General features: G+C 62.0%; 95 protein-coding genes and 1 tRNA gene (1 of these 96 running past the window's edge). 44 read left to right on the top strand and 52 right to left on the bottom strand.

Going from position 1 to position 115343, the window contains the following annotated elements:
• Nucleotides 1–229 precede the first annotated feature (229 nt).
• Nucleotides 230–1108, top strand: coding sequence for a DUF2242 domain-containing protein (locus AC07OF_RS10945; protein WP_495072879.1), 879 nt, complete (start codon nucleotides 230–232; stop codon nucleotides 1106–1108).
• Between the two features lie 215 nt (nucleotides 1109–1323).
• On the opposite strand, the gene AC07OF_RS10950 is transcribed toward AC07OF_RS10945, so the two are convergent.
• Both AC07OF_RS10950 and AC07OF_RS10955 read right to left on the bottom strand, forming a co-directional pair.
• The gene (locus tag AC07OF_RS10950) at nucleotides 1324–2364 is read right to left on the bottom strand and encodes an AraC family transcriptional regulator (RefSeq protein WP_157191763.1); all 1041 of its coding nucleotides are present in this window, start codon (nucleotides 2362–2364) and stop codon (nucleotides 1324–1326) included.
• A 7-nt stretch (nucleotides 2365–2371) separates the two neighbouring features.
• The gene (locus AC07OF_RS10955; protein WP_157191764.1) at nucleotides 2372–3493 is read right to left on the bottom strand and encodes a nitrilase-related carbon-nitrogen hydrolase; all 1122 of its coding nucleotides are present in this window, start codon (nucleotides 3491–3493) and stop codon (nucleotides 2372–2374) included.
• A 192-nt stretch (nucleotides 3494–3685) separates the two neighbouring features.
• Between AC07OF_RS10955 and AC07OF_RS10960 the strand changes: the two genes are divergently transcribed.
• Together AC07OF_RS10960 and AC07OF_RS10965 are read left to right on the top strand one after the other, a co-directional pair.
• On the top strand, nucleotides 3686–5722 hold the full coding sequence (locus AC07OF_RS10960) for an oxidoreductase (RefSeq protein WP_495072880.1): 2037 nt from the start codon (nucleotides 3686–3688) through the stop codon (nucleotides 5720–5722).
• 72 nt (nucleotides 5723–5794) lie between these two features.
• Nucleotides 5795–6691 carry a 1-aminocyclopropane-1-carboxylate deaminase/D-cysteine desulfhydrase gene (locus tag AC07OF_RS10965; RefSeq protein ID WP_157191766.1) on the top strand — a complete coding sequence of 299 codons (897 nt, stop codon included), beginning with the start codon at nucleotides 5795–5797 and terminating at the stop codon, nucleotides 6689–6691.
• Here the strand turns inward: AC07OF_RS10965 and AC07OF_RS10970 are convergent.
• On the bottom strand, nucleotides 6688–7236 hold the full coding sequence (locus AC07OF_RS10970; protein WP_038608713.1) for a cytochrome b: 549 nt from the start codon (nucleotides 7234–7236) through the stop codon (nucleotides 6688–6690). The genes AC07OF_RS10965 and AC07OF_RS10970 overlap by 4 nt on opposite strands.
• A gap of 171 nt (nucleotides 7237–7407) precedes the next feature.
• Between AC07OF_RS10970 and AC07OF_RS10975 the strand changes: the two genes are divergently transcribed.
• Nucleotides 7408–8694, top strand: coding sequence for an arsenic transporter (locus AC07OF_RS10975; RefSeq protein ID WP_157191767.1), 1287 nt, complete (start codon nucleotides 7408–7410; stop codon nucleotides 8692–8694).
• Between the two features lie 59 nt (nucleotides 8695–8753).
• Here AC07OF_RS10975 and AC07OF_RS10980 read toward each other — a convergent pair whose 3' ends face one another.
• Nucleotides 8754–9695, bottom strand: coding sequence for a DUF1853 family protein (locus AC07OF_RS10980; RefSeq protein ID WP_495072881.1), 942 nt, complete (start codon nucleotides 9693–9695; stop codon nucleotides 8754–8756).
• A gap of 134 nt (nucleotides 9696–9829) precedes the next feature.
• Between AC07OF_RS10980 and AC07OF_RS10985 the strand changes: the two genes are divergently transcribed.
• The 11 genes from AC07OF_RS10985 (at nucleotide 9830) to AC07OF_RS11035 (ending at nucleotide 21824) form a co-directional block, all read left to right on the top strand.
• Nucleotides 9830–10720, top strand: a complete 891-nt coding sequence (locus AC07OF_RS10985; RefSeq protein ID WP_038608722.1) for an NAD(+) kinase — start codon at nucleotides 9830–9832, stop codon at nucleotides 10718–10720.
• Nucleotides 10720–11691 carry a metallophosphoesterase gene (locus tag AC07OF_RS10990; protein WP_422415276.1) on the top strand — a complete coding sequence of 324 codons (972 nt, stop codon included), beginning with the start codon at nucleotides 10720–10722 and terminating at the stop codon, nucleotides 11689–11691. The genes AC07OF_RS10985 and AC07OF_RS10990 overlap by 1 nt, the downstream gene beginning before the upstream one ends.
• Nucleotides 11688–12560 (top strand): rhomboid family intramembrane serine protease, encoded by an 873-nt coding sequence (locus AC07OF_RS10995; protein WP_157191769.1) that lies wholly within the window; start codon nucleotides 11688–11690, stop codon nucleotides 12558–12560. Before AC07OF_RS10990 ends, AC07OF_RS10995 begins: the two co-directional genes overlap by 4 nt.
• Before the next feature lie 13 nt (nucleotides 12561–12573).
• Nucleotides 12574–12834 carry a YeaC family protein gene (locus AC07OF_RS11000; RefSeq protein WP_038608730.1) on the top strand — a complete coding sequence of 87 codons (261 nt, stop codon included), beginning with the start codon at nucleotides 12574–12576 and terminating at the stop codon, nucleotides 12832–12834.
• Nucleotides 12831–13661 (top strand): DUF2797 domain-containing protein, encoded by an 831-nt coding sequence (locus AC07OF_RS11005; RefSeq protein WP_157194703.1) that lies wholly within the window; start codon nucleotides 12831–12833, stop codon nucleotides 13659–13661. The genes AC07OF_RS11000 and AC07OF_RS11005 overlap by 4 nt, the downstream gene beginning before the upstream one ends.
• Before the next feature lie 13 nt (nucleotides 13662–13674).
• A complete protein-coding gene (gene pepN, locus AC07OF_RS11010) occupies nucleotides 13675–16332 on the top strand; it encodes an aminopeptidase N (protein WP_157191770.1) in 2658 nt (885 codons plus the stop codon).
• Between the two features lie 260 nt (nucleotides 16333–16592).
• Complete coding sequence (locus tag AC07OF_RS11015; RefSeq protein WP_495072882.1) at nucleotides 16593–17639, top strand: WD40/YVTN/BNR-like repeat-containing protein; 1047 nt, start codon at nucleotides 16593–16595, stop codon at nucleotides 17637–17639.
• Nucleotides 17640–17659: 20 nt separating this feature from the next.
• Complete coding sequence (locus AC07OF_RS11020; protein WP_038616321.1) at nucleotides 17660–20041, top strand: efflux RND transporter permease subunit; 2382 nt, start codon at nucleotides 17660–17662, stop codon at nucleotides 20039–20041.
• Between the two features lie 86 nt (nucleotides 20042–20127).
• Nucleotides 20128–20418, top strand: a complete 291-nt coding sequence (locus AC07OF_RS11025; protein WP_038608737.1) for a DUF5629 family protein — start codon at nucleotides 20128–20130, stop codon at nucleotides 20416–20418.
• A complete protein-coding gene (locus AC07OF_RS11030; protein WP_157191772.1) occupies nucleotides 20384–21523 on the top strand; it encodes a lactonase family protein in 1140 nt (379 codons plus the stop codon). The genes AC07OF_RS11025 and AC07OF_RS11030 overlap by 35 nt, the downstream gene beginning before the upstream one ends.
• Nucleotides 21524–21644: 121 nt before the next feature.
• Nucleotides 21645–21824 (top strand): hypothetical protein, encoded by a 180-nt coding sequence (locus AC07OF_RS11035; RefSeq protein WP_038616324.1) that lies wholly within the window; start codon nucleotides 21645–21647, stop codon nucleotides 21822–21824.
• A gap of 236 nt (nucleotides 21825–22060) precedes the next feature.
• Here AC07OF_RS11035 and AC07OF_RS11040 read toward each other — a convergent pair whose 3' ends face one another.
• The 19 genes from AC07OF_RS11040 to AC07OF_RS11130 form a co-directional block, all read right to left on the bottom strand.
• On the bottom strand, nucleotides 22061–22654 hold the full coding sequence (locus AC07OF_RS11040; protein ID WP_495072883.1) for a glutathione S-transferase: 594 nt from the start codon (nucleotides 22652–22654) through the stop codon (nucleotides 22061–22063).
• Nucleotides 22651–26298, bottom strand: coding sequence for an AAA family ATPase (locus AC07OF_RS11045; RefSeq protein WP_495072884.1), 3648 nt, complete (start codon nucleotides 26296–26298; stop codon nucleotides 22651–22653). The genes AC07OF_RS11040 and AC07OF_RS11045 overlap by 4 nt, the downstream gene beginning before the upstream one ends.
• Nucleotides 26295–27536, bottom strand: coding sequence for an exonuclease SbcCD subunit D C-terminal domain-containing protein (locus AC07OF_RS11050; RefSeq protein ID WP_157191775.1), 1242 nt, complete (start codon nucleotides 27534–27536; stop codon nucleotides 26295–26297). The genes AC07OF_RS11045 and AC07OF_RS11050 overlap by 4 nt, the downstream gene beginning before the upstream one ends.
• A 51-nt stretch (nucleotides 27537–27587) precedes the next feature.
• The gene (locus AC07OF_RS11055) at nucleotides 27588–29216 is read right to left on the bottom strand and encodes a BatD family protein (protein WP_495072885.1); all 1629 of its coding nucleotides are present in this window, start codon (nucleotides 29214–29216) and stop codon (nucleotides 27588–27590) included.
• Nucleotides 29213–30931: a vWA domain-containing protein gene (locus AC07OF_RS11060; RefSeq protein ID WP_495072886.1), complete on the bottom strand. Its 1719-nt coding sequence runs from the start codon at nucleotides 30929–30931 to the stop codon at nucleotides 29213–29215. Before AC07OF_RS11060 ends, AC07OF_RS11055 begins: the two co-directional genes overlap by 4 nt.
• The gene (locus AC07OF_RS11065) at nucleotides 30928–32004 is read right to left on the bottom strand and encodes a vWA domain-containing protein (RefSeq protein WP_495072887.1); all 1077 of its coding nucleotides are present in this window, start codon (nucleotides 32002–32004) and stop codon (nucleotides 30928–30930) included. Before AC07OF_RS11065 ends, AC07OF_RS11060 begins: the two co-directional genes overlap by 4 nt.
• Entirely contained in the window at nucleotides 31997–32491 is a 495-nt protein-coding gene (locus AC07OF_RS11070; protein ID WP_191831971.1) for a DUF4381 domain-containing protein, read from the bottom strand. Before AC07OF_RS11070 ends, AC07OF_RS11065 begins: the two co-directional genes overlap by 8 nt.
• Entirely contained in the window at nucleotides 32488–33432 is a 945-nt protein-coding gene (locus AC07OF_RS11075) for a DUF58 domain-containing protein (protein WP_038608762.1), read from the bottom strand. Before AC07OF_RS11075 ends, AC07OF_RS11070 begins: the two co-directional genes overlap by 4 nt.
• 4 nt (nucleotides 33433–33436) lie before the next feature.
• On the bottom strand, nucleotides 33437–34396 hold the full coding sequence (locus tag AC07OF_RS11080; protein ID WP_038608766.1) for an AAA family ATPase: 960 nt from the start codon (nucleotides 34394–34396) through the stop codon (nucleotides 33437–33439).
• Nucleotides 34397–34568: 172 nt separating this feature from the next.
• The gene (locus AC07OF_RS11085) at nucleotides 34569–35501 is read right to left on the bottom strand and encodes a phosphatidate cytidylyltransferase (protein WP_191831970.1); all 933 of its coding nucleotides are present in this window, start codon (nucleotides 35499–35501) and stop codon (nucleotides 34569–34571) included.
• A gap of 2 nt (nucleotides 35502–35503) precedes the next feature.
• Nucleotides 35504–36124, bottom strand: coding sequence for a lysophospholipid acyltransferase family protein (locus AC07OF_RS11090; protein WP_157191782.1), 621 nt, complete (start codon nucleotides 36122–36124; stop codon nucleotides 35504–35506).
• A 15-nt stretch (nucleotides 36125–36139) separates the two neighbouring features.
• A complete protein-coding gene (locus tag AC07OF_RS11095; protein WP_157191783.1) occupies nucleotides 36140–36589 on the bottom strand; it encodes a hypothetical protein in 450 nt (149 codons plus the stop codon).
• Nucleotides 36579–37931 carry a phosphatase PAP2/dual specificity phosphatase family protein gene (locus AC07OF_RS11100; RefSeq protein ID WP_495072888.1) on the bottom strand — a complete coding sequence of 451 codons (1353 nt, stop codon included), beginning with the start codon at nucleotides 37929–37931 and terminating at the stop codon, nucleotides 36579–36581. The genes AC07OF_RS11095 and AC07OF_RS11100 overlap by 11 nt, the downstream gene beginning before the upstream one ends.
• A complete protein-coding gene (locus AC07OF_RS11105) occupies nucleotides 37931–39688 on the bottom strand; it encodes a bifunctional alpha/beta hydrolase/class I SAM-dependent methyltransferase (protein ID WP_495072889.1) in 1758 nt (585 codons plus the stop codon). Before AC07OF_RS11105 ends, AC07OF_RS11100 begins: the two co-directional genes overlap by 1 nt.
• A 10-nt stretch (nucleotides 39689–39698) precedes the next feature.
• Entirely contained in the window at nucleotides 39699–40322 is a 624-nt protein-coding gene (locus AC07OF_RS11110; RefSeq protein WP_157191786.1) for a CDP-alcohol phosphatidyltransferase family protein, read from the bottom strand.
• Between the two features lie 324 nt (nucleotides 40323–40646).
• Nucleotides 40647–41975, bottom strand: a complete 1329-nt coding sequence (locus AC07OF_RS11115; protein ID WP_157191787.1) for an MFS transporter — start codon at nucleotides 41973–41975, stop codon at nucleotides 40647–40649.
• Nucleotides 41976–42020: 45 nt separating this feature from the next.
• Entirely contained in the window at nucleotides 42021–43214 is a 1194-nt protein-coding gene (gene lhgO, locus AC07OF_RS11120; protein WP_157191788.1) for an L-2-hydroxyglutarate oxidase, read from the bottom strand.
• A 118-nt stretch (nucleotides 43215–43332) separates the two neighbouring features.
• Entirely contained in the window at nucleotides 43333–44043 is a 711-nt protein-coding gene (locus tag AC07OF_RS11125; RefSeq protein WP_157191789.1) for a FadR/GntR family transcriptional regulator, read from the bottom strand.
• A gap of 74 nt (nucleotides 44044–44117) precedes the next feature.
• Nucleotides 44118–44471, bottom strand: a complete 354-nt coding sequence (locus tag AC07OF_RS11130) for a hypothetical protein (protein WP_157191790.1) — start codon at nucleotides 44469–44471, stop codon at nucleotides 44118–44120.
• Nucleotides 44472–44820: 349 nt separating this feature from the next.
• Here AC07OF_RS11130 and AC07OF_RS11135 point away from each other — a divergent pair, with 349 nt between their 5' ends.
• The gene (locus AC07OF_RS11135) at nucleotides 44821–49686 is read left to right on the top strand and encodes an NAD-glutamate dehydrogenase (protein ID WP_157191791.1); all 4866 of its coding nucleotides are present in this window, start codon (nucleotides 44821–44823) and stop codon (nucleotides 49684–49686) included.
• Between the two features lie 150 nt (nucleotides 49687–49836).
• Here the strand turns inward: AC07OF_RS11135 and ppsR are convergent, their stop codons facing one another.
• The gene (gene ppsR, locus AC07OF_RS11140; protein WP_045195025.1) at nucleotides 49837–50655 is read right to left on the bottom strand and encodes a posphoenolpyruvate synthetase regulatory kinase/phosphorylase PpsR; all 819 of its coding nucleotides are present in this window, start codon (nucleotides 50653–50655) and stop codon (nucleotides 49837–49839) included.
• A gap of 176 nt (nucleotides 50656–50831) precedes the next feature.
• Here ppsR and ppsA point away from each other — a divergent pair, with 176 nt between their 5' ends.
• The 8 genes from ppsA to AC07OF_RS11180 all read left to right on the top strand — a co-directional run bounded on the left by ppsA (nucleotide 50832) and on the right by AC07OF_RS11180 (nucleotide 58920).
• Nucleotides 50832–53207, top strand: coding sequence for a phosphoenolpyruvate synthase (gene ppsA / locus AC07OF_RS11145; RefSeq protein WP_157191793.1), 2376 nt, complete (start codon nucleotides 50832–50834; stop codon nucleotides 53205–53207).
• Between the two features lie 109 nt (nucleotides 53208–53316).
• Nucleotides 53317–54333: an alpha/beta fold hydrolase gene (locus AC07OF_RS11150; RefSeq protein ID WP_495072890.1), complete on the top strand. Its 1017-nt coding sequence runs from the start codon at nucleotides 53317–53319 to the stop codon at nucleotides 54331–54333.
• A 69-nt stretch (nucleotides 54334–54402) separates the two neighbouring features.
• Nucleotides 54403–54891 (top strand): ribonuclease E activity regulator RraA, encoded by a 489-nt coding sequence (rraA, locus tag AC07OF_RS11155; RefSeq protein WP_038608795.1) that lies wholly within the window; start codon nucleotides 54403–54405, stop codon nucleotides 54889–54891.
• A 27-nt stretch (nucleotides 54892–54918) separates the two neighbouring features.
• Complete coding sequence (locus AC07OF_RS11160) at nucleotides 54919–55914, top strand: zinc transporter ZntB (protein ID WP_157191795.1); 996 nt, start codon at nucleotides 54919–54921, stop codon at nucleotides 55912–55914.
• Nucleotides 55915–56009: 95 nt separating this feature from the next.
• Nucleotides 56010–56264: a CrfX protein gene (locus AC07OF_RS11165; RefSeq protein WP_371261983.1), complete on the top strand. Its 255-nt coding sequence runs from the start codon at nucleotides 56010–56012 to the stop codon at nucleotides 56262–56264.
• A 2-nt stretch (nucleotides 56265–56266) separates the two neighbouring features.
• Entirely contained in the window at nucleotides 56267–57091 is an 825-nt protein-coding gene (locus tag AC07OF_RS11170) for a mechanosensitive ion channel family protein (protein WP_128326090.1), read from the top strand.
• A gap of 114 nt (nucleotides 57092–57205) precedes the next feature.
• Nucleotides 57206–57772, top strand: coding sequence for an RNA polymerase sigma factor SigX (sigX, locus tag AC07OF_RS11175; protein WP_036990388.1), 567 nt, complete (start codon nucleotides 57206–57208; stop codon nucleotides 57770–57772).
• Nucleotides 57773–57882: 110 nt separating this feature from the next.
• A complete protein-coding gene (locus tag AC07OF_RS11180) occupies nucleotides 57883–58920 on the top strand; it encodes an OmpA family protein (protein ID WP_038608805.1) in 1038 nt (345 codons plus the stop codon).
• Between the two features lie 57 nt (nucleotides 58921–58977).
• Here the strand turns inward: AC07OF_RS11180 and cobA are convergent, their stop codons facing one another.
• From cobA to AC07OF_RS11205, 5 genes are all read right to left on the bottom strand, one after another.
• Nucleotides 58978–59721: a uroporphyrinogen-III C-methyltransferase gene (cobA, locus tag AC07OF_RS11185; protein ID WP_157191796.1), complete on the bottom strand. Its 744-nt coding sequence runs from the start codon at nucleotides 59719–59721 to the stop codon at nucleotides 58978–58980.
• Between the two features lie 29 nt (nucleotides 59722–59750).
• Nucleotides 59751–61421, bottom strand: coding sequence for a bifunctional protein-serine/threonine kinase/phosphatase (locus AC07OF_RS11190; RefSeq protein ID WP_157191797.1), 1671 nt, complete (start codon nucleotides 61419–61421; stop codon nucleotides 59751–59753).
• A gap of 9 nt (nucleotides 61422–61430) precedes the next feature.
• Nucleotides 61431–62642: a nitrate/nitrite transporter gene (locus tag AC07OF_RS11195; RefSeq protein WP_157191798.1), complete on the bottom strand. Its 1212-nt coding sequence runs from the start codon at nucleotides 62640–62642 to the stop codon at nucleotides 61431–61433.
• Nucleotides 62643–62816: 174 nt separating this feature from the next.
• Nucleotides 62817–63392 (bottom strand): ANTAR domain-containing response regulator, encoded by a 576-nt coding sequence (locus tag AC07OF_RS11200; RefSeq protein ID WP_157194704.1) that lies wholly within the window; start codon nucleotides 63390–63392, stop codon nucleotides 62817–62819.
• A gap of 15 nt (nucleotides 63393–63407) precedes the next feature.
• Nucleotides 63408–64622 (bottom strand): CmpA/NrtA family ABC transporter substrate-binding protein, encoded by a 1215-nt coding sequence (locus AC07OF_RS11205; RefSeq protein ID WP_157191799.1) that lies wholly within the window; start codon nucleotides 64620–64622, stop codon nucleotides 63408–63410.
• 151 nt (nucleotides 64623–64773) lie between these two features.
• On the opposite strand from AC07OF_RS11205, the gene AC07OF_RS11210 reads away from it, so the two are divergent.
• Nucleotides 64774–65796 carry a quinone-dependent dihydroorotate dehydrogenase gene (locus tag AC07OF_RS11210; RefSeq protein ID WP_157191800.1) on the top strand — a complete coding sequence of 341 codons (1023 nt, stop codon included), beginning with the start codon at nucleotides 64774–64776 and terminating at the stop codon, nucleotides 65794–65796.
• A 95-nt stretch (nucleotides 65797–65891) separates the two neighbouring features.
• Here the strand turns inward: AC07OF_RS11210 and rmf are convergent, their stop codons facing one another.
• On the bottom strand, nucleotides 65892–66107 hold the full coding sequence (gene rmf, locus AC07OF_RS11215; protein WP_010223328.1) for a ribosome modulation factor: 216 nt from the start codon (nucleotides 66105–66107) through the stop codon (nucleotides 65892–65894).
• Between the two features lie 541 nt (nucleotides 66108–66648).
• Here rmf and rlmKL point away from each other — a divergent pair.
• The gene (gene rlmKL, locus AC07OF_RS11220; protein WP_495072891.1) at nucleotides 66649–68850 is read left to right on the top strand and encodes a bifunctional 23S rRNA (guanine(2069)-N(7))-methyltransferase RlmK/23S rRNA (guanine(2445)-N(2))-methyltransferase RlmL; all 2202 of its coding nucleotides are present in this window, start codon (nucleotides 66649–66651) and stop codon (nucleotides 68848–68850) included.
• 106 nt (nucleotides 68851–68956) lie between these two features.
• Complete coding sequence (locus AC07OF_RS11225) at nucleotides 68957–71353, top strand: sensor domain-containing diguanylate cyclase (RefSeq protein ID WP_157191802.1); 2397 nt, start codon at nucleotides 68957–68959, stop codon at nucleotides 71351–71353.
• A 4-nt stretch (nucleotides 71354–71357) separates the two neighbouring features.
• Here AC07OF_RS11225 and dacB read toward each other — a convergent pair whose 3' ends face one another.
• The gene (gene dacB, locus AC07OF_RS11230) at nucleotides 71358–72821 is read right to left on the bottom strand and encodes a D-alanyl-D-alanine carboxypeptidase/D-alanyl-D-alanine endopeptidase (protein ID WP_157191803.1); all 1464 of its coding nucleotides are present in this window, start codon (nucleotides 72819–72821) and stop codon (nucleotides 71358–71360) included.
• Between the two features lie 204 nt (nucleotides 72822–73025).
• On the opposite strand from dacB, the gene AC07OF_RS11235 reads away from it, so the two are divergent.
• Nucleotides 73026–73370, top strand: a complete 345-nt coding sequence (locus AC07OF_RS11235; protein WP_191831950.1) for a YggL family protein — start codon at nucleotides 73026–73028, stop codon at nucleotides 73368–73370.
• A gap of 41 nt (nucleotides 73371–73411) precedes the next feature.
• On the opposite strand, the gene AC07OF_RS11240 is transcribed toward AC07OF_RS11235, so the two are convergent.
• The 6 genes from AC07OF_RS11240 to AC07OF_RS11265 all read right to left on the bottom strand — a co-directional run bounded on the left by AC07OF_RS11240 (nucleotide 73412) and on the right by AC07OF_RS11265 (nucleotide 80463).
• The gene (locus tag AC07OF_RS11240; protein ID WP_495072892.1) at nucleotides 73412–77071 is read right to left on the bottom strand and encodes a transporter substrate-binding domain-containing protein; all 3660 of its coding nucleotides are present in this window, start codon (nucleotides 77069–77071) and stop codon (nucleotides 73412–73414) included.
• An 8-nt stretch (nucleotides 77072–77079) separates the two neighbouring features.
• Nucleotides 77080–77706 (bottom strand): response regulator transcription factor, encoded by a 627-nt coding sequence (locus AC07OF_RS11245; protein WP_157191806.1) that lies wholly within the window; start codon nucleotides 77704–77706, stop codon nucleotides 77080–77082.
• 308 nt (nucleotides 77707–78014) lie between these two features.
• Entirely contained in the window at nucleotides 78015–79346 is a 1332-nt protein-coding gene (locus AC07OF_RS11250) for a deoxyguanosinetriphosphate triphosphohydrolase (RefSeq protein ID WP_157191807.1), read from the bottom strand.
• 87 nt (nucleotides 79347–79433) lie between these two features.
• Complete coding sequence (locus AC07OF_RS11255; protein WP_157191808.1) at nucleotides 79434–79766, bottom strand: hypothetical protein; 333 nt, start codon at nucleotides 79764–79766, stop codon at nucleotides 79434–79436.
• Entirely contained in the window at nucleotides 79763–80140 is a 378-nt protein-coding gene (locus AC07OF_RS11260; protein WP_157191809.1) for a phage holin family protein, read from the bottom strand. Before AC07OF_RS11260 ends, AC07OF_RS11255 begins: the two co-directional genes overlap by 4 nt.
• Before the next feature lie 8 nt (nucleotides 80141–80148).
• Nucleotides 80149–80463 (bottom strand): ElaB/YgaM/YqjD family protein, encoded by a 315-nt coding sequence (locus AC07OF_RS11265; RefSeq protein WP_157191810.1) that lies wholly within the window; start codon nucleotides 80461–80463, stop codon nucleotides 80149–80151.
• A 295-nt stretch (nucleotides 80464–80758) separates the two neighbouring features.
• On the opposite strand from AC07OF_RS11265, the gene AC07OF_RS11270 reads away from it, so the two are divergent.
• Nucleotides 80759–81967 (top strand): ammonium transporter, encoded by a 1209-nt coding sequence (locus tag AC07OF_RS11270; RefSeq protein WP_157191811.1) that lies wholly within the window; start codon nucleotides 80759–80761, stop codon nucleotides 81965–81967.
• Here AC07OF_RS11270 and AC07OF_RS11275 read toward each other — a convergent pair whose 3' ends face one another.
• Nucleotides 81968–83926: a monovalent cation:proton antiporter family protein gene (locus AC07OF_RS11275; protein ID WP_476445605.1), complete on the bottom strand. Its 1959-nt coding sequence runs from the start codon at nucleotides 83924–83926 to the stop codon at nucleotides 81968–81970.
• Nucleotides 83927–84103: 177 nt separating this feature from the next.
• On the opposite strand from AC07OF_RS11275, the gene AC07OF_RS11280 reads away from it, so the two are divergent.
• The 4 genes from AC07OF_RS11280 (at nucleotide 84104) to AC07OF_RS11295 (ending at nucleotide 86205) form a co-directional block, all read left to right on the top strand.
• A complete protein-coding gene (locus tag AC07OF_RS11280) occupies nucleotides 84104–84340 on the top strand; it encodes a glutaredoxin family protein (RefSeq protein ID WP_157191813.1) in 237 nt (78 codons plus the stop codon).
• 95 nt (nucleotides 84341–84435) lie between these two features.
• Entirely contained in the window at nucleotides 84436–84867 is a 432-nt protein-coding gene (locus AC07OF_RS11285) for a D-Ala-D-Ala carboxypeptidase family metallohydrolase (protein ID WP_495072893.1), read from the top strand.
• An 88-nt stretch (nucleotides 84868–84955) separates the two neighbouring features.
• Entirely contained in the window at nucleotides 84956–85267 is a 312-nt protein-coding gene (locus AC07OF_RS11290; RefSeq protein WP_157191815.1) for a transcriptional regulator, read from the top strand.
• Between the two features lie 50 nt (nucleotides 85268–85317).
• Entirely contained in the window at nucleotides 85318–86205 is an 888-nt protein-coding gene (locus AC07OF_RS11295; protein ID WP_157191816.1) for a pseudouridine synthase, read from the top strand.
• 87 nt (nucleotides 86206–86292) lie between these two features.
• On the opposite strand, the gene AC07OF_RS11300 is transcribed toward AC07OF_RS11295, so the two are convergent.
• From AC07OF_RS11300 to acnA, 3 genes are all read right to left on the bottom strand, one after another.
• Complete coding sequence (locus tag AC07OF_RS11300) at nucleotides 86293–87858, bottom strand: methyl-accepting chemotaxis protein (RefSeq protein ID WP_495072894.1); 1566 nt, start codon at nucleotides 87856–87858, stop codon at nucleotides 86293–86295.
• Nucleotides 87859–87951: 93 nt separating this feature from the next.
• Nucleotides 87952–88728, bottom strand: a complete 777-nt coding sequence (locus AC07OF_RS11305; RefSeq protein WP_476445603.1) for a CPBP family intramembrane glutamic endopeptidase — start codon at nucleotides 88726–88728, stop codon at nucleotides 87952–87954.
• A gap of 153 nt (nucleotides 88729–88881) precedes the next feature.
• Nucleotides 88882–91623 (bottom strand): aconitate hydratase AcnA, encoded by a 2742-nt coding sequence (gene acnA, locus AC07OF_RS11310; RefSeq protein ID WP_495072895.1) that lies wholly within the window; start codon nucleotides 91621–91623, stop codon nucleotides 88882–88884.
• Nucleotides 91624–91876: 253 nt separating this feature from the next.
• Between acnA and rlmM the strand changes: the two genes are divergently transcribed.
• Together rlmM and tusA are read left to right on the top strand one after the other, a co-directional pair.
• Nucleotides 91877–92941 carry a 23S rRNA (cytidine(2498)-2'-O)-methyltransferase RlmM gene (rlmM, locus tag AC07OF_RS11315; RefSeq protein ID WP_157191820.1) on the top strand — a complete coding sequence of 355 codons (1065 nt, stop codon included), beginning with the start codon at nucleotides 91877–91879 and terminating at the stop codon, nucleotides 92939–92941.
• A gap of 143 nt (nucleotides 92942–93084) precedes the next feature.
• Entirely contained in the window at nucleotides 93085–93327 is a 243-nt protein-coding gene (tusA, locus tag AC07OF_RS11320) for a sulfurtransferase TusA (RefSeq protein ID WP_038608848.1), read from the top strand.
• On the opposite strand, the gene AC07OF_RS11325 is transcribed toward tusA, so the two are convergent.
• Entirely contained in the window at nucleotides 93324–94730 is a 1407-nt protein-coding gene (locus tag AC07OF_RS11325; RefSeq protein WP_157191821.1) for an MATE family efflux transporter, read from the bottom strand. The two genes, tusA and AC07OF_RS11325, sit on opposite strands and share 4 nt — an antisense overlap.
• 144 nt (nucleotides 94731–94874) lie before the next feature.
• Here AC07OF_RS11325 and pdxB point away from each other — a divergent pair, with 144 nt between their 5' ends.
• Complete coding sequence (gene pdxB / locus AC07OF_RS11330) at nucleotides 94875–96017, top strand: 4-phosphoerythronate dehydrogenase PdxB (protein ID WP_495072896.1); 1143 nt, start codon at nucleotides 94875–94877, stop codon at nucleotides 96015–96017.
• 53 nt (nucleotides 96018–96070) lie between these two features.
• Here pdxB and AC07OF_RS11335 read toward each other — a convergent pair whose 3' ends face one another.
• Nucleotides 96071–96244 carry a PA1571 family protein gene (locus tag AC07OF_RS11335; protein ID WP_191831935.1) on the bottom strand — a complete coding sequence of 58 codons (174 nt, stop codon included), beginning with the start codon at nucleotides 96242–96244 and terminating at the stop codon, nucleotides 96071–96073.
• Nucleotides 96245–96499: 255 nt separating this feature from the next.
• On the opposite strand from AC07OF_RS11335, the gene AC07OF_RS11340 reads away from it, so the two are divergent.
• The 3 genes from AC07OF_RS11340 to mqo all read left to right on the top strand — a co-directional run bounded on the left by AC07OF_RS11340 (nucleotide 96500) and on the right by mqo (nucleotide 102086).
• Nucleotides 96500–98272, top strand: a complete 1773-nt coding sequence (locus tag AC07OF_RS11340; protein ID WP_495072897.1) for an ABC transporter transmembrane domain-containing protein — start codon at nucleotides 96500–96502, stop codon at nucleotides 98270–98272.
• Between the two features lie 209 nt (nucleotides 98273–98481).
• Nucleotides 98482–100098: a methyl-accepting chemotaxis protein gene (locus tag AC07OF_RS11345; protein WP_476445600.1), complete on the top strand. Its 1617-nt coding sequence runs from the start codon at nucleotides 98482–98484 to the stop codon at nucleotides 100096–100098.
• Nucleotides 100099–100487: 389 nt separating this feature from the next.
• Nucleotides 100488–102086 (top strand): malate dehydrogenase (quinone), encoded by a 1599-nt coding sequence (mqo, locus tag AC07OF_RS11350; RefSeq protein ID WP_157191825.1) that lies wholly within the window; start codon nucleotides 100488–100490, stop codon nucleotides 102084–102086.
• Between the two features lie 117 nt (nucleotides 102087–102203).
• Here the strand turns inward: mqo and AC07OF_RS11355 are convergent, their stop codons facing one another.
• From AC07OF_RS11355 to AC07OF_RS11365, 3 genes are all read right to left on the bottom strand, one after another.
• Nucleotides 102204–102566, bottom strand: coding sequence for a glycine zipper domain-containing protein (locus AC07OF_RS11355; RefSeq protein WP_157191826.1), 363 nt, complete (start codon nucleotides 102564–102566; stop codon nucleotides 102204–102206).
• A 134-nt stretch (nucleotides 102567–102700) separates the two neighbouring features.
• Nucleotides 102701–102777: transfer RNA gene (locus tag AC07OF_RS11360), tRNA-Pro, on the bottom strand.
• A 65-nt stretch (nucleotides 102778–102842) separates the two neighbouring features.
• Nucleotides 102843–103064, bottom strand: a complete 222-nt coding sequence (locus AC07OF_RS11365; protein WP_038608856.1) for a YgdI/YgdR family lipoprotein — start codon at nucleotides 103062–103064, stop codon at nucleotides 102843–102845.
• A 192-nt stretch (nucleotides 103065–103256) separates the two neighbouring features.
• Between AC07OF_RS11365 and moaB the strand changes: the two genes are divergently transcribed.
• Nucleotides 103257–103796: a molybdenum cofactor biosynthesis protein B gene (gene moaB / locus AC07OF_RS11370; RefSeq protein ID WP_038608857.1), complete on the top strand. Its 540-nt coding sequence runs from the start codon at nucleotides 103257–103259 to the stop codon at nucleotides 103794–103796.
• Nucleotides 103797–103818: 22 nt separating this feature from the next.
• The gene (locus AC07OF_RS11375) at nucleotides 103819–105006 is read left to right on the top strand and encodes a molybdopterin molybdotransferase MoeA (protein WP_157194705.1); all 1188 of its coding nucleotides are present in this window, start codon (nucleotides 103819–103821) and stop codon (nucleotides 105004–105006) included.
• Here AC07OF_RS11375 and AC07OF_RS11380 read toward each other — a convergent pair.
• Nucleotides 104995–106242, bottom strand: coding sequence for a glycosyltransferase family 4 protein (locus AC07OF_RS11380; RefSeq protein WP_038608860.1), 1248 nt, complete (start codon nucleotides 106240–106242; stop codon nucleotides 104995–104997). The two genes, AC07OF_RS11375 and AC07OF_RS11380, sit on opposite strands and share 12 nt — an antisense overlap.
• A 64-nt stretch (nucleotides 106243–106306) precedes the next feature.
• Nucleotides 106307–107761, bottom strand: a complete 1455-nt coding sequence (locus AC07OF_RS11385; RefSeq protein ID WP_157191828.1) for a mannose-1-phosphate guanylyltransferase/mannose-6-phosphate isomerase — start codon at nucleotides 107759–107761, stop codon at nucleotides 106307–106309.
• Between the two features lie 276 nt (nucleotides 107762–108037).
• Between AC07OF_RS11385 and yegS the strand changes: the two genes are divergently transcribed.
• Nucleotides 108038–108937: a lipid kinase YegS gene (gene yegS / locus AC07OF_RS11390; protein ID WP_157191829.1), complete on the top strand. Its 900-nt coding sequence runs from the start codon at nucleotides 108038–108040 to the stop codon at nucleotides 108935–108937.
• Here yegS and AC07OF_RS11395 read toward each other — a convergent pair.
• From AC07OF_RS11395 to AC07OF_RS11405, 3 genes are all read right to left on the bottom strand, one after another.
• Nucleotides 108921–109580, bottom strand: a complete 660-nt coding sequence (locus tag AC07OF_RS11395; RefSeq protein WP_157191830.1) for a response regulator — start codon at nucleotides 109578–109580, stop codon at nucleotides 108921–108923. The genes yegS and AC07OF_RS11395 overlap by 17 nt on opposite strands.
• On the bottom strand, nucleotides 109577–110467 hold the full coding sequence (locus tag AC07OF_RS11400; protein ID WP_157194706.1) for a sensor histidine kinase: 891 nt from the start codon (nucleotides 110465–110467) through the stop codon (nucleotides 109577–109579). The genes AC07OF_RS11395 and AC07OF_RS11400 overlap by 4 nt, the downstream gene beginning before the upstream one ends.
• 447 nt (nucleotides 110468–110914) lie before the next feature.
• Complete coding sequence (locus AC07OF_RS11405; protein WP_157191831.1) at nucleotides 110915–111412, bottom strand: histidine kinase; 498 nt, start codon at nucleotides 111410–111412, stop codon at nucleotides 110915–110917.
• Between the two features lie 349 nt (nucleotides 111413–111761).
• On the opposite strand from AC07OF_RS11405, the gene AC07OF_RS11410 reads away from it, so the two are divergent.
• Together AC07OF_RS11410 and AC07OF_RS11415 are read left to right on the top strand one after the other, a co-directional pair.
• Nucleotides 111762–112697 (top strand): chemotaxis protein CheV, encoded by a 936-nt coding sequence (locus AC07OF_RS11410; protein WP_157191832.1) that lies wholly within the window; start codon nucleotides 111762–111764, stop codon nucleotides 112695–112697.
• A 46-nt stretch (nucleotides 112698–112743) separates the two neighbouring features.
• Nucleotides 112744–113547: an MOSC domain-containing protein gene (locus tag AC07OF_RS11415; RefSeq protein WP_157191833.1), complete on the top strand. Its 804-nt coding sequence runs from the start codon at nucleotides 112744–112746 to the stop codon at nucleotides 113545–113547.
• A gap of 77 nt (nucleotides 113548–113624) precedes the next feature.
• Here AC07OF_RS11415 and AC07OF_RS11420 read toward each other — a convergent pair whose 3' ends face one another.
• A protein-coding gene (locus AC07OF_RS11420; RefSeq protein WP_157191834.1) for a transglycosylase SLT domain-containing protein crosses the window boundary here: on the bottom strand, nucleotides 113625–115343 show its 3' portion. It continues 210 nt past the right edge of the window; the window shows 1719 of its 1929 coding nt (coding positions 211–1929); its start codon lies beyond the right edge, outside the window; the stop codon is at nucleotides 113625–113627.

A 115343-nucleotide genomic window follows, 5' to 3' on the forward strand; every position in this document is an offset into this window, starting at 1 on the left:
CGGTAGTTCAGTCGGTTAGAATACCGGCCTGTCACGCCGGGGGTCGCGGGTTCGAGTCCCGTCCGCTGCGCCATATTGAAGTCACAAAGAAAGCGACCCAAGGGTCGCTTTTTTTGTGCTTGTCATTTGCTCCACCGATGAATTTTCTGTGGTGATTTCCCGGCTACGGTTTCAGTGATCCGCCGATGTGTTGCACAATAGGCACCGATCGTTTTACTCAGGATTTGCAATGTCAAAGTCAACCGTCTTCAGTGCGCTCGGGCTGGCCCTGGTGCTGGCGGGTGTTTCCGGCTGTTCTTCGAAGAAAGCTGCCATCTACGAACACGAGAATTTCGACGACTCGGGTACCTATTCGCGCAGCTTCCCGGTCAGCGAGGCCAGTACCTGTGAAGCGGCCCGGCGTGCCTTGCTCAGCCAGGGATACATCATCACCAGCAGCGATGCCGGTCAGGTCAATGGCAACAAGAGCTTTCAGCAGACCGGCGAGTCGCACCTGCAGATCAGCTTCAACGTGGTCTGTGCCCGCGACAGCGGCGACGAGCAGCGCTCGACCATGTTTGCCAACGCCTTGCAGGACCGTTACGCGCTGAAAAAATCCAATACCTCGGCCAGCGTCGGTGTGGGCGTGCTGGGGTCGCTGTCGATGCCGATTGGCTCCACCGACGATTCGATGGTCAAGGTGGCCAGCGAGACCGTGACCTCGGCCAAGTTCTACGAGCGTTACTTCGCCCTGGTCGAAAGCTTCCTGCCCAAGGAACAGAAGAAAAAGGCCTCGCTGAAAAAGCCGCAAGAGACGCCTGCGCCAGCGCTGGGGATTCCTGAAAGTACTCCGCTGCCAGCACCTGCTGCCCTGGCTCCGGCCGAAGCAGCTGCGCCTGCGCCAGCACCTGCGGCGGTTGAGCCGGCTCCGGCGCCAGCCCAGCAGGTACCGGTTGTCGAAGCCGTATCGGCGCCTGTGGTCGACGACAGCAAGGGTTCCAAGCCGGTTCCACCACCGGTCGAGGCGACGCCGATCAATGCCGAGCAGCCTGCGCCTGCAGCCGCTGAACCGGTATCGAGCGTGGCGCCGGCAGCGCCTGTCAGCAGCCCTGAGCAGGCGCCGCAGTAAGGGCGGATAATTTTTCCAACTGCTGCTACGTTGTTTTGATAAGCGTCATTGTCATTTTTCTTTCATCGCGGCACTTTAGGCTCGATGACGAATCAATGAAATGAATGAGAAACGACGGAGCAGACGATGGACGACTATCAAGAAGAACTACTCGAATACCGCGCCTTTGAACTCGATCCACCCGAGCCTGCCGAAGACGCCACCGAGCTGTAGTTTCAGCCAGTAAGCCGCTGGCTACGGCGAAACTCACCCGGGGTCATGCTGTTCCAGCGCTTGAACGCGCGCTGAAAGGCCTCGGCCGAAGCAAACCCGAGCAGATAGGCGATCTCGCCAAAGGCCAGTTCCGTATCACGGATATAGGCCATGGCCAGGTCGCGGCGGGTATCGTTGAGGATGGCGCGAAACTGCGTGCCTTCCTCGGCCAGCTTGCGCCGCAAGGTCCAGGTCGGCAGTTGCAGGTGCCGCGCCACTTCCTCCAGATCCGGTTCCCGGCCGCCATTGAGCAGCGGTCCGAGCAAATGGGCGATGCGTTCGCCCAGGCTGCGGATTCGCGTGCGTTGCTCAAGTTCCGCCTCACATAACTTCAACAGATGCTGCCAGGTGCTGGGGCAGTGCGCCGGATTGCGCAGGGCAAGGCTTGCCTGGCTCAGGCGTAACTGGTTGGTCTGCGCGCCAAACTGCACCGGGGTGCTGCACAGCGTCTGGTAGTGGGCGGCATAGGCGGGGGCCTCGAATTCGATCTCCATCCGTTCGGCCACCAGCTTCACGCCGGCCAGGCTCGACAACTGCGCGAGCCAGCCGGACAGCAGTGAATCGACCACGAAGCGGTTGTAGGCGTTGTAGGGGCTGATCGAGTAGAAACGCAGCCAGGCACCGCCGCTGTCGGCATGGAAGCTCGAATGGCCACGGTAGTTGGCGGCGTACAACGGCTCGAAGCGCAGCAAGGTGCGCGCTGCTTCGCCGACAGTGGGCGCCTGGGCCGCAGTGACGCCGGCCAGGCCTGCCTGGCTGAGGCGGCTGATGCAACCCATGTGCAGACCCAGGGCAGGGTCAGCGGTCAGTTCGATGGCGGCATGGCCCAGGTGCATGTAACGCGGGATGGACAAGCGCGCACCCGCTTCGGCCAGGCGTGCAGAGTCCAGGCCGTAGCGCTCCAGCAGCGCTGTAGGCTCGATCCCGCGTTGCTGCAGGATTTCACTCAGGGGCTGGATAAAACCGACTGAGAGATCACCCAGACGCATCCGCGGGCGGTTCATGGCCGACCTACAGCCACAGGTTCAGCAGACGCGCACCTGAAGTGCGGTTGCCGTTCAGGTTGAGGCCGGCGCGGTTGGCAAAGCCCTGGCCATCGGCGACCACATCCCAGAAACGCCCGCGCAGGAACACGCTCATGCTGCTCATGTCGCCGGGGTTGGCCTTCAGGGTCAGTTGTTGCCAGGCCTGGGCTTCACTGATTTCGCCGGGCTTGAACGGCAGTGAAGCCGCCAGCGGTTGATGGCGGTTGCCGCGCCAGGGTGCATTCCAGCTGTCTTTACCACCCAGAAACGCTGGGTTGGCGATGAACTGCGCCGACTGGTTAGCCAGTTGTTGCTGATTGCTCGGGTACCAGCTGTCGCTGCCGATCAGCACGCCCAGGCGTCCGGCCGGGGTCTGCAGGACTTGCGGCGGCTGATCGATGCCGCTGTCGATGTAGCGGCGCACTTCACTGTCCGGGTGTTGCTGGCGCTGGGGCTGGCCGAGTACCGAGCCGTCGCCGGCAAACACCAGGCTGCTGTTGTACAGGGCGCCTGAGCCGACTTTGAGGGTACCGCGCTCGACATAAGGGGAGGGCAGGACAATCGAGCCCGCCACCAGGGTCACGCCGAATTCCCTGGCCAGGCCGCCGAACAGTTGCTGGTAGTCGCTGGCCATCTGCTGCGCCTTCATGCGCAGGTGGGCATCGGCGCGACGGTCATCACCTTCGGCGCCGAGCATGGCCAGACCGTAGCTGATCGGGTTGCTCAGCTCCAGCCATTGCCAGGCTTCGCGACGCTGGGTGACCTGGTACAGCTCGTTCTTTTCGCCCCGGGCCCAGAGCCAGGTGCCGATATGCTCAGGCAGGATGACGATGGTCCGGGCGTTGATCAGGCCCTGGCTGCGCGCCTGCTGCAGATAGGCGGCCAGCTTGCGGTGCAGGCGTTGCAGGTTCTGGTAGTCACTGGGGTACAGCTGCGGCTCGACCCCCAGCAGGTTGCCATGGTCGGCGGGAACGCCTTCGCTCAGGGCCAGCTCGATGCGCAGGTCCGACAGGTAATGCCCGGTCGGTCGTTGCCCGGTCCAGAACCCGTAGCCGCACAACGCAGCAATGACAACCAGCGCCAGGGCGCTCAACAGAAGTTTTCGCATGAAACAGCACAGCGCCAGCAAGGGATTCAGCGCTAAGGGTAGACCTCGGGTGCAGTAGGATCAATAACTTGTCACTTTCGGTCATTGAGCCATCGCGGCTGGCTCTTTAATGTCGGCCACAGATAACCGACGGGCCCCGCCATCCGTGCGAGGCGCCCGCATCCCGTGATTACGCCTGTTGTGGAGTTCACTATGGCTGCTGCTCATTACCCGCACCTGCTCGCCCCGCTGGACCTGGGGTTCACCACCCTGCGCAACCGCACCCTGATGGGCTCGATGCATACCGGCCTGGAAGAAAAGCCAGGTGGTTTCGAGCGCATGGCCGCCTATTTTGCCGAGCGCGCCCGTGGCGGCGTCGGCCTGATGGTCACCGGCGGTATCGGACCGAACGTGGAGGGCGGGGTGTATTCCGGCGCCGCCAAGCTGAGCACGCCGGAAGAAGCCGATAAACACCGCATCGTTACCAAGGCCGTACATGAGGCCGGTGGCAAGATCTGCATGCAGATCCTCCACGCCGGTCGTTATGCCTACAGCCCAAAGTCGGTGGCGCCAAGCGCCATCCAGGCGCCGATCAACCCATTCAAGCCGCATGAGCTGGACGAAGAGGGTATCGAGAAGCAGATCCAGGACTTCGTCAATTGCTCGCTGCTGGCACAAAGCGCCGAGTACGACGGTGTCGAGATCATGGGCTCGGAAGGTTACTTCATCAATCAGTTCCTCGCCGCCCACACCAACCAGCGCACCGACCGCTGGGGTGGCAGCTACGAAAACCGCATGCGCCTGGCGGTGGAAATCGTTACCCGTGTGCGTGAAGCCGTCGGCCCGAATTTCATCATCATCTTCCGTCTGTCGATGCTCGACCTGATCGAAGGCGGCAGCAACTGGGAAGAGATCGTGCAGTTGGCCCAGGCGATCGAGAAAGCCGGCGCAACGATCATCAACACCGGTATCGGCTGGCATGAGGCACGGATTCCAACCATCGCCACCAAGGTGCCACGGGCGGCGTTCAGCAAGGTCACGGCCAAGCTGCGTGGCGCGGTGCAGATCCCGTTGATCACCACCAACCGCATCAATACGCCGGAAGTGGCCGAGCAGATCCTCGCCGAGGGCGATGCCGACATGGTCTCCATGGCGCGTCCGTTCCTTGCCGACCCTGAATTTGTCAACAAGGCGGCGGCCGGGCGGGGCGACGAGATCAACACCTGCATCGGTTGCAACCAGGCCTGCCTGGACCACACCTTCGGCGGCAAGCTGACCAGTTGCCTGGTCAACCCGCGGGCCTGTCATGAAACCGAGCTCAATTACCTGCCGGTCACCCAGGTCAAGCAGATCGCCGTGGTCGGTGCCGGTCCTGCCGGGCTTGCCGCCGCCACGGTGGCTGCTGAACGCGGCCATAAGGTGACGCTGTTCGACTCGGCCAGCGAGATCGGTGGTCAGTTCAACGTGGCCAAGCGCGTGCCGGGCAAAGAAGAGTTCTACGAAACCCTGCGTTACTTCAAACGCAAGCTGCAGACCACCGGTGTCGAGCTGTGCCTGAACACGCGCGTCGATGTCGAGCAACTGGCGGCGGGCGGTTATGACGAGATCATCCTGGCCACCGGTATCGCTCCGCGTCTGCCGGCGATTCCGGGGATCGAGCACAGCAAGGTGCTGAGTTATCTGGATGTGCTGCTTGAGCGCAAACCGGTGGGTCAGAAGGTCGCGGTGATCGGTGCGGGCGGTATCGGCTTTGACGTCTCGGAATTCCTGGTGCACCAGGGCAAGGCCACCAGCCTGGACCGCGAAGCGTTCTGGAAGGAGTGGGGTATCGATACCGCGCTGCAAGCCCGCGGTGGCGTGGCCGGAATCAAGCCCGAACCGCATGCCCCGGCGCGTCAGGTGTTCCTGCTGCAGCGCAAGAAATCCAAGGTCGGCGATGGCCTGGGCAAGACCACTGGCTGGATTCACCGGACGGGTTTGAAGAACAAGCAGGTGCAGATGCTCAACAGTGTCGAGTACCTGAACATCGACGACGCTGGCTTGCATATTCGCATCGCCGAGGGCGAGCCGCAGGTATTGCCCGTCGATAACGTGGTGATCTGTGCCGGTCAGGACCCGCTGCGTGAGCTCCAGGATGGGCTGCTGGCCGCAGGCCAGTCGGTGCACCTGATCGGTGGCGCCGACGTGGCCGCCGAGCTGGATGCCAAGCGGGCGATCAACCAGGGCTCGCGCCTGGCTGCCGAGCTCTGAGTGCTTTGCGCGGCGGGGTGTTTGCCCCGCCGCGCTGTTAAACTGCCGCTTCCCTGCGGCAGTGATCTGTACATGACCGGTTTTGACACGCTTCCCAACGCCCCCCTGCAGCACCTGGCTCTGAGCTGGCTGCGTCCGTTCGGCGTCGAGCTGGCGGTGCTGCGCCTGGACCTGATCGACCCGCTGATCAGCGGCAACAAGTGGTTCAAGCTGCTTGAGCACCTGCGTCTGGCCAGGCAAGTACAAGCCCCCGGCATCATCAGCCTGGGCGGTGCGCACTCCAATCACCTGCACGCCTTGGCCGCAGCTGGCAAGCGCTTCGGCTTTGCCACGGCAGGCCTGTTGCGTGGTCATTTTCAGGACACCGCCACCGTTCGCGACCTGCAAGCCTTCGGTATGCACCTGCACTGGTTGGGTTACGCCGGCTATCGGGCGCGGCATCAGCCGGACTTCTGGCAGCCCTGGCAGGTGCAGTACCCGGGCTGGCACTGCGTGCCCGAAGGCGGTGGCGGCCCGCTGGGCGTCAAAGGCTGTGCGTTGATCGTCGAGCAGGCCCGGGCACAGTTGGCGAGCCTGGGTTGGGCGGACTACGACGCTTGGTGGCTGGCGGCGGGAACCGGCACCACGTTAGCGGGGCTGGTACTGGCTGAAGGTGGTGCTCATCAGGTCCATGGCGCTTTGGCGGTACCGCTGGACCATGGCGTGCCCGCGCAGCTCCGGGCCCTGGCCGGGGACAGTGGATACCGTTTGTACGAAGCCAGTCGCGGCGGCTTTGCCAAGGTTGATGAAGCGTTGCTGGCGTTTATCAATGCCTGCGAGGCCGAGTCCGGCGTGCCGCTGGAGCCGCTGTACACCGGCAAGGCGCTGCTGGCGCTGCGCGAGCAGGTTGAAGCCGGTGCTTTTGCCCCCGGCACACGCTTGATCTTTCTGCACAGCGGCGGCCTTCAGGGCCGCCGCGGTTTTGCCTAGTTGCTACGTGGCAGCATGCGCACCAGGGTGTTATCACGCTGAACATAGTGATGGTAGAGCCCGGCCAGGGCATGCAGGCCGATCAGCCAGTAACCCCAGCTGCCGATGCGCTCGTGCCAGCCCTTGATGAACTTGGCCATGTCCGGATCCGGGGCGATCAGGGCTGGCAGTTCGAAGCCATAGAACGGAATCGGTTTGTTGGCCGCGCTGAGAATCAGCCAGCCGGCAATCGGCAGGCCGATCATCAACAGATACAGGGCCAGGTGCATCAGGTGCGCAAGGCCGGTCTGCCAGGCTGGAGGGGCAGGGACGATGGGCGGCGTCGGGCGGCTCAGGCGCAGGGCCAGGCGTAGCCAGACCAGCACGAACACTGTCAGGCCGAGCATGAAGTGCAGATCTTTCATCAGGTTGCGCTCGACGCTGTCCTTGGGGAACAGGCCGCGCAGTTCGATCAGGGCATACACCGCCGCCAACAGCACCAGCATCAACCAGTGCAAGGTAATCGACAGGCCGCCATAGCGGGCCGGGGGAGTCTTCAGGGTCATGGTCATTCCTCGTGATCAGGTCTGGATCCGCGCTCTTCTGGCGCAGTGACATCACTGTAATCGCTGGATAGCCGATTACTCGCTTATTGCAACAAAAAATTGCCAACGCCGCATTGATCTGTCGCTAGAATCCGCCGTTTCGCCCACTTATTCGTTTTCAAGGCCTGTGTAATGTTGATGGCGTCACTGATTTTCCTCCTGACCATTACTCTGGTGATCTGGCAGCCCCGCGGCCTGGGGGTTGGCTGGAGTGCTACTGGCGGTGCGGTGCTGGCATTGCTCAGCGGTGTGGTGCAGTGGGGTGATATCCCGGTGGTCTGGCAGATCATCTGGAACGCCACCGGCACCTTCATTGCCCTGATCATCATCAGCCTGTTGCTCGATGCCGCCGGTTTCTTCGCTTGGGCGGCGCTGCATGTGGCGCGCTGGGGGCGCGGCAGCGGGCGTCGGTTGTTCTGTTACATCGTGCTGCTCGGGGCGCTGGTTTCGGCGCTGTTCGCCAACGACGGCGCAGCGCTGATCCTCACGCCGATTGTGGTGGCCATGCTCCTGGCCTTGCGCTTCAGCCCGGCGGCGACCCTGGCGTTTGTCATGGCTGCAGGTTTCATCGCCGACACTGCAAGCTTGCCGCTGGTGGTGTCGAACCTGGTCAACATCGTCTCGGCCGACTTCTTCGGCATCGGTTTCAACCGCTACGCCGCGGTGATGCTGCCGGTCAACCTGGTCAGCGTGGCGGCGACCCTGGCGGTGCTGCTGTGGTATTTCCGCCGCGACATCCCGGCCGACTACGACCCGCTGCAACTGGACCGCCCGCGTAGCGTGGTGCAGGACCCGGCGACCTTCGTTGCCGGCTGGCTGGTGCTGGCGATCCTGTTGATCGGCTGCTTTGCCCTGGAGCCGCTGGGTATTCCCATCAGTGCGATCTCGGCGGTGTGTGCCGCCGTACTGCTGCTGGTGGCCGCACGCGGGCACAAGATATCCACACGCAAGGTGCTCAAAGAGGCGCCCTGGCACATCGTGGTGTTCTCCTTGGGCATGTACCTGGTGGTCTACGGCTTGCGCAACGCGGGATTGACCGATTACCTGGCCGGCTGGCTCGATGATTTCGCAGCAGGCGGGGTGTGGGGCGCCGCCATGGGTACTGGGTTGCTGGCGGCGTTGCTGTCGTCGGTGATGAACAACTTGCCGACCGTGCTGATTGGCGCCCTGTCGATTGACGCCAGTTCCGCCAGCGGTGTGGTCAAGGAAGCGATGATCTACGCCAACGTGATCGGCAGCGACCTGGGGCCGAAAATCACCCCAATCGGCAGCCTGGCCACCTTGCTGTGGCTGCATGTGCTGGAGCGCAAGGGGGTGAAGATTGGTTGGGGCTACTACTTCAAGGTCGGGATTGTGCTAACTGTGCCGGTGTTGTTGCTGACCTTGGCGGCGTTGGCGCTGCGGCTAACTCTGGGCTAGCGCCAGACCTGTGGGAGCCGGCCTTGCCGGCGATCGCCTGCGTAGCAGGCGCACCCTGGTCACCCCGGTAAATTCGGCCACACATCGGCCACCAGAAACACCCGCTGCGCTTCCTCCCAGTCCCCGTCCAGACCTTCCACCAAACGCACCAGCAGCTGCGCCGGTGCCAGCGGATCCAGCCCCTGCAACCAGGCACTAAAGCGTTCCTGGTGCCAACGCTCCTCAGCTACACAGCGTGCTGACGCCAGCCAGGCCTGGCGCGGCAATGGTTGCCAGCAGCCGGGATTGAGTTCGACAAAGGCTGGCCAGTCGCGCTGATGCAACCATTGCCCGCGCAGGTGCCGCGGGTGTGAGCCCTCGGGCGAATCGGCATGCCCGGGCCAGGGATAGAACAGGTAGCCGGCAAGCCAGAGCTGGGCACTGAACTGCTCGATATCCAGTGCCGCCAGGGCCTCGCGGCTTTCAGCCCGGGCGGAAATCGGCAGCTGGTGATCGGCCAGGTGCGCAAGCTTGCGGTCCAGGCGGTCGTGGCAGCCCGGACCCAGCCAGTGCGCCGGGTCCTTGCCATCGCCGCCCGGTGGCCCCAGGTAGAGCTTGATGGCCAGTTCCTGGTGATGCACGCCTTCAGCATCGCGCAGCAGGATATCCAGCTCGCCCAGGGTGTGGCCGCCCGTGCGGATCGGTAGATTGGCGGCCAGCAACTCCACGCCAGGCGCCTGCTGCAGGGCAAACTGCCAGAGACGTTCGTAGTACAGGCCCAGGCGCCGGGTCGCGGTCTGCGCGAGCCAGTGATCCAGCGCACGGCTGTCGCTGTCCAGGGCACACAGCCATTGCTGCAGCTGTTCGGGGTGCGCAATCCAGTCACTGGCAGCCAGCGGATGACGCTGGGGCCAGGGCGTGTCGCGCAGCATCGGCGGCGCGAGGATGACCCAGGCCAGGTCGCGCACCTGAGGCTGGCGCAACTGGCGGGGCAGGTCGATCAGGCCGGGAAAAGGGTTCATCCAGCGAGCATAGCCCTAAGCCCCCGGCCTTGGCGATTTTCTCCAGTGTTTGCCGCTACCCGGCGCTTTCGCCCATAATCGACTCTTTGGCGAGTCCCGCCTCTTTACCCGCTGTAGCGCCTAGCAGGAGCCCCATGGAGCAATTTCGCAATATCGGTATCATCGGCCGCCTCGGTAGCTCGCAGGTGCTCGATACTATTCGCCGACTGAAAAAATTCCTGCTGGAACGGCATCTGCACGTCATCCTTGAAGACACGATCGCTGAAGTCCTGCCCGGCCACGGCCTGCAGACCTCTTCGCGCAAGCTGCTGGGTGAGGTCTGTGACCTGGTCATCGTCGTTGGCGGCGATGGCAGCCTGCTCGGCGCCGCCCGGGCGCTGGCCAAGCACAACACACCGGTGCTGGGCATCAACCGTGGCAGCCTGGGCTTTCTCACCGATATCCGCCCGGACGAGCTGGAAGTAAAGGTCGCCGAAGTGCTCGACGGCCATTACCTGGTGGAAAACCGCTTCCTGCTCCAGGCCGAAGTACGCCGGCATGCCGAAGCCATCGGCCAGGGCGACGCGCTCAACGACGTGGTGCTGCACCCGGGCAAGTCGACGCGGATGATCGAATTCGAGATCTACATCGATGGCCAGTTTGTTTGCAGCCAGAAAGCCGACGGTCTGATCGTCGCCACCCCGACCGGTTCGACTGCCTATGCGCTGTCGGCGGGCGGGCCGATCATGCACCCGAAACTCGATGCCATCGTGATTGTGCCGATGTACCCGCACACCCTGTCCGGGCGGCCGATTGTGGTCGACGGCAACAGTGAGCTGAAGATCGTGGTGTCCAAGGACCTGCAGATCTACCCGCAGATTTCCTGTGACGGTCAGAACCACTTCACCTGCGCTCCCGGCGACACCATCACGGTGAACAAGAAGTCGCAGAAACTGCGCCTGATCCACCCGCTGGATCACAATTATTACGAGGTCTGCCGGACCAAACTCGGTTGGGGCAGCCGCCTGGGTGGTGGAGGCGAGTGATGCTCGATCCAGCCCGTAGTTACGACCTGATTGGTGACGTGCACGGCTGTGCGCACACCCTCGAACGCCTGCTCGATACCCTCGGCTACAAACGCCAGGGCGGGGTCTGGCGCCATGCCCAGCGCCAGGCGCTGTTCCTTGGCGACATCATCGACCGTGGCCCGCGGATTCGCGAGGCGCTGCACATCGTCCACGACATGGTCGATGCCGGCCAGGCCCGCTGCATCATGGGCAATCATGAGTACAACGCTCTGGGCTGGAACACCCCGGCCTTGCCCGAGACGGGCAAGCAGTTCGTGCGTGAACACAACCCGCGCCACGGTCGGCTGATCTACGAAACCCTGACCCAGTTCGAGCAGCATCCGGGGGACTGGCATGACTTCCTCGAATGGTTCTACGAGTTGCCGCTGTTTCTCGACGCCGGGCGCTTCCGCCTGGTCCACGCCTGCTGGGACCATCGGCTGATCGATGCATTACGCCAGCAACACCCCGACGGTTGCATCGATGAGCATTTCATCCAGGCCTCAGGGGTGTCCGACAGTTTTGCCGCGACGGTCTGCAACCGCTTGCTGCGCGGCACCGACATGCGCCTGCCGGATGGTCTGACCCTGACCGGCGGCGACGGCCTGACCCGCGCCTTCTTCCGTACCAAGTTCTGGGAAGAGGACCCGCAGACCTACGGCGATATCGTCTTCCAGCCCGACGCCTTGCCCGAAAAAGTTGCCAGTACGCCATTGAGCCACAGCCAGAAGAATGCCTTGCTGCGCTACGGCGAAGACGAGCCGATGCTGTTCGTCGGCCACTACTGGCGCAGCGGCAAACCGGCACCGATCCGTTCCAACCTGGCCTGCCTGGATTACAGTGCGGTGCTGTACGGCAAACTGGTCGCTTACCGTCTTGATGATGAAACCCGGATCGACCCGCGCAAATTCGTCTGGGTTGATGTCGACCGGCCGGAGGCCAACCAATGACTGCAGTGGTGGTGTTACGCATGCCTTTGAACACCGACCTCAGCGGCTTTGTCGGCCTGCTGCGGCGTTTGCAGGTGCCGCACCGGGTCAGCGAGGAGGGCGGTGACCAAGTGCTGTGGGTGGCGGAAAACCTCGCTGAGGATGTGCGCGAGCTGTACCAGCGCTTTCCCGAGGGCGATGCCGACTTCCAGCTGCCTGCCGAGGCCGCCCTGAAGCCGCCTGCGCGGCCGGGCCTCGCCGAACAGTTGCGCGCCAGCAAGGCCACGGCAGTGGTGTTGTTGCTGTGCCTGATCGTCGCCGGCCTGACCGGTCTTGGCGACAACTTTGCCACCCTGAGCTGGCTGACCTTTCTCGATTTTCGCGTACAGGGCGACTACCTGTACTTCACGCCGCTGGCCGCGAGCCTGGCCGACGGCCAATGGTGGCGCCTGTTCACGCCGATGCTGGTGCATTTCGGCATTCTCCACCTGGCCATGAACGCCTTGTGGTACTGGGAATTGGGCCGGCGTATCGAGCTGCGCCAGGGGCCCTGGTCGCTGCTCAGCCTGACCTTGCTGTTCAGCCTGGTATCCAATGCCGCGCAGTACCTGTTCGGCGGGCCGAGCCTGTTCGGTGGCCTGTCGGGGGTGCTTTACGGCTTGCTCGGGCACGTCTGGCTGTACCAGTGGCTGGCGCCCAACCCGGTCTATCGCATGCCGCGTGGGGTCCTGGTAATGATGCTGGTCTGGCTGCTGCTGTGCCTGTCCGGACTGGTCAGCCTGCTGGGCTTCGGTCAGATCGCCAACGCCGCCCACGTCGGCGGGTTGTTGGTCGGTTGCCTCAGCGGGCTCTTGGGCGGGGCGCTGGCCCGGCGTAAACTTACGGCTTGATTTGGGAGACGCTATGTCCACTTTTGCGCAAATGATCGAGAACATCACCCCGGAAATCTACGAGAGCCTGAAACTGGCCGTGGAACTGGGCAAATGGGCGGATGGGCGCAAGCTCACCACCGAGCAGAAAGAACTGTCGCTGCAGGCGGTGATCGCCTGGGAGATGCAGAACCTGCCGGAAGAGCAGCGTACCGGTTACATGGGCCCGCAAGAATGCAGCTCGAAGTCGGCACCGGTCGCCAACATCCTGTTCAAGTCGGACGCGATCCATTGATCGAACTTGGCCGCGGCTCCATCAGTAAAATGTCGGCGCGTCTCGACGCGCCTGTGGTGCAGTACGCTTTTCGTCTGGGCGAGCAGGAAGTGCCGGTCAATCCGCTGATCGGCAAGACCTTGCGCCTGGAATATCTCGGTGCCATCCATTGCAGTCACTGCGGTCGCAAGACCAAGACCAGCTTCAGTCAGGGCTACTGCTACCCGTGCATGACCAAGCTGGCCCAGTGCGATGTGTGCATCATGGCCCCGGAAAAATGCCACTACGACCAGGGCACCTGCCGTGAACCTTCCTGGGGCGAGCAGTTCTGCATGACCGATCATGTGGTGTACCTGGCCAACTCCTCGGGCATCAAGGTCGGCATCACCCGCGCCAGCCAGCTGCCGACCCGCTGGCTTGACCAGGGCGCCAGCCAGGCCTTGCCGATCGTGCGGGTCGCCACCCGCCAGCAGTCGGGCCTGGTCGAAGACCTGTTCCGCAGCCAGGTGGCCGACCGTACCAACTGGCGGGCGCTGCTCAAGGGCGATGCCGAGGCGGTCGACCTGCTGGCGGTGCGCGATCAGTTGTTCGCCAGTTGTGCCGAGGGCTTCAGTGCCTTGCAGACGCGCTTCGGCCTGCAGGCCATCCAGCCGCTGAACGACGCCGAAGTCGTGGAAATCCGCTACCCGGTCGAGGCCTACCCGAGCAAGATCGTCAGCTTCAACCTGGACAAGAACCCGGTGGCCGAAGGCACGCTGCTGGGCATCAAGGGCCAGTACCTGATCTTCGATACCGGTGTGATCAATATTCGCAAGTACACGGCGTACCAGCTCGCCGTGCATCAGTAAAAAGGACCGCCACATGCGTACCGAACAGCCGCAAGTGATCTACCTCAAGGACTATCAGGCGCCCGAGTACCTGATCGACGAGACGCACCTGACCTTCGAACTGTTCGAGGACCACAGCCTGGTCCACGCGCAGCTGGTCATGCGCCGCAACCCCGCCCGTGGCGCTGGCCTGCCGCCGCTGGTCCTCGACGGCCAGCAGCTGGAGCTGCTCAGCGTGGCGCTGGACGATCAGGCCCTGAGCGCTGGCGACTACCAGCTCGACGACAGTCACCTGACCGTGCAGCCCAAGGCCGCGACCTTCACCCTCGACACCAGCGTGAAGATCCACCCGGAAAGCAACACCGCGCTGGAAGGCCTGTACAAGTCCGGCAGCATGTTCTGCACCCAGTGCGAGGCCGAGGGCTTCCGCAAGATCACCTATTACCTCGATCGTCCGGATGTGATGAGCAAATTCACCACCACGGTGATTGCCGAGCAGCATCGCTATCCGGTGTTGCTGTCCAACGGCAACCCGGTCGGCACCGGGCCGCAGGACGATGGCCGGCACTGGGCGACCTGGGAAGACCCGTTCATGAAACCGGCCTACCTGTTTGCCCTGGTGGCCGGTGACCTGTGGTGTGTCGAAGACAAGTTCACCCGCCAGTCGGGCCGTGACGTGACCCTGCGCATCTATGTCGAGCCGGAAAACATCGACAAGTGCCAGCACGCCATGACCAGCCTGAAGAAGTCCATGCGCTGGGACGAAGAGGTCTATGGCCGTGAGTACGACCTGGACATCTTCATGATCGTCGCGGTCAACGACTTCAACATGGGCGCCATGGAAAACAAGGGCCTGAACATCTTCAACTCCAGTTGCGTGCTGGCCCGCGCCGAAACTGCGACCGATGCCGCGCACCAGCGGGTCGAGGCGGTGGTGGCCCACGAATACTTCCACAACTGGTCGGGCAACCGCGTGACCTGCCGCGACTGGTTCCAGCTGTCGCTCAAGGAAGGCTTCACGGTATTCCGCGATTCGGAATTCAGTGCCGACATGAATTCGCGCACGGTCAAGCGTATCGAAGACGTGGCCTATCTGCGCACCCACCAGTTCGCCGAAGATGCCGGCCCCATGGCCCATGCCGTGCGTCCGGACAGCTTCATCGAGATCTCCAACTTCTACACCCTGACCGTCTACGAGAAGGGCTCGGAAGTGGTGCGCATGGTGCGTACTTTGCTGGGGGCCGAAGGTTTCCGCAAAGGCAGCGACCTGTACTTCGAGCGCCATGACGGCCAGGCCGTGACCTGCGACGACTTCATCAAGGCCATGGAAGATGCCAACGGCGTCGACCTGACCCAGTTCAAGCGCTGGTACAGCCAGGCCGGTACCCCGCGTCTGGCGGTCAGCGAGCATTATGACAGCGCTGCGCAGACCTACAGCCTGACCTTCCGCCAGAGCTACCCGGCGACCCCGGACAAGGTCGAGAAAAAGCCGTTCGTGATCCCGGTCGAACTCGGCCTGCTCGATGCCCAAGGCAACGACATCGCCCTGCGTCTGCAAGGTGAAGCGGCGGCTGCGGGCACCTCGCGGGTGCTGTCGGTGACCGAGGCCGAGCAGACCTTCACCTTCGTCGACGTCGCCGCCAAGCCGCTGCCGTCGCTGTTGCGCGGCTTCAGTGCGCCGGTGAAGCTGAGCTTCCCTTACGATCGCGATCAGCTGATGTTCCTCATGCAGCATGACAGCGACGGCTTCAACCGTTGGGAAGCCGGCCAGCAATTGTCGGTGCAGGTACTGCAGGAGCTGATCGCCCAGCATCAGCAGGGCAGTGCGCTGGTGCTCGACCAGCGTCTGGTCACGGCGTTGGGCACAGTACTGGCCAACGAGCAGCTGGATCAGGCCATGGTCGCCGAGATGCTCTCGCTGCCAAGCGAGGCCTACCTCACCGAAATCAGCGAAGTGGCGGATGTCGATGCCATTCACGCGGCCCGTGAGTTTGCCCGCAAGCAGATCGCTGATCAGCTGTTCGACGCCTTGAATGCACGTTACCAGGCCAACCGCGGCCTCTCGCGGACAACCGAGTACGTTGCCGCAGCTGAACACTTCGCTCGTCGCAGCCTGCAGAACATTGCCCTGTCGTACCTGATGCTCAGTGGCAAGCCTGAAGTACTGGCTGCGACCCAGGAGCAATTCGACGCCTGTGACAACATGACCGAGCGTCTTACCGCGCTGGCCGTGCTGGTCAACTCGCCGTTCGAGGCCGAGCGGGGCAAAGCGCTGGAAGTCTTCGCGGAAAACTTCAAGGACAACCCGCTGGTCATGGACCAATGGTTCAGCGTACAGGCGGCCAGCACCCTGCCGGGTGGCCTGGCACGGGTCAAGGCGCTGATGCAGCATCCGGCGTTCACGATGAAGAACCCGAACAAGGTGCGTGCTCTGATCGGTGCCTTTGCCGGGCAGAACCTGGTCAACTTCCATGCGGCCGATGGCTCCGGCTATCGCTTCCTGGCGGACCTGGTGATCGAGCTCAACGCCCTCAACCCACAGATCGCCTCGCGCCAGCTGGCGCCGCTGACCCGCTGGCGCAAGTACGATGCGGCGCGTCAGGCGCTGATGAAGGCCGAGCTGGAGCGCATTCTGGCCTCTGGTTCGCTGTCCAGCGATGTGTACGAAGTCGTGAGCAAGAGCCTGGCTTGATGGACAGCCTGTGGGAGCCAGCCTTGCTGGCGATGCCCGGCGTAGCCGGGCCAGGGGCACTACGCGCCCAATCGCCGGCAACGCCGGCTCCCACAGAGCCCGCGTTACCCCCGCTTAACAAAAGATAACGTCCCGTTCGTTGTCAGCCCTTCGCAAACCCCGATAGGATGGCTTTCAGCGTTTGCGGGGCTCTGGAACACGGTTTCCGCCAGCACCCGCAAATAGATTGACCCAAATAACAATAATCGGGGGACAGATCTATGACCGAGCCGTACATGGCAGGTCCCGGTTGCGCAGCGCGCGCACGACCAGGGGTATTGGCCGCCAGCGCAGTGCTGGTGTTGGCAATGGGGCTGTGGGCCAGCACGGTCGAGGCAGCAGCGTCCGAAGCGCAGGTTTACTCCACCGAATCGGCCAGAGCCGAAAAAAGCCTGTTGCTCGACGTGACCCGTGCAGGTGCACGACTGGTCGCTGTTGGCGATCGCGGTCATATTCTCTTCTCCGATGACCAGGGCAAGTCCTGGACCCAATCCAAGGTGCCGACCCGGCAACTGCTCACGGCAGTGTATTTTGTCGATGACAAGCACGGCTGGGCGGTCGGTCATGACGCACAGATTCTCGTCAGCACTGATGGCGGTGTGACCTGGACCAAGCAATTCGAAGACCTGCAACGCGAAGCGCCGCTGCTGGATGTCTGGTTCAAGGACGCCGAGCACGGCTTTGCCGTGGGCGCCTACGGTGCATTGCTGGAAACCACCGACGGTGGCAAGCAGTGGAGCGACGTTGCCGAGCGCCTGGACAACGAAGACCAGTTCCACCTCAATGGCATCGCGCAGGTGAAGGACGCCGGCCTGTTCATCGTCGGCGAGCAGGGCAGCATGTTCCGCTCCAGCGACGACGGCCAGACCTGGCAGAAGCTCGAAGGCCCTTACCAGGGTTCGCTGTTCGGCGTGATCGGCACTGCCCAGCCACGCACACTGCTGGCTTATGGATTGCGCGGCAACCTCTACCGCTCCACGGATTTCGGTGACAGCTGGCAGCAGATCGAACTGAAAGCCGCCCGTGGCACCCTCGAATTTGGCCTGGCAAGCGCTACGCTTCTCGATGATGGCAGCCTGGTGTTGGTCGGCAATGGTGGCAGCGTCCTGCGTAGCAGTGACGACGGTCAGACGTTCAGCGTTTACAACCGCGCGGATCGCATCGCCCTGGCGGGCGTCAGCGGTAGAAACGGTGAAGGCCTGGTGCTGGTTGGCCAGGGTGGCGTGCACCTGGCCTCGGCCCAGGGTGCCGAAGGAGTGCAGCCATGAGCCAGCAGGAGCAGTTCAACATGAATCAGCAGCAACACCATCAGGACAAGGCGACGTTGCTTGAACGCCTGATCTTCAACAACCGTCCGGTGGTGATCCTCATCTGCCTGTTGGTCAGTGTGTTCCTGTTCTGGCAGGCCACGCAGATCCGTCCTTCGACCAGCTTCGAGAAGATGATTCCGCTTGAGCACCCCTTCATCGAGAAGATGCTCGAGCACCGCAACGACCTGGCCAACCTCGGCAACACCGTGCGTATCTCGGTGGAAGCCACCGATGGCGATATCTTCAGCAAGGACTACATGGAGACCTTGCGCCAGATCCACGACGAGGTCTTCTACATTCCCGGTGTCGACCGCTCCGGGCTCAAGTCGCTGTGGAGTCCCAGCGTACGCTGGACCGAGGTAACCGAAGAGGGCTTCGCCGGTGGTGAAGTCATTCCCAATACCTACGACGGTTCGGCCGACAGCCTCGATCAACTGCGCAACAACGTGCTCAAGTCCGGGCAGGTCGGGCGGCTGGTGGGCAACAACTTCAAGTCGAGCATCATTGACGTGCCGCTGCTGGAGTCCTACCCGGATCCGCAGGACCAGAGCAAGCTGATCAAGCTCGACTACCAGCAGTTCTCGCATCAACTGGAAGAAAAGATCCGCGACAAGTTCCAGGCGCAGAACCCCCATGTAAAAGTGCACATTGTTGGTTTTGCCAAGAAAGTCGGTGACCTGATCGACGGCCTGGTCATGGTGGCGATGTTCTTCGGGATCGCCCTGGTGATCACCTGGATCCTGCTGTACTGGTTCACCTGGTGTATCCGCAGCACCATCGCCGTGCTGATCACCACCCTGGTGGCAGTGGTCTGGCAACTGGGGTTGATGCATGCGGTAGGCTTCGGGCTCGATCCGTATTCGATGCTGGTGCCGTTCCTGATCTTCGCCATCGGTATCTCCCACGGCGTGCAGAAGATCAACGGTATCGCCCTGCAATCGAGCGAGGCCGAGAACGCCCTGACCGCTGCCCGGCGTACCTTCCGGCAGTTGTTCCTGCCGGGGATGATTGCGATTCTGGCCGACGCCGTGGGCTTCATCACCTTGCTGATCATCGACATCGGTGTGATCCGCGAGCTGGCCATCGGCGCCTCGATCGGCGTGGCGGTGATCGTGTTCACCAACCTGATCCTGTTGCCGGTAGCGATTTCCTATGTCGGCATCAGCAAGAAGGCCATCGAGCGCAGCAAGAAAGACGCGACCCGCGAGCATCCGTTCTGGCGCTTGCTGTCGAACTTCGCCAGCGCCAAAGTTGCGCCGGTGTCCATCGTCCTGGCCTTGCTTGCCTTCGGTGGCGGCCTCTGGTACAGCCAGAACCTGAAGATCGGCGACCTCGACCAGGGTGCGCCGGAATTGCGTCCGGATTCGCGCTACAACAAGGACAACAGCTTCATCATCAACAACTATTCGACCAGCTCTGACGTGCTGGTGGTGATGGTCAAGACTCCGACCGAGGGTTGCTCGATCTACTCGACCATGGCGCCGATCGACGAGCTGATGTGGAAGATGGAGAACACCCCGGGTGTGCAGTCGGCGATTTCCCTGGTCACTGTGTCCAAGCAGATGATCAAGGGTATGAACGAAGGCAACCTGAAATGGGAAAGCCTGTCGCGCAACCCGGATGTGCTCAACAGCTCGATCTCCCGCGCCGACGGCCTGTACAACGCCGACTGCTCGCTGGCGCCGGTGCTGGTGTTCCTCAACGACCACAAGGCCGAGACCCTCGATCGTGCGGTCAAGGCGGTGCAGGAGTTTGCCGATACCCACAACAAGGAAGGCCTGGAGTTCCTCCTGGCGGCGGGTAACGCCGGTATCGAAGCGGCCACCAACGAAGTGATCAAGTCGGCCGAGCTGACCATCCTGATCCTGGTGTACATCTGTGTGGCGGTGATGTGCATGATCACCTTCCGCTCCTTTGCCGCGACCCTGTGCATTGTCCTGCCGCTGGTGCTGACCTCGGTGCTCGGCAACGCGTTGATGGCGTTCATGGGCATCGGCGTCAAGGTCGCGACCTTGCCGGTGGTGGCGCTGGGTGTCGGTATCGGTGTCGACTACGGCATCTACATCTACAGTCGCCTGGAAAGTTTCCTGCGTGCCGGGCTGCCGTTGCAAGAGGCTTACTACCAGACCCTCAAGTCCACCGGCAAAGCGGTGCTGTTCACCGGCCTGTGCCTGGCTATCGGTGTGTGCACCTGGATCTTCTCGGCGATCAAGTTCCAGGCGGATATGGGCCTGATGCTGACCTTCATGCTGCTGTGGAACATGTTCGGTGCACTGTGGCTGCTGCCAGCACTGGCGCGGTTCCTGATCAAACCGGAGAAAATGGCGGGCAAGGCGGGAGGTTCGATTTTCGCCCACTGATCGGCGCTGTACCTATCGCCGGCCTTGCCGGCGATGCTTTTGGCGATGGGGTATGATGGCGCTTTTCCAGCCGTGACGTCCGCCCAATGACAACCCTTTCCCAAGTCCTGCAGTCCTGCGACATGCTCCTGATTGACGGCCTGCACGCTTTCGACTTCACCTTCGACGATACCGGTCTGCACATCGAGTGCATGGATGGCCGCGCCCTGAAGAAGTGGTCCTTCACTCCCGAGCAGATCGCCGCTGCCCGCGCAGACGGCGGCGATTGGCTGATCGCTGCCGACAGCACCGAGCATCGACTAGTCTGTATGAGTGCCTTTCGCGCCCCGGACGAGGATGACGATGAAACGCCAGCTGAAGACCCTGCTGATCGCTAGTGCCATGAGTGTGTTCGCCACCGCCCACGGTGCGCAGCTGCTGGTGGGCAGTTACACCGATGGCACCAGTGAAGGGCTCTACCGTTACGCGTTCAACAGTGACAGCGGTCAGATCGAGGCCAAGCCATTGCAGGTGCTCAAGAGTGAAAACCCTTCCTGGCTGACCCTGTCGATCGACAATCGCTTGCTGTTCGCCGTCAACGAGAATGGGGCAGGCAAAGGCCAGGCCAGCAGTTTTTCCGTCAGTGCCAAAGACGGCAGCCTCAAAGCCCTCAACCAGGTCAGTAGTGCCGGCGACGAGCCGACCCATGCCAGCCTCAGCCATGACCAGCGCTACCTGTTCGTGGCCAACTACGGTGTGCAGCCGACCCCTGGCGGCAGCCTCAGCGTGTTGCCGGTGGCCAAGGACGGCAAATTGTCTGGCTCGGTGCAGCAGGACCAGCACAAGGCCAGCGGCGCCAATCCGCAGCGCCAGGCCGGCCCGCATGTGCATTCGGTGGTGTCCTCGCCTGATGGGCATTTCGTGTTTGCCAGCGACCTTGGTGCCGACAAGGTGTTCATCTACCGCTATGACGGTGCCAGCCCGAAGAAACCGCTGAGCCCGGCCGACCCGCCAGCGATCGATCTGCCGCCGGGCAGCGGGCCGCGCCATCTGCTGTTCAGCAGCGATGGCAAGCAGGCCTACCTGACCCTGGAAATGAGCGCGCAAGTGGTGGTCTTTGCCCATCAGGACGGCAAACTGGAGGAGCTTCAGCGCCTGCCGCTGACCGAGCAGAACGATGCCTCGGCCAAGGCCGCAGGCGCCTTGCACCTGTCGGCTGACGGGCGTTTTCTGTATGTCAGCAACCGCGGTACGGCCAACGAGTTGCTGGTGTTTGCCGTGGATGAAGACAGCGGCAAGTTGATGCAGGTGCAGCGCCGCAGTGTCGAGGGTGATCACCCGCGGGAATTCACCATCGATCCGTCTGGCAAGTTCCTGCTGGTGGCCAACCAGAAAAGCAACGAGATCGTGGTGATCCGCCGCGATCCACGCAGCGGCATGCTCGGTGAAACGCTGCAGAAGCTGCCTCAGGATGCGCCGTCGGACCTCAAGTTCATCGACTGACTATCAACCGCCTTGATAATGGCTACTGCTGCAATGAATTTCTGTGCGCCGCGCCAGCGGCGTAAGTTTGGACCACGGCCTGCAACGGCCACTTCAAACCACAGACTTCGAGGTCAGCGCCATGAACTTCAATCTCTTCCCGGTCATCGCCGCTTCTGCCATTTCTGCTTCGGTTGCCCTGCCTGCTCACGCTCAGGTTGAAATCAGCGAGCGAAAATCCTCCACCCTCAGCTACACCCAGAAATACCTGCAACAAAGCGCCAACTTCTATGCCGCGCTGGACCACAAGTCGCAGCATTGAAGCGTGTAAATATTCTGGTAATAGCATATCGCCATGTGATTGAATTTGACGCTAATTTATTGACGTTTGTCCTCAGGGGATAAAGACATGAAATGGCGAATCCTGGCGGTGTTGCTGTTCCTCTATTCTTCACCGATCCTGGCGGTGTGACTTCTGGCCCTATCGCCGGCAAGGCCGGCTCCCACAGGTAAGGTGTACACCGATCATTGTGGGAGCTGGCCTTGTCAGCGATGGGCTCACCGCGCCATGACGGCTTTGAACAACGCCGACTCCAGCCAACCCTGCAGCCACCCACGCAGGTGCGGGTAGGGCGCGCTGGCGAACCAGTCCGGTTCGACCCCGGCAAACTGGCGCATCAACGGCAGCAAGGCAGCATCGGCCAGGCTCGGGTGGTCGGCGAACAGATACGCCCGATGCGCCAGCCTTTCATCCAGTTCGGCCAACCAGACTTCAGCTTGCGCCCGGTAGTACTCACGTGAGTGCTCCGGGTAGCGCTCGGCGTATTTGTACAGGTTGACCTGGACCTTGAAATCCCGGTCATTGCGCGCGATCAGCGCATCGGCCGCTTGCGCCGCCTCGGGGTTGGTACGTAGCAGCCAGTCCTGCGGATCATGCCGGGCCAGGGCCCAGCGCATGATATCCAGGCTTTCATCCAGCACCTGCTCATCGGCGCTCAGTACCGGTACCGTGCCTTTGGGCGAAAGCGCGAGCAGCTCGGCCGGCTTGGCCTTGAGGCTGACTTCGCGGATCTCCACCGGACATTCGCTATAGTGCAGGGCCAGGCGTGCGCGCATGGCCCAGGGGCAGCGGCGGAACGAATAGAGAATCATCCGCTGACCTCCACCGTACTCAAACCATTGCCCTGACGGCGCACCTGGATCTGCACCGGGATGCGCTCGTGCATTTCCTGCACATGGGAAATCACCGCGACCTTGCGGCCCTGGGCCTGCAGGCCATCAAGGGCGTCCATGGCCAGTTGCAGCGACTCCGGATCGAGGCTGCCGAAGCCTTCGTCGATAAACAGCGATTCGATGCGCAAGGTGCTCGAAGCCATCGACGCCAGGCCCAACGCCAGGGCCAGCGACACCAGGAAGGTCTCGCCACCGGACAATGAGTGCACCGAGCGCAGCTCGTCGCCCATCTCTGTATCCAGCACCAGCAGACCCAGCAGGCTGCCACCGCGCTTGAGGCGATAGCGCCGGGCCAGCTGGCGCAGCTGGGCATTGGCGTGATGCACCAGCAAGTCGAGGTTGTAGCCCTGGGCGATCTTGCGGAAGGTGTCACCGGTGGCCGAGCCGATCAGGGCATTGAGCCGCGCCCAGCGTTGCCATTCACCGTAGGCCTGGGCAATTTGCTCGGCCAGCGCCTGGTTGGCCTGTTGACGGCGCTGGTCGTCAGCCTGTTCGGCACGCAGTTCGGCGCAGGCCTGTTCGCTGGCCGACAGTTGTTCCTGCAGGGTTTGCAGTGCCTGCTCCAGCGCCTCGGCGGGCACCTCCAGGCTGGCCAGGGCCTGATGCTGCTCCAGGCGCTGCTGGCGCTCCTTGAGCAGAATGTGTGCTTGCTCCAGGGCTTTCTCGCTGTCCTGCAGACGCTGACGCAACTGGCTGACGGCGCTGTCGTCCAGGGCCAGCAATTGTTCCAGGCCGCTGTCGTCCAGTTCGGGATGACCCTGGCGCCATTGCTCGATCTGGCCGCGTACCTCGGCGTGTTCCTGTTCCAGGGCGCTCAAACGCTCGCCCTTGGCCTTGAGTTCGGCTGCCAGTTCAATCAGGCGTGCCTGGGTGTCCTGCAATTGCTGGGCTGCTTGCGCCTGTTGCTGGCGAGCCTGCTCCACCGCCTGTTCCAGGTGGTGCTGCCATTGCTCGGCACCGGGTTGCCCGGCGAGCAGGCTGGTGAGGCTGGCCTGGCTCTGTTGCTGTTGGCGTTCAAGCTCGGCGAATTGCACCTGCAGCTCCTGCTGCTTTTGTGCCCGCGTCTGTTGCTGGAGCTGAGCCTTGTCCAGGGTCTGCTGGCGTTCGCTGTGCTCGAGCTGCTCATCTTTTTGCCGTTGCAGCAGGTCCAGGCGCTGGGCCAGTTGCTGGTCCAGACGCAGGAAAGTTGCGGCCGGCTCACGGCGCAGTTCATCGAGGGTGTCGGCGGGCAGCAGCGTGGCGAAGCTCGCCAGCTCCTGCTCCAGACGTTCTTGATCGGCGCCCAGGGCTTGCTGTTGTTGCTGCAGATGCTGGCTGGCCTGCTGGCTGGCTTCGTTCGCGGCTTGCAGTTGCTGCTGCAGGCGGGCGGCATCCTTCTGCAGGGTCAGCAGGGCGTTCTGGCGCTGTTCGTCGCGGCTGATGTCATCGTTCAGGCGGCGGGCCTGCAGCTCCAGCCAGGCCGTGCGCTGGCTGACTTCCTGGTCGGACAATGCCGGGTAGAGCAGGTGTGCCTGCAGGCTCGGCGCCAGGCCTTGCAGTTGCTCGGACAGTTGCTCCTGCTGGTGCAGGTATTCCTTGATCTGACCGTTGACGCCGCCCAGTTGCGTGCGCAGTTCGTCGAGCTTCTTCTTCAGTTCATCGACTGCCTGCTGGGCGTTGTGTTCTTCATCCTGGTCATGCCGCCCGAGGCTCTGCAGCAGGGCTTCGGGCTGATGGTAGGGATGCTCCTGGCTGCCACACACCGGGCAGGGCTGGTCATCCTGAAGTTGTGCGCGCAGCTCTTCGACACTCTGGCTGCGGGCCAGACGCTGACGTTCGAGCAACTGGCGGGTGACATTGAGCGTTTGTTCGGCGGCGGTCAGCTGGTTCTTGCCGTTGAGGCCTTCGCTGATCAGCTGTTCTCGCTGCTTGAGGGCGATTTGCTGGCGCTCGCGCAGGGCATTGAGGCGTTGTTCCAGCTCTTGCTGCTGGCTCCACAGCCGGTTGAGTTCTTCCACCTGGCGTTGCTGCTGGCGATTTTTCTGCAGCAGCTCGCCAAGTAGGCCGATCTGCTCGGCCAGGGCTTCGGGTTCAGCCTGGGCTTCGTGGTAGAGCAGGGCGATGGCGGCACGCTGTTGCTCGAGAGCAGCGCTTGCCTGTTCGGCACGGGTTTGCAGGCCGGGCAGTTCGACGCGCCCCTGATTGAGGCGGTTTCCCAGTTGCATCAGCTGTTGCAGGCGATCGCGGTAGGCATTCCAGGCTTCGCTCAGGCCGGTCAGGGATGCACTCTGGGCCAGCTGTTGGCTGATCTGGTCGAGGCGTTCTGCACTCAGGCGCTGTTGTTCGGCAAGGTTGAGCAACTGTTGCTGGCCTTCGCTGCAGGCTTGCTCGGCCTGCTGTTTAAGCGCCAGGCAGTTGCCCAGCTCCTGTGACAGGCGGGCGACGCTATTCTGCTCGGCAAAGGCCTGGCGCAGCAAAGGCGCGCTGTCGCTTTGTTCGGCCAGGGCCTGGTTCAGTACCTGCTGGGCGTTGTGCTGAAGGTCGTGCAGCTGTTGCTGACGCGTGTGCAGTTCGTCGTGTTGTTGGCGCAAGGCGCTGATGCTCGCGGCCAAGGGTGAAAGCTGGTTGCTCAGTGCCTGCTGACGGGCAAATTGATGACGTTGCGGGGCGAGTTGTTCCAGGCGTACCAGGATCAGGCGTTCGCCTTGCAGGCTGTCGCTGTGCTGCCGGGCGCTGAGCAGTTGCTCGTTGCTGCTGTGTACCTGGTTTTGCAGCTGCTGCAGTTCGGTCAGCCAGGCGCGTTGCAGTTCGAGCTGACGCAGTTGCGCCTGCTCGCCCTTGAGACGCTCCAGTGCCTGAGCATAGCGTTGGTCGAGGTCGGCGCGGGCCTCAGGCGTCATCGGCATGACGCCAGCGGCCTGGTCTTCAAGGGCCTTGTGGACTTCTTCGGCTTCTTTGCTCTTGCTGTAGGCGCGACGCCCCAACTGGCTGTAGATCGCCGTGTTGGTGAGTTTTTCCAGCAGTTCGCTGCGGTCTTTGTCGTCGGCCTTGAGGAAGGCGCTGAACTCGCTCTGGGCCAGCATCACGGCGCGGGTGAACTGCTCGAAGTTCAGCCCCAGGCGGGCTTCGATCAGTTGCTTGTATTCACCTTTGCTCTGGTTGCTCAGCAGTTGGTCGCTGTCCAGGTCGTGCAGGCTCTGGCGGCTGCCTTGCAGCTTGCCGTTGGCTTTGTCGCGGGCGCGGTTGGCTTCCCAGCGTGCGCGATAGCGACGGCCATCGACACCGACGAAGTCGACTTCGGCAAAACCGCTGCCGGTGCCGCGGCGTAGCAAGGTGCGCGGGTCGCTGGTGAGGATGTCGCTGTCGACTTCCGGCAGCTTGGTTTCGCGGCCGATATTGCTCAGTCGCGGCACCGCGCCGAACAAAGCCAGGCACAGGGCATCGAGCAGCGTGCTTTTACCGGCACCGGTAGGGCCGGTGATGGCGAACAGGCCAGCGCTGGCCAAGGGCTCGGCAGTGAAGTCGATTTCAAACGGGCCAGCCAGGGATGCCAGGTTTTTCAGGCGGATGGCGAGAATCTTCATGGCTGCTCCTCTTGCTGTTGAACGTCCTGCAATAACAGGGCGAAGTCGGCCAGGGTCTGCTCGTCCACGGCGTTGCCATAGGCCTGGGCCCAGGCGCGGCTGAACAGTTCCTGCGGCGTCATCTGGCCGAGCTCCACCAGGGCGGCGTCATCCAGCGCTTCACCTTCGCGGTTACCCGCATATTCGGCGCCAATGCGCACCAGGCGCACGGCCTTGCCGTGCAGGGCGCTTTCCAGTTGCTGACGCAGGTCCGGTTGCGGCTCGTCGAGGCGCACACGCACTTCCAGCCAGGGTTGGCGCTGCGGGTCATCGAGCAGGTCGACTACCGGCAGCTCGGCCAGTTGCTCAAGAATCTCCGCCAGCGGTGCCGGGCCGAGGCGCTGCAGGTGCACGGCGCGGGGGATCAGGCGCGTTTCGACACTGGCCAGCTGGCTGCCATCGAGTTCGATTTCGAGAATCTGGTGCTGATAGCCAATTTCCGAGAATGACAGTGGAATCGGCGAGCCGCTGTAGCGGATGCGCTCCTCGCGGTTGACCCGCTGCGGTTTGTGCAGGTGGCCCAGGGCGACGTAGCTGATGTCCTTGCTGAACAGGCTGGCGGGCAGGGCTTCGGCGTTGCCGATGATCAGGCTGCGCTCGGAGTCTTCCGAGACCGAGCCACCGGCCATGTGCGCATGGCTGACAGCGATCAGCGCCTGGCCGGGCTTGCGTCGTTCCAGCGCGGCTTCGATCAGGCGCTCGTGCACCTGGCCGATACCGCGCAGGTAGTCATCGCCCAGCTGTGCGCCGGTCACTTCGGCCGGCCGCAGGAAGGGCAGGGCCAGGCACCAGGCCGCGACCTTGCCGCGGGCGTTGGTCAGTGGAATCAGCAGGCGATCGCTGTCGAGGACGCCGTCATCGAGCCACTGCACCCGGCCCAGGGCATGGGTGCGCAGGCGCCGCATCAACGGCGCTGGCAGTTCGATGCGCGAACCCGAGTCGTGGTTGCCGGCAATCATCACGATGTTCAGTTTCGGCTGTTGCTCGTGGGCCTGGACGATAAAGTCGTAGAGCCGCTCCTGGGCTTTGACCGGTGGGTTGACCGTGTCGAAGATGTCGCCGGCAATCAGCAGCGCATCAGGTTGGCGCAGCTTGAGCTGGCCGAGCAGCCAGTCAAGGAAACAGGCGTGTTCGAAGTCGCGTTCCTGGCCATGCAGGGTTTGTCCCAGGTGCCAGTCGGAGGTGTGAAACAGACGCATGAAGGGTTCCGCAGATTACCGGCGCAACGCGTTGAGCGTCACGCCTTGGGGTTATTTGGGGTACAAGGGCGGCAGGCTGCCGTTTTCGCTGGCCGTTGGCTGGAGCTGTTCAGCCGCGGGAATGGTGCCGATGGCACGCCACAGTTCCTCACCTTGCCAATACTGCCCGCTTTCGCTGTAGAGGGCACCGTTGAGACCATCCAGGGCGTCGGACAACGGCACGAAGCGCGCGGCCATTTCCGCCAGGGTTTCCGGCTGTTGCCGGGCCCAGGCGTCCAGGGCCTGGCGGGTGGCCTGTGGGTCGTTGGCCTGGCACGCGCGCTTGAGATCGTCGAGCAGGGTGCGTGGGCTCGGTCCGCTCTGGGCGGCACGCAGCACCGCCGGTTGCGAACGGGCGCGCCACCACAGGGCGAAGCCGAGCAGGGTGGTCAGGGCCAGTAACGCGGTACTCAGTTGCCAGGGCCAGAGCGGCCGGGTGGTGACACTGACCGGGTCGATGTTGGCCGGTTTGTCGGCGCTCAGGGCCGGGTTGTCCTCGATCTGCAGGCTGCGCGCCGGCAGGCTGCTGTGCTCCAGGTGGTCTTCACGGGTGTTCCACCAGAACACCTCCTGAGCGGGCAGTTCCAGGTTGCCGCTGTGGGTCGGGACCAAGGCTTCACGTTCCTCGCGAATGCCGAGCAAGCCCCGGTCATTGACCTGGTTGCGCAGTTGCGGCTGGTCCGGGTAGCGGCGCAGGCCGGTCACTTCGGTGGCCGGCAACGGTGGCAGCTGGGCACTGGACAGGCCTTCGGCCTGCACCGTCACGGTCCGGGTCAGGGAGTCGCCGATCTGGGTCTGCTGTTGCGCCGGGTCGGGGCTCCAGTGTTCTTCCAGGCTCAGGTTGCTGGTCGGCAGCCAGGGCGCATTGGCCGGGTAATCGGCGGGGATCGGGTTGACCGTCAGCACCAGCGGCGTGGAGTCGACACGTACCTGTTTGCCGGCCCTGGGGGCATTGAGTTCTTGCTCGGCATCATTCTGTGCAGCCGTGGCGCTGAACGCCAGCGCCGGGATGTTGAGGTCGCCGCTTTGCTGCGGGTAGATCGCATAGCGCATTTCGATCACCCCGTGGCGCACACCGTCGATATCCTTCTCGAAGGTGCGCGATTCACCCAGCGGTTCGACCTTGGCGTTGTCGATCTGCAGCGGGCTCAGGCTGCTGTCATCGTATAGCGGCACCGAGTGATAGATGCTCAGGGTCAGTACCGCCTGGGCCTGCACGTAGACTTCGGGTTGATCGAGGCTGGCATCGATGAACACCGGACCGTGATTCTCGCTGCTGGCTTGCTGCGTGAGGACTTGCAGGCTGATCGGCTCGCTGCGCAGCTCGCCCAGTTGCAGCGCCGGAATTTCCACACTGCCGCTCTGGCGCGGCAGCAAGGTGATGATCCAGCGGGTGCCGGCAGCGTTCTGGTCGTCGAGGCTGTTCAGGCTGTTGACCTGGCGGGTGTCACGGACTTCGAAATTGGCTTGCAGCGGGCTCAGGTCCGGTTTGCCGAACTGGGTTACGTCGCGGGTCTGCAAGGTCAGCTCAAGGGTTTCGCCCGCGTTGAGGCGTGTGCGATCGACGCTGGCGAGCAGCGCCGCGGCCTGCACCTGCAGGCAGAGTAAGAGGCCGAGCACAAAGACGCAGACGCGACTCATCGATGGGGTTCCTGATGTTGTTGCTGTTCGTACCAGAATTTACGCCGAAGCAGTTCTGCCGGGTTGTCCGGGATCTGCCGCAGCCATTGTTCCAGCGCCTGGCGCTGTTCGGCATCCAGGGTGCTGTCTAGCGGGCGCTGGGGTGGCCGGGTGGTTTCTTCATCATCGCCGTTGTTGGCCAGGGTCTGTGCCTGCTCACTGTTGTTGCTGTCGTCCTTGTGGGTGTCGCTGGGCTGTTGCGCCGGCTTTTCGCTGGCCGGGTCCTGACTGTTCTGGGCGCTGCTGTTGCTGTCAGTCTGGGCGTTGGCGTCGCTCTGCTGGTTTTGCTCGGGTGGTTGCTCGGGCTGTTCGGCCTGACGTTGTTGCAGCAGTTGTTCGACCAGCGCCTTGTTGCTCAAGGCAGGCTGCAATTCCGGCTGGCGCTCCAGCGCCTGTTCATAGGCATCCAGCGCCGCTTCAAGTTCCCCGCTACGCGCCAGGGCGTTGCCGCGATTGTAGTGGTCTGCAGCACTGTTGCCCTGGGCAAACAGGCGTGCGGCAGCGTCGTAGTCGCCGGCCTCATAGAGGGCCAGGCCTTTCCATTGGCGATCCTGGAAGTGCTCGGCGGCTTCATTCGGACGCTGTTGCTCGAGTAATCGCTGGCCTTGCTGGTCGGGACGCAGCCACAGGTCATTGAACTCGAAGGCGTAGCTCGGTTGCGGCAACACCAGCAGCAGTGGCAGGCAGAACAGCCAGCCACGGCGGCCGGCGCAGGCTGCCAATAGCAGCAGAGGCAACAGCAGCCAGTAGCCCTGGTCGGCCCAACTGTCCAACTGCAGCGTCTGACCGTCGTCGCGCAGGCTTTTCGGGTTCTCGAACAGACGCAGACCGCGCAGGTCGAGGTCGTCGATACGAGCGTTGCGATAACGCCCGCCGGTGCTGCTGATAAATGCTCTAAGGCTGGCGCTGTCCAGACGTGGCAGAAGGATACCGCCCTGATCGTCCTTGAGGAATTCACCATTGGCTTGCCTGACCGGAGCGCCTTGTGCCGAACCGATCCCCAGCATCAGCAGGCTCGGGCCCTGGCGCCCCAGGGCTTGCTTGATGGCTTCGCGCTCCTGCGGGCTCAAGGACGAGCCCACCAGCAGCAAGCGACCCTGGCCCAGACCGGCCTGGGCGAGCAAGGCCAGGCCCTTGCGCACGGCGAGGTCGGCGCGCTGGCCGGTCTGCGGCATGATCGACGGGTCGAGGGCTTCAAGCAGGTTGCGGCTGGTGGCCAGGTCGTCCGACAGCGGCACCAGGGTGTGGGCGCTACCGGCATAGACGATGATGGCGGTCTGGCTGTCGCGGCGGTGTTCGAGCAGGTCGAGAATCTTGCGCCGCGCCTGCTCCAGGCGGGTCGGTGCGACATCCTCGGCGAGCATCTGCGGGGTCAGCTCGAGCAGGATCACCAGCGGATCGGCAGGACGCTGGCGGGTTTCTTCCAGGCGTTGCCAGCTGGGACCGACCAGCGCCAGTACGCTGAGCAGCCAGGCCAGACCCAGGGCAATCCACGGCAGTTTGCTGTCGCGGCCACTACCACCGCCCAGCAGTACGGCATGGAAGCTGGGCGGCAGGATCATTTGCCAGCGCCCGGCGCGTTTCTGCCGGTGCCAGAGCTTCCACAGCAACCAGGCGAGCAGGGGCAAAACGATCAGCCAGGCCGGGCGCAGCCATTGAGGCCATAGAGCCATCATCGGCGTCTCCTCAGGCGCAGGCGCTTGAGCCGCTCACGCCACTGCGCATGTGGAACCAGAAAGCTTGGCCTGCGCAGCAGACGTTGCAGGCGGTTGTCCGGCCATTGTTCCTGGATCACCAGCAATACGCTGAGCAGCAAGGCCAGCGCCAGCGGCCAGCTGTACAAGGCTTCGGCCGTACGCGCCTGGGTCGGTTGCTGGGCCACCGGCTCCAGACGGTCCAGGGCATCATCGATATCCCGTAGCTCATCGCCGTCACGGGCGCGGAAATAGGTGCCGCCGGTCAGCCCGGCAATTTCCTTGAGCGAGGCTTCGTCCAGGTCCAGGCTCGGATTGAGCCCGAGCAAGCCGGCAGTGCCGGTTTCTTCCGGGTCGGCGCCGATGCCGATGGTGTAGATCCGTACGTTTTCCTGGGCGGCCAGGCGGGCGGCGGTCAGTGGGTGGATCTGTCCGCCGTTGTTGGCGCCGTCGGTGACCAGCACCAGTACCCGGCTCTGCGCCGGGCGCTGGCGCAGGCGCTTGAGTGCCAGGCCAATGGCATCGCCGATGGCGGTGTTCTTGCCGGCAATGCCGATCTGCGCTTCGTCGAGGAAGGTACGTACGGTACGCCGGTCGAAGGTCAGCGGTGCTTGCAGGTAGGCCTGGCTGCCGAACAGGATCAGGCCGACACGGTCACCCTGGCGGGCTTCAAGAAAGTCGCCGAGCAGAGTCTTGACCAAGGTCAGACGGCTGACTTCTTCGTCCTGCCAGTGCATGTCGGGAAAGTCCATGGAGCCGGAGACATCCACCGCCACCAGCAAGTCGCGGCCGCTGGCGGACACCGGCACCGGCTCGCCCAGCCACTGCGGGCGGGCGGCGGCCAGCAGCAGTAACAGCCAAACCACGACAAAGGGGGCCTGCTGGCGCCAGGTTGGCAGGTTCAGACGCGCACGACGCCCGGCCAGGCCTTCGAGTTCATTGAGAAAGCTGACCTTGAGCACCGGTTCGCCACTGTCGGCACCAGGCAGCAGCAAGCGCGCCAGCCAGGGCAGCGGCAACAGCAGGAACACCCACGGCCAGGCCAGTTCAAACATGTTTACGGATCCAGGTTTCGACCGCTTGATTGAGCCCGGCGATGGCCTTGTCGTCGAGCTTGCATTCGGGCTTGTAGGCGCCTTCGACCAGGACCATCCAGCGGGTCAGGCCGGCGGCCGGGCAACGGTTGTCGAGAAAGGCCAGCCACTGCCGGCCATTGAGGGTATGGCTGTGGCTGCCGGGGTAGTGGTTGCGGCACAGGCGTTTGAGCAGTGCGTTGATCTGCTGCAGCCAGGCGCCGGCTGGTTCTCCGTCATAGGGCTTGGGCAGGCGCGCGAGTTCCGCCAGCGCTTCGATACGGATCGGATCGAGGGGCAGTTCGGCGCGCACGATGGGCTTTTTGCCCGGACGCCAGTGGCGCAGGCGCCACACGCCCCAACCCAGCAGCGGTAGCAGGGCAAGCAACAGCCACCAGCCCGGTGCCAGTGGCCACCAGCTGATCGGCGGCGGGCTGATCAGTGGCTGCAGTTGCTCCAGCGGGTTCACTGGGCTTTCCCCGGTCGTTGCGCATTGAGGTACTCGCGCAGTTGTTCGATCATTTCGCTTTGTGTGCTCAGCGGCATCAGCACCACCCGCAGCTTCTGTGCCAGCAGTTCCCAGCGCTCGATACGCGCTTCGCTCTGTTGACGGTAGCTGCGGCGCAGGGTCGGGTCGAGGGTGTCGAGCTCCAGTTGCGCGCCGTGCTGGGCAAAGCGCAGCAGGCCGGCGGCGGGCAGGGCGTGGTCGAGCGGGTCGGACAGCGGCAGCAGGAGCAGGTCGCAGTGGCGCGACAGCAGGCTCAGTTGCTGTTCCACCGCCGGGCTCAAGGCACGCTCGTCGCAGATGATGATCGCCAGGCTGCCCGGGCGCAGTACTTCACGGGCGCGGCGCAGGGCCAGTCCGAGGCTGTCGGCCTGGGGCTTGGCTTCGGTATGCAGCGACTGGTTGACCCGGGCCAGGCGGTTGAGCAATTGCAGCAGGCTCTGCTTGCTGCGCCGCGGTTTGATTTCGTAGTGCTCGTTGTCGCCGAACACCAGGCCGCCGATGCGGTCGTTGTGGCCCAGGGCGGCCCAGCCGATCAGCGCCGCGGCCTGGGCGGCGAGCACCGATTTGAACATCAGTCCCGAGCCGAAGAACAGGCGCTGGCTTTGTTCGACGAGAATGTAGATCGGCCGCTCGCGCTCCTCATGGAAGAGTTTGGTATGCGGCTCCTGGGTGCGTGCGGTCACGCGCCAGTCGATGTTGCGCACATCGTCGCCGGCCTGGTAGACCCGTACCTGGTCGAAGTCGACTCCGCGGCCACGCAGCTTCGAGTGGTGCAGCCCCACCAGCGGGCTGCGCTGGCCGGGCCGGGAGAACAATTGCACTTCGCGCACACGATGACGCATCTCGATCAGCTCGGCGAGGCTGATACGGATTCCGGGCGCGGCCAGCAGGCGATCGGGCATGGCGTCAGGCGACGGCGACGACGTCGAGGACGCGCTGGATTACCCGGTCCTGATCGATCCCGGCGGCCTCGGCCTCGAAGGAAAGAATGATGCGGTGACGCAGCACGTCGAACAGTACCGCCTGGATGTCCTCGGGGCTGACGAAATCGCGCCCGGCCAGCCAGGCATGGGCGCGTGCGCAACGGTCGAGGGCGATCGAGCCGCGCGGGCTGGCGCCATAGGCGATCCAGTCGGCCAGCTCCGGATCGAATTTGCCCGGTGTGCGGGTGGCAATCACCAGTTGTACCAGGTACTCCTCCACCGCATCGGCCATGTACAGGCCGAGGATTTCCTTGCGCGCGGCGAAGATCGCCTGCTGGCTGACCCGGCGCTCGGGCTTGGCCTCGCCATTGAGGGCTTCGCCGCGGGCCTGCAGGAGGATCCGGCGTTCCACGGAGGCGTCCGGGAAGCCGATTTTCACATGCATGAGGAAACGGTCGAGCTGGGCTTCGGGCAGCGGGTAGGTGCCTTCCTGCTCGATCGGGTTTTGCGTGGCCATGACCAGGAACAATGGCGACAGCTCGTAGGTGCTGCGCCCGACGCTGACCTGGCGCTCGGCCATGGCTTCGAGCAATGCCGACTGGACCTTGGCCGGGGCGCGGTTGATTTCGTCGGCCAGTACCAGGTTGTGGAAGATCGGCCCTTGCTGGAACACAAAGCTGCCGGTTTCCGGACGGTAGATTTCGGTACCGGTGATGTCGGCCGGGAGCAGGTCGGGGGTGAACTGGATACGATGGAACTCGGCTTCGACGCCTTCGGCCAGTTCCTTGATGGCCTTGGTCTTGGCCAGGCCAGGGGCGCCTTCGACCAGCATGTGGCCATCGGCCAGGAGCACGATGAGCAAGCGCTCGACGAGTTTTTCCTGACCAAGGATCTGGGTTGAAAGAAAGGTGCGCAGCGCGATCAGCGCCTCACGGTGTTCCATCGTTGAAGGTTCCTGGACAAAAGCCTGGGCGTGCGGCGTGAAAGCGCCCGGGCGGGGGCTGTTACTTTAATCTATCCGGGCCTCAGGCTACTAATGGCGGCAGGTAATTTTGTGCAAATCGAAAACACCTCGCGGGGCAAGCCCGCTCCCACCGACTGCGGTAGGAACAGGCTCAGGTCCACCAGTAACGCACCAGATGAAAGAAGATCGGCGCGGCAAAGCACACCGAGTCCAGGCGATCGAGCATGCCGCCGTGGCCTTCGATCATGTGCCCCCAGTCCTTGACCCCACGGTCGCGTTTGATCGCTGACATGACAATGCCGCCGGCAAAGCCCAACAGGTTGATCAGCAGCGCGATCAGGAACGACTGCCAGAGGTTGAACGGGGTGATCCAGCACAGCGCAGCGCCGATCAGTGACGCCAGCAACAGGCCGCCGACGAAGCCTTCGACGGTTTTCGACGGTGACAGGTTGGGGGCGATCTTGTGCTTGCCGAACAACTTGCCGCAGACGTACTGCAGCACATCGGACAGTTGCACGACGATCACCAGGTAAGCGATCAGCAGCAGGTTGCGGCCCTCGTAGCCGGCGATGTCCAGGGTCAGCAGGGCCGGCACGAACGATATGCAGTACACCGCGATCATCAGGCCCCACTGGACTTTGGAGGCGCGCTCGAGAAAGTGCGCGCTGTCACCGCCCAGGGACGCGAGGATCGGCAGCAGCAAGAACACGTAGACCGGAATGAAGATCGAGAACAATCCATACCAGTCGGCGTAAATCAGCAGGTATTGCAGCGGCAGCGCCAGATAGAACGCTGCCACCAGGGCCGGGTAGTCGCTGCGCCGGGTCGGGGTCAGGGTGAGAAATTCACGCAAGGCATAGAACGATACGGCGTAGAACAGCAGGATCACTGCACCGTTGCCCAGCCAGAAGGCGATGCCGATGACCAGCACCATCACCCACCAGGCATTGATCCGCGCATTGAGGTTGTCGATCACGGCATTGGCGCTGCCAGCGGTTCGCCATTTGAGGATCAAGCCGATCAGCGAGGCCGACAGCAGCAGCGCGCCGATGCCGGCAAATAACGTCAGGGTCTGGTTATCCATGTTCAGCAATGCTCCGGGGCCAGGTCCAGCAACGCGGCACGGCTACGTTGTAGAAATTGTGTTTTGCTCTCACCGTCTTCGAGCTGCAGTGGTGCGCCGAAGCTGGTGGTGCAGAGCAACGGCAACGGCAGTACACGGCCCTTGGGCATGACCCGGTTGAGGTTGGCGATCCACACCGGCACCAGTTGCACCTGTGGGTAGGCTGTGGCCAGGTGAAAGAGTCCGCTTTTGAACGGCAGCAGGCCTTCTTCCTGATTACGCGTGCCTTCGGGGAAGATGATCAGTGAGTCGCCACCGTCCAGGGCATCGAGCATGGGTTGCAGGGGATTGGCTTGTGGGTCGTGGCGCTCACGGTCGATCAGTACGCCGTTGAACACCTCATTGATCACATAGCGGCGCAGTGCAGAGGTTTGCCAGTAATCAGCCCCTGCTACCGGCCGAGTGGTTTTGCGCAATGCCGGCGGCAGCGAGGCCCATAACAGCACAAAGTCGCCATGGCTGCTGTGATTGGCAAAGTAGATGCGCTGTACAGGCTCGGGCCCGCAGCCCAGCCACAGGCTGCGGGCACCGGTGATTGAGCGTGCGGCTGAGGTGATGAGGTGCGCGACCAAAGGTTCGAGCATGTGGATTCCTTATCCTTAAATGGTCCACCACGGACTAGCCAGCAGCCCGCCGAGGGTCAGAAGAAGTTGTGCGCCGAGCACCATCGCCTGGCGGCGCAGCAGGGTCAATGCACTGCGACTGCGTTCCGGCCACGGCCGATCGCCGCGTTTGGCAGCTTGCAGGCCCAATCCGGCCAAGGCCTGATCCAGTGCCTGGGTGCGGTCGCTCAGTGTGGACGGGCTGTCGGCCATGCGTTGAAACAGATCGGCATCGAAGGCTACCCTGAATGCCCAATACTTTTGCACCGCGCCCAGTAGCAACAGCGCGCAGCCAATCGTCAACACCCAGGGGTTGTAGATGCCCTGCCACCACGGGGCGAGGCCGAGCGCTACGCCCAGCAACGCCAGACCGGTGGAGAACTGATCCAGGCTATGTCCGCGGCGTAGCAGGCTGGCCACGCAGTAAAGTTGCATGTCAGTGCTCATTCAGTCCTCTCAGGTTTTTACTCAGTGGCGCCAGGGCCTGACGGTGAGTGGCGTGCAGGACGATGCGTGGGCGTGCTTGTTGAAGCATCGCGATGGCCGCCTCAACGCTGGTGGCGCGGCCACTGTGCAATAGCCAGGCGGCAATAGCCGTTGCACTGCGCGAGTAGCCCAAGGCGCAGCACACCAGTACCGGGCCTTGTTGATGCAGGCGCTCCAGTGCCTGGGCCAGTTCAAGGCACTGTGCGGTGGTCGGCACGCTCAGGTCGAGCACCGGCACGCTGTAATAGGCCCGTGTGCCAGGGGCCAGGGGTAATTCTGCGCAGACATCGAGTACCGCCTTGAATGAGCTGTACCGCAGCTCTGCGCCTGTGGGGACGCGTCCAAGCCAGACGCCGTCAACGATCTGATCGGGCTGCGGGTGCTTGCGGGTCCACAGCCGCGAATTGATCCAGGCGGCCGCCAGGTACGGCGCCAACAACCAGTGTGCAGCACTGCTCAAATGGCCATCCGGCGCTTTTTGAAAGCCGCTGGCACCGAACAACGCATAGTTCAGCGCCACCAGCAGCAGTGCCGCTGCTGGCCAGAACAGCCACAATCCGCCGCCGCCCAGGGCGAAGGCCGCCAGGGCAAACAGCCCGGCACTGAGCGCGTAGCGCAGTGCCAGGCGCCAGCGTTGGTGGTCCCGTGTCAGTTGCATGGATTGCAGCATGCCTGGACGGTCCAGTGGCCACAGCCACACACATAACCACCCGGCCAGGGCGCCGGTAGGCACATCGATGAAGTGATGCTGCCAGGTGGTCAGTACCGACACGCCGATCAAGGCAAACCAGCCATGCACCAGCCAGCGCCACAGGCCCCGGCAATGTTGCGCGTAGCACACCCACAGCACCACCAGCAGGGCGATGTGCAATGAGGGGGCCTGGTTGAACGGCTTGTCGAAACCGGCAAGTACGGCAAACAGCCAGCCGAACACACCGTCCAGCTCGGGACGCTCGAAAGTGAAGCGCAAAGGCCAGAGCAGGAAGCAACTGACGGCAATCAGCTGGGCAGTGAGCAGGCGCAGGGCATGACGCTTGAGGGCCTGGCGGCTGCGCGGCAGCAACAGGGAAAAGCCGTACAGCAGATCGATGGACCAATAGGGCACGATGGTCCACGGCCAGAACGGCATATGCTGTTCCCAGGCAAACACCAGGCTGCCGACATCATCGCGCTGGGAGGTGACCCAGGTGGCGAAGCCGTACGTGCTGAAAAACAACGGCGCCAGTAGCAACAGCCAGAGCACGGCGGATTTCAGCAGGCCAGGCTCGCGTGCGGTCAGCGGGGCGGCGGCGCTCAGGCTCATCATTGCACCCGTTGGGCGAGCGAGACGCTGAAAATCCCCCATTGGTCGATGCGCTGGGTCACTTTACGAAAGCCGGCCGCCTCCACCAACTGGTCCATCTCGGCCTGGCTGCGGCGGCGCATCACCCAGGCCTGGCCTGCGCGGTGGCTGGTCAGGGCGCGGGCGATCAGCTCCAGCTGCGGGTGCCAGGGTTGCCCGGTATAGACCAGATAACCGCCAGGTTCGATGGCGTCGGCCAGCCCGGCCAGGGAGCGGCCGACCATCTGATTGTCGGCAAACAGTTCATAGAGCCCGGAGACCACCGCCAGGCTCGGTTTTGGCGACAGCGCAGCCAGGTCCTGGCCGTCGAAGGCATCGCCTTTGACGAATCGGGCGATGTCGCCAAGGCCTTTTTCAGCGATCAGCGCGCTGCCATCGCGCACGTTGATGTCGCTGTAGTCACGCAGCAGGATCGACTCCGGCAACGGGCTCATGCCTTGCACGGCCTCAAGGATATAGCGCCCATGGCCTGCCGCGATGTCGACGATGCGCACGGGCTGCTGCTGGTCGCGTAACCCGGTGATCGCCAGGCGCAACAGCTCTTCGACGTGCAGCTTGCGTTGACGGATACCTCGCCAGCCGATGGAGTCGAGGTAATTGCGATCGATCAACCGGCCAATCGGCGAAAGCCCGGTGGCGCGGTTGCGGTACACGTAATCGAGGGTGCTGCCCGAGTCGAAGCCGGTGTCGAAGCCAAGCTTTACCCCGGCCGACAGTTTGCTGCCCAGGCCGAGGCTGGCCCTGGTCATGCGCCAATACAGATCGCGCAGGGAGTTGCGTGGCAGCGCGGTGGCCAGCGACTCGGCCTCGGCACAGGTGGCGCCGAGGCGGTCGGCATCCAGCAGTGACGGGCGGTTCAAGGGGCTGGCGAAATTCTGCAGGATAAAGCGACGCATGCGGGCGATGACCGGGGCGCGATCTTTTTCCCCCAGGGTGTCGTGGAAGAACCCCGGCAGAATGTGTTTTTCCTTGTGCACGCTGCCCAGGCGCTCGAAAAACTGCTCCTGGGGTTTGCGATGCACCACGAAGTCGGCGCCGGAGATCAGCAACTGGGTCGGTACCCCGATCGCCTGGGCATCGGCGACCACGCGTTCGCCGGCTTCGTAGAGGCCCAGGAGCACATTGACCGAAATGCTCTTGGTGATCAGCGGGTCCTGGTCATAAGACGCTATGCGCTGCGGGTCGTGAGTGAGAAAGCGCGCCTTGACGTAGCTGTCGACGAAAAAGTTGCCGCGCAGCTTACGCAGCAAGGTCAGCCCCGGCCGGGCCAGGGGCACGTAAAGTTTGACTTTGAACGCTGGAGACGCGAGCACCAGTGCGCGGATACGCGGGGCATAGTCGTGAACCCAGGTGGCAACGATCACCGCACCTACGCTTTGGGCAATCACGGCGATGTTTTCTTCGGCGATGTCATGGGCCTGGGCCAGGTGCTCGCAGAAGGTCTGCACGTCGCGGGCGCTGGTGGCAAAGCTTGGGCTGTCGCCGCGGGCGCCGGGTGACTGACCGTGGCCACGGGCATCCCAGGCGAAGAAGTCGGTGTCTGCCAGGTCCAGTTCATCTACCAGATGGGCAATGCGCCCGGAGTGTTCGTGCCCCCGGTGAAACAGCAGCACGGCCTTGCGCGGTTCGCCCGGCGTGGCGTTGCCGGCTGGCCAGTGGCGATAGAACAGCGCTACGCCGTCATGGGTGGTGAAGGTCTGATCCTGAGCTTCGCGCATTGCAACTTCCTTATGCTGATGGGGCGTTTTCCCTTACTTCTTTGAGTCCCTGGCGCACCCGATTGATCAGGGTAAACACCAACAACCCGGCAATCACCGCGAACACTGCATTGATCCAGGCGGCGCTGAGCCAACCCAGGGCGATCGCAATGGCCAAGGCGCCGAGCACGAAGGCGCGGTCGCTTTTGCCCATCGGCCCGTCATAGCGGCGTGAGGCACCGACCATTGGCCCGAGCACGCCAGTGTACTCGCTGAACACCGCCAATAGCGCAACCAGCACCACAGCAAATGCGCTGACGCCTGGAACCAATGCGAAAGGCAGGATCAGCGCACTGTCGGCAACGATGTCGCACAGCTCGTTGAGGTAGGCCCCCAGGTGCGATTGCTGGCCGAACTCTCTGGCCAGCATACCGTCAATGGCGTTGAGGGCCATGCGCAGGATCATCCATAACGGAATCAGCATGAACAGCCAGGCATGCTGCGCAAACAGGGCGATCAGGCAGCCAAGCAGCACCGAGCAGGCACCCGCCAGCAAGGTGATCTGATTGGCGGTGACGCTGCGCGCATGCAGGCGCTTTACCAGCGGTCGCAGGAGGTTCTGGAAGGCAGGTTTGAGTTGGTAGATGGACACCATCGGAGCAGGTCTCGACCGGGCAGGGAACAGGTTTAGGTCAGGATGGCGCCGGGCAAAGGCGCGGAGCGCCATCAGCGGCTGAAGCGTTATGCAGAAGCAACTGTAGAGGAAATCCTGGCAGTGCTGCTAATGCTGTTCACTTAGGTGGGAGCGAGCTTGCCTCGCGATGCGATTTGCCTGACAAAACGCAATCGCGGGGCAAGCCCGCTCCCACCGGGCTTGTCCCGCTTCCCTTAAGTGAACAGCATTACGCCAGTGCTACAGGTTGCGACGTGGGCGGGCCCCGCGTAGGCCGAAGACTACGCGGGTGAGTGAGGTGATGTTTCAGTTCTTGAAGCTGGAATGCTTGTGTCCTTGGTCACAGAAGGCAAACACCACCACCAGCACTGCGGCCACCGCCAGGATCACCGCCACGCCATCGGTGGAGTGGGTCGCGGAGCTGGCCACCAGGGCCAGGCCACCCAGTGGTGCCAGGCCACCGGCGACGGCCGTACCGATCTCGCGGCCGGTACCAAAGCCCGAGGAACGGGTCTGGGTCGGGAACTGGCGGCTGAGGAACGAGCCCTGAGGGGCGAACATCATCGGTGCGAGGATGCCGGTACCGATGGCGATCGCCAGGTAGATCATCATCGGCTCGCCGGTGTTGAGCAGGGCCAGGAACGGATAGGCGAACAGCACCGAGAAAACCCCGCCGAGCATCAGCACGGTCTTGCTGCTCCACTTGTCGCACAGCCAGCCGAAGAACGGCACGGCGATAATCGCCACCAGGCTGGCGATGGTCACCGACAGCGAAGTGACATGCGCTTCAACGCCTTTGTACTGGGTCAGGTAGGCCAGCGAGAAGGTCTTGAAGATGTAGCTCAGGGCGTTGTAGCCGATGGCGACGAAGAACACCACGGCCAGACCCTTGAGGTCGTTTTTGAACAGCAGCTTGAGTGGCGACACCTGCGCTTTGCGCTGGGTTTTGTCGAGTTCTTTGAAGTCCGGGGTTTCCGGGATGCTTCTGCGCACCCACAGGCCGACGGCGACCAGCACGATGCTGCAGATGAACGGGATGCGCCAGCCACCGGAGAGCAGGAACTCGTTGCCGTTCATGGTCAACAGGTACACGGTCAGCGACGACAGCAACAGGCCCAGGTTCAGTCCCAATGCCGGCCAGGCGCCCTGGCTGCCGCGCTTGCCTTCACTGGCGTGCTCGTAGGAGGTGACCGCTGCGGCGGAGAGCTCGGCGCCAGCTCCCAGCCCCTGAATCACCCGGACCAGAACGAGGATGATCGGCGCCCAGATGCCGATCGAGGCATAGCTGGGGATCAGGCCGATCAGGGTGGTGCAGACACCCATCAGGCAGAAGGTGATGACCAGCACCTGCTTGCGTCCGAAACGGTCACCCAGGTAACCGAAGAGGATGCCGCCGAAAGGCCGGGCGATAAAGCCGATGGCAAAGGTGGAAAAGGCCAGCAGCGAGGCCACGGCCGGATTGCTCGGGTCGAAAAATACCTTGGAGAAGACAATCGCCGCCATGGTGGCGTAAAGGTAGAAGTCATACCACTCCAGCATCGAGCCGAAGATGGTGGCCGCCGCGACCTTGCGCAGGCGCTTTTTGTTTTGTTCCGGGGTTTCTGTCGCGGCCGCAGCCGTCTCGTGTACCGACATCTGAGGTTTCCTTTTGTCTTTGTAGTTATGGTGTTCAGCAGGGTTTCAGCGGGTCTTGAAGATCCTGTCGGCGATCATCTGGCCGATCGGGATCGCCGAGGTGGCGGCCGGCGACGGGGCATTGCAGACATGCACCATGCGCGGCGTCTCGGCGAACAGGAAGTCGTGGACCAGGGTGCCGTCGCGCATCACCGCCTGGGCGCGGATCCCGGCTTCATAGGGCAGCAGGTCTTCGATGTTCAGCGATGGGCAGTACTTGCGGCACTGCTCCAGGTAGCCGCCCTTGAACAGCGAGTTCTTCATTTCGGTGGTGCCCGAGCCGAGGTTGGCCCAGATGGTTTTCCAGAAGCCGGGGAAGCGTGCGTATTCGGCAACGTCGCGCCAGTTCACCGAGAACTTCTTGTAGTTCTCCCGGCCCAGGCCCAGCACGGCGTTGGGCCCGACGGTGACGCTGCCGTCGATCATCCGCGTCAGGTGCACGCCGAGAAACGGCAGTTCCGGGTCGGGGATCGGGTAGATCAGGTGGTTGACGATGTCGTTCTTGCTGGCCGGCAGGCGGAAGTATTCACCGCGGAAAGGAATGATCTGGTGGTCGATCTTGACTCCGGCCAGCGCTGCCAGTCGGTCCGACTGCAGACCGGCACAGGCCACCAGCTGACGGGCTTGCCAGGCCTTGTCATCACTGCTGATGGTGACGCTGTCGCCGCTCTCGACGATCGCGCGCACGGTGGTCGACAACTGCACTTCGCCGCCTGCGGCCTGGATCACCCGGGCCATGGCCTGGCACACCTGCTTGTAATCGACGATGCCGGTGGCATCGAGAAACAGCCCGCCGAGGCCGACGATGTTCGGCTCGCGGCGTTGCAGTTCAGTGGCGTCGAGGCGTTCGACTTTCAGGCCATTTTGCTGTGAACGCTCGTACAGGGCCTGCATGCGCTGGACTTCCAGCGGGGTAGAGGCCACCAGCAGTTTGCCGCAGACATCGAACTTGATCTTGTGCTCGGTGCAGAACGCCTTGGTTGCCTCGGCACCGCGCTTGCACAGATCGGCCTTGAGGCTGCCCGGGGCGTAGTAGATCCCCGCATGGATAACGCCACTGTTGTGACCGGTCTGGTGCCTGGCCAGGCTCGCTTCCTTTTCCAGGATCAGCAGCGAAGCGCCTGGCTGGCGTTCGAGGAGCGCCATGGCGGTGGCGAGGCCGACGATGCCGCCGCCGATGATGCAGTAGTCGTAAATCATGCAGGTGTCACCTTGGCTTGTTCTTGTCAGAGAGTCTGCTTATCAGGTTGTCAGACTAAGTCGGTCAAACAAAAGGGCGCTATGCACCAGCGCCCGCTATTCATGGCAGTTCAAGGGTTCAATCGATGCTTGGCAATTCCAGTTTCAGGCGTTTGGCCGAGGCGCGCAGGTGGGCTTCGGCGCAGGCCGCCGCCGCATGACGGTCGCCGTCGGCGATGGCCTGGTACAGCGCCTGGTGCTCGCGGTTGGCATCCGCCGAACCACCCACCGAGTGGGCGGCCGAGTTTTCCCAGGCGGTTTTGCGGGCGGCGGCCAGTTGGCCACGGAGAAAGTCGTGGAAGGCCACGAAGTAATCGTTTTTGCTGGCGTCGGCGATGGCACGGTGAAACTCGACGTCAGCGGCTGCCGCTGCGGCAAAGTCGCTGCGCTTGTCGAGCATCTCCTGCAGGGCCTTGTTCATCCGCGCAAGATCGGCAGCATCGCGGCGCTGGGCGGCAACCGAGGCCGCCTGGGTTTCGATCCACAGGCGCACTTCGAACATCTGCACCAGGTCCGGGCGTCGACCCTGGCCGGACGGGAAGCGGAACACCGTGCCGGTCGGGGTTTGCGAAATGTACGAACCCAGGCCGCGACGGGCGATCAACACACCATCGGCCTTGAGCTGGGCCACCGCCTCGCGTACTACCGAGCGGCTGACGTTCAGCTGTTCGGCCAGTTGCTGTTCGGTGGGCAGGCGCGATTCGGCCGCCAGGCGCCCGGAATCGATCTCTGCACGGATGGCACCGACGACGCGTTCAACCAGCGTATCGGGGCGCTGAAGCTCAAGCATGGGGTATTGCTCATTAATCAGGTTGTCAGACAATGCCTTCGAGAGGGTTTCTTGTCAAGAAACCGCAATCGCCATTACAGCTCGCTGATGTAGGTGCCAGTGCCCTTGAGGATGTTCTGCAAGGTCTCTTCAACCTCGGCCAGGTCAGTGCCGTCGCTGCTCAGGGTGATTTCCAGGTGATCATCGCCACCGAGGGCGTCGGCATCCAGAGGTGCAACCTCGATCAGCAATCGGGTTTTGCCCAGGGTGACTTTCAAGCCTTCGACCGGGGCGTAATGGTCGTCGAGGGTGATGTCCACACGGTCTTCGTCCGGATAGCGGGTCATGAGGAACATCCGGCCCTTGTCGCTGTGGCAGCACAAGGTGGCCATGTTGTCTTCTTCATCATCGCAAGGGGTGGCGAAGAGCAGGGCGGTGGTCAGTTGCATGAGTGGCTCGATAAATAAGTTGAAACACGATTCTGCCAGTCTTCGGCCCCCGGATAAACGTGGACCTGCACCTCAATGACCGAATATGTCGCAGCACCGCAAGCAGGGGCGGGCGGGCACTCGTTAAGCTGCGCTGTCGATGGTCACCCGTAAAGACACAGCTCTGCCTGGAGCAGTCGTTTTTGCAGATGCCCATCCGTGGAACGGGTGCATGTGACTTGTGAGTCACGATTTACTCCTGTTCCGATGGTTTTTCCGTCCTCCTGCTACGGGTTGGCTATCGTTGATCCGTAGATGGCGGACGCGCGCGACGCTTCACTCCATAACAAAGCCCAGCGGAGTACCACAGATGGCGTTTTTCACCGCAGCCAGCAAAGCCGACTTCCAGCACCAACTGCAAGCGGCCCTGGCGCAGCACATCAGCGAACAGGCACTGCCACAAGTGGCGATGTTCGCCGAACAGTTCTTCGGCATCATTTCTCTAGACGAACTCACCCAGCGCCGCCTGTCGGACCTGGCCGGTTGCACCCTGTCGGCCTGGCGCATCATCGAACGCTTCGACCCAGCCCACCCCCAGGTTCACGTCTACAACCCCGATTACGAGCGTCATGGCTGGCAGTCGACCCACACTGCGGTCGAAGTCCTGCACCATGACCTGCCTTTCCTGGTCGACTCGGTACGCACCGAGCTCAACCGCCGCGGCTACAGCATCCATACCCTGCAGACCACCGTACTGAGCGTGCGTCGCGGGGCCAAGGGCGAGCTGCTGGAAGTCCTGCCCAAGGGCACTCAGGGCGAGGGCGTTTCACAAGAGTCGCTGATGTACCTGGAAATCGACCGCTGCGCCAACGCCGCCGAGCTCAACGTGCTGAGCCGCGAGCTGGAGCAGGTGCTGGCTGAAGTGCGCGTTGCGGTGGCCGATTTCGAGCCGATGAAAGCCAAGCTGCGGGAACTGCTGACGCTGGTCGAGCAAACCGCCTATGCCCCGGCCCAGGCCGAGAAGGCCGAGGTCAAGGACTTCCTGGAATGGCTGGTGGGTAACCACTTCACCTTCCTCGGCTATGAAGAATTCGTGGTCCGCGCCGATGCCCAGGGCGGTCAACTGGCGTATGACGAGCAGTCGTTCCTCGGCCTGACCCGCCTGTTGCGCGCGGGTCTCACCGCCGAAGACCTGCGTATCGAAGACTACGCGGTCAACTACCTCAACGAGCCGCTGCTGCTGTCTTTCGCCAAGGCCGCTTACCCGAGCCGTGTGCACCGTCCGGCTTACCCGGATTACGTCTCGATTCGCCAGCTGGATGCCGACGGCAAGGTCATCAAGGAATGCCGCTTCATGGGCCTGTACACCTCTTCGGTGTATGGCGAGAGCGTGCGCAACATCCCCTATATCCGTGGCAAGGTCGCCGAAGTCGAGCGCCGCTCGCACTTCGACCCCAAAGCCCACCTGGGTAAAGAGCTGGCCCAGGTCCTGGAAGTACTGCCGCGTGACGACCTGTTCCAGACCCCGGTCGACGAGCTGTTCAGCACCGTCATGTCGATCGTGCAGATCCAGGAACGCAACAAGATCCGCGTATTCCTGCGCAAGGATCCGTACGGCCGCTTCTGCTACTGCCTGGCCTATGTGCCGCGCGATATCTACTCCACCGAAGTGCGGCAGAAGATCCAGCAGGTGCTGATGGATCGCCTGAAGGCCAGCGACTGCGAGTTCTGGACCTTCTTCTCCGAGTCGGTGCTGGCGCGTGTGCAACTGATCCTGCGCGTCGACCCGAAAAACCGCATCGACATCGACCCGCAACAGCTGGAAAACGAAGTCATCCAGGCCTGCCGTTCGTGGCAGGACGACTACGCCAGCCTGACCGTCGAAAGCTTCGGCGAAGCCCAGGGCACCAACGTCCTGGCCGACTTCCCGAAAGGCTTCCCGGCCGGCTACCGCGAGCGCTTCGCCGCCCATTCGGCGGTGGTCGACATGCAGCACCTGCTGACCCTGTCCGAGCGCAAGCCGCTGGTGATGAGTTTCTACCAGCCGCTGACCCAGCTCGGTGAGCGCCAGCTGCACTGCAAGCTGTACCATGCCGATACTCCGCTGGCACTGTCGGACGTGCTGCCGATTCTGGAAAACCTCGGCCTGCGCGTGCTCGGCGAGTTCCCGTATCACCTGCGTCACGCCAGTGGCCGCGAGTTCTGGATTCACGACTTCGCCTTCACCTACAGCGAAGGCCTGGACCTGGATATCCAGCAACTTAACGACACCCTGCAAGACGCCTTTGTCCACATCGTCAATGGCGATGCGGAAAACGACGCCTTCAACCGCCTGGTACTGACCGCCGGCCTGCCGTGGCGCGACGTCGCGCTGCTGCGTGCCTATGCTCGCTACCTCAAGCAGATCCGCCTGGGCTTCGACCTGGGTTACATCGCCAGCACCCTGAACAACCACACCGACATCGCCCGCGAGTTGACCCGGTTGTTCAAGACCCGCTTCTACCTGGCGCGCAAGCTCACCAGCGAAGACCTGGACGACAAGCAGCAACGTCTGGAACAGGCCATCCTGGCGGCCCTGGACGACGTCCAGGTGCTCAACGAAGACCGCATCCTGCGTCGCTACCTGGACCTGATCAAGGCCACCCTGCGCACCAACTTCTACCAGACCGACGCCCACGGCCAGGTCAAGTCGTACTTCAGCTTCAAGTTCAATCCCAAGCTGATCCCCGAGCTGCCCAAGCCGGTGCCGAAGTTCGAGATTTTCGTTTACTCGCCGCGCGTCGAAGGTGTGCACCTGCGCTTCGGTAACGTTGCCCGGGGTGGTTTGCGCTGGTCGGACCGCGAGGAAGACTTCCGTACCGAAGTGCTGGGCCTGGTAAAAGCCCAGCAGGTGAAGAACTCGGTGATCGTGCCGGTCGGGGCCAAGGGCGGCTTCCTGCCGCGCCGCCTGCCGCTGGGCGGTAGCCGTGACGACATCCAGGCTGAAGGCATCGCCTGCTACCGGATCTTCATTTCCGGGCTGCTGGACATCACCGACAACCTCAAGGACGGCGCCCTGGTGCCGCCGGCCAACGTCGTGCGTCACGACGATGACGACCCGTACCTGGTGGTGGCGGCCGACAAGGGCACCGCAACCTTCTCCGACATCGCCAACGGCATTGCCATCGATTACGGCTTCTGGCTCGGCGATGCTTTCGCTTCCGGTGGTTCGGCCGGTTACGACCACAAGAAAATGGGCATCACTGCCCGTGGCGCGTGGGTTGGCGTGCAACGTCACTTCCGTGAGCGCGGCATCAACGTCCAGGAAGACCCGATCACCGTGGTCGGTGTCGGTGACATGGCCGGCGACGTGTTCGGCAACGGCCTGCTGATGTCCGAGAAGCTGCAACTGGTGGCTGCGTTCAACCACCTGCACATCTTCATCGACCCGAATCCGGAGCCAGCCAGCAGCTTTGCCGAGCGCAAGCGTCTGTTCGACCTGCCGCGTTCGGCCTGGAGTGACTACGACACCAGCATCATGTCTGAAGGTGGCGGAATCTTCCCGCGCAGCGCGAAAAGCATTGCGATCAGCCCGCAGATGAAAGAGCGCTTCGCCATCGAAGCCGACAAGCTGACCCCGACCGAGCTGCTCAACGCCTTGCTCAAGGCGCCGGTTGATCTGCTGTGGAACGGCGGTATCGGTACCTACGTCAAGTCCAGCGAAGAAAGCCACGCCGATGTTGGCGACAAGGCCAACGACGCCCTGCGTGTCGACGGCAACGAGCTGCGCTGCAAAGTGGTGGGCGAGGGCGGTAACCTCGGCATGACCCAACTGGGTCGGGTCGAGTTCGGCCTCAATGGCGGTGCCACCAACACCGACTTCATCGACAACGCCGGTGGCGTGGACTGCTCCGACCACGAGGTCAACATCAAGATCCTGCTCAACGAAGTAGTGCAGGCTGGCGACATGACCGAGAAGCAGCGTAACCAGCTGCTGGGCAGCATGACCGACGAAGTGGCCGGTCTGGTGCTGGGCAACAACTACAAGCAGACCCAGGCGCTGTCCCTGGCCGCTCGTCGGGCCAAGGAGCGCATCGCCGAGTACAAGCGGCTGATGGCCGACCTGGAAAGCCGTGGCAAGCTGGACCGGGCTATCGAGTTCCTGCCCACCGAAGAGCAGCTGGCCGAGCGCCTGGCTGCCGGCCAGGGCCTGACCCGCGCCGAACTGTCGGTGCTGATCTCCTACAGCAAGATCGACCTCAAGGAACAGCTGCTCAAGTCGCTGGTGCCGGATGACGACTACCTGACCCGCGACATGGAAACCGCGTTCCCGCCGTCACTGGTGAGTAAATTCGCCGAGGCCATGCGTCGCCATCGCCTGAAGCGCGAAATCGTCAGCACCCAGATCGCCAACGATCTGGTCAACAACATGGGCATCACCTTCGTTCAGCGTCTGAAAGAGTCCACCGGCATGAGCCCGGCGAACGTTGCCGGTGCTTACGTGATCGTGCGGGATATCTTCCACCTGCCGCACTGGTTCCGTCAGATCGAGGCGCTGGACTACCAGGTACCTGCAGAAATCCAGCTGACCCTGATGGACGAGCTGATGCGTCTGGGCCGTCGGGCAACCCGCTGGTTCCTGCGTAGCCGTCGTAACGAGCAGGATGCCGGGCGCGATGTTGCGCACTTCGGGCCGAAGATTGCCGCGTTGGGTCTGAAGCTTGATGAGCTGCTGGAAGGGCCGACCCGTGAGCGCTGGATGACCCGTTACCAGGGCTTCGTCGAAGCCGGGGTGCCGGAGCTGCTGGCGCGTATGGTGGCCGGTACCACGCACCTGTACACCCTGTTGCCGATTATCGAAGCGTCCGACGTCACCGGCCAGGATCCGGCTGAAGTGGCCAAGGCCTTCTTCGCAGTGGGCAGCGCGCTGGATCTGACCTGGTACCTGCAGGAAATCAGCAACCTGTCGGTGGAAAACAACTGGCAGGCCCTGGCCCGCGAGTCGTTCCGCGATGATATCGACCTGCAGCAGCGCGCGATCACCATCTCGGTCCTGCAGATGGCCGACGCGCCGCAAGACATGGATGCCCGCGTGACGCTGTGGCTGGATCAGCACCGCGTGATGGTCAACCGCTGGCGCGCCATGCTGGACGAGCTGCGTGCCGCAACCGGTACCGATTACGCCATGTACGCGGTAGCCAACCGCGAGCTGGTGGATCTGGCCATGAGCGGGCAGGCGGCGGTGGTGCCGTCCTGAGTCTGAGCTGAAATGAAAAAGCCCCGGCAGTTGCCGGGGCTTTTTTTTGACTGTTCGGGCCTCATCGCCGGCAAGGCCGGCTCCCACAATGGATTGTTGCGCAGCAGACCCTGTGGGAGTCGGCCTTGCCGGCGATGAGGCCAGTAAGGCTTACTTGAAGCGTCGCTCCACACCTTTCTCGACCAGAATCTTCGCCGCTATCTCTTCCACCGAGAAATGCGTGGAGTTGATGTGGGCAATGTTCTCGCGGCGGAACAGGTTCTCCACCTCGCGCACTTCGAACTCGCACTGGGCGAAGCTGGCGTAGCGGCTGTTGGGCTTGCGCTCGTGACGAATGGCGGTCAGCCGGTCCGGGTCGATGGTCAGGCCGAACAGCTTGTGCTGGTGGTTTTTCAAGGCCTGCGGCAGTTGCAGGCGTTCCATGTCGTCTTCGGTCAGCGGGTAGTTGGCCGCGCGGATGCCGAATTGCATGGCCATGTACAGACAGGTCGGGGTTTTGCCGCAGCGCGAGACGCCCACCAGGATCAGGTCGGCCTTGTCGTAGTAGTGAGTACGGGCGCCATCATCGTTGTCCAGGGCAAAGTTGACCGCCTCGATGCGCTCCATGTAGTTGGAGTTGCCGCCGATGGAGTGGGATTTTCCCACCGAATAGGACGAATGCGCTGTCAGTTCCTGCTCCAGCGGGGCCAGGAAGGTCGAGAAAATGTCGATCATGAAGCCATTGGAGGTGGCCAGGACCTCGCGGATATCCTGATTGACGATGGTGTCGAAGATGATCGGACGGACACCGTCCTTTTCTGCAGCGCTATTGATTTGCTGTACCATGACCCGCGCTTTTTCCACACTGTCGATGTACGGGCGTGTGAATTTATTGAACGGAATGGTATCGAATTGCGCCAGAAGACTCTGTCCCAGCGTCTCGGCAGTGATACCGGTGCCGTCGGAAATAAAGAAAGCAGATCGTTTCATTTGCGCCTTGGGCCTTAAGCTGGTGAGAATTCTTGGATATGATAGGTTCGGTTTACCGAACATCGTGTTCGGCATTCTCACTTATTTTCCGGGTCCAGGCCACAAGCGCCCGGCCAAGCCAGAGCTGGCAGGCGGGCGACCTGAGCTTTTCCAACACAGTTAGTGGAGAGATCACCTTGGTAGAGTACGTAGTTTCCCTCGATAAGCTCGGCGTCCATGATGTAGAGCATGTGGGGGGCAAGAACGCATCCCTCGGCGAGATGATCAGTAACCTCGCGGGCGCCGGTGTATCGGTCCCCGGCGGCTTTGCCACTACGGCTCAGGCGTACCGTGATTTTCTCGAGCAGAGTGGGCTGAACGCCCAGATCCACGCCGCGCTCGACGCGCTGGATGTCGATGACGTCAATGCCCTGGCCCGTACCGGTGCGCAGATCCGTCAGTGGATCATGGAAGCCGAGTTCCCCGAGCGTCTGAACGCTGAAATTCGCACCGCCTTCGCTGAAATGTCCCAGGGCAACCCGAACATGGCCGTCGCCGTGCGTTCCTCGGCCACCGCCGAAGACCTGCCAGACGCGTCGTTCGCCGGTCAGCAGGAAACCTTCCTGAACATCCGTGGCGTCGAAAACGTCATCCGCGCCGCCAAGGAAGTGTTCGCTTCGCTGTTCAACGACCGCGCCATTTCCTACCGCGTGCACCAGGGCTTCGACCACAAGCTGGTGGCCCTGTCGGCAGGCGTGCAGCGCATGGTGCGTTCGGAAACCGGCACTGCCGGCGTAATGTTCACCCTCGACACCGAATCGGGTTTCCGTGATGTAGTGTTCATCACCGGCGCCTACGGCCTGGGTGAAACCGTCGTACAAGGCGCGGTCAACCCGGATGAATTTTATGTCCACAAAGGCACACTGGAAGCCGGCCGCCCGGCCATCCTGCGTCGCAACCTGGGCAGCAAGGCGATCAAGATGGTCTACGGCGAAGAAGCCAAGGCCGGTCGTTCGGTCAAGACCGTTGATGTCGACAAAGCCGACCGCAGCCGTTTCTGCCTGAGCGACGCCGAAGTCAGCGAGCTGGCCAAACAGGCGATGATCATCGAGAAGCACTACAAGTGCCCGATGGACATCGAGTGGGCCAAAGACGGCGATGACGGCAAGCTGTACATCGTTCAGGCGCGTCCGGAAACCGTGAAGAGCCGTTCCCAGGCCAACGTCATGGAGCGTTACCTGCTCAAGGAAACCGGCACCGTGCTGGTTGAAGGCCGTGCCATCGGCCAGCGCATCGGCGCCGGCAAGGTACGGATCATCAAAGACGTCTCGGAAATGGACAAGGTCCAGGCTGGCGACGTGCTGGTATCGGACATGACCGACCCGGACTGGGAACCGGTAATGAAGCGCGCCAGCGCCATTGTCACCAACCGTGGCGGACGTACCTGCCACGCGGCGATCATCGCCCGTGAACTGGGTATCCCGGCAGTGGTCGGTTGCGGCAACGCCACCCAGTTGCTCAAAGATGGCCAGGGCGTGACCGTTTCCTGCGCCGAAGGCGATACCGGTTTCATCTTCGAGGGCGAACTGGGCTTCGACGTCCGTCAGAACTCGGTCGATGCCATGCCTGATCTGCCGTTCAAGATCATGATGAACGTCGGCAACCCGGACCGTGCGTTCGATTTTGCCCAGTTGCCCAATGCCGGTGTCGGCCTGGCGCGTCTGGAGTTCATCATCAACCGCATGATCGGCGTGCACCCCAAGGCGCTGCTGAACTATGCCGGCCTGCCGGCCGAGCTGAAAGAAAGCGTCGACAAGCGTATTGCCGGTTACAACGATCCAGTCGGCTTCTACGTCGAAAAACTGGTTGAGGGCATCAGCACCCTGGCGGCGGCGTTCTGGCCGAAGAAGGTCATCGTGCGTCTGTCGGACTTCAAGTCCAACGAATACGCCAACCTGATCGGCGGCAAGCTCTACGAGCCGGAAGAAGAGAACCCGATGCTGGGCTTCCGTGGCGCCTCGCGTTACATCAGCGAAACCTTCCGTGACTGTTTCGAGCTGGAGTGCCGTGCACTCAAGCGTGTGCGCAACGAAATGGGCCTGACCAACGTCGAGATCATGGTGCCGTTCGTGCGCACTCTGGGTGAAGCCAGCCAGGTCGTTGACCTGCTTGCTGAAAACGGCCTGGCTCGCGGCGACAACGGTCTGCGCGTGATCATGATGTGCGAGCTGCCGTCCAACGCCATCCTCGCCGAAGAGTTCCTCGAGTACTTCGACGGCTTCTCCATCGGTTCCAACGACCTGACCCAGCTGACCCTGGGCCTGGACCGCGACTCGGGGATCATCGCTCACCTGTTCGACGAGCGTAACCCTGCGGTCAAGAAGCTGCTGGCCAACGCCATCCAGGCTTGTAACAAGGCTGGCAAGTACATCGGCATCTGCGGCCAGGGCCCATCCGACCACCCGGACCTGGCCAAGTGGCTGATGGAGCAGGGCATCGAAAGCGTCTCGCTGAACCCGGATTCGGTACTCGAAACCTGGTTCTTCCTGGCTGAAGGCCAGGCTGCGAACTGAGGCGTTGAACCGGAACCTTCACTTGGCCGTCGCTGGCCGGTGAAGGTTCCGACCGTATTCCAGGGCGTGTTCCAGTGATGGTTCCCGCCCTTTTTCGTGCAAGAAACCTATGCAAAGCAGCAGTTCTCTATTTCCCGTGGCCTTGCTCAGTGCCGAGCGTCGCGGTGATCTGAGCGAAGACGTCTACCGGATCAAAGCCGGTAACAGCCCGGATCGCACCGTTGAGCTGGCGGTCACCCGTCTCGGTCTGGCTGACCAGGCCGAGGTGCGCGGCGCCCCGGTGATTTTGCTGCACGGCAGCTTTTCCAATCGGCGCTTCTGGTATTCGCCCCGGGGTGTTGGCCTGGGTGCGTACCTGGCGCGCGCCGGTTTTGATGTGTGGATTCCGGAAATGCGCGGCCACGGTCTGTCGCCGCGCAACCATGCTTACCGACACAACCGTGTCGCCGACTATGCCCGTTACGATTTGCCGGTCATCGCTGCCTTTGTCAGCGAGCAGTGTGGCCGTGCCGCGCACTGGATCGGCCACTCCCTGGGCGGCACCACGCTGGCCGCTGCGCTCGGCGGTCAGTACCTGACAGCTGAGCAGGTGGCCAGTGCGGCGTTTTTCGGTACCCAGGTCAGTCGCACCTACTGGCCGTTGAAACTGCCGCCAGTGGAGTGGGGCGGGCGGCTGTTGCTCAAGCGCTTCGGGCAGATCTCCGGCTCGCGGCTCAAGCGCGGCCCGGAGGACGAGCCGATTGGCCTGGCCCTGGAAAGCATGCGCTGGTTCGGTCTGTTCGGCCGTTTCGGCGACAAGGATCGCGACTGGTGGGCCGGGTTGGCTGAAGTCGATGTGCCGGTGCTGGCGGTAGGTGCGGCTGGCGATCATCAGGACCCGGTGTGGGCCTGTCGCAAGCTGTTTGAGCAACTGGGCGGTGAGCACAAGCAATTCGTTCGCCTGGGCCGTGAAGAGGGCTTCGACAACTTCGGGCACGTCGACATGCTGGTCAGCAAGCCCGCACAGACGCAGGTATGGCCGCTGGTTGAACGCTGGCTGCACAACCCCATGGCTGCTTTGCTCAATGATACAGCGCAGCAGGTGACCGGATCGGCGCCGACGTGTAGCCTTGAGCCTAAAGCGTGATCGCTGGGCCTCGTTAACTGATTTGAAACTGTGACATCCCTTTGTCTTGGCAACCGACAGGAGTTTCCCATGCATTATCTCACCCCCGATCTGTGCGACGCCTACCCGGAACTGGTGCAGGTGCTGGAGCCGATGTTCAGCAACTTCGGTGGCCGCGATTCCTTCGGTGGTGAGATCGTCACCATCAAATGCTTCGAGGACAACTCGCTGGTCAAGGAGCAGGTCGACCTGGATGGCAAGGGCAAGGTGCTGGTGGTCGACGGTGGCGGTTCGCTGCGTCGCGCCCTGCTCGGTGACATGCTCGCCGAGAAAGCTGCCAAAAACGGCTGGGAAGGCCTGGTGATCTATGGCTGCGTGCGTGACGTCGATGTCCTGGCGCAGACTGACGTTGGCGTGCAGGCCCTGGCCAGCCACCCGATGAAGACCGACAAGCGCGGCATCGGTGATCTCAACGTGGTGGTGAACTTTGCCGGGGTGACGTTCCGCCCGGGTGAGTACATTTACGCAGACAACAATGGTGTGATTGTCTCGCCAAGTCCGCTTAAAATGCCGGAATAAGCACTGAAACCGCGAAGTGGAGCAGGAATGTTCGAGGAAGAAAACGCGCAGTGGGGGTTAGTGCATGCCCTGGTGCTCGATGGTAAAGGCGGTGCGCGTTCGATTGCTCGAACTGAACTGGACGACCTGCAGCTGCAGCCAGAGCAGAGCCTCTGGCTGCATTGGGATCGCAGCCATCCCCAGACCCGGACCTGGCTGCGCCGCGACAGCGGCCTGAGCGAGTTCGCCTGCGACCTGCTCCTCGAAGAAAATACCCGCCCACGGCTGTTGGCCTTGCCAGAAGAACAGATGCTGCTGTTTCTGCGCGGGGTCAACCTCAATCCGGGCGCAGAGCCCGAAGACATGGTCTCGGTACGCATATTCGCCCAGGCACAGCGGGTGATTTCCCTGCGCTTGCGGCCATTGCGCGCCAGTGACGAGCTGTTGCAGCAACTGGCCGAAGGTCGTGGCCCGAAGACTGCCTCTGAACTGTTGCTGAGCATGGCGCAGCTGTTGACCGAGAAGGTTCAGGCGCTGCTCAGTGACCTCTCGGAAGTGGTCGACCTGGAAGAAGAGAAGCTTGAAGCCGACCAGAAGTACGCGCCGGAGCAGGCTTCCTTGCAGCAGATCCGCCGCCGCGCCGCCGGCCTGCGCCGCTTTCTCGCGCCGCAGCGCGAGCTGTACGCGCAATTGGCGCGCAACAAGTGGAGCTGGTTCGCCGAAGACGATGGCGATTACTGGAACGAGCTGAACAACAGCCTGATTCGCTATCTTGAAGAGCTGGAGCTGACCCGTGAGCGGGCTGCCCTGGTGCTGGAAAGCGAAGACCGCCGGCGTGCCGAGCGGATGAACCGGACCATGTACCGCTTCGGCATCATCACCTGCATCTTTTTGCCCATGAGTTTTGTCACCGGGCTGCTGGGCATCAACGTCGGCGGTATTCCGGGATCTGAAAGCCCTTATGGTTTTCTCTTCGCCAGCCTGCTGGTACTGGCGCTGGCGTTGGGGCAGTGGTGGTTGTTCCGCCGGCTGCGCTGGGTGTGATCCGGTGCATTTCGTGAACAATCAGTCATTAACTGTCTGCCTGGTTCATGTGACCCGTGCCGGGGCGACCTCGTCTTTGACAGATATTGCGCGAGGTGCCCATGCACGATCCGTTTGAAGAATCCCTGCGAGACCTGCTCAAGGCATCACCGTCCGGGCGCGAGCGCGACGACGATGCCTGTCTTGGGCGCGTCCTGAAAACCGCCAACCGTCAGGTGGGTGCGGGCGATCTGTTCAGCCTGCTTGGCCGCTGGAGCCAGGCGTTGATGATCGCCGTGAACAATGGTTCGGCGCATGTAGCGCCGGTCCGCCGTAACGCTACCGCTCGTAAAGCTGATAAGGCCGATTGAATATGGAACTTAATCTCTGGACCCAGAGCTTGCTCACCGCGATGACCGCGCTGTGGACCAAAGTGGCGAACTTCATCCCCAATCTGTTTGGCGCCCTGGTTGTGGTGCTGCTCGGTTTTGTCGTGGCCAAGCTGCTCGACACCTTGCTCTCCAAACTGCTGGCCAAGCTCGGCCTGGACCGCCTGATGGGCGGCACCGGCCTGACCAAGATGCTGGATCGGGTCGGTATTCAGGTACCGATCTCGACGCTGATCGGCAAGATCGTCTACTGGTTCGTGTTGCTGATCTTCCTGGTCTCGGCGGCTGAGTCCCTGGGCCTTGAACGCGTTTCGGCAACCCTGGACATGCTCGCGCTGTACCTGCCGAAGGTGTTTGGCGCGGCGCTGGTGCTGCTGGCGGGCGTGCTCCTGGCACAACTGGTCAACGGCCTGGTGCGCGGTGCCGCCGAAGGCATCGGCCTGGAGTACGCCGCCGGTGTCGGTCGTATCGCCCAGGGTCTGGTTATTATCATCAGTATTTCGGTGGCAATCAGCCAGCTTGAGGTCAAAACCGATCTGCTGAACCATGTAATCGTCATCGGTTTGATTACCGTTGGTCTGGCCGTTGCCCTGGCGATGGGCCTGGGCAGCCGTGAAATTGCCGGGCAGATTCTGGCTGGAATCTATGTCCGGGAGCTCTATCAAGTGGGCCAACAGGTGCAGGTTGGAGAGGTCGAAGGGCAGATCGAGGAGATCGGCACGGTCAAGACGACCCTGCTGACCGATGACGGCGAGCTGGTTTCGTTGTCCAACCGGATTCTGCTCGAGCAGCGAGTCAATAGCCGCTAACCGGGTAAATCCTGCTAATGTATGCCGCCGCAAAATTGCCCCAGGCAGGGGTAAGCGGCGACATTGACCTGACTGTCGGCCAGATTCGTTTTGAATAAAGTTCACTCGCTGCCCATGCGTTACGACCCCCGCGAGCTCACTGATGAGGAGTTGGTGGCGCGTTCGCATGAGGAGCTGTTTCATGTTACTCGCGCGTATGAGGAGCTCATGCGACGCTACCAGCGGACTCTTTTTAACGTGTGTGCACGTTATCTAGGGAACGATCGGGATGCTGATGATGTCTGTCAGGAGGTGATGCTCAAGGTGCTCTATGGTTTGAAGAACTTCGAGGGCAAATCGAAGTTCAAGACCTGGCTCTACAGCATCACCTATAACGAATGCATCACCCAGTACCGCAAGGAGCGGCGCAAGCGTCGACTGATGGATGCCTTGAGTCTTGATCCACTTGAGGAGGCCTCGGAAGAGAAGGCGCCGAAACCGGAAGAGAAAGGTGGGCTGGATAAATGGCTAGTGCATGTTAATCCGATTGACAGGGAAATTCTGGTGCTACGATTTGTCGCAGAGCTGGAATTTCAGGAAATCGCCGATATCATGCATATGGGCCTGAGCGCAACGAAAATGCGGTACAAACGTGCGCTAGACAAGCTACGTGAGAAATTTGCGGGCCTTGCTGAAACTTAGAGGCACGCAAATATCTCTAACGTACCGGCAAGTTCTGCTAGACTTGCCGTCGAGTTGTCCCCCGGATGTTGGTGGGACTGCTTAACTATCACCAGATGGGGATTTAACGGATGAAATTGAAAAACACCTTGGGCTTGGCCATTGGTTCTCTTGTAGCCGTAACTTCGCTCGGCGCTCTGGCACAGGGCCAAGGCGCGGTTGAGATCGAAGGTAACGTTACCAAGCAGTACTACGATAGCGAGCGCAATTTCAAGAACGACGGCACCAACCCTGGTGTTCGCCTCGGTTACTTCCTGACCGACGACCTGTCGCTGGACCTGGGCTACAACGAGACTCACAACGCTCGTGGCGAAGTCTTCAACAAAGACATCAAAGGTTCTAAAGCCAAGCTCGACGCTACCTACCACCTGGGTACCGTAGGCGACGCAGTGCGTCCTTACGTTTCCGCTGGTTTCGCGCACGAGAGCCTGGGCCAGGCCACCAACAACGGTCGTGACCACTCCACCTTCGCCAACCTGGGCGCCGGTGCCAAGTGGTACATCACCGACATGTTCTTCGCCCGTGCTGGCGTTGAAGCCATGTACAACATCGACAACGGCAACACCGAGTGGGGCCCAACCGTCGGTCTGGGTCTGAACTTCGGTGGTAGCGGTGGCAAAGTTGCTGCTGCTCCTGCTCCAGTTGCTGAAGTCTGCTCCGACAGCGACAACGACGGCGTTTGCGACAACGTTGACAAGTGCCCTGACACCCCAGCCAACGTTACCGTTGACGCTGACGGCTGCCCGGCTGTTGCCGAAGTCGTACGTGTTGAGCTGGACGTCAAGTTCGACTTCGACAAGTCGGTCGTCAAGCCAAACAGCTACGGTGATATCAAAAACCTGGCTGACTTCATGAAGCAGTACCCACAGACCACCACCACTGTTGAAGGTCACACTGACTCCGTCGGTCCTGACGCTTACAACCAGAAGCTGTCTGAGCGTCGTGCAAACGCCGTTAAGCAGGTTCTGACCAACCAGTACGGCGTAGAATCGAGCCGTGTTGAGTCGGTAGGCTACGGTGAAACCCGTCCGGTTGCTGACAACGCCACCGACGCTGGTCGCGCTGTTAACCGTCGCGTAGAAGCACAAGTAGAAGCCCAAGCCAAGTAATTGGTAAGTGCTTCACGGAAAAGCCCGGCCTAGGCCGGGCTTTTCTTTGTCTGCGATTCAGGCCGGAATCTGCAGCAGGGTGCTGCCTGACGCTGCTCGGGCCGCCACTTCGCCGATCACCAGTATTGCCGGGCTGCTCAGTTTGAAGCGCGCAGCGTCCTCGCAAAGCTGAACCAAGGTGCTGCGTTGTTCGCGTTGCTGGGGCAGGGATGCGTTCTCGATCATCGCCACCGGCGTGTCCGCTGCCAGGCCGCCTGCCAACAGGCCTTGCCGGACCTCGTCGAGTTTGCTCACGCCCATGTACACCACAAGGGTGGTGCCACCCTGGGCGAGCGCCTGCCAGTTCAACGGGCTGTCATCCTGGGTGTGTGCGGTGACCAGGGTCACGCCCCGGCTTACGCCGCGCAAGGTCAGGGAAATGCCGCATTGGGTTGCCCCGGCAAGGCCGGCGGTAATGCCATTGACCAGTTCAGTTTCGATACCTTGGGCCTGTAGCCAGGCCGCCTCTTCACCGCCACGCCCGAAAATGCACGGGTCGCCGCCCTTGAGCCGGGCCACACAACGGCCCTGGCGGGCATAGCGCAGCATCAGGCGCTGGATGAAGGCCTGGGGTGTGGAACGGCATCCGCCGCGTTTGCCAACGGCAACCACGCGCGCCTGAGGGCAGTGGGTGAGGATCAGCGGGTTGACCAGATCGTCGATCAGTACCACCTCGGCTTCAGCCAGGGCACGCACAGCCTTGAGGGTCAGCAGTTCCGGGTCGCCGGGACCTGCACCAATCAGCCAGACTTTCGCATTCATCGGGTATTCCTCATCGGCAAAGGATGCCGTCAGCCTTTTAGCAGGCTGATCAGCAGGATCAGGTTGAGTAACAACGACAGCAGCGCCAGGCCGCGCCAGACCTTCAGTGGCTCGCGTTCGAGCAGTGGCCGCGGGCGTATGCTCAGGTGCTGGCGTTCGCCTTGTTCGAGCAGCAACAGCCATTGCTCGGCAGTTTCAAATCGTTGCTGCGGGTCGGCGAGCAACGCCTGGTTCAGGTTGTGCTCCAGCCATTCCGGCAGGTCTGGGCGGTAGCGCGCGGCACTGGTGGGCTGGACAAAACGTGGGCGCTGGAACGCTTCGATTTCGCCATAGGGATAGTGACCGGTCAGCAGGTAGAACAGCGTTACGCCGACGCTGTACAAATCTTGCCGGGCGCTGGGCGGCTCGCCGCCGAACGCTTCCGGGGCAATGAACGACGGGGTGCCGGGGAGTTCGTGGGCACGGTCTTCAGAGAGTCCCGGGCAGAAGGCCAGGCCAAAATCCAGCAGGCGCAGCTGGCCATCGTCACCCAGGTGCAGGTTCTGCGGTTTGATATCGCGATGGAGGATGTTGCGCCGGTGCAGCATGCCCACGGCCTGCAGCAGTTGTTGGGCAAGCGCCTGCCAATCCGCCAGTGGCAAGGGGCCGGTACGGGCGAACAATTGCTCCAGGGTCTGGCCCGGGTATTCACGCATCAGGTAATACAGGTGCTGACGCTGGCTGGCCGGGTGTACTTCGGGGAAGTAACGCCCGGCAACCCGGCGCAGGAACCACTCTTCGAGCAGCAGGCTTTGCAGGGCGCCAGGTTCATCCTTGCGCTGCTCGGGCAGGGTTTTCAGCAGCCAGGCGTGTTGCTGGCTGTCGTGAACCCGGTACAACAAGGACTGCCGGCTCTGGCTGAGGGCCTGCTCGACCGTCCAGCCATCGATCGATTGGCCGCTACGCAGGGGGCCTGGCAGCGGCCATTGCTGCAACTGCGCCAGGGAATCGCCGAGGTTGCTCGTGCCCAACTGATCAATCCGCACCAGCAATGCGCTGGCGTTGTCCTGGCTGCCGCTGTGATGGGCCGAGCTGACCAGCGTGTGCGCCGCGTCCTGCAAGTCAATCTGTTCGCGCAGCACAGCGCGGATCTGCGATTCGCTGAGGCTGGCCCAGACGCCATCGCTGAGCAGGACGAAGCATTCACCAGCGTGCAGGTCGCCTTCGAGGTAGTCGACCTGCAGGTGTTGATCCAGGCCCAGGGCGCGCTTTAGTACATGCTGCATGCCTGGCTGATCCCAGACGTGATCCTCGCTGATGCGCTGCAACTGGCCGGCGGCCCAGCGATAGATGCGGCAGTCGCCGACATGCGCCAGGGTGAAGCGCCGACCGCGCAGTACCAAAGCGCTGAGGGTGGTCAGTAGAGGCTGGCCACCACCATTGGCGCGCAACCAGCGATTTTGCGCCAGCAACAGGCGGTCGAGCGCCTGGGCCACGCCCCAGGTAGGCGGTGTGGCGTAATAGTCCAGAGCTAGCGCCTGCAGGCTCGCCCGCGCGGCCAGGCCACCGTCGGCGCACTGGCTGACGCCGTCGGCGAGGGCGAACAGATAGCCCTTGCTGGCAGCCAGTTCCGGGTTGGGGGTAACCAGGCGCAAGGCATCCTGGTTCTCTTCTCGAGGCCCGGTGGCGCTGGCTTGTGCAAAGCTCAGTTGCAGGCTCATGGCGCAGCCTCAGACCCGCGCCGCGGTGACGGCGGCCGAACCCCAGGTGGTGCGCCAGCGTTGTTTCACGCCGTACAGGCCGAACCAGGCCAGCACGCCGAGGCTGGCGAACAGCCAAAGCCCCAGTTGATAGTCGCCGCTGTGCTGTTTGATCGCGCCAAGGCCGGCGGCCAGGAGGAAGCCACCGATACCGCCGGCCATGCCGATCAGGCCGGTCATTACGCCGATTTCCTGGCGAAAACGCTGCGGTACCAGTTGGAACACTGCACCATTGCCAGCACCAAGACCGAGCATGGCACTGACGAACAACGCCAGTGCTGCCACCGAGCTCGGCAGATTGAAACCGACCGCAGCAATACAGATGGCTGCCACGGTGTACATCGCCAGCAGGGTACGGATCCCGCCAAAGCGATCGGCCAGGGCGCCACCCAGAGGGCGCATCAGGCTGCCGGCGAACACGCAGGCGGCCGTGTAGTAGCCGGCAGTGACCGGGCTCAGGCCGTACTGGTCGTTGAAGTAGCCGGGCAGCGCGCTGGCCAGGCCGATGAAGCCGCCAAAGGTGACGCTGTAGAAGAACATGAACCACCAGCTGTCGCGATCACCCAGGGCTTTGAGGTAATCGGCCATGGCCTTGGGCTTGGGGCGTTGCGGGGCATTGCGCGCGAGCAGGGCGAACAGCGCCAGGGTCAGCACCAGCGGCACCACGGCAAAGCCGAAGACATTGTTCCAGCCAAAACTGGCGGCCAGGACCGGCGCCAGCAGTGCGGCGAATACCGTGCCGGAGTTGCCCGCGCCGGCAATACCCATAGCCTTGCCCTGGTGCTGGGCCGGGTACCACTGCGAGGCCAGTGGCAGGGAGACGGCAAAGGAAGCGCCGGCGACGCCGAGGAACACACCCAGCAGCAACGCCTGTTCATAGCTGTGTATGCCCAGATTCCAGGCGCAGAACAGCGCAATGATGACGATCACCTGGCCAATCAGGCCGGCGGTTTTCGGTGACAGGCGGTCTACCAGGATGCCCATTACGAAGCGCAGGATGGCGCCGGCCAGGATCGGTGTGGCAACCATCAGTCCGCGTTGCTGGGTGGTCAGTTGCAGGTCGGTGGCAATCTGCACCGCCAGGGGGCCGAGCAGGTACCAGACCATAAAGCTCAGGTCGAAATACAAAAAGGCGGCGAACAGCGTGGGAATATGCCCGGACTTCCAGAAACTCGTATTCATCGAACACCTCGTTGAACGTTGCACTGCAGGTCGCGCCCTCAAGGGGCAGAAACGCAAAAGACGCCGCCTCCCGGCCCGCTGTTGCGAGGGGGATGCGACGTCTTTGTCGTGAAGGGGCAACCGCCGTTGGCTACCTGTGTGAATAGGAAGTGCAAAAGCCAGGCCAGGGTGCTGTCAGCCAAGCAAATCGCTCATGGCGATGATCTGTTCGGCCACCTGGATCAGCTTCTGCTGCTTGCTCATGGCCTGGCGACGCATCAGGGTGTAAGCCTGTTCTTCGTTGCAGTCCTTCATTTTCATCAGCAGCCCCTTGGCCAGCTCGATGCGCTTGCGCTCGGCCAGCTGCTGGTCGCGGGCTTGCAGCTGGGCCTTGAGCGCCTGGTCGCTTTCGAAGCGGGCCATGGCCACGTCGAGGATTGGCTGCAGCCGCGCCGCATGGATGCCTTCGACGATGTAAGCGCTGACCCCGGCCTGGATCGCCTGGCGCATCACGCTCGGATCGTGCTCGTCGGTAAACATGACAATTGGCCGTGGCCGGTCGCGACTGACCAGGATCACTTGCTCCATCACATCCCGGCCCGGTGATTCGGTATCGATCAACACCACATCCGGACGCACCGTTTCGACGCGTGCCGGCAGGTCGATGATCAGCCCTGACGCTTCGATGACTTCGAAGCCAGCTTCAACCAGTGCGGCTTTCAGGCGCCCGACTTTCTTTTCGGTGTCGTCGATCAACAGGATTCGCAGCATCATGAGCTCCCCTGATCAGCGACGGGCGAGGGCGGCAGGCGTTTGCGCCAGCGCGTGCAGGGCAAAGCTGCGGGCGTAGCCGGCGGGGTCGCTGCCATCCCAATAGCTGCCATCGATCAACTGGCTGCGGCGCATGTTCTGCTCGGTACAAGGCACACCGATGGCAGTGGCGGCGTCGCGGTATAGCGCCAGTTGCTGCACCTGGCGCGCCACGCCGAGGTAGTCGGGGTCTTCGCGCAGCAGGCCCCAGCGGCGGAACTGGGTCATGAACCACATACCGTCGGACAGGTAGGGCAGGTTGGCCCGGCCGTTGTCGTGCAGGCGCAAGGCGTGCGGGTCGTGCCAGTGATTGCCAAGGCCGTCGTGGTAGTCACCGAGCAAGCGCGGTTCGATGCTGTTCAAGGGCGTGTCCAGGTAGGCCTGGCCGCTCAGCAGTTGGGCAGTGCTGCGACGGTTTTCCGGGCTTTGCTCGATGAAGCGGCTGGCGGCCAGAATCGCTTTGACCAGCGCTCTGGCGGTGTTGGGGTACTGCTCGACGAAGGCGCGGGTACAGCCAAGGACTTTCTCAGGGTGGTCAGGCCAGATCGATTGGCTGGTCGCCAAGGTGATCCCCTGGCCCTGCTCGACGGCGTCGGCCGACCAGGGTTCGCCGACACAGAAACCGTCAATGCGCCCGGCTTGCAGATGAGCAAGCATCTGCGCCGGTGGCACTACAACGCTGTTGACGTCATGCAGTGGGTGGATGCCCTGGCTGGCCAGCCAGTAATACAGCCACATGGCGTGAGTGCCGGTCGGAAAGGTCTGGGCAAAGGTGAGTTTTGTCCTGCTTTGGTGCACGAAGTGCTCCAGCGCCTCGGGACGGGTCACGCGCTGACGTTGCAGTGCCGCCGACAGATTGATGCCTTGGCCATTCTGGTTGAGCCCCATCAGCACCGCCATGTCGGTGGCCCCGGTGCCGCCAATGCCCAGGTGCACGGCATAAATCAGCCCATACAGGCTATGGGCAGCGTCCAGCTCGCCGCTGACCAGCTTGTCGCGCAGGCCGGCCCAGGAACTCTGGCGCTTGAGGTTCAGGCTCAGGCCATAGGGCTGGGCAAAGCCCTGGGTCGCGGCAACCACTACCGAGGCGCAGTCGCTAAGGGCCATGAAACCGATGTCCAGGCTGTGCTTTTCCGGCGCATCGCTGCCGTTGACCCAGGCCAGTGGAGTCGTGGGGGTATCGTTGTTCACAGTATCGCGCCTGTGTCGAGGGGCAGGCCGTGCCGCTTGCGTGGCCGGTATCAAGCGTCAACAAAGCAACGCATATGCCAAGGCGGCGCTGTCCCCCGGACGACGCCACCTATATAATCGCCCCCTCACTCACGCCGAGCTAAGCCCGCCCATGTATACCCTGGCCCGCCAGTTGCTGTTCAAGCTCTCCCCGGAGACCTCCCATGACCTGTCCCTGGACCTGATCGGCGCCGGTGGCCGCCTGGGCCTGAACGGGCTGCTGACCAAGGCCCCGGCCTCCTTGCCGGTGACGGTCATGGGCCTGGAGTTCGCCAATCCGGTGGGTCTGGCGGCAGGTCTGGACAAGAACGGCGCAGCCATCGATGGCTTTGCCCAGCTGGGTTTCGGTTTTGTCGAGATCGGCACGGTCACGCCGCGTCCGCAGCCGGGCAACCCCAAGCCGCGCCTGTTCCGCTTGCCGCAGGCCGAGGCGATCATCAACCGCATGGGCTTTAACAACCTGGGTGTCGATAACTTGCTGAACCGCGTGCAGGCAGCGAAGTATCGCGGCGTGCTGGGCATCAATATCGGCAAGAACTTCGACACCCCGGTCGAGCGCGCGGTGGACGACTACCTGATTTGTCTGGACAAGGTCTACGACCACGCCAGTTACATCACCGTCAACGTCAGCTCGCCCAACACCCCGGGCCTGCGCAGCCTGCAGTTCGGCGACTCGCTCAAGCAGTTGCTCGATGCCCTGGCCGAACGCCGTGGGCAACTGGCTGCGCAGTACGGCAAGCACGTACCGTTGGCGATCAAGATCGCTCCGGACATGAGCGATGAAGAAACCGCGCTGGTGGCGGCGGCGCTGGTCGAGTCAGGCATGGATGCGGTGATTGCCACCAACACCACGCTGGGCCGTGAAGGTGTCGAAGGCTTGCCCCATGGCGACGAGGCCGGTGGCCTGTCGGGCGCGCCGGTACTGGAAAAGAGCACGCATATCGTCAAGGTGCTGGCGGGTGAGCTGGGTGGCAAGTTGCCAATCATCGCCGCCGGGGGCATCACCGAGGGCAAGCATGCGGCACAGAAGATCGCCGCCGGTGCCAGCCTGGTGCAGATCTATTCGGGGTTCATCTACAAAGGCCCTGCGCTGATTCGCGAAGCGGTGGACGCCATCGCAGCCATGCCGCGCTGAAACGCAGGCATAAAAAAGGGCCCCTTGAAGGGGCCCCTGGGCCTTAGCCCGCCGCCCGGATGGGGCGCGCATGGTGAATGAATTCAGATCCTCGTTCAGCCAACGGCGTGAAGTTCGTTGAGTCTGTGAATACCCGCAGTGCCGGTCATACCGTCCCAGTTGTCGCCGCGTCCTTCACGCCAGCCATTGATCCATGCCTGGCGTACAGACGGTAGAGTAAAAGGGCAAAGCTCGCGGGATTTGCCGGTGACCCCATATTGGTAGCCACGTGAAAATGCTCGTTCCAACGGATCACGCTTAAGTCTTCTCATAGGGTGTTGCCCTCACTTGTTGACTGTAATGTCCCGTCGGCCTCTAGGAGGCCGGGCAGAATCGTTCTGCCGGTTTGCGCTCGCTGCCGGCGTCGCGAGCGAAAGTGTTGCCCCGTTGCGGTGACAACCTGAGATGAGTTCTAACCAATGCACGACACAGTGTGAATGATCGTTTTGTCATAAGGACGTAACCTTTCCTAGGGTCAAAGGATAAGTAAATAAATGCGTCAGGCCTGGATCCGACGCAAAGCCCGCTATGATCAGGGTTTGATAAGAATTGAAGTCACTTGGCGAGCGCCGGGTGATAATTTGTAACAAGGCAGTCAATACGACGAAGGGTCATTTTTCCCCCTGTCAGTCGTGAATTTTTCATTCTGCCCGGCGATCAAAGACTTTTCTGCCCCAGGCAAAAGGTCAGGTTGCCCGGGTGGCCCGGCACTCACCGCAGTGCCATTCGAACGCTCGCTGGAAAGGCGTTCGATTAAACATCGGAAGGCGATGCGCTTGCCCTCCACTTATTGCTCAAAGCACTGGATACCTCATGTCGGACCGTTTCGAACTCTACCTAACCTGCCCCAAAGGTCTTGAAGGCCTGCTCGCCGAAGAGGCCCGCGGCCTGGGCCTTGAAGAGGTGCGTGAACACACCTCGGCCATCCGCGGCTCGGCCGACATGGAAACCGCCTACCGCTTGTGCCTCTGGTCACGCCTGGGCAACCGCGTGCTGCTGGTGCTCAAGCGCTTCAACATGAAGAACGCCGACGACCTGTACGATGGTGTGCACGAAGTCGAGTGGCAGGACCATCTGGAAGCCAGCGGTTCGCTGGCCGTGGAGTTCAGCGGCCATGGCTCGGGTATCGACAACACCCATTTCGGCGCCCTGAAGGTCAAGGATGCCATTGTCGACAAGCTGCGTACCCGCGATGGCGAGCGTCCTTCGGTTGACAAGCTCAACCCTGACTTGCGCGTGCACCTGCGTCTGGACCGCGGGGAAGCGATCTTGTCCCTGGACCTGTCGGGCCACAGTCTGCACCAGCGCGGTTACCGTCTGCAGCAGGGCGCTGCGCCGCTCAAGGAAAACCTTGCCGCCGCCGTACTGATCCGTGCCGGCTGGCCGCGTATTGCCGCCGAAGGCGGTGCGCTGGCTGACCCGATGTGCGGTGTGGGTACCTTCCTGGTGGAAGCGGCGATGATCGCCGCCGACATCGCCCCCAACCTCAAGCGTGAGCGCTGGGGCTTCAGCGCCTGGCTTGGCCATGTGCCGGCGTTGTGGCGCAAGCTGCACGACGAAGCGCAGGCGCGGGCGCAGGCCGGTCTTGCCCGTCCGCCGTTGTGGATTCGTGGCTACGAAGCCGATCCGCGGCTGATCCAGCCGGGCCGCAACAACGTCGAGCGTGCCGGTCTTAGCGACTGGGTGAAAATCTACCAGGGCGAGGTAGGCAGTTTCGAGCCGCGTCCAGACCAGAACCAGAAGGGCCTGGTGATCTGTAACCCGCCCTATGGCGAGCGTCTGGGTGATGAAGCCAGCCTGCTGTACCTCTACCAGAACCTCGGCGAGCGTCTGCGTCAATCGTGCCTGAACTGGGAAGCGGCGGTGTTTACTGGCGCCCCCGACCTGGGCAAGCGCATGGGTATTCGCAGCCACAAACAGTATGCATTCTGGAACGGCGCGCTGCCGTGCAAGCTGTTGCTGATCAAGGTGCAGCCCGACCAGTTCGTCACCGGCGAACGTCGCCAGCCCGAGCGTGACGCTCAGGGTAACGAAGACCAGCGTTCGCCGGCAGCCGTTGCCAGCGAGCCGGCACGCTTGAGCGAAGGCGGGCAGATGTTCGCCAATCGTCTGCAGAAAAACCTCAAGCAGCTGGGCAAGTGGGCCAAGCGCGAGCAGGTCAGTTGCTATCGTCTGTATGACGCTGACATGCCTGAGTACGCCCTGGCCATCGACCTGTACCAGGACTGGGTACACGTCCAGGAATACGCCGCACCGCGTTCGATCGACCCGGAGAAAGCCCAGGCCCGTCTGTTCGATGCGCTGGCCGCAATTCCCCAGGCACTGGGCATCGACCAGAGCCGGGTGGTGGTCAAGCGTCGCGAGCGTCAGAGCGGTACCCGCCAGTACGAGCGCCAGAGCACCCAGGGCCAGTTCCTGGAAGTCAGTGAAGGAGGCGTCAAGTTGCTGGTCAACCTGACCGACTACCTGGATACCGGACTGTTCCTCGATCACCGGCCGATGCGCATGCGTATCCAGCGTGAGGCCGCCGGCAAGCGTTTCCTCAACCTGTTCTGCTACACCGCGACCGCCAGCGTGCATGCGGCCAAGGGCGGTGCACGCAGCACCACCAGCGTCGACCTGTCCCGGACGTACCTGGACTGGGCGCGGCGCAACCTGTCGCTCAATGGTTTCTCCGACAAGAACCGCCTGGAGCAGGGCGATGTCATGGCCTGGCTGCAAGCCTGCCGTGATGAGTTCGACCTGATCTTCATCGATCCGCCGACCTTCTCCAACTCCAAGCGTATGGAAGGTGTATTCGATGTCCAGCGTGACCATGTCGAATTGCTCGACCTGGCAGTAACGCGTCTGGCACCAGGCGGCGTGCTGTATTTCTCCAACAACTTCCGCAAGTTCCAGCTCGACGAACGTCTGGCCGAACGTTATGCGGTAGAGGAAATCAGCGCGCAGACCCTGGATCCGGACTTCGCCCGTAACACCAAGATTCATCGGGCATGGCGCATTCAGGCACGCTGAAGACGATCTTCTCCCAGGCCTCGGATTGCTTCATTAGTGGCTAATGGCTATAACTGAAGGAGGACCTGGGAAACGCTGCATGCTGGCGTTATGAGTGTTATCAACTATGTCGATGCATGGCGTTCGTCCAAAGATGCTCGGCTTCGTCAGCGAAGAAGTGTCCGCCTGGTTGGTTGCCCTTGTGGCACTGGTGGCCGGCGGACTGTTGACTGCGTTTCTGGCGTTGGCAACCTACGAGTTGTACCAGCAACAGTTGCGTCAACGCTTCGAACTGCTGGCCAGTGAGCGTTACAGTCGTATCGAAGAACGCTTCGAGGATCAGGTGCAGCGCCTGGATGGGCTGCGTCGGTTCTTCGTCTTTGCCACCGAAATCACGCTCGAAGAATTCAATGGTTACGCGCGGCCCTTGCTGCACCGTACCCAGGCCTATTCCTGGGCGCCGCGGGTGCCGGGGCCCGCACGCCAGGCCTTTGAGCAGCGTGCGACTCAGGTACTTGGCCGTCCCTACGAAATCCAGCAACTGACTGATGACGGCAGTTTGCGCGTATCACCCGCGCGTCCGATCTACTACCCGGTGCTGTTTACCCAGGCATTGAAACTGCTGCGCCAGCCGCTGGGTCTCGACCTGCTTTCCCAGGCCCTGCGTCAGGACACCCTGCAACGCGCCGCGAAGCCTGGCAGCATGGCTGTCTCTGCGCCGCTTAACCTCACCGATGTGGAGCCTGCGTATGCCCGCGGTATTCTGATGGCGGCGCCAGTGTTCGCGCCACATGATCCTGACCCGCAGCCGCGGGGGTATGTCATGGCGGTGATCAGTATGCGGCAGTTGATGGCCGAGGGGCTGCCCAACGCGGCCCAGGACAACCTGGTGGTGCGTATTCGCGACCTGTCCGGGCCGGACAGCCAGCATGAGGTACTGTTCCAGTCGGATAACCGGGGTGCCTCCTCAACGCTGGCCGCCAGTCATCTGTTGCACCTGGCCGACCATGACTATCAGCTCGATATCCGTCCAAGTCTGGCGTTCATGCAGGCCAACCGCTCTTCGGCGGTCCCCGCGGTGGTGTTTCTGGGTGGTTTGCTCAGTGTATTGCTCAGTGCCTTGCTGTTCAGTCTGTTCAGCCAGCGTCAGCGCGCGCTGACCTTGGTCGAGCAGCGCACTGGCGAGTTGCGCATCAGTGAGCAATCCCTGCGTGATACCCATAATCAGTTGCGCAGTGTGCTGGATGCGGCGACTCAGGTCGCGATCGTCGCTACCAATCTGCGTGGCGTGATCAGCACGTTCAATGCTGGCGCCGAACGCATGCTGGGCTACAGCAGTGCCGAAGCGGTCGGCAGCCTGACCCTTGAGGCACTGATTTCGCCCCAGGAGCTGCACCAGCGGGCCCGGGACTTGAGCCAGCGCTATGGCCGCGAAATCACTCCGGCCCAGGCAATGTTCGCGCAAACCGTGCAGGAGGGGGGCAAAGAGGCGGGTGAGTGGACGTTGCAGCGTAAAGACGGCAGCCATCTGCTGGCCAACATGCTGGTGACGGCAGTGCTCGATGAGCATGGCCTGTGGGTCGGTCACCTGGCGATCTGTATCGATGTCACTGAGCGCAAGCGCGTGCATGAAGCCCTGGCGGCCCGTGACCGTTTGCTGGACAAGCTCAGTGCCGAAGTACCTGGTGGCATTTATCAGTTTCGCCTGCGTCTGGATGGCAGCTCATGTTTCACCTATGCCAGTGAAGGCTTGCGTGACATCTACGAGATTGAGCTTGAGCTGTTGCGCCAGGATGCTACAGCGGTATTTGAGCGTATCCACCCGGATGACCTGTTGCGTGTGCGCACTTCAATCCGCCATTCAGCCGATCACCTGACACCTTGGCGTGAGGAGTATCGAGTGTTATTGCCACTGGCAGGCCAGCGCTGGGTGCGTGGCGAGGCGACCCCTGAGCCGGAGGAGGACGGCAGCACGCTGTGGCACGGCTATCTGACCGATATCTCCGATCTGAAACGGGTTGAAGAAGAGTTGCGCGCGCTGTCGGTGACCGACTCGCTGACCGGTATCCATAACCGGCGCTATTTCCAGGAGCGTTTGAAGGTCGAGCTTGAGCGCGCTCAGCGCGACAATCAGGACCTGGCGATCATCATGCTGGATATCGATCACTTCAAACGCATCAACGACCAGTTTGGTCATGCGGTGGGCGATCATGTGTTGCGCAGCCTGTGCCAGCGCATCAGTCAGCGTCTGCGCCGCACCGATGTGTTCTGTCGTCTGGGCGGAGAGGAGTTCATGGTCTTGTGCCCGGGCAGTAACGCCGAGCAGGCGCACTCGCTGGCGCTGGAGTTGTGGCAGGGGGTGCGCAGCGTCGTCGTCGAGGGGGTTGGGCAGGTCACTGCCAGTTTTGGCGTGGCCGGCTGGCGCCCGGGGGAGGGCGCCGATGCCTTGTTGCTACGCGCCGACTCCGGCGTCTATGCGGCCAAACAAGCTGGCCGCGACCGGGTCGAGGCAGAACTCTCCTGAATGCTCAGGGTTGTACCGAGGCCGTGCTGTTGACCAGTTTCGGCTGGCGATAGAGGTCCAGCAGCACCTGGTCGAGCACCGCTGAAGCACCCCAGGGCTTTGGATCGTTGAGGATCGCCGCCACCGCCCAGGTGTTGCCGTTGCTGTCGCGGCTGTAGCCGGCAATCGCGCGTACGGTGTTCAGGGTTCCGGTCTTGATATGGGCCTCGCCGGTCATCGCTGTGCGCTTGAGGCGCTTGCGCATGGTGCCATCCATGCCTACCAGCGGCATGGAGCTGATGAATTCGGCAGCGTAGGGGCTTTTCCAGGCAGCCTGCAGCAGGGCCGCCATTTCCCGGGTGCTGACCCGTTCGGCGCGAGACAAACCGGAGCCGTTCTCCATGATCAGGTGCGGTGCAGTGATGCCCTTTTTCGCCAGCCACTGGCGTACCACACGCTGTGCTGCACGGGCGTCGTCGCCATCGGCATCGGTGCGGAACTGCGCGCCCAGGCTCAGGAACAGCTGCTGGGCCATGGTGTTGTTACTGTATTTGTTGATGTCGCGAATGATCTCGACCAGGTCAGGCGAGAAGGCGCGTGCCAGCAGGCGGGCACTTTTCGGCACGCTGTCGATCCGGTCGCGGCCCTGGATGGTGCCACCCAGTTCATTCCAGATGGCCCGTACCGCACCGGCGGCATAGGTCGGGTGGTCGAGCAGCGACAGGTAGGTCTGCGAGTTGCAGCCGTCAGCCAATTGACCGCTGACCACCACGGTAACGCCGTCTGCCTGGGTGACCGGGTTGTAGCGCACATCGCCGCTGCATTGCTTGCTGTTGACCGCCTTGACCTGGTTGTCGATGCGGATGCTGGCAATCGGTGGTTCGACCGATACCAGCACCTTGCCACCGTCGTTGCGGGCGACAAAGCGCAGGGCCTTGAGGTTGATCAGCAAGGAGTCGGGCTTGACCAGGAACGGCTTGTTTTCGTCGCCGCCGTCATCATTGAACTGGGGCAGCACGGGTTGCACGAAGTGGCTGCGGTCGAGCACCAGGTCGCCGCTGATGGTCTGCACCCCGTTGGCGCGCAGGTCGCGCATCAACAGCCAGAGCTTTTCCATGTTCAGTTTCGGGTCACCGCCGCCCTTGAGGTAGAGGTTGCCCTGCAGGGTGCCGTTACGCAGCGGGCCATCGCTGTAGAACTCGGTCTTCCACTGGTGAGTCGGGCCGAGCAGTTCTAGGGCCGCATAGGTGGTGACCAGCTTCATGGTCGAGGCCGGGTTGACCGATATGTCGGCATTGAACACGGTTGGCGTGCCAGGGCCGTTGAGCGGCAGCATCACCAGCGACAGGGCCGAGTCCTGCAATTTATTGGTTTTCAGCGCTTGCTGTACTTTGGCGGGCAGCGTGGTGTTGACGGCCGCGGCCTGGGAAGGCAAGGCAACGGGCAGGAGCAGGCCGGCAAGCAGAAGAGGGCGTAGAGATCTGATCATGTGCAATAAAACCCTGCAAGCGAGGGGTGAAAAAAACGGAGCAAGGAAAGGTGAAGGCCCCGGTGTGAAAAATATAGTGCGCATTATGCCCCAAGGCGCAGGGTGATGGGGCAGTGCAACAGGGTGGCTTGTCGGCTTTTATTCCGGCAGCCTCGCGGCGAAACTGGTAAAGTGCGCCGCGTTATTACTCAAGAGGATTGTTTCATGGCCACTAACCGTTCCCGCCGTCTGCGCAAAAAACTCTGCGTGGATGAATTCCAGGAGCTGGGTTTTGAACTGAACCTGGAGTTCAAGGAAGACCTGACCGACGAAGCCGTTGATGCCTTCCTCGATGCCTTCCTGGCAGACGCTATGGATGCCAATGGTCTGGACTATGTTGGCGGCGACGACTTCGGTCTGGTTTGCAAAGCAGATCGCGGCTCGGTCACTGAAGAGCAACGCGCTGCCGTTGAGAGCTGGCTCAAAGGCCGCAACGAGCTGACCAAGATCGAAGTCAGCCCGCTGCTGGACGCCTGGTATCCGGAAAACCCGATCAATCCGGTTGCCTGATGCCTGAAGAAACGGCGGCCCCAGTGGCCGCCGTTTTGTTTTCAGCTCACCTTTGCCGTTGCACTGGCTGAGCCCCCAGGGTGCAAGTGCCGTTCAAGTGCCTGCTCCACCTCTGCCATGGCTGCTGTCAACTGTTGCTGATGAAGCTCGAGCGTGGGTACCGGCGCATTTGCCTGGCAGTCTGATTCCAGCTGTTCGCAGGCATCGATCAAGGCGTTGGCCTGAATGATCCGCGCGGCACCGAGTATACGATGCGCTTCGTCCTTCAACCGGTCGGGTTGCCGTTCAGGGTCAAGTTCCGCCAGCGCTATCCGGTCCTTGCTGAAACTCTGTTGAAGCTGTTTCAGCAATGCGTGCAGGTCGACCGCGCTGTTACCCACCACAGGCCCCAGGCCTTGCAGGTCGAACAGGGCAGAGTGGGCGGCGCCGGCGCGCTGGGGGAGCGGTTGTATCCTGGCCAGGCGCTGGCCCAGCGCTTTGAGGCTTATCGGCTTGAGCAGGCAGTCATCCATGCCGGCTTGCTGGCATTGCCTGCGGACTTCCGGTTGCGCATTGGCGGTGTAACCCAGCAGGGTGCAGCGTGGCCATTGTTGTGCGTTTTCGTCAGCGCGTATCGCCTGGGCAAGCTGATAACCATCGATACCTGGCATGTTGCAGTCGATGATCAGCACATCGAATGCCTGCCGCCGCCATATCTCCAGAGCCTCCAGGCCATTGTCGACACTGCGGTGCTGCAACCCCAGGTAATTCAGTTGCTGTGTCAGTAGCAGCAGATTGGCCGGATGGTCATCGACTACCAGCACCTTCAGGGCGGCAACGGACAGGCAGGGCTCGGCAATCACGGCAGGCTCGCCGGGCGGGCTGGTCATCAGCGTCACCGGCATGTTGACCTGCACGCGGGTACCCTGGCCAAACACACTGTGCAGGGTCAGGTTGCCGCCCATCAGGTGGCACAGGTCGCGGCTGATCGACAGACCCAGGCCTGTACCGCTACGCGCCAGCTTGCTATCGGGGTTGGCTTGGGCGAAGGGCAGGAACAGGCGTTGCTGGTCCTCTTCGCGAATGCCGATTCCGGTGTCCTGTACGCTCAGTTCAAGCCTGGCAAGTTCCGGCTCGGGGCCAGGCTCCAGGCTCAGCTCGATGATGACCTGGCCCTGCTCGGTGAATTTGATTGCATTGCTGATCAGGTTCGAAAGGATCTGCTTCATCCGTAGCGGGTCCAGTTGAACATCGACATGCGCGCTGGGGGCGATACGGATCGTCAGGCACAGGTTTTTCTGGCGCGCCAGGCCATCGAACACACGTCCGACAGACTCCACCAGCGCCCTCAGGCCGACCCGTTCCGGCGCCAGACCAAGGTGCCCGGACTCGATGCGGGCGATGTCGAGTATGTCGCCGATCAGGGCCAGCAAGTCGTTGGCCGAACTGTAGGCCACTTCAACTGCCGGTCGATCCAGCTGCCCCTGGTCGGCTTTTTCCAGGGCTAGCTCGAGCATGCCAAGGATGGCGTTCATCGGGGTACGGATTTCATGACTGATGGTTGCCAGAAAGGTGCTCTTGGCGCGATTGGCATCATCGGCCTGCTGCTTGGCCTGGCTCAGGTCCTGGATCAACTGGCGTCGCTCACTGATATCGATCCAGCCGCCGATGATGCCCTGGACCTCACCGAGCGAGTCCCGGTAAGGCAGGATCCAGTGGTAAATGGTCATTGTCCTGTCGTTGATCAGCAGCGGACGATCAATGATCAGTGGCACGCCCTCGCGCATCACTTGCTGGTAGTCGGCCTGAATCTGGCTGGCATAGCAGCTGTCGCCCAGCGCGCCATCATCCAGGCGTTTGCCCAGCACCTCATCAAGCTGTAACTGAACGGCCTCCAGGTAGCTGTCGTTGCAACTTTGCAGCAGCCCTTCACGGTCACGTACATACATCGGGTGAGGCGTGCCGTTGAGCAGCGTGCGCATGAATTCGAGCTGATCGCCCAAGGCGCGCTCTGCGGCTTCGCGTTGTTTGATCTGGCGGCGCATCCACGCATTCCAGGCCAGCGACAGCAGCAGGAGCACGCTGGTGCCCAACACGATTTGCAGGACCAGTTGGTGGTACTTGCTCCAGTAGGCATCGGATTCGGTGCTGTAGCCACGCCAACGGCTGTTGATAACGCCCAGTTCTTCCGGCGCGATACTCAGCAGTGCCTTGTTCAGAATCGAAGCCAGCTCCTGGGAATGCCTGGCGGTCGCCATCGAAAAGGTTGCCGGTTCGGCGCCGACCGAAGCGCGAATGACCAGCCCATGCTGGGTCGCCAGGCTAAAATTGGCGTTGATCAGCGCCATGATCGCAGCGTCGACATGGCCGCTGGCCAGTAAGGATGCGGAATGAGCGGCACTTTCGGTCTCCACCAACTGTATGCCGGCCGTGCGTGCACGCAGCCTGTCGACCAGAGGGCTGTCGCGGGTCAGGGCTACGCGGCGAGCTGAAAGCTGTTCCAGCGAGGTGGGTTGGTCGGCTCCCGTGCGCGTCACCAGTACGTAGGAGTTTTCCAGGTAGGGGCGGCTGATATGCAGGGTGCTTTCCCGTTGCTGGCTCGGCGAGATGGCGGCAATTACATCGGCCTGGTTGTGGTTTACACGATCGATCATGTCACTGATGCCGCTCGCGCGCTGCACTTCGAAGCGCAAACCGGTGCGCAAGCGGATCAGCTCAAGCAGGTCGGCGGCAATTCCGCGAAAGTTGCCGGTGTTATCGAAAAATGTCAGTGGTGCTGCGGTTTCGTTGACCACTACTCGGACCACCGGGTGCTCGCTCAGCCAATGCTCTTCGCGTTGCGAGAGTTGCAGTTTGCGATCAGTCAGCAGCAGGTCGCTGCCTGCGCTCCAGCGTTTGAAAATGTCCTTACGGGTAGTGCTTGAGAGATTGTCCAGAGTGGCGTTGATCAACTGCAGCAGGGTGTGGTTGCTTTGCTGTACGGCAAAGCTGAAACCGACCGGTTCGTGTTTGCTGAAATTGGCCATCTTGACGTTCTGCAGGTGGCCCTGATTGATCATGTAATGGGTGGAAATGGTATCGCCGAGAAACACGTCGGCCTGATCGAAGGCGACGGCATTGAGGGCATTCAGATAGGAAGGGTAGGTCTGAATCGTTGCCTTCGGGTAGTTGGCCCGTACCTCTGCAAGCGGCAAGTAGTGATAGACCATGCTCAGGCGCAGGCCAGCCAGACCGGTATCAAGCGGGCGGCTTTCGTTTTCGCGGGTCACCAGCACCGGTTGATCGATGGCGTAGGGTCTGGAAAGCACCACTCCCGGTGTGGAGGCTTCAAAGCCATTGGCACTGCCGAGCATGTCTATCTGCCCCAGGGTCAGGGCTTTCACCGCTTCCTGGCGGCTGGCAAAGCGCCTGACCTGAATAGGCAAGCGCAGCGTGTTCTGCAGTATTCCGGCAATGTCAGCAGTCAGGCCTTCGTAGTCGCGACCGCTGGCGGTCATGTCGAAGGGTGGATAATCCGGTGCCGAAGTACCCAGCAGCAATTGCTTTTTGCTTGCGATCCAGCGTCGCTGCGCCGAACTCAGCGGGAGGTCCACGCTCACCGGTTGCGAGCGGCTTAGCAACCGGTGCTGGCTGGCCTGTACGTCGTCGGCATATGCCGTAGGTAGCAGGTACAGGCAGGCCAGGAGGCTGCACAGGCAACAATAGAGGGTGCGGCTAGGCATGGCCTGATTCAAACCAGAGCATTGCGTTTGGCCATTTCAATGAGTTCGACCAGCGACTTGGCTTTGAGCTTTTGCATCAAGCGCTTTTTATAAGTGCTGACAGTTTTGTTGCTGAGGAACATCCCCTGGGCAATTTCCTTGTTGCTTCTGCCTTGGGCAAAGAGTTGCAGGACCATCAATTCCCGGTCATTGACTTGCTTGAAGAGTTCCAGTTCGCAGTGTTCGTTGTCGTGAGAGCGCAAGTTACTGATCGCCTGGCTGGGGAAGTAGTTGTAACCCGACAGCACTGCTTTGATCGCACTGAGCAACTCGCTCAGGTCTTCCTGTTTGCATACATAGCCGGCGGCGCCGGAGTGCATGCAGCGAACGGCAAACAACGCCGGCGACTGTGCGGTGAGCACCAGGATTTTCAGGGGGATGGCCATGCTATGAAAGCGTGACAACACTTCCAGGCCATCGAGTCTGGGAATGCTGATGTCGAGGATGATCAGGTCAGGCAGGCATTCGCGGACCATCTGCATGGCGTCCACGCCGTTGTCCGACTCTCCGACCACGCAATAGCCTTCATTCTCCAGGAGCATACGCACAGCCAGGCGGATGACTGGGTGATCGTCGATGATAAATACAGATTGCATGGTGAACTTATCCAGGAAAGGTGTCGATTAAGCTGGCACCTTAACGCAGATAGAACAGGGCGCACACGAACAGAAAGAGAGCTAAGTGCTATATAGGAAATATCCGACTCTAAATGCAGGCATGGACTACAAGTGTTGTTTCATGCTGTTGCTTCAAGTGTGGGTCTTGGTAACTTAATGTTTCTGTTTGATTGGTTTGTTTAATATGTTTTTTGCTGTGTAGTCTTTGTCCTGCAGTGATATGTATTAACAGGTGGCCAAGTGTGAGTCCGAGATCGCTTCTCACACCTGGCTGGCGCGTAATACGCTTACACCGGGCTTGAACGTCCCGTCATCTCCCGTGCCATTTCACTGGCGTAGCTGTCGGTCATCCCGGCAATGAAGTCGATCATGCGCAGGAACGATGTATACAGTGGTGCATCGGGACTGGGGGCGCTATTGCCGAGCAGGTCGAGGATGCGTCGGCTCTTGAACGATGGCGTGCGGCCGCCGTGTTGTTCAAGCGCCGCGCCGCAGAACGAGTTGAGCAGTATTTCGAGGGTGGTGTAGGCGCCGATTTCATGCAGCGTCTTGCGCTTGTCCTGGAAGATCTTCTTGCGTGCCATGTCCTTGGCCTGCAAGACGCAGCGTTTGGCCGGGCCGTGCATGTGTTCGACCAGGTCGCCCTGCAAATGCCCCGACAGCAAGGCATCCTGTTGTTCGACAAACGCGCGGGCGGCGGCATTGGTCAGGTGTTCGATGGCCTTGCCGCGCAAAATCGCCAGCTTGCGCCGACGTGAATCGCCGGGGCCCAGTTGGCGGTAGGTTTCCGGCAGATCGTCACCCACCAGGTTCAACAGCAGCGATTCCACTTCCGGGTAGTCGAGCAGCTCCATTTCCAGACCGTCTTCGAGGTCGATCAGGGCGTAGCAGATGTCGTCGGCGGCTTCCATCAGATACACCAAGGGGTGCCGGGCCCAGCGTTGATCTTCAATCTGCGGCAGGCCGAGTTTGCCGGCAATCTGTTCCAGCAATGGCAGTTCGCTCTGATAGCAGCCGAACTTGTGCTTCTTGTAGCCCAGCGCGTCGGCATGGCGGGCGGTCCAGGGGTATTTCAGGTACGTGCCGAGGGTTGCATAGGTCAGGCGGGTGCCGCCGTCGAACTGGTGATACTCCAGTTGGGTCAGGACCCGGAAGCCTTGGGCGTTGCCTTCGAAATTGAGAAAGTCGGCACGCTCGGCGTCGGTCATCGCATCAAGCCAGCCGCGCCCGGCTGCCTGCTGGAACCAGTGGCGAATGGCATCTTCACCGGAGTGGCCAAAGGGCGGGTTGCCGATGTCGTGAGCAAGGCAGGCTGACTGCACGACCATGCCAAGATCGCTGGGCTCGCACCATTCAGGCAGCTGGCGACGCAGCGTTTCACCGACACGCATGCCCAGTGAACGGCCGACGCAGCTGACTTCCAGCGAATGGGTCAGGCGTGTGTGGATATGATCGTTGCTGGACACCGGGTGCACTTGGGTCTTGCGTCCCAGGCGGCGGAAGGCACCGGAGAAAATGATCCGGTCATGGTCCTTGTGGAAGGGGCTGCGGCCCAGCTCTTCAGGGCTGTGCAGGGTCTTGCCGAGACGTTCGCGGGTGAGCAGGGTGTGCCAGTCCAAGGCCGGTTCTCCAAAACAGGGGCAGGCGCCTAGCTTCCCGTGTCGGCGCGGCACCTGCAAGTCTATCTGTGGAGGCGGGCCCGATACTCAGCGCTTGCTGGCAGCGCCCTGCATGACCAGCTTGAGCAACGGCAGCAGGCTGCTGCCCAGGCGAATCATCCGGCTCAGGCTACCGTTTTTGGCACCCTTGCCGGTCAGGAATCCCAGCACCACCACCGCAGCGATCCCCCACAAGGGTGCATGCTTGATGCCCAGTCCACCCTGCAGGCTGTCGCCCATGGCGCGCAGACGGGTCAGGGGGTTGAGCAACTGCCCGGACTCATGGCGGATTTCCTGGCGGTGCATCTCCAGGCGCAGACGCACCAGCGCCTTGCGCAGCTCACGCCGGTTGGTGGTTTTCGGTAGCTCAGACAGGCTCATGGCAACAGGCGCTCCCGGTCCTTGGCAAGTTCTTCGAGGGTCGAGCTGAAAGGTGACGATTCATCGTACACCGCAGCTTTCAGGCGTAAGGCACAGAACAGCGCCGCCAAACCGTAGAACACACACAGGCCGATGACGCCAGCCAAGCGGTAACTGTCCCACAGCAGCACCAGCACCAACGCTGAGAGGGCGACCAGCAAGAGCAGGGCAAACACCAGGGCCAGACCGGCAAACAGCAGCAGGCTCAGGGTGCGCGCTTTCTGTTCCTGCAGTTCAATGCCGAACAACTCGACATGGCCGTGCAACAGGCCGAGTACGGCTGCACCCAGGCGTTTGCTCGATGCACTGCCAGTGCCGTTGGATTCGCTTTCCATAGCCAACCTCAGCGCCGATTGGCCAGCAGACCAATCAGAAAACCGACCCCGGCAGCAATGCCGATCGATTGCCAGGGGTTGTTCTGTACGTAGTCTTCGGTCGCGCTCAGGGCTGCCTGGCCGTGCTCGCGGACGGAATCCTGGGTCAGTTGCAGGGTTTCCCGGGCACGTATCAGGCTCTCGTGGATCTGACCGCGTAATTCGTCGGCCTGATCACCAGCCAGGGTGGCGGTATGTTCCAGCAATTTCTCGGTGTCACGTACCAACGCCTGAAAGTCAGCCATCAATATCTCTTGAGCAGTCTTTGCCGATTTGCTGGTCATGGGGCTCTCCCTAAGGGTTGTGGCTATTTCGAGTCGCGAGCGCTGGCGAAGGTTCAGTGAAAATGCTGGTACAGGTTTTGCTGTTCCAGGGTGCGCTCAGGTCCGGCGCCTGCGCCAAATTCGCGCGCGCAAGGCAGCCGGGCCTTTAAACCTTAACCCAATCCACGACAAACCCAAGGAAAAACTCCAGATATCAGCAGGGTCGGCCAGGGAGGTGGCGCTCGCCTGATCCAGGCTGGTGCAAAAAGGAGCCCCTGCGCGCTGTCTTGGTGCTTTCGAAAGGCCTGCCGATTCCATGGAAAACCTGCAAAGTGCGGTGGACACTCTGGTCCACGGCTCCAACACACTCTTCATTCTGCTGGGCGCCGTGATGGTGCTGGCCATGCACGCCGGGTTTGCCTTCCTGGAAGTGGGCACCGTGCGCCATAAGAACCAGGTCAACGCGCTGTCGAAGATTCTCAGTGACTTTGCGGTATCAACCCTGGCGTACTTCTTCGTTGGCTACTGGATTTCCTATGGCGTGAATTTCCTGCAGCCTGCGGCGGTGCTCAGTCATGAGCATGGTTACAGCCTGGTGAAATTCTTTTTCCTGCTGACCTTTGCTGCGGCGATTCCGGCAATCATTTCCGGCGGTATCGCCGAGCGGGCGCGCTTTGCTCCGCAGATGTGCGCTACGGCGCTGATTGTCGCTTTGGTCTATCCCTTCTTCGAAGGCATCGTCTGGAACGGCAATCTGGGCTTGCAGGCCTGGTTGCAGGCCCAGTTTGGCGCCAGCTTCCATGACTTTGCCGGCTCTGTGGTGGTGCATGCCATGGGCGGTTGGCTGGCCTTGACGGCAGTGCTGTTGCTCGGCCCGCGCAACGGGCGTTACCGCGATGGCAAGCTGGTGGCGTTCGCCCCTTCGAACATTCCCTTTCTGGCCCTGGGTTCGTGGATCCTGATTGTCGGCTGGTTCGGCTTCAACGTCATGAGTGCCCAGACCCTGCAAGGGGTCAGTGGCCTGGTCGCGGTCAACTCGTTGATGGCTATGGTCGGCGGCACGGTGGCGGCTTTGCTGGTCGGGCGTAATGACCCGGGTTTTCTGCACAACGGTCCGTTGGCTGGATTGGTGGCGGTGTGCGCTGGCTCTGACCTGATGCACCCGGTTGGGGCGTTGCTCACGGGGGCGATTGCCGGGGCGTTGTTTGTGTGGTGCTTCATTGCCGCGCAGAACACCTGGAAAATCGACGATGTGCTGGGCGTCTGGCCGCTGCACGGATTGTGCGGTGTGTGGGGTGGCATCGCCTGCGGGATTTTCGGTCAGACAGCGCTCGGTGGCCTGGGTGGCGTGAGCTTGATCAGCCAGTTGATCGGCAGCCTGGCCGGGGTGCTGGTGGCGTTGGTGGGCGGTTTTGCCGTGTATGGCGTGATCAAACTGTTGCTCGGTCTGCGCCTGAGCCAGGAGCAGGAGTATTACGGCGCCGACCTGTCGATCCACAAGATCGGCGCCACCAGCCAGGATTGATCAGCGCCCGGCGACCAGCCGCGCTTCGCAGGCTGCCAGGGCCGGTAGCGGGCCGCTGAGCAGCACGGCGTCGCCGGCATGCAGGCACGTGTCGGCGCTCATTGCCAGCTCTTCGCCATTGCGTTGTACCGCCTGCAGCTCGACACCGAACTGTTCCAGATCCAGTTCGGTCAGAGGACGCCCGCAGGCGTAGGCCTCGGCGCCAAGGTTGACCGCATGCATCATCGCTTTGGGCAGGCCTTCGCTGTCGACCGGGCTGGTCTGGGCACCTTGATAGAACGCCTGGAGCATGCGGTAGCGGGTCTGGCGCACTTCGTCGATGCGTGCTTGTACGTGCTCCATCGGCAGGCCAAGCATCACTAGCGCATGGGAGGCGAGCATCAGGCTCGATTCGAGCAGCTCAGGTACAACGGCGGTGGCACCTGCCGTACGCAGCTCTTCACGCTGGCTGTCATCACGGGTACGCACCAGGATCTGTATCTGGGCGTGACGTTCACGAGCCGCTTTGAGCACGCTCATGGCGATGTCGGTTTTATCCACGGCAATCACCAGCAGGCGTGCGCGCTCAAGGCCGATGGCGCTGAGCAGTTCGCCGCGTCGTGAGTCGCCGTAGTGCACGCTGCTTTCGCCGGCCGCAGCTTCCTGAACCCTTACCGGGTCGTCATCGAGGGCAATGAAGGGGATGTTTTCACGGCGCAGGAAGCGCCCGATTGATTGCCCGACCCGGCCATAGCCGCAGATCAGCACGTGACCGCTCATTGAGGCACTTTGCGCCTCGATGGCCTCCAGTTGGACTTCCTCGTTGGGTTTGCGGTGCAGGTGGGCGGCGATGGTGGGGGCGGCGCGCAGTAGCAGCGGAGTGACCAGCATTGAGCAGAAGGTAGCGGCCAGCAACAGATTGCCCATAGCTTCGGGCAGTAGATCGGTTTGCTGCATCTGTGCCATCAGGGCGAAACAGAATTCACCGCCTTGGGCCAAGGCCAGGCCGCTGCGCCACGCAGTTTCGGCATCGCTGCCACGCACCCGGACCAGTGCTGCGACCACGCAGCCTTTGACCAGCAACAGGCCCAGGGTCAGGGCGAGGATGTCCAGGCCATGGGTGGCGAACAGTTGCAGGTCGATCAGCATGCCGATACTGACGAAAAACAACCCCAGAAGAATGTCGCGGAAAGGGCGGATATCCGCTTCGATCTGGTGGCGATAGTTGCTCTCACCCAACAACATGCCGGCCAGGAATGCGCCCAGTGCCGGCGACAAACCGAGCAAGTGAGTCAACCAGGCGGTCAGCAGGACGATGACCAGTGCCAGCAACACGAACAGTTCCGCTGAATGCGAGCTGGCCACTTCGTGAAACAGGCGCGGCAGCAGCCAGCGGCTGGCTAGCAACAGACCGACGAAGAGGATCACGGTTTTGCCCAGGGTCAGCGGCAGGGCCCAGTACCAGGCCTGGCCACCGTCACCGGCAAACACCGGAACCAGGGTCAGCAGCAAGACCGCTATCACATCCTGGAACAGCAATACGCCGATAGCGTTCTGGCCATGGCTGCTGAAAATCTCACCGAGACTGGTCAGCTCTTTACTGACGATAGCGGTGGATGACAACGCCAGACCTGCACCCAACAATAACGCCGTGTTTGCGGACATGCCCATCAGGGCCAGCAGCCCGGCCAGCAGTATCGACGAGCAGATTACCTGCAGGCTACCCAGGCCAAACACCACTTTGCGCAGGGCGAGCATTTTCGACAGGGAAAACTCCAGGCCCAGCGAGAACAGCAGGAATACCACGCCCATTTCGGCTAGGTCGGGCAGTTCTTCGCTTTCATTGACCCAGTTCAGCGCCGTGGGGCCGACAAACAGGCCAACACACAAGTAGCCCAGGACAGGCGGCAGCTTCAGGCGCCTGAAGAAGGCAATGACGACTAGCGATGAGGCCAGGATGATCAACAGATTGGCGAACACAACACACTCCATGTAAGAAAGCAGCAAAAAACCACTCAGCATGAACCATAGCTGCTGGTCGGACGCTGATCAGGATCAGTCGTCCATCACTGAACTGGCGCCGGAGCCTCGCGCTCGACGGCCCCCGACTGCAGACCTAGAATAATGATCCCTTCCTTCTTTTGCCGGTACCCGTAAATGCTTCCTGAATGCCAATTGTTCGGCACCCTGGGTTGCCACCTGTGTGAAGTGGCCGAAGCCTTGTTGATGCCTTTTGTCGAGCATGGCCTGCTGGTTGAGCTGGTGGATATTGCCGATGACGAGTCACAGCTGGCCCGTTATGCATTATTGATCCCGGTGCTGCGTCGATGCGATACAGGCGCCGAGCTGAACTGGCCGTTCGATGCCGAGCAAGTGGTGGCCTTCCTGCGTTGAAACAAGCGCTTCGGCGGAGAGATTTCCTGTCGTGCACGGCAGGGCGGAGGTGTGGACAATCCTTGGGTGTTTTTACTCATACCAAGGAGCGGACCATGTACCTGAGCGAACACTTCACGCTGGCCGAAATGACGGTGTCGGAGACCGCCGCACGTCAGGGTATCGACAACACACCGGATGCCAGGACTCTCGTCAACCTGCGCAAGCTGTGCGCTTTTCTGGAGCAGATACGCCAGTTGGTCGATAAACCGGTGTTGGTCAGCAGCGGTTATCGCTGCCTGCAATTGAACGAGGTCATTGGCGGTTCGCTTCAGAGCGCTCATACCGACGGTCTGGCGGCAGACATCAATGTACCCGGGCTGACACCTCGAGAGCTGGCACGCGTTGTGGCAGACAGCCCGTTGATGTTCGATCAACTGATTCTCGAATTCGACCAGTGGGTGCACGTGGGGCTCGCCCTGGCGCCTGAACGCCGGCAATTGCTGACCATTCGCAAGGGTACTGGCTACCTGCCCGGGTTGGTCTGAACGCTGTCTGATTGACGCGTCCGACAACTCTGAATATGCTGTATATAAATACAGTATTGAGGTGGCGTTTGCCTCGAGGATCCAAACCATGGTCAATGTCGAACAACTGAAATACACCGTCAATCGTATGTCCACCGCCATGGTGAGCGAGGCGGTGCTCGAGTTGCGCCTTGATGGCCTGGTGCTGGAAGGCAAGACGCCTTTCAACAAACTGCACTTCAACACCTGTTTCGCCGAAATCGAAGCATTGTTCCAGCGTGCCGGCTATCACCGTCCGCTGGATGTGGTCGGTTACCAGGGCTTGTTGTATGCCCTCTATGACCCTGGTCGCTGGGAGGCGGTTGACGTCTTGCGCTGGCTCAAGGAGTTCATCGAGGCTTCCGCAACCCGGACTGGCTGAGGCGCCAGGCTTGCGGGATAATGCGCGGTCTACCAGTCACGAGCGTTCCCATGGCCACTGCCCCTTTCGACCCGGCCCAGCATCAAGCCAGTACGGTCTGCCTGCCACCTGGTAACTGGGCCACCGTGCTCGATTGCCTGAGTGAGCATTTCAAGGCGATCGGGCGTGAGCAGTGGCTTGACCGGATCGTCCGCGGCCGGGTACTGGATGCCCAGGGTGAGCCGATCAGTGTGGCGCTGGCTTACAAGCAGGGGCTGCGCATCCACTATTTTCGCGAAGTACCCAACGAGAAACCGATCCCGTTCGAAGAGCAGATCCTGCACGTCGACGAGCATCTGGTGGTGGCCGACAAACCGCATTTCCTGCCGGTCACCCCGACGGGCGAATATGTCGAACATACCTTGTTGCGGCGGCTGATTCGCCGCCTGGACAATCCGCACCTGGTGCCTTTGCATCGTATTGATCGGCATACCGCCGGGCTGGTGATGTTTTCCGCCAATCCCCAGAGCCGATCAGCCTATCAATCGTTGTTTCCCAACCGTCAGATCGATAAGCGCTACCAGGCGATTGCCCAGGCCTTGCCACAGCTTGAGTTTCCATTGACGCACAAGAGCCGTATGGTCAGTGGCGAGCCGTTCTTTCGTATGCAGGAGGTCGAAGGGCAGAGCAATAGCGAAACCCTGGCCGAGGTGCTGGAGAAGCACGGCGAATTCTGGCGTTATGGCCTGTCGCCGATCACTGGCAAGACGCACCAGTTGCGTGTGCACATGACAGCGCTGGGCGCGAGTATCTGCAACGATCCTTTTTATCCACAGGTGTTGCAGGAGCAGGATGACTACGGCAAACCGCTGAAGTTATTGGCGCAGAGCTTGCGCTTCAAGGATCCACTGAGCGGTGAAGAGCGGTTTTTCGAAAGCCGGCTGACGCTCGACTGGTAACGTGTGGGAGCGGGCTTGCCCCGCGATGCGATGTGACTGACAAATCGCAATCGCGGGGCAAGCCCGCTCCCACCGTTACCCCATTGTTCAGCGGTTGAAACGCTCGACCAACGAGTACTGAGTGGTCGCGGTGCGCGTCAGTTCTTCGCTGAGCAAGGCCGAATGCTGGGCTTGCTCGGACGTCTGGTCAGCCAGCTCGGCGATAGTGCTGATGTTGCGGCTGATCTCATCGGCCACAGCAGTCTGCTCTTCGGTGGCCGCGGCGATCTGGGTGGCCATGTCGGTGATGTTGGCCACCGCTTCGCTGATACCGACCAGTGCCTGGTCCGCTTCCATCACCCGCGCTACACCTTCTTCGGCCTGGCGATGACCCGCTTCCATGGTCTGCACGGCATTGCTGGCGGTTTGCTGCAGCTTGGCAATCAGGCCGTGAATCTGTCCGGTCGATTCGCTGGTGCGCTGGGCCAGTTGGCGAACTTCATCGGCCACCACGGCAAAGCCGCGACCCATCTCGCCAGCTCGCGCGGCTTCAATCGCGGCGTTGAGCGCCAGCAGGTTGGTCTGGTCGGCAATGCCTTTGATCACATCGACCACGCCGCCGATTTCATCGCTGTCGCGCGCCAACTGGGTGACGGTCAGGCCGGTTTCACCAACCGCCGCCGACAGACGCTGGATGGCTTCGCGGGTTTCACCGGCGATGTCACGGCCACGACCGGTCAGGCGATTGGCTTCCTGGGTGGCGTCGGCGGTGCGCTGCACGTGGTTGGCCACTTCCTGGGTGGTGGCAGCCATCTGGTTGACTGCGGCGGCGACCTGTTCGGTCTCGACCCGTTGACGCTCCAGGCCCGAAGAGCTGTTGTGGGCCAGGGTATCGGACTGACGGGCCTGTTCGTTGAGGTGTTCTGCCGTGTCCTGCAGACGGGTCAGGCAGGTCTTCATCCGTGCATCCTGACTGAGCATGGCCATTTCCAGGCGTGCCTGGACGCCGCGGCTGTCAGTGTACATTTGCGCGATCAACGGATCGGAGGTGGACTGCTCGGCCAGGCGCAGCAGGCGCTTGAGGCCTCGTTGCTGCCAGCTCAGGCCCAGCAGGCCAAGTGGCACCGACAGCGCAGCGGCCAAGGCGAAGCCCCAGGAGTGGCCCAGCCAGTTACCGATCAGGAAACCGACCTGGCTGACCAGGATGAACGGCAACCAGTCCTGCACCACGGGCAGCCACTTGTCGCGACGCGGGATCGCCGGACGGCCCTGGTTGATGCGCTGGTACAACGCCTCGGCCCGGCGGACCTGTTCGGCAGTCGGCTTGACCCGCACCGATTCAAAGCCAACCACCTGGTTGTTCTCGAACACCGGGGTGACGTAGGCGTTGACCCAGTAGTGGTCACCGCTCTTGCAACGGTTCTTGACGATGCCCATCCATGGCAAGCCTTGCTTGAGCGTGGCCCACATGTGCGCGAACACCGCAGGCGGGACATCGGGATGGCGCACCAGGTTGTGCGGCGCGCGCATCAGCTCTTCGCGGGAAAAACCACTGATCTCGACGAAGGCATCGTTGCAATAGGTGATGACACCCTTGGTATCGGTGGTCGAGATCAAACGTTGTTGAGCTGGGAAAGTCCGTTCGCGCTGGGTTATTGGCTGGTTATTACGCATTAGCTGTTCAATCCGCAAGGCTTTCGAGGGTTATCGGCAGCGTGGGGGTTTTGTTGAATGATATTTTGCAAAAGTCAGCAAGTGACCGCGTGTTCACGAAGGTATCAGCATCGGATAGGTAAAACCGGCGAAATGTGCCAGGTTAAGGCCGAAATGGCAGAGTACTGCGGCGATCAAGCCGCCGTAGCGGTAAGCCAGACCATAGCCGATGCCGGCCAGGGAGGCGAGCACTACCCACTGCCAGCCAGCGCCCAGGTGCGCTAGGCCGAACAGGCCGCTGGCGAGGAGCAGGGCCAGGTGCTGATTCTTGAGTAAACGTTGGAGTCCGCCCTGGATGTAACCACGAAACAGCAGTTCTTCGGTCAGGCTGACCAGTAGCAGGTTGTTCAGCACCCAGAGCCAGGCTTGTTCGGGCCATTTCGGCGCCCAGGCAATCATACCCAGCAACCAGGCACCGCCCAGGCACGCGGCAATCACCGCTGGCAACGTCGTGACCAGGCTCGGCAGCAGGCGTTTGCCACCCATCGTCAGTACCCAGGGACAGGCCAGCAGCAGCCATAAGCCGATCAACGGTTTGTCCAGGTTCAGGTACATGGAAAAGGGTACGGCGCCATCGCTGAACACCACCTTGTCAATGACCTTGGCCCCGTGGAAACCGGGCAGCCAGTGCAATGCCAACCCTAAAGCCAGTAGTACGAACAGGGCATGACCAGACAATTGCTGCCAGCGGGGCGAGCGGTTGACCAGCAAGCCGGCGCACAGCAGGGCAATCAGGCTGGGCAGTGCGAGCAGGCCCAGGCTGCCATTGACGAGGGAAAAGACGTAAGCAAAGCCCAGCAGGGCCAGTCCGATCCATTGGGAGACAGGCATGCAGATTCCATTATTCGGTGAAAACGTGAGGTCTACGACTCCTCTGGCGTAACCCAGGACACGCATGCCTGCAGTATCACCGCCTGCAACAGGCTCTCACTGCGAGCGACAAAAGTCGGCAAAGGCCCGGCCACAAGGGGCCGGGCCCGTGCTTCACGCTGCGATCAATTGCCGCAGTACATAGTGCAGGATGCCGCCCGATTTGAAGTATTCCACTTCGTTCAGGGTATCGATCCGGCACAGCACCTCGATCTGCTCCTGACGGCCATCCTGGCGGGTGATGTGCAGGCTCAGGTTCATGTGCGGGTGGATCCGCGCGTTGCTCAAGCCGAGGATATCGATTCGTTCGCTGCCATCCAGACCCAGGCTCTTGCGGGTCTGTCCGGCAGTGAACTGCAGCGGCAATACACCCATGCCCACCAGATTGGAGCGGTGAATACGCTCGAAACTTTCTGCCAGCACCGCCTTGATTCCCAACAGGTTGGTGCCTTTGGCCGCCCAGTCGCGGCTGGAGCCGGTGCCGTATTCCTGGCCGGCAATCACCACCAGTGGCGTACCGTCAGCCTGGTAGCGCATGGCCGCATCGTAGATCGCCATTTTCTCGCCGGTCGGCACATACAGGGTGTTGCCACCTTCTTCGCCGCCAAGCATTTCGTTGCGGATACGAATGTTGGCGAAGGTGCCGCGCATCATTACTTCATGGTTGCCGCGGCGCGAGCCGTAGGAGTTGAAGTCGCGCGGTTCCACGCCTTTATCGCGCAGGTAGCGCCCGGCCGGGCTGTCGGCCTTGATGTTGCCGGCCGGGGAGATGTGGTCGGTGGTCACCGAGTCGCCCAGCAAAGCCAGTACCCGCGCACCGCGAATGTCCTCGATCGCCGGCAAGGGACCGGTGATGTCATCGAAGAACGGCGGGTGCTGGATGTAGGTGGAATCGTCCTGCCAGACATAGGTGGCCGCCTGTGGTACTGCAATCGCTTGCCATTGAGCGTCGCCAGCGAAGACTTCGGCGTATTCCTTGTGGAACATCGCCGTATCGACACTGGCGACCGCCGCGGCGATCTCCTGCTGGCTTGGCCAGATGTCACGCAGGTACACCGGCTGGCCATCCTTGCCGGTGCCCAGGGGTTCGCTGCTCAGGTCCAGGCGTACGCTCCCGGCCAGGGCATAGGCCACCACCAGCGGTGGAGAGGCCAGCCAGTTGGTTTTCACCAGCGGGTGTACGCGGCCTTCGAAGTTGCGGTTGCCCGACAGCACCGAGGCGACGGTGAGGTCGGCGCCGGTGATGGCTTTCTCGATGGCTTCGTCCAGTGGCCCGGAGTTGCCGATACAGGTGGTGCAGCCATAGCCGACCAGGTCGAAGCCCAGTTCATCCAGATAGGGCGTCAGGCCCGCCGCCTTGTAGTAGTCGGTCACTACCTTGGAGCCGGGGGCCAGTGAACTCTTGACCCAGGGTTTGCGTTTCAGGCCTTTCTCGACGGCTTTTTTCGCTACCAGGCCGGCGGCCATCATCACACTGGGGTTGGAGGTGTTGGTACAGGAGGTGATCGCGGCGATTACCACCGCGCCGTCGCGCAACACATGCTGCTGGCCTTCGTGTTCATAGCTGACCTCGCCAGCCTGGTCGGCGTTGCCCACGGCGACACCGCCGCCACCTTCACTTTCCAGACGGCCGACGTCTTTGGTGGAGGCGCGCAGCTGCAAGCCGAGAAAACTGTCGAAGGCCTGGCTGACCTGCGACAGGGCGACCCGGTCCTGAGGGCGTTTGGGCCCAGCCAGGCTGGCTTCGACTTCGTGCATGTCCAGGGCCAGGGTGTCGGTGAACACCGGTTCCTGGCCAGGCAAACGCCATAGGCCCTGTTCCTTGCAGTAGGCTTCGACCAGTTTGACCGTGTCTTCGGGGCGGCCAGACAGGCGCAGGTAGTCCAGGGTCACCTGATCGACCGGGAAAAAGCCGCAGGTGGCGCCGTATTCCGGGGCCATGTTGGCGATGGTGGCGCGGTCCGCCAATGGCAGGTCAGCCAGGCCGTCACCGTAGAATTCGACGAACTTGCCGACTACGCCTTTCTTGCGCAGCATCTGCGTGACGGTCAACACCAGGTCGGTGGCGGTGATGCCTTCGCGCAGCTTGCCGGTCAGCTTGAAGCCGATGACTTCCGGAATCAGCATCGATACCGGCTGACCGAGCATGGCCGCCTCGGCTTCGATACCACCGACGCCCCAGCCGAGTACGCCCAGGCCGTTGATCATGGTGGTGTGCGAGTCGGTGCCGACCAGGGTGTCGGGGAAGGCATAGGTGCGGCCGTCTTCTTCGCGAGTCCAGACGGTGCGGCCCAGGTATTCCAGGTTGACCTGGTGGCAGATGCCGGTGCCCGGCGGCACCACGCTGAAGTTATCGAAGGCATTCTGGCCCCAGCGCAGGAAGGCGTAGCGTTCGCCGTTGCGCTGCATTTCGATGTCGACGTTCTCGGCGAAGGCCTGTTGGCTGGCGTAGCGGTCGACCATCACCGAGTGGTCGATGACCAGGTCCACCGGCGACAGCGGATTGATCCGCTGCGGGTCACCACCGGCCTTGGCCATGGCGGCGCGCATGGCTGCCAGGTCGACCACGGCGGGAACCCCGGTGAAATCCTGCATCAGCACCCGCGCCGGGCGGTACTGGATCTCGCGGTCGGAGCGGCGCTCCTTGAGCCAGTCGGCCAGGGCGCCGAGGTCGGCGCGGGTGACGGTCTTGTCGTCTTCCCAGCGCAGCAGGTTTTCCAGCAGCACTTTCAGCGACATGGGCAGGCGCTGCAGGTCGCCGAGGCTCTTGGCGGCTTCGGTCAGGCTGAAGTAGTGATAGGGACGGTTGGCGACCGTCAGGGTCTTGAGGGCTTTCAGGCTATCGAGCGAGGGCATTACCAACTCCTTCTGCGTAGGTGTCCGGCGATCTTCCTTGCTGTCGCCGATTCACCGCCTCTATGACGGTCCGCACGGCACGGACCTGGCTGAGCGGTCAGGTTAGACCTGTTTGGCGCACCTGACCAAGTACTGGACCGGCGGGGCATGTCGCCGGTTCCGATCTTGCTTTATCATTCGCGCATTTGCCGGGGCAGTGCATTGCCCCCGGTCAGGGTTGGGGCCAATGGCCGCCAGCCGTCCTGGAGTGAAGATGAATACCCTGTTTATGCATTGCCGGCCCGGCTTCGAAAGTGAAGTCTGTGCCGAAATCGCCGAGCATGCCGCCCGGCTGGACGTCGCCGGCTACGCCAAGGCCAAACCGCAGAGCGCCTGTGCCGAATTCATCTGCAACGATGGCGAAGGCGCCGAGCGCCTGATGCGCGAACTGCGCTTTGCGCAACTGATTTTCCCCCGCCAGTGGGCGCGCGGTAGTTTCATCGAACTGCCAGAAACCGACCGTATCAGTGTGCTGCTCGATTCCCTGGGTGATTATCCGGTGTTCGGCAGTGTGTGGCTGGAGGTGATGGACACCAATGACGGCAAAGAGCTGTCGACCTTCTGCCGCAAGTTCGAGGTGCCGTTGCGCAAAGCCTTGAGCAAGGCCGGGCGCCTGGTTGAGGACCCGAACAAGCCGCGTCTGCTGCTGACTTTTGTCAGTGGTCGGCGGGTATTTGTCGGCGTTGCCGCTGCGGACAATTCGGCGATGTGGCCGATGGGTATTCCGCGCCTGAAGTTTCCGCGTGAAGCGCCGAGCCGCTCGACCCTCAAGCTGGAGGAAGCCTGGCATCACTTCATCCCCCGTGAGCAGTGGGATGCGCGGCTGTCCGATGACATGACCGGCGTTGACCTCGGTGCGGCGCCGGGTGGCTGGACGTACCAGCTGGTCAAGCGTGGCATGCTGGTGACCGCCATCGATAACGGCCCAATGGCCGAAAGCCTGATGGACACCGGCCTGGTCCAGCACCTGATGGCTGACGGCTTTACCTACAAACCCAGGCAGACGGTGGACTGGATGGTCTGCGATATCGTCGAGAAGCCGGCGCGCAGCGCAGCGTTGCTGGAGACCTGGCTGGGCGAAGGCTTGTGCCGGGAGGCGGTGGTCAACCTCAAGTTGCCGATGAAGCAGCGCTATGCCGAAGTGCGCCGCTTGCTGGAGCGGATCGAAGAGGGCTTCAAGGCGCGCAAGGTCAAGGTCTCGATTGGCTGCAAGCAGCTGTATCACGACCGCGAAGAGGTGACTTGCCACCTGCGCCGCCTTGATCTGAAACCGCGCTGAGTCGATCGCTGGCAAGGCCAGCTCCCACAGAAATGGCATGCACTGTAGCTAATGTGGGAGCCGGCCTGGCCGGCGATGTGGCCCTCAGGGATGACCCCGCCGTCTGCTTGAGCGACAATAGCTGATTGTTTCCGGAGTTCTACATGACTGATTTCACCCCAGACGCCATCCTCGACGCCACCGGCCTCAACTGCCCGGAGCCGGTGATGATGTTGCACCAGCACGTGCGCGACCTGGCTGCCGGTGGCCTGCTCAAGGTGATCGCCACCGATCCGTCGACCCGTCGCGATATCCCCAAGTTCTGCGTGTTCCTCGGCCATGAACTGGTCCAGCAACAGGAAGATGCCGGCACCTACCTGTACTGGATCCGCAAGAAGCTCGACTAGGCGCGCTGCGCCCGGCGAATGTGCTTGCCACTGCTGCGCGCCAGGCGAATCGACAGCATCAAGGCCGCGCAGGTCAAGCCGGCGATCAGGCCTTCCCACAAGCCGTTGGGGCCACTGGCAGGGCCGAAGTAGTCGGTCAGGCCGAGTACGTAACCCACTGGCAGACCGATGCCCCAGTAGGCGAACAGGGTCAGGATCATGGTTACCCGGGTGTCCTGGTAGCCACGCAGGGCGCCCGCCGCGATCACCTGGATGGCGTCGGAGAACTGATAGAGTGCGGCATACACGATCAGCATCGCGGCAATCTGGATAACTGCCGTGTCCGGGGTGTAGATCGAGGCGATCGGCTCGCGCATCAGCAGGATCAGGCTCGCCGAGAAACAGGCGAACACCAGGGCCGCGGCCAGTCCCACCAGCGCGGCAAAACGCGCCTGGCGCGGCTCGCCGGCACCGATTGCCTGGCCCACACGCACCGTCACCGCCATCCCCAGTGAATACGGAATCATGAACAGCAGCGAACTGATGTTCAGGGCGATCTGGTGGCCGGCCACCACGGTCGGGCCGAGGCTACCGATCAGCAGGGCGATCACCGCGAAGATGCTCGACTCGGCGAACACCGCGATGCCGATTGGCAGGCCAACGCCCATCAGGCGCTTGATGACCGGCCATTGCGGGCGCTCAAAACGCACCAGCACCCGGCTGCTCTGGTAGGCCGGGGCCCAGCGGGTCCAGGCGGCCATGCTCAGGGCCATGAACCACATGACGATACCGCTGGCCCAGCCACAGCCAACGCCGCCCAGGGCGGGCAGGCCGAAGTGCCCGTAGATCAGGATGTAGTTCAGCGGGATGTTCAGCAGCAGGCCCAGGCAGCCAATGACCATGCTCGGGCGGGTGCGGCCCAGGCCGTCACTGTAGCAGCGCAGCACATAGTAGAGGGCAATGCCGGGGAAGCCGAAGGCAATACCTTGCAGGTAGCCCATGCTCGGCTCGACCAGTTGCGGGTCGACCTTCATCACCTGCAGGATCGGTTCGGCGCTGACCAGCAAGCCACTGGCGATCAGACTGACTGCGACTGCCAGCCACAAGGCCTGGCGCACCAATGGCCCGATTTCGCCGTGCTGACCGGCGCCAAAGCGTTGCGCCACCTTGGGGGTGGTGGCCAGCAGGATGCCGGTCATCAGCAGGAACACCGGAATCCAGATCGAGTTGCCCAAAGCCACCGCCGCCAGGTCGCGCGGGCTGACCCGGCCGGCCATGACCGCATCGACGAAGCCCATGGCGGTGGTAGCCAGCTGGGCAATGATGATCGGTGTGGCCAGCAGCAACAGGCTGCGCAGTTCGGCGCGTACGCGCGCGGGGCGGGACAGGGGAGGGGAAAGGGTGTTGCAGGTCTGAGGTGTCACAAGACAGGTGTCCAGAAGGGTGCACAAAGCCGACTAGTCTACGCTTTGACGCATTGGTCAGGAAATCTATCCGGCGCTTTTGTCTGCGGCTGGATTAGCGCCCCTGCATGGGCCTACACTGCGCACCCCCGATAGGAGAGCGCCATGCTGATAGTTGCCGACGAGAATATTCCGCTGCTCGATGCCTTCTTTGCAGGCTTTGGCGAAATCCGCCGCTATCCAGGGCGCGCTATTGACGCCGCCTGCGTGAAGGACGCCGACGTCCTTCTGGTGCGCTCGGTGACCCGTGTCGACCAGGCGCTGCTTGAGGGCAGCAAGGTTCGTTTCGTCGGTACCTGCACCATTGGCACCGATCATCTGGCGCTGGATTACTTCGCCCAGGCTGGTATCCAGTGGTCCAGTGCACCGGGCTGCAATGCCCGTGGGGTGGTCGACTATGTGCTGGGCAGCTTGCTGACCCTGGCCGAACTCGATGGTGCCGACCTGCCTGGCCGTACCTATGGTGTGGTTGGCGCAGGTGAAGTGGGCGGGCGTCTGGTTGAGGTGTTGCGCGGGCTGGGCTGGAAGGTGCTGGTGTGTGATCCGCCGCGCCAGGCCCGGGAAGGCGGCGATTATGTCAGCCTGGAAACGGTTCTTGCCGAGTGCGATGTGATCAGTCTGCATACCCCGCTGACCCGCCAGGGCGAACACGCCACCTGGCACTTGCTCGACAGCGAGCAACTGGCGGCGCTGCGTCCGGGGACCTGGCTGATCAACGCCAGCCGGGGACCGGTGATCGACAACACTGCATTGCGGGAACTGCTGCTGGCGCGTGAAGACGTGCTGGCAGTGCTGGATGTCTGGGAGGGTGAGCCACAGGTCGACCTCGAGCTGGCCGACCTCTGCGTGCTGGCCACCCCGCATATCGCTGGCTACAGCCTGGATGGCAAACAGCGCGGCACTGCACAGATCTATCAGGCCTTTTGTACCTGGCGCGGTGAGCCTGCGTCGGTGCTGCTGGAGGATCTGTTGCCCCAGCCCTGGCTGGCCGAGATCGGCCTGCAGGCCGAAACCGACCCGGCCTGGGCCTTGGCTACCCTGTGCCGCGCGGTGTATGACCCGCGCCGGGATGACGCCGACTTCCGCCGCAGCCTCAGCGCTGATGCGCTTGAGCAGAAAGCCGCGTTTGATGCCTTGCGCAAGCACTATCCGCCACGTCGCGAGATTGAGGGGCTAATGGTGCGCCTGCACGGGGACGCACCAGACCTGGCACAGATGGTCCGGGCCCTGGGTGGCGTGTTGCTGTAAAACACAGGCAATAAAAACCCGGCGCTTGCGCCGGGTTGAAGAATTCGTCTGGTTCAGTCTTTCTTGGCGGGATCTTTGCGGCTTTGCTCCAGCTTTTGGCAGGCCTCCTGGACCATCGCTTCGGTGATGGTGATCTCTTTGCCATCCGGGCCGATGATCGAGCCGCCGACAGGTGTCTGCGGGTTCGGCGCGGTTTTGGGCTGGGTATTGCCTTGTTGCAAACTCATTTCCTGTCTCCTCATCAGGTTGCAAGCTCAGACTAGAATCGCCTAGTGACCGAGCTATGACAGCTCCTTCGGTTATCACTGTACGACCCTTCCAGTCGACCAGAAAGCCGAGTAAACCTCCAGTGCTGCGTTAGAACGAAACGGTCTAGGGATCAGCAGGGCTAACCTAAACAGCGGTTATTTCCCTGGCGTTCCTTGGCGCAGGACGAGCGGTCAGGTGTACGCTGGGTAAAATCGCTGATTTCTGGTCCCTACATGCTCAATCGCTTTTCCCCTCGCCAGCGTCAGGCAATGCGTCTGGGCTGGCGTTTCATTCGCCCGTATCGCAAACAGGTCCTGCTGGCCTTGCTCGCCCTGGTCGTTACTGCCGGCATCACCTTGTCCTTGGGCCAGGGTATCCGCCTGTTGGTCGATCAGGGCTTCATGACTCGTTCGCCGCAGTTGCTCAATCAGTCCATCGGTTTTTTCCTGATGCTGGTGCTGGCCTTGGCCATTGGCACTTTCAGCCGCTTTTACCTGGTGTCGTGGATCGGCGAACGCTGCGTGGCCGATATCCGTCAGCAGGTGTTCGACCATCTGATTTACCTTCACCCTGGCTTTTTCGAGAGCAATCGCAGTTCAGAGATCCAGTCGCGGCTTACCGCCGACACTACCTTGCTGCAATCGGTGATCGGTTCATCGTTGTCGATGTTCCTGCGCAATGCGCTGATGGTGCTCGGCGGTATCGTGCTGTTGTTCGTCACCAACCCCAAGCTCACCAGTATCGTGGTGCTGGCGTTACCGCTGGTGTTGGCGCCGATCCTGATTTTCGGGCGACGGGTACGCAGCCTGTCGCGCCAGAGCCAGGACCGGGTGGCCGACGTCGGCAGCTATGTGGCCGAGACCCTCGGGCAGATCAAGACAGTACAGGCCTACAACCACCAGCCCAGCGATCAGCAACGTTTCGGCCGCACGGTCGAGGCGGCCTTTGCGGTCGCGCGCAAGCGCATCCTGCAGCGCGCCTGGCTGATCACGCTGGTGATCGTGCTGGTGCTCGGGGCCGTGGGCGTGATGCTCTGGGTCGGTGGTATGGATGTGATTGCCGGGCGCATTTCCGCAGGCGAACTGGCAGCCTTCGTGTTCTATAGCCTGATCGTCGGTGGTGCCTTTGGCACCCTCAGTGAAGTGATTGGCGAACTGCAACGCGCCGCCGGGGCAGCGGAGCGGATTGCCGAACTGCTGGCCGCACGCAGCGAAATCAGCGCACCTGCACAGGGGCTGGAGCGCTCGGCACCGCGGGTCAGTGGGCGGCTTGAACTTCGCGATGTCTGCTTTGCCTACCCGTCGCGCCCCGAGCCTGCGGCAATCGATGGTTTGAGCCTGGTCGTCGAGCCCGGGGAAACGCTGGCGCTGGTCGGGCCTTCGGGGGCGGGTAAATCGACCTTGTTTGACCTGCTGTTGCGCTTCTATGACCCCCAACAAGGGCAAATACGCCTGGACGGCCAGGACCTGAAGCGACTCGACCCGCAAGACCTGCGCCGACACTTCGCCCTGGTCGCACAGAATCCGGCACTGTTCTTCGGCACCGTCGAGGAGAACATACGTTACGGCCGGGCCGATGCCAGTGCAGCGCAGGTTGAGGCCGCCGCGCGCAGTGCCCATGCCCATGATTTCATCCTGCAACTGCCCCAGGGCTATCAGACCCACCTGGGCGATGCCGGCCTGGGCTTGTCGGGCGGTCAGCGTCAACGCCTGGCCATTGCCAGGGCCTTGCTGGTGGATGCGCCGATCCTGCTGCTGGACGAGGCCACCAGTGCCCTCGATGCCCAGAGCGAGTACCTGATCCAGCAGGCGCTACCGACCTTGATGCGCGGGCGTACCACCCTGGTGATCGCTCACCGCCTGGCCACGGTGCAGCATGCCAACCGTATTGCGGTGATCGATCAGGGCCGCCTGGTCGCCATCGGCACGCACCGCCAACTGATCGCGCAAAGCCCGTTGTATGCGCGCCTGGCAGCCCTGCAGTTCAACGTCGTGACGGAAATGTGACAGCGTTCCGCGGGTTGTCACATTTCTGTAGCAATCGCCTGAGACTATCTGCTCCAGCTGTTGCGTAATGCTCGAATCAGGCTGCTATCGAACGATGGCAGCTTTTTTTTCGCCTGCGCCGGTTGCCAGTGAACGAGGACAAGGACGTCTTTGCCTGGTCGATGCAATCCAGCGTCGTTTCCTTCCTCCTTGTTCCGAGATTCCTTCCGATGTTGCGTAAATCTCTCAGAGTGCAAATCCTCGCGCTACTTGCTGGCAGCCTGTTGGCGATACTGATGATCGCTCTGGTCTGCTTTCAATTGCTGTCGTCCAGCGTGCGCGGTTATGGGCAATTGATCGACGGGCCATTGCAGGCTTCGCAATTGATTGACGAGGCCAATCTGCAGTTCAAGGTTCAAGTCCAGGAGTGGAAGAACGTGCTGTTGCGCGGCAAACAGCCAGCCGATCTGGATAAGTACTGGCAGCAATTCCTGGCCCGTGAGCAGCAGGTGCAGGGCATTCTCGACCAGTTGATCCGGAGCAGCGACACATCGCTCAAGGCCCGCGCCGAGCAGCTCAAGGAAAGCCATCGCCAGTTGGGCCAGGCGTATGCGCAAGGGCGTCAGGCGTTCCTTGCCGCAGGGGCTGACCCGGCTGCGGGCGACCAGGCGGTCAAGGGCGTGGATCGTGCGACCAGTGAGCAGATGAGCGAGCTGGTCAGCCAGCTGCGCAGCGATGCCCAGGCGCGCGCCCAGACCATCAGTCAGTCGGCAGAGCGCACCGTGTGGCTGGGTCTGCTGGTGATGTTCGGCTCGGCAGTGCTGGTCGGCCTGTTCAGTCTCTGGTTGGTTAATCGCAGCCTGATCGAACCGATCCGCGGCCTGATCGAGTATGTCGCACAGCTGAGTCAGGGGCGATTCGAGGCGCGGGTGGCCAGTGACCGTCAAGATGAACTGGGGCGTCTGGCCGTGGCCGCCAATACCTTGCGCGACTTCCTCGCCGATACGTTTACCCGCCTGCAGAACAATGCCGGTGAGCTGGAAACGGCCAGTGGCGAATTGCGCAGCATTGCTGGTGGTATGGCGCGTGGTACCGATGACCAGTTCCAGCGTACTGACCAGGTGGCCACGGCCATGCACGAAATGTCCGCCACCGCTCAGGAAGTGGCGCGCCATGCCGCTGAAGCCGCGCGTGCGGCCGATGACGCTGATCACAGTGCCCAGGCAGGTGAGCAGGTAATGCAGGCCACCATCGACACGATTGCCACGGTCAATCAGGAGATTGCCGGTACGGCGGCGGTGATTCGCCACCTGGAGGCTGACAGCGCCAGGATCGGCAAGGTGCTGGAGGTGATTCGCGGGATTGCCGAGCAGACCAACCTGCTGGCACTCAATGCTGCTATCGAAGCGGCGCGGGCGGGGGAGGCCGGTCGCGGCTTTGCCGTGGTCGCCGATGAAGTGCGCAGCCTGGCGCAGCGCACGGCCGCCTCGATTGCCGAGATCAACCAGATCATCAGTGCCGTACAGTCCGGCGCCCTGGAGGCGGTCAAGGCCATTGAAAGCGGTCAGCAGCGCAGTGAGGAGGGCGCCGAGCAGGTCCAGCGTGCCGGGCAGATGCTGCAGCGCATCACCCTGGCTGTCGAGGCGATCCGCGACATGAACCGCCAGATCGCCACGGCCGCCGAAGAGCAGACCAGCGTGGCTGAAGACATCTCGCGCAACCTGGTGGAAATCACCCGCATCGCCACTGCCAATCAGCAAGCGGTGCAACATACCGAGCAGGCCGGGCATCGCCTGCATGGCCTGTCGGGGCAGCTCGGCGAGGTCACCGCACGGCTAAGCGCCTGAAAGAAGGGGGAAATCCGCCACATTTCGCCCGACAGGGGCGGCTATGTGGCGGATTGTCGCCAGAAAAACCGTTAAAGATGGGGTGCGACGACTCGTCCTAGCTATTAGCCGTTGGTCTTGCAAAAGTTGGCCTGTTTCGTGCTTAAAGGCGGTCAGGCCTAGGCCATGCAAGCACCCGGCGTCAGGCTTCAATGCCCATCGTCAGGGTGACGACCGTTCCCGATCCATCGAACAACCCCAGCTGCCAACCATCGCCCGCGCGTCCAGGCTGCTTGCCTGAACGCCGAGCCCCGCTAAGCTTTGGTCTGCGCGAGCAACAACAAGAATCCGGGCGTGCACAACGGGATGAGCGGTCATTGCCAATTACTTCACCTCAATTGGATTGAACTATGAAAAAAATCCTGCTGACGCTCCTATGCCTGAGTGTCATCGGTTGCTCCAAGCCCAGCGAGCCAGAGAAAAGCGTAGATGTACTGCTGATCGGCGGCGGCATCATGAGTGCAAGTCTGGGGACTTACCTCAATGAGCTGGAACCGACCTGGTCGATCGATATCTACGAGCGCCTGGACAAGGTCGCCGAAGAAAGCTCCAACGCCTGGAACAACGCCGGTACCGGCCACTCCGCCTTCTGCGAACTGAACTACACCAGCGAAGGCGCCGACGGCAAGATCGACATCAGCAAGGCGGTCGGGGTCAACGAGCAGTTCGAGATCTCCAAGCAGTTCTGGGCCTACCAGGTCGAGCAGAACGTGCTGAGCAATCCGAAGTCGTTCATTAACAACGTGCCGCACATGAGCTTCGTCTGGGGCGACAAGAACGTCGAGTTCCTCAAGAAACGTCATGAGGCCCTGCAGCACAGCTCGCTGTTCCGCGGCATGGAGTACTCCGAAGACCACGCGCAGATCCAGAAGTGGGTGCCGATCGTGATGGAAGGCCGTGCTGCCGACCAGAAGATCGCCGCGACCCGCATGTCGATCGGTACCGACGTCAACTTCGGCGAGATCACCCGCCAGTTGATCGCCTCGCTGACCAAGCACGACAACGTCAAGCTGCATGTCCAGCACGAAGTGCGTGACATCGTGCGCAATGCTGACAACACCTGGACCGTGGTCGTTGCCGACCTGGCCAACAAAGGCGTCGAGCGCAGCGTGAAGGCCAAGTTCGTCTTCATCGGTGCCGGTGGTGGCGCCCTGAAACTGCTGCAGAAGTCCGGTATTCCTGAAGCCGAAGGCTATGCAGGCTTCCCGGTCGGCGGTCAGTTCCTGATGACTGACAACCAGGACATCGTTGCCCGCCACAAAGCCAAGCTGTACGGCAAGGCTTCGGTCGGTGCACCGCCAATGTCCGTTCCGCACCTGGACACCCGTGTGATCGACGGCAAGGAAGTCCTGCTGTTCGGCCCGTTCGCGACCTTCTCGACCAAGTTCCTCAAGAACGGTTCGCTGCTGGACATGTTCGCGGCACTGACCACCCACAACATCATGCCGATGACCCACGCCGGTATCGACAACATCGACCTGAGCACCTACCTGATGGGTCAGCTGATGCTCAGCTTCGACGACCGTATGGAAGCCCTGCGTGAGTACTTCCCGAACGCCAAGAACGAAGACTGGAAACTGCTGCAGGCCGGTCAACGCGTTCAGGTGATCAAGAAAGATCCGGTCCATGGTGGCGTGCTGCAGTTCGGTACTGAAGTGGTTGCCGCCCAGGATGGCACCATCGCCGCGCTGCTGGGTGCATCGCCAGGCGCTTCGACCGCTGCGCCGATCATGCTCAGCGTGCTGGAGAAAACCTACAAGGATCGCATCAAGACCCCTGAGTGGCAGGCCAAGCTGAAGGAAATCGTTCCGACTTATGGTCAGAAGCTCAACAACAACCTTGAGCTGACCAACAAGACCCGTGAATGGAGCAGCTCGCGCCTGGGTCTGCTGTATGTTCCGGTGCTGCCGGAAGAGACTGCTGCAGTACAGGCTGAGCCTGCACTGTAAAGGTTGAATCGGTAATAAAAATAGCCCCCTGTTCAGGGGGCTATTTTGTTCGTGGGACAAGCCTCACAGGTGCAGTTCAGCCTGTGGGAGCGGGCTTGCCCCGCGATCAGCGCTGAATCAACGATGCTTGTCGGCATATTTGTTACCCAGTGCGCCACCGGCCGCGCCACCCAGGCCGGCACCGATCGCCGAGCCGGTGCTGCCACCGAGCTTGCCACCGATCAGCGAACCGCCAGCCGAACCCAGACCGCCACCAATGGCCGCCTCGGTCTTGTTGCCCTTCTTCGCGGCCATGGCGCCACCTGCCGCGCCACCGACGCCGGCACCAATCGCAGCGCCGGTGCTGCCGCCGAGCTGTTTTCCGACCACATTACCCAGTACACCACCCAGGCCGCCGCCCAGGGCAGTCTGGCCATCGCCGGCCACGGCGCCTTGCGCACACAGCAGGCCCAGTGTCAGGGCGGCAAGAGTCTTACGCATGTGTTTCAACCTCTGAGTTCGAAAGGCGCGCATTTTGCTGGCCCCACCATCGCGGTGCAATGCTGGCCAGTGCAATTCGTCGTAATGCAGGTACGAAAAAGCCCGCATGAGAGCGGGCTTTTTGTCGAGTGATCTGGTCGGAGAGACAGGATTCGAACCTGCGGCCTTCTCGTCCCGAACGAGACGCGCTACCTGGCTGCGCTACACTCCGATGGAGAAAATATTACTCAAAATTTTCTCCTCGACAAGCCCCCCAGAGAGGGGCTGTCGCAGGTATCAGAGGTCCTTGACGGTACGCACCTGATCTTTGTTGATGCGTGTACGTTTGCCATCGAGCTGTTCAAATTCGTAGAAGCCCGATTCATCGTCATATTGCGGCGTGTCGACCGCCTGGATTTCGCGACCGTCGTTCAAAGTGATGACAGTTGGCGAGGAGCAACCAGCCAGAGTGCCCAGGCCCAGAGCGAGCAGGAAGGCGGGGAGGGTCCGTTGAATCATCATGTTTCTCCAGTAGAGGGTGGTGCGTAATGTCCTTGAGACGCATGGCGACGGCGCAAGTTCCTTGTCCATTGCAGCATAGCTAGTGCGCAGCACTATTGATCGGCGGCACGCCCGGGCAGGACCATGGGCGCGAGCCGGGCAGGGCTGTGATATAACACCGCCCATACTCCCTCAATGGATCAAGGTCCCATGAAAGCCAAGGCAGATGTACCTTTCGTGCCGCTGAACATCGCGGTGTTGACGGTCAGCGATACCCGTACCCTGGAAACCGACACCTCTGGCCAGATGTTTGTCGATCGTCTGACCGAGGCCGGGCACGGCCTTGCTGCACGGGTACTGCTCAAGGACGACCTGTACAAGATTCGCGCCCAGGTCGCCACCTGGATTGCCGATGAGCAGGTGCAGGTGGTGTTGATCACCGGTGGCACCGGCTTCACCGGTCGTGACAGTACTCCAGAGGCGGTCGCCTGCCTGCTGGATAAACAGGTCGATGGCTTCGGTGAGTTGTTCCGCCACATCTCCCTGGCGGACATCGGTACTTCTACGGTTCAGTCGCGTGCCCTGGCCGGGTTGGCCAACGGTACCCTGGTCTGCTGCCTGCCCGGCTCGACCAATGCTGTGCGCACCGGCTGGGATGGCATCCTTGCCGAGCAGCTCGATGCCCGCCATCGCCCGTGCAACTTCGTTACTCACCTCAAGCAGGCCGAGCCCTGCGCCAGCCGTGGTTGAGGTGCCTGTGAACAAGCCGTTGATGCCGGTTGAAGACGCACTGGCACAGTTACTGAAACTGGCTGAGTCCGCGCCCATCGTCGAAACCGAGCAGGTTGCTTTGGCGCAGGCCGAGGGGCGGGTGCTGGCCGAGGCGCTGATCGCCAGCCTGGATCTGCCGCCCTGGCCCAACAGTGCCATGGACGGTTATGCCTTGCGCCTGGCTGACTGGCAGGGCGAGGCGTTGCCGGTCAGCCAGCGCATTTTCGCCGGTCACGCTCCTGAGCCGCTACAGCCGGGCACCTGTGCACGGATCTTCACCGGCGCGCCGTTGCCGCTGGGTGCCGACTGTGTCGAGATGCAGGAGAACGCCGAGGTCCTGCAAGACCAGCGGGTGCGCTTCAACGAGCCGCTGCGCGTCGGCCAGAATGTGCGCCCGCAAGGTCAGGAAACCCGTGTCGGCGAGTCGGTGCTGGCGGCGGGTACACGGCTGGGGCCGATCGAGCTTGGGCTGGCGGCAACGCTGGGTTGCGCCACGCTCAGGGTAGTGCGCAGGGTCAAGGTTGCCGTGTTGTCCACGGGCGACGAGCTGGTAGAACCGGGCTTGCCGCTGGGGCCAGGGCAGATCTACAACAGCAATCGGCGCTTGCTGGTCAGCTGGCTGCAACGCCTGGGTTGCGAGGTGATCGATGCGGGGATTCTTGCCGACGACCTGGAAAAAACCCGTGATTGCCTGGCGGGGCTGGGTCAGGTCGATTTGATCCTCTCGACCGGCGGTGTTTCCGTGGGCGAGGCCGATTACCTGGGCCTGGCCTTGCGCGAAGCAGGCGAACTGGCCCTCTGGAAGCTGGCTATCAAGCCCGGCAAGCCCTTGACCTTCGGTCACTACAAAGGCGTGCCGGTGATCGGTTTGCCCGGCAACCCGGCTTCGACGCTGGTGACTTTCGGTCTGCTGACCCGCCCGTATCTGCTGCGCCGCCAGGGTGTGCAGGAGGTGACCCCTCTGCAGTTCCCGGTACCGGCCGGTTTTGACTGGCCCAAAGCCGGCAATCGTCGGGAGTACCTGCGCGCACGGCTGGACCAGGGGTGTGCGCAGATCTACAAGAACCAGAGCTCCGGCGTGCTGCGCAGTGCTGCCTGGGCCGAGGGCCTGGTGGAGGTCCGTGAGGGCACCACACCTGGCAAAGGCGATACCGTGCAGTTCATTCCCTTGAGTGAGCTACTCGGCTGAGCGACTGAGCAAGCCGTTGTCGCTCAGATTGCCCAGTGTGGGCGCGCGCTGGCTCAGGCGCGCGTGCACGCTTTCCAGCTGGGCTGCAGCAATGCTCCAGTCGTGGCGCTCATGCACGAACTGCCGCGCGGCCTCCGATAACTGACGCATGCGCCAGGGCTGATTGAGCAATTGGGTGATGAGCAAGGCCAGTTGATCACCATCGTCACTGCCCAGGTAGTGTTCGCCCTGGGTCACCTGCAGCCCGCATACGCCCTTGGCGGTGGTGACCACCGGCAAGCCGGCGGCCATGGCTTCGAGCACCTTGATTTTCGAGCCGCCGGCATAGCGCAGCGGGGCGAAGAAAATTGCCGAATGACGTTGCAGTTCACGCAAGTCGGGCAGGTAGCCGACCCATTCGATTCGTGGGTCGCTCCAGCGCGATTTCCAGCTGTCCGGCAAGGCATGTCCGACGACGGCCAGGCGCACCGCCGGGTTGCTTTGCCAGACCTGCGGAAGGATATCCTCGAGTGCCCACTCGATGGCTTCGAGGCTGGCGTTGTACTCAAAATTGCCGACAAACAACAGGCGCTGGCTGTGCAGTGACGGCTGGATGTCCTGATAGTGCGCGCAATCGACGCCATTGATCACCAGTGAAGCGGGATTACCGGTCAGGCGGCTGATGTGTTCGACATCCTTGGGGCTGACCGCCACCACCTCGTGGGCCTGGCTCAGTACCCGATTTTCCCAGCGCCGGTAGCGCCAGCGGTCGAAGGCATTGAACGGCCGCAGCCACAGCGGCAGGCGGTCATGGCAGGCGGCGCCAGACACCGATTCGATCGTGTGTTCACTGAGCAGGAAGGGCAGGCTTCGCGCCTGCAGGGCCTTTTCGAACGGCTGGAAACTATAGCTGTGCTCGATCTGGATGACATCCCAACGTTCTTCCAGCAGTTGCTCGAAGCGATGGCGCAGGTGCGGAGCCAGGCCGTTGACACTGGCTCGCATGGGATAGCCGGCATAGACCGCAGCCAGCAGGTTCAGTGGGCTGTGCAGCGGGCGCCTGGGTAACACGATCAGGCGTTCGAGCAGGGGCTCGAGCGCCTGGCGTGCCGCCTCGTTGGGCGGGATTTTCGACTGCACCAGCAAGGTGATCTGGTGGCCACGCTGCGCCAGGCTGCGCAGCAGGTGGTATTGCCGGGTTTTGCCGCCGCTGGTGGTTGGCCAGGGCAGATAAGGCAGTGTCCAGAGTACGCGCATGACCCCTTTCCTCTATCACCAGGCGGGTAACGGCATGCAGATATGAATGGACGCGCCTGGGGTGTCAGCTGCTGGCTGATTCCGGGGCGCGTCCATAGATATCAGTAAAGCGCACGATGTCGTCTTCGCCCATATATTCGCCACTTTGTACTTCGATCATGACCAGGTCGATCACACCGGGGTTGGTCAGGCGATGTACCCGCCCCGGTTTGATAAAGGTCGATTCGTTGGTGTCGAGCAGAAACTCGTCCTCGCCGTTGGTCACGCAGGCCATGCCGTTGACGACGATCCAGTGTTCACTGCGATGGTGGTGCATCTGCAGTGAAAGCGATGCTTGAGGGCGAACCACGATGCGCTTGATCTTGAAGCGTGGACCTTCCTCGAGCACCGTGTACATGCCCCACGGGCGGTTCACCGTGCGGTGCAGGCGATAGGCGTCATGTCCCTGGTGCTTGAGCTGCTGGGCGATCACCTTGACCTCCTGGCTGCGCGCGGCGTCGGCGATCAGCAGGGCATCGGGGGTATCGATGATGATCAGGTTGTCGAGGCCGACGGCGCCGACCAGGCGGCGTGGCGAGTCGATGTAGCAATTGGAGACGTCATGCAGGACGGTCTCGCCATTGCACTGGTTGCCATTCTGGTCGGCTTCGCTGAGGCCACGTACCGCCTGCCAGCAGCCGATGTCGCTCCAACCCAGGTCGGCGGGCAGCACGGCCACCTGGCTGGAGGTTTCCATGACCGCGTAATCGATGGAGATGTCCGGTACCTTCTCGAAGGTCTGCGGGTCGAGTTCCAGCTGCAGTTCACCTTCACCCTGTTTGCTCGGGCTGCGCTGCAGGCAATGGTGGACACTGGCGAGCAGGTCCGGCACATGGCGGTCCAGTTCTGCCAGGATTGCATCGACGCGCATGCAGAACATGCCGGCATTCCACAGGTGCTGACCACCCTCGAGGTAGTGCTGGGCGGTTGCGGCGTCGGGTTTTTCGACAAATCGCTGCACTTTGTAGCCTTGCGCGTCCAGTGCCTGGCCTTTCTCGATGTAGCCAAAGCCGGTTTCGGCGTGACTGGGCACCAGGCCGAAGGTCGTCAGCCAACCTTGTTGTGCCAGGTTGCGGGCGTGCGCGACTGCGCGTTCGAAGGCTGGCAGGTCGCTGATCAGGTGATCGGCGGGCAGGATCAGCAGCAGGGCGCTTTCGCCATACAGGTTGGCGCAGTGCAGAGCGGCTGCAGCGATGGCTGGCGCAGTATTGCGGCCAAAGGGTTCGAGGATGAAGTCCAGGGCCATGCCGGCCGAGTTCAATTGGCGGTACTCATCCTGAGTGCGGAAATACACTTCCCGGTTGGTCACCGTCAGTATCCGCTCGACATCTGGCAGTGCACTGGCACGGGAAAAGGTCTTTTGCAGCAGGCTCTGGCCATCGGGCAGGCGCATGAACGGTTTCGGCATGGTTTCGCGAGAAACCGGCCAAAGGCGAGTGCCGGCGCCGCCGGCGATGATGCAGGGGATCAGAACGCTCATTTCACAGCCTTGAGTCAGGGCACTGAGACTACAGTGCAGTAAAGGAAACCGGGACCTGGCAGGCGCTCGCGTAATGAGTCAATAAAATGACTTTTACTGTCGGCATCTTCCGTGAAGGCCAAATATTTGTCGAATGATGCACCCGGGCGTTCCTGCTTTCAATAATATTTGTGTGAATACTCGGCAAATTTGCTTTTCGATCGGCCATTGGCTGTGCAGCAAAAGCCCCTGTCATGTGGTCGAGATGCACGAGCTTTAATTCGCCGGGGAGGCACCATGAAGCAGCACAGAACCTTATTCATCCTGCATGGCAAGCAGGCCATGAACGAGCAGGTGCGTGCCGCCGTTGGTGCGCTGCGCGAGCGTGGCTGGCAGCTTGACGTTCGCCTGACCTGGGAGGCCGGTGATGCTGCGCGGCTGGTCAACGAAGCCCAGGCAAGTGGTTACCGGCATGTTGCAGCCGGCGGTGGAGACGGCACCTTGCGTGATGTCGCCGAGGCCATGGCCCGCATCGCTTGCCAGGCAAGCCTGGTGCTCGTGCCATTGGGGACTGCCAATGACTTTGCCCGGGCTGCAGGTGTGCCGCTGGAGCCTGAACAGGCGCTTGCGTTGCTGGAAACACCTGCTCAAAGGATTGATTTGGGGCAGGTTGGTGGGCAGGTTTTTCTCAATATGGCCACGGGCGGATTTGGCAGTCAGGTCACCGCCAACACCTCCGAAGACCTGAAGAAAGTGCTGGGCGCAGCGGCGTATCTGTTCACCGGCCTGTCTCGTTTCAGTGAGCTCAGTGCGGCTACGGTAGATTTGCATGGGCCGGATTTTCACTGGCGCGGCGATTTGCTGGCGCTGGGAATCGGCAACGGCCGGCAGGCTGGTGGTGGGCATGTGCTGTGCCCGCAGGCGCAAGTCGACGATGGGCTGCTGGACATCAGTATTCTGCCGGCGCCTCAGGAAGTGGTGGGTACCTTGCGCAGTTTGCTCAGTGATGGCCTGGGCCTGGAGAACATGTTTGTGCGAGCGCGTCTGCCCTGGGTCGAAATCAAGAGCGCGCAAGGTCTGGATATCAATCTCGATGGCGAGCCGCTGCAAAGCGATAGCTTGCGTTTTGAGGTACTGGCAGGCGCCTTGCGGGTGCACCTGCCGGCTGACTCGCCGCTGCTCAGTCGTCGAGGCTGATGATCTGCTCGCGGACCGCAAACAGTACCAGGCCGGCCACGTCGTAGATCTGCAGGCGTTTCATGATTTGTGAACGGTGAGTCTCCACGGTCTTGATGCTCAAGCCCAGACCGTGGGCAATTTCGCGGGTGGATTTGCCGCGCACGATCAAGCGCAGGATTTCCAGTTGGCGGGCTGTCAGATTGTGGTTGTCCGAGGTCGGAGCCTTGAAGCTCTGGGTCCGTAGCAGGGCCTGATTGATCACGGTGTGGGCGATTGCCGGGCTCAGGTAGCGCTCGCCGTTGCGCAGTGCAGTCAGGGCCTGCTCCAGTTCGGTGGCGGTGGTGTCCTTGAGCAGGTAGCCATGGGCGCCGCTTTCCAGGGCCTGCATGATCAGTTCGGGGTCGGTGTGCATTGACAGGATCAGTACTTTGCTGCGACAGCCGCTGGCGCGTAGCTGGGTGAGGGCGTCCAGGCCGTTGGTCGTGCGCATCGAAATATCCAGCAGGACAATGTCCGGATCCAGTTGCAGTACGAGTTCGGCCACCTGGTTGCCGTCATTGCCTTCACCCACCACTGTGTAACCGGGAATATCCGAGACCAGGGCGCGAACACCGGCGCGAATCAGTGAGTGGTCGTCTACCAGCAGCAATTTACAGATCATTGGGCGTTATTTGTCTTGGCGCGTTCAAGGGTGCGTGGAGGCCAGGGAAACAGGGCATCGATTCGCGTGCCTTTGCCTGGCTGGCTGCTGACTGACAGTGTGCCATCAAGCAGTGCGGCGCGTTCAAGCATGCCGGCCATGCCGCATTGTCCTTCATCTGCTGGATTGCTGGCGGGCAAGAAACCCAGGCCATCGTCACTGATGGACAAGGCCAGGCCTTCAGGCTGGCGCTGAATGCAGACGACCAGGTTGTGCGCGCTGGCATGACGAAGCATGTTGGTGACCGCTTCCTGGGTGATGCGAAAGGCGGCGATGGCCATGTCTTCAGGTATGCCGCCCAGACGCTGGCGGCACTCAAGGCTCCAGTGCACGTTGGTGTTTTCCAGGGTGCGCAGCAAGTGCGCGCGCAAGCTGGCTTCCAGGCCCAGGCTGGACAGCTGGCGCGGGTTGAGAATGGCCGAGACGTCGCGGACATTGGCCAGCGTGTCGTCCAGGGTGCTGCGCAGGGTGCTGCAGTGATCTTGCAGGTCGCCTGGAACACGGCGTTGCAGCCAGTCCGCCTGGAGTTTGGCGGCGGTCAGCAGTTGGCCGATATCGTCGTGGAGCTCCCGGCTCAGGCGTTGCCGCTCGCTTTCCTGAACCTTGAGCAGGCGATCGGCAAGTTCTGCCGGGCGCAGGGCAATCGAACGTGCCCAGTGGCGCAGATGCCAGCCAATGCTCAGCATCGCGACGATGTGCAGGATCAGCACACTGGCCGGCATCGGCAACGCGTAGAGGTACAGCGCCAGGTTGGCGATGATCGAGGCCAGGCACAGCAGCGCGGTCAGCCCGCGCAGTAGAGCGGCCCCGGGGCGCCAGAGCTTGAATCTATTGAGGCTTGAGAGCATAGAAAATGAAGCCACTGAAATATCGCTGAAGAAAGCCTGGAACAGGTCAAACTTAGGGGCGTTGTCGTGTTGCCTTCAATATCATTTATATGTCGGCGCCGGGCGGAGTAATGAATACCTGCGCCAAGAGAAAAATCGTTGAAGGCATGATCGGCCAAGGTCTGACTAATCTTCATCGCGCGCATGGTATCACTTCAAGTCCCAAGGGTGGCGAACTCTGATAACTGTCTGAAACGTCAGATTTTACGGGCTGATGCAGGGCGTCCGTCATGTGCGCAGGTCTAGCACTTTGCCATTACTTTATAAGACGTAAAGCTTGCGTGAAATAAAGTAAATCTGCAGTTGTAAAAACGACTGCAGAAATGATCGGCAAACGGGAAAGTTGCTGCTTAGTGCGTAGCGCGGAGCGCTGTCAGCACTCGCTGCCGGATCTTTGTCGATGACCCTTTAGTTGCCCGTAGTTTGCTGTCCAGTTGCCTCACGCGCGTTGTGCGGCGGGTGTTCGCAGGGGGTCATGCTTGAGTGGCAGGAAGCGCAAGCGGAGGTCGTGTTCAGGGCGGCTGCCAGGTTGTCCAGCAGCAGCACCTGTTCATCGGTATCCAGGCTCAGGCGGCCGGTGTACGGGTCAACCAGCTCCAATTGCCAGGCCAGCAGGGTCAGGCACTCTTCCAGTGCCGGCAAGGCGCTGCCGGGCAGCCGCGAAGGGTTGTGAGCGGTTTCCAGCAGATGTTGCAGTTGCTTGCTGTAACTGGCCACCTCCAAGAGCCCCAGGTTGTGGGCGCGAGTCACCAGCGTGGCCAGGGTATCGTTGAGGCAGTGGCAGGCATCCGGATCGTTGTCGATCAGTTCCAGGTGCTGCAGGCACTCTTCGGCCTGGGTCAGCAAGACCTGGGCGTCCACCAGAAAATCCTGCAGGGCGCTGCTGTTCAGTGATTCGTTAGCCATCATTTGGCTCCAGCACAAAGGGCTGGAGCAGGGGCTGGCCACAACGAGGCGATCGCTGACAAAAGCCTGACTCCGTTCATGCAATGAGAATGGCGTCACATTAATGGCTAATGGATATCGCGAACATCAGGTCTCGCCCGATTGTCACTAGGGGTTTCCCTGATGGGGTGGTGTGATTACGACCCTTTGCGGGCGTTTACGACAGGAAGGAGCTGAGCGCAGTAAAGCATGATGTTAAAATGACATCAATGACCGGCTGAGCATTTTCTTCAGGGGGTCAAGCTGTGCCTGATCTGGCCGATACAGGGCCAATGGGTTCATTTCTTGGAACAAGCCTGGGGGTTCTTTAATGGCTGGCATTCTCGACACAGTAGACCAAAGAACGCAGCTGGTGGGTGAGAACCGCCTGGAAATCCTGATGTTCCGCCTGGCCGGGCGACAGTTGTTCGCGATCAACGTGTTCAAGGTTCAGGAGGTGCTGCAAATGCCCAAACTGACCTTGATGCCACAGCGCCATGCTTTCGTCTGTGGTGTAGTCAACCTGCGTGGGCAGACACTGCCGGTGATCGACCTGTCCCAGGCTATCGGCATGCGCCCGCTTACGCCTGGGCCAGGCAGTACCATTATTGTCACCGAGTACAACCGTTCGGTGCAGGCGTTTCTGGTGGGTGGGGTCGATCGTATCGTCAACATGAACTGGGAAGCCATCATGCCGCCGCCGACCAGTGCCGGTCGTCAGCATTACCTGACAGCAATCAGCAAGGTCGACGAGCAGTTGGTGGAAATCATCGACGTAGAGAAAGTGCTGGCCGAAATCGTGCCGTACAGTGCCAAGGTCTCGCGCGACAAGCTTGAGGATCCGGTGTTGGCGCGGGCTCGTGGTCGCGAGGTGCTGTTGGTGGACGATTCCACTGTGGCTTTGGCTCAGCTGCGCGACACTTTGTCTCAGCTGGGGGTGAAAATGCACATCGCCAGTGATGGCCTCAAGGCCTTGCGCATGCTCAAAGGCTGGGCCGACGCTGGCGAAGATATGTGTGAAAAGCTGCTGATGATTTTCACCGATGCCGAGATGCCGGAGATGGACGGCTACCGCCTGACTACCGAGATCCGTAACGACCCGCGCCTGCGCCCGTTGCATGTGGTGTTGCACACCTCGCTGTCGGGTAGTTTCAACGAGTCGATGGTGAAGAAAGTCGGTTGTGACAACTTTCTCTCCAAGTTCCAGCCCGACAAGCTGGTCGATGTCGTTCGCCAACGGTTGATGCTGGATGAAGCGACGGCCTGAGTCGGTATAAGCTAAGGCTTTGAACCGGCAAAAGGACAGGTCACCGATGCAATTGAGTGCGTTGTACCGATATCCGCTCAAATCCGCGCGCGGCCAGGCGTTGCAATCGTCTTCACTGGGCCTGCTGGGGCTGGATGGCGACCGTCGCTGGATGCTTGTAGAGCGCGACAATGGCCGCTTCCTGACCCAGCGCGCGTATCCACAGATGAGCCAGTTGACGGCGCTGTATGGTGTTGACGGCGAGCTGACCCTGGAGGCGCCTGGGCGACCTGCGTTAAAGGTTGCCGTGCCGCAAGCTGACAGCGATCTGCGCGGCGTGACGATCTGGCGTGACACCTTTCGCGTCCCGGATGCCGGTGATGTTGCTGCGCAGTGGCTCAGCGAATTTATCGGCAAGGACGTGCGCCTGGTCCATGTGCCCGAGGAGCGCAGCCGTTTCCTGCCGGGTGGTTATGGCGAGGTCAATGACCGGGTGGCTTTTGCCGATGGTTTCCCCTTGCTGCTGATTGGCCAGGGTTCGCTCGACGATCTGGTACAGCGGGTCGGTCGGCCGCTCGAGATGCAGCGCTTTCGTCCCAATCTGGTGGTGGAGGGGGCCGAAGCCTTTGCCGAGGATGGCTGGAAGCGCATCCGTATCGGCGAGATGGAGTTCCGTGTGCTCAAGCCTTGTGAGCGTTGCATCATGACCACCATTGATCCGCAGACCGGCGAGCGCAGCGCGGATCGTGAGCCGCTGACCACACTCAAAACCTATCGGCAGAAGGAGGGGGATGTGCTGTTCGGGCAGAACCTGGTGGCTGACGGAAGTGGGGTGCTTGAGGTGGGGATGCCGGTGACGGTGCTGGAGTAATCAAATCGCGGCAAGCCCGCTCCCATAGGGTGATATAGAACCCTGTGGGAGCGGGCTTGCCCCGCGATTGCATTCAACTACTGATCGTCAAAATACCGCTCATGCCAGTCCACCAGCGGCTGCGGCGAGTTGAGCTTCTGCCCGTAGATCACCGAGTAGGACAGCACGTTCTGCACATACTGACGGGTCTCATCAAACGGAATCGACTCCACCCAGACATCGAAGCTCAGGTGGTCGGCGCCGCGCAGCCATTGCCGTACGCGGCCCGGGCCTGCGTTATAGGCTGCCGAAGCCAGCACCCGATTGCCGTTGAATTGACTGTGCACCTGGCTCAGGTACGCCGCGCCGAGCTGGATGTTCTTGTCCGGGTTGAATACCTGGGCCGGGGAGGCCAGCGGAATGCTGAACTTGCGCGCAGTCTCCTTGGCTGTGGCTGGCATCAGTTGCATCAGGCCGCTGGCACCAACGCTGGAGCGGGCGTCCTCCATGAACGCACTTTCCTGGCGAGTGATGGCGAACACCCAGCTTGAGTGCAGGCCACGCACCTTGGCTTCCCGAACCAGCGTATCGCGGTGAGCCATCGGGAAACGGATATCCAGGTCGTCCCAGTATTGCGCCTGGCTGATGGTGCGGATCGCCGGGAAGTACCAGCGCATGTCGTAGGCCAGGCGTGCCTGGGCGACCATTTCGTCGCGGCTGAAGTGGCGGCTGACGTGGTACCACTCGCGGCGGCCATCGACAATCTGGCCGCGGGCATGGAACTCCAGGGCGCGACGGATACCCGGTGTATTACGCACCTTGTTCATCACCGCCTGGCTCAGCACCAGTGGCTTGTTGTTCAGCTGATACGGGGTTTTTGCCCGGTCGGCGGCGAGGAAGCCATAGAAATCACGCTCGCGCGCCACGGTTTTGTACAGCAGCGGAATCTGCGGGTTCTGTGGCTGCGCCAGTTCCAGGCTGCGCGCTTGCCAGTAACGCCAGCGGTTGCTGCTGGCCAGGTCCTGGGGCAGGCGCTTGGTCAGCTCGTAGGCGTCTTCCCAGCGGCCCAGGCGCAGCAACAGGCGCAGACGCCATTCGGTCACGGTGTTGTCGCGCAGTTCGGGGTCGTAGCGGGTCATCAGGTCCAGGGCCCGCGGGTCGTAGCGGCGGGCCAGGGTCAGGCCGATTTCGCGGGCGATGGCGACTTTCTCGTCACGGGAGAAGTGCATGCGATTGGCGTAGTCGTCCAGCAGGCTCATGGCCCGCTCGGGGTCCTGGCGTGCCAGGCGGCGCAGGCCTAGGCTGACCACGTCGGACATGGCCTCGTTGACCGGTACGAAGCGTCCAGGCTGATTCAACAGCTGTGGTTTCTGTGCCACATCAACCAGCAAGCGCCCCTGAGGGCCCAGGGTGGTGAGGGTTTTGGTCAGGCTGTTGGCCAAGGCATAGTTGCGCGCCTGGGCGGCCAGCTTGGTGCGCTGCCAGCGCTTCTGCTCGCTGAGTTGACCTTCGGCTGCCCAGCGGTCGAACAACGGGTCACAGGCGGTAGGCTGGGACTTGCCCACCAGCCAGAGTTTTTCTGCCGAGGCATAGCCTTCGGCGCGTTGGCCCTGAATCAGCTGACGCTGGCCGTTGAGGCAATCGAGTTCGGTGAAGTTCAGCTTCGGATCATAGTAACGACTGAAGGTTTCCCACTCGCCGCGCTCGGCCAGCCAGCGCAACCAGCGCAATTTCATCCAGTTGGCCTGGGGCAGGTCGCCATGGGCGGCGAGGAATTTTTCGATCTCGGCATTGCTGGCGGTTTTCAGACGCGCGGT

This window comes from Pseudomonas sp. GW821-FHT10B02, from assembly GCF_059415665.1.

Bases quoted from the DNA above. Each gene is read 5' to 3' on its own strand.
- ppsR (WP_045195025.1), bottom strand. From the start codon at position 50,655: ATGAAACGATCTGCTTTCTTTATTTCCGACGGCACCGGTATCACTGCC.
- AC07OF_RS11225 (WP_157191802.1), top strand. From the start codon at position 68,957: ATGTCGATGCATGGCGTTCGTCCAAAGATGCTCGGCTTCGTCAGCGAA.
- AC07OF_RS11270 (WP_157191811.1), top strand. From the start codon at position 80,759: ATGGAAAACCTGCAAAGTGCGGTGGACACTCTGGTCCACGGCTCCAAC.
- AC07OF_RS11265 (WP_157191810.1), bottom strand. From the start codon at position 80,463: ATGACCAGCAAATCGGCAAAGACTGCTCAAGAGATATTGATGGCTGAC.
- AC07OF_RS11400 (WP_157194706.1), bottom strand. From the start codon at position 110,467: ATGCTCTCAAGCCTCAATAGATTCAAGCTCTGGCGCCCCGGGGCCGCT.
- AC07OF_RS10950 (WP_157191763.1), bottom strand. From the start codon at position 2,364: ATGAACCGCCCGCGGATGCGTCTGGGTGATCTCTCAGTCGGTTTTATC.
- AC07OF_RS10990 (WP_422415276.1), top strand. From the start codon at position 10,720: ATGCTCGATCCAGCCCGTAGTTACGACCTGATTGGTGACGTGCACGGC.
- AC07OF_RS11195 (WP_157191798.1), bottom strand. From the start codon at position 62,642: ATGAATACGAGTTTCTGGAAGTCCGGGCATATTCCCACGCTGTTCGCC.
- AC07OF_RS11305 (WP_476445603.1), bottom strand. From the start codon at position 88,728: ATGCCTGTCTCCCAATGGATCGGACTGGCCCTGCTGGGCTTTGCTTAC.
- AC07OF_RS11130 (WP_157191790.1), bottom strand. From the start codon at position 44,471: ATGCAACTGACCACCGCCCTGCTCTTCGCCACCCCTTGCGATGATGAA.
- AC07OF_RS11000 (WP_038608730.1), top strand. From the start codon at position 12,574: ATGTCCACTTTTGCGCAAATGATCGAGAACATCACCCCGGAAATCTAC.
- rlmKL (WP_495072891.1), top strand. From the start codon at position 66,649: ATGTCGGACCGTTTCGAACTCTACCTAACCTGCCCCAAAGGTCTTGAA.
- AC07OF_RS11060 (WP_495072886.1), bottom strand. From the start codon at position 30,931: ATGATGGCTCTATGGCCTCAATGGCTGCGCCCGGCCTGGCTGATCGTT.
- AC07OF_RS10965 (WP_157191766.1), top strand. From the start codon at position 5,795: ATGACCGGTTTTGACACGCTTCCCAACGCCCCCCTGCAGCACCTGGCT.
- AC07OF_RS11135 (WP_157191791.1), top strand. From the start codon at position 44,821: ATGGCGTTTTTCACCGCAGCCAGCAAAGCCGACTTCCAGCACCAACTG.
- AC07OF_RS10960 (WP_495072880.1), top strand. From the start codon at position 3,686: ATGGCTGCTGCTCATTACCCGCACCTGCTCGCCCCGCTGGACCTGGGG.
- AC07OF_RS11295 (WP_157191816.1), top strand. From the start codon at position 85,318: ATGGCCACTGCCCCTTTCGACCCGGCCCAGCATCAAGCCAGTACGGTC.
- AC07OF_RS11300 (WP_495072894.1), bottom strand. From the start codon at position 87,858: ATGCGTAATAACCAGCCAATAACCCAGCGCGAACGGACTTTCCCAGCT.
- AC07OF_RS10995 (WP_157191769.1), top strand. From the start codon at position 11,688: ATGACTGCAGTGGTGGTGTTACGCATGCCTTTGAACACCGACCTCAGC.
- AC07OF_RS11125 (WP_157191789.1), bottom strand. From the start codon at position 44,043: ATGCTTGAGCTTCAGCGCCCCGATACGCTGGTTGAACGCGTCGTCGGT.
- moaB (WP_038608857.1), top strand. From the start codon at position 103,257: ATGAAAGCCAAGGCAGATGTACCTTTCGTGCCGCTGAACATCGCGGTG.
- rmf (WP_010223328.1), bottom strand. From the start codon at position 66,107: ATGAGAAGACTTAAGCGTGATCCGTTGGAACGAGCATTTTCACGTGGC.
- AC07OF_RS11105 (WP_495072889.1), bottom strand. From the start codon at position 39,688: ATGCGCGAAGCTCAGGATCAGACCTTCACCACCCATGACGGCGTAGCG.
- rraA (WP_038608795.1), top strand. From the start codon at position 54,403: ATGCATTATCTCACCCCCGATCTGTGCGACGCCTACCCGGAACTGGTG.
- acnA (WP_495072895.1), bottom strand. From the start codon at position 91,623: ATGCCCTCGCTCGATAGCCTGAAAGCCCTCAAGACCCTGACGGTCGCC.
- AC07OF_RS11115 (WP_157191787.1), bottom strand. From the start codon at position 41,975: ATGTCGGTACACGAGACGGCTGCGGCCGCGACAGAAACCCCGGAACAA.
- AC07OF_RS11110 (WP_157191786.1), bottom strand. From the start codon at position 40,322: ATGGTGTCCATCTACCAACTCAAACCTGCCTTCCAGAACCTCCTGCGA.
- AC07OF_RS11055 (WP_495072885.1), bottom strand. From the start codon at position 29,216: ATGAGTCGCGTCTGCGTCTTTGTGCTCGGCCTCTTACTCTGCCTGCAG.
- AC07OF_RS11245 (WP_157191806.1), bottom strand. From the start codon at position 77,706: ATGCAATCTGTATTTATCATCGACGATCACCCAGTCATCCGCCTGGCT.
- tusA (WP_038608848.1), top strand. From the start codon at position 93,085: ATGACTGATTTCACCCCAGACGCCATCCTCGACGCCACCGGCCTCAAC.
- AC07OF_RS11240 (WP_495072892.1), bottom strand. From the start codon at position 77,071: ATGCCTAGCCGCACCCTCTATTGTTGCCTGTGCAGCCTCCTGGCCTGC.
- AC07OF_RS11100 (WP_495072888.1), bottom strand. From the start codon at position 37,931: ATGAGCCTGAGCGCCGCCGCCCCGCTGACCGCACGCGAGCCTGGCCTG.
- AC07OF_RS10955 (WP_157191764.1), bottom strand. From the start codon at position 3,493: ATGCGAAAACTTCTGTTGAGCGCCCTGGCGCTGGTTGTCATTGCTGCG.
- AC07OF_RS11085 (WP_191831970.1), bottom strand. From the start codon at position 35,501: ATGGATAACCAGACCCTGACGTTATTTGCCGGCATCGGCGCGCTGCTG.
- AC07OF_RS10975 (WP_157191767.1), top strand. From the start codon at position 7,408: ATGTTGATGGCGTCACTGATTTTCCTCCTGACCATTACTCTGGTGATC.
- AC07OF_RS11170 (WP_128326090.1), top strand. From the start codon at position 56,267: ATGGAACTTAATCTCTGGACCCAGAGCTTGCTCACCGCGATGACCGCG.
- pepN (WP_157191770.1), top strand. From the start codon at position 13,675: ATGCGTACCGAACAGCCGCAAGTGATCTACCTCAAGGACTATCAGGCG.
- AC07OF_RS11090 (WP_157191782.1), bottom strand. From the start codon at position 36,124: ATGCTCGAACCTTTGGTCGCGCACCTCATCACCTCAGCCGCACGCTCA.
- AC07OF_RS11050 (WP_157191775.1), bottom strand. From the start codon at position 27,536: ATGCGTCTGTTTCACACCTCCGACTGGCACCTGGGACAAACCCTGCAT.
- AC07OF_RS11160 (WP_157191795.1), top strand. From the start codon at position 54,919: ATGTTCGAGGAAGAAAACGCGCAGTGGGGGTTAGTGCATGCCCTGGTG.
- AC07OF_RS11405 (WP_157191831.1), bottom strand. From the start codon at position 111,412: ATGGCTAACGAATCACTGAACAGCAGCGCCCTGCAGGATTTTCTGGTG.
- AC07OF_RS11335 (WP_191831935.1), bottom strand. From the start codon at position 96,244: ATGAGTTTGCAACAAGGCAATACCCAGCCCAAAACCGCGCCGAACCCG.
- AC07OF_RS11015 (WP_495072882.1), top strand. From the start codon at position 16,593: ATGACCGAGCCGTACATGGCAGGTCCCGGTTGCGCAGCGCGCGCACGA.
- AC07OF_RS11030 (WP_157191772.1), top strand. From the start codon at position 20,384: ATGAAACGCCAGCTGAAGACCCTGCTGATCGCTAGTGCCATGAGTGTG.
- AC07OF_RS11290 (WP_157191815.1), top strand. From the start codon at position 84,956: ATGGTCAATGTCGAACAACTGAAATACACCGTCAATCGTATGTCCACC.
- rlmM (WP_157191820.1), top strand. From the start codon at position 91,877: ATGAATACCCTGTTTATGCATTGCCGGCCCGGCTTCGAAAGTGAAGTC.
- AC07OF_RS11415 (WP_157191833.1), top strand. From the start codon at position 112,744: ATGCAATTGAGTGCGTTGTACCGATATCCGCTCAAATCCGCGCGCGGC.
- AC07OF_RS11080 (WP_038608766.1), bottom strand. From the start codon at position 34,396: ATGGAACACCGTGAGGCGCTGATCGCGCTGCGCACCTTTCTTTCAACC.
- AC07OF_RS10980 (WP_495072881.1), bottom strand. From the start codon at position 9,695: ATGAACCCTTTTCCCGGCCTGATCGACCTGCCCCGCCAGTTGCGCCAG.
- AC07OF_RS11075 (WP_038608762.1), bottom strand. From the start codon at position 33,432: ATGCCCGATCGCCTGCTGGCCGCGCCCGGAATCCGTATCAGCCTCGCC.
- AC07OF_RS11340 (WP_495072897.1), top strand. From the start codon at position 96,500: ATGCTCAATCGCTTTTCCCCTCGCCAGCGTCAGGCAATGCGTCTGGGC.
- AC07OF_RS11255 (WP_157191808.1), bottom strand. From the start codon at position 79,766: ATGAGCCTGTCTGAGCTACCGAAAACCACCAACCGGCGTGAGCTGCGC.
- pdxB (WP_495072896.1), top strand. From the start codon at position 94,875: ATGCTGATAGTTGCCGACGAGAATATTCCGCTGCTCGATGCCTTCTTT.
- AC07OF_RS11025 (WP_038608737.1), top strand. From the start codon at position 20,128: ATGACAACCCTTTCCCAAGTCCTGCAGTCCTGCGACATGCTCCTGATT.
- AC07OF_RS11035 (WP_038616324.1), top strand. From the start codon at position 21,645: ATGAACTTCAATCTCTTCCCGGTCATCGCCGCTTCTGCCATTTCTGCT.
- AC07OF_RS11065 (WP_495072887.1), bottom strand. From the start codon at position 32,004: ATGTTTGAACTGGCCTGGCCGTGGGTGTTCCTGCTGTTGCCGCTGCCC.
- sigX (WP_036990388.1), top strand. From the start codon at position 57,206: ATGCGTTACGACCCCCGCGAGCTCACTGATGAGGAGTTGGTGGCGCGT.
- AC07OF_RS11285 (WP_495072893.1), top strand. From the start codon at position 84,436: ATGTACCTGAGCGAACACTTCACGCTGGCCGAAATGACGGTGTCGGAG.
- AC07OF_RS11385 (WP_157191828.1), bottom strand. From the start codon at position 107,761: ATGAGCGTTCTGATCCCCTGCATCATCGCCGGCGGCGCCGGCACTCGC.
- AC07OF_RS11260 (WP_157191809.1), bottom strand. From the start codon at position 80,140: ATGGAAAGCGAATCCAACGGCACTGGCAGTGCATCGAGCAAACGCCTG.
- AC07OF_RS11180 (WP_038608805.1), top strand. From the start codon at position 57,883: ATGAAATTGAAAAACACCTTGGGCTTGGCCATTGGTTCTCTTGTAGCC.
- AC07OF_RS11410 (WP_157191832.1), top strand. From the start codon at position 111,762: ATGGCTGGCATTCTCGACACAGTAGACCAAAGAACGCAGCTGGTGGGT.
- AC07OF_RS11045 (WP_495072884.1), bottom strand. From the start codon at position 26,298: ATGAAGATTCTCGCCATCCGCCTGAAAAACCTGGCATCCCTGGCTGGC.
- AC07OF_RS11020 (WP_038616321.1), top strand. From the start codon at position 17,660: ATGAATCAGCAGCAACACCATCAGGACAAGGCGACGTTGCTTGAACGC.
- AC07OF_RS11375 (WP_157194705.1), top strand. From the start codon at position 103,819: ATGCCGGTTGAAGACGCACTGGCACAGTTACTGAAACTGGCTGAGTCC.
- AC07OF_RS11190 (WP_157191797.1), bottom strand. From the start codon at position 61,421: ATGAGCCTGCAACTGAGCTTTGCACAAGCCAGCGCCACCGGGCCTCGA.
- AC07OF_RS11345 (WP_476445600.1), top strand. From the start codon at position 98,482: ATGTTGCGTAAATCTCTCAGAGTGCAAATCCTCGCGCTACTTGCTGGC.
- AC07OF_RS11395 (WP_157191830.1), bottom strand. From the start codon at position 109,580: ATGATCTGTAAATTGCTGCTGGTAGACGACCACTCACTGATTCGCGCC.
- AC07OF_RS11200 (WP_157194704.1), bottom strand. From the start codon at position 63,392: ATGCTGCGAATCCTGTTGATCGACGACACCGAAAAGAAAGTCGGGCGC.
- cobA (WP_157191796.1), bottom strand. From the start codon at position 59,721: ATGAATGCGAAAGTCTGGCTGATTGGTGCAGGTCCCGGCGACCCGGAA.
- AC07OF_RS11150 (WP_495072890.1), top strand. From the start codon at position 53,317: ATGCAAAGCAGCAGTTCTCTATTTCCCGTGGCCTTGCTCAGTGCCGAG.
- AC07OF_RS11095 (WP_157191783.1), bottom strand. From the start codon at position 36,589: ATGAGCACTGACATGCAACTTTACTGCGTGGCCAGCCTGCTACGCCGC.
- AC07OF_RS11040 (WP_495072883.1), bottom strand. From the start codon at position 22,654: ATGATTCTCTATTCGTTCCGCCGCTGCCCCTGGGCCATGCGCGCACGC.
- AC07OF_RS11365 (WP_038608856.1), bottom strand. From the start codon at position 103,064: ATGATTCAACGGACCCTCCCCGCCTTCCTGCTCGCTCTGGGCCTGGGC.
- AC07OF_RS11235 (WP_191831950.1), top strand. From the start codon at position 73,026: ATGGCCACTAACCGTTCCCGCCGTCTGCGCAAAAAACTCTGCGTGGAT.
- yegS (WP_157191829.1), top strand. From the start codon at position 108,038: ATGAAGCAGCACAGAACCTTATTCATCCTGCATGGCAAGCAGGCCATG.
- dacB (WP_157191803.1), bottom strand. From the start codon at position 72,821: ATGATCAGATCTCTACGCCCTCTTCTGCTTGCCGGCCTGCTCCTGCCC.
- AC07OF_RS10945 (WP_495072879.1), top strand. From the start codon at position 230: ATGTCAAAGTCAACCGTCTTCAGTGCGCTCGGGCTGGCCCTGGTGCTG.
- AC07OF_RS11210 (WP_157191800.1), top strand. From the start codon at position 64,774: ATGTATACCCTGGCCCGCCAGTTGCTGTTCAAGCTCTCCCCGGAGACC.
- mqo (WP_157191825.1), top strand. From the start codon at position 100,488: ATGAAAAAAATCCTGCTGACGCTCCTATGCCTGAGTGTCATCGGTTGC.
- AC07OF_RS10970 (WP_038608713.1), bottom strand. From the start codon at position 7,236: ATGACCCTGAAGACTCCCCCGGCCCGCTATGGCGGCCTGTCGATTACC.
- AC07OF_RS10985 (WP_038608722.1), top strand. From the start codon at position 9,830: ATGGAGCAATTTCGCAATATCGGTATCATCGGCCGCCTCGGTAGCTCG.
- AC07OF_RS11280 (WP_157191813.1), top strand. From the start codon at position 84,104: ATGCTTCCTGAATGCCAATTGTTCGGCACCCTGGGTTGCCACCTGTGT.
- lhgO (WP_157191788.1), bottom strand. From the start codon at position 43,214: ATGATTTACGACTACTGCATCATCGGCGGCGGCATCGTCGGCCTCGCC.
- AC07OF_RS11355 (WP_157191826.1), bottom strand. From the start codon at position 102,566: ATGCGTAAGACTCTTGCCGCCCTGACACTGGGCCTGCTGTGTGCGCAA.
- AC07OF_RS11380 (WP_038608860.1), bottom strand. From the start codon at position 106,242: ATGCGCGTACTCTGGACACTGCCTTATCTGCCCTGGCCAACCACCAGC.